This window comes from Simiduia curdlanivorans, assembly GCF_030409605.1.
Taxonomy (GTDB): Bacteria; Pseudomonadota; Gammaproteobacteria; order Pseudomonadales; family Cellvibrionaceae; genus Simiduia; species Simiduia curdlanivorans.
The window spans coordinates 1,268,772-1,352,477 of sequence record NZ_JAUFQG010000006.1; the positions used below are offsets into that span (position 1 = coordinate 1,268,772).

Below are 83,706 nucleotides of genomic sequence, written 5' to 3' on the forward strand. Positions count from 1 at the left end.
AGTCCAATAGGAAGTCGCTACAAGCGGCGAGCCCTTAGTCACGCAAAGGCATAAGAGCAGGCAGCATCTACTATTTCCCTAGCGGCTAGAGTGCCAGCGCACTTCCCGGGCGTGCTTATCCACCAGCTCGACAACATCGAGCACCAGAGCAAACAAGGCCATACGCACCAAGATGCCGTTATCGGTCTGGCGGAAGATAGCCAGATTAGGGTTGGCATTCAGGTCGTTATCCAGCTCGTTGGCCTCGGCGCGCGAGTCACGCGGCAAGGGGTGCATAATGACCGTATTGGGTTCGCAAAACTGGGTGTAAATCTGCTGATTCAAACGAAAGCGGCCGCGATAGAGATCGGCCTCTTGCTTGGAGGTAAAGCGCTCCTCTTGAATGCGGGTGGAATAGGCGATATCAACCTTGCTGATACTCGCGGTCAGCTCGTCCGTCACCTGCACTTGATGGCCGGCTTTGCGCATTAATTCAACCAAGTACTCAGGCATGGCCAGCTCGGTCGGCGAGACCAAGGTCACTTGCAAGTTTTGATACAGGGCGAGCAGGCGGCAGAGGGAGTGCACCGTGCGGCCGTGCTTTAAGTCGCCAATCATGGCGATGCGCAGGCCATTCAAGCCCTTGCCCTTGGCGGCCAGCTCTTTGCGAATGGTGTAAAGGTCGAGCAGCGCTTGGCTCGGGTGTTCGTTCGAGCCATCGCCGCCATTGATGACCGGCACTCGGCTAGCCTCGGCAAATTCGGCGACGGAGCCATTTTGCGGGTGGCGCATGCAAATCACATCGCTATAGCCAGACAGCACCCGAGCGGTGTCGTACAGCGACTCGCCCTTGGCGATAGCCGAACTTTCGAAACCCGTGGTTTCGCGCACTTCACCACCGAGTAAATTAAAGGCACAGCCAAAACTCACGCGAGTTCGAGTACTGGGCTCAAAAAACATATTGCCGAGAATCGCACCCTCAAGAACGCGTGTTACCCGCCGACGACTAGCGTAGGGTTCCATGGCATCGGCAACGCGAAAGATACGCTCTATGTCGGGTTGTTCGAATTGATCAATAGACAGAATATGGGCGCCAGTAAAATCCACAGTAACCTCGGGGCTAAAAGACAGACGGCCGATATTTTAGCGGTCGGACTCCCGAAGCGCTACGCTTATACCTAGGGAACCTCTGAATAACTCTGGTACCGCTCTGCGTGACCTGTAGCGGTCAGCCGCAAGGCGAGTTTCGCAGCTAAGGGCCGTAGCCCTTAGCAAGAAGCTCAACGCAGCGGATGGCCGCTAAAGGCCACGCCCTACGGGGCTTCCAGCAAATTCCGTGTGAATTGGGGGCGGCCATCCGCTTGCGACTTCTCGACAGACCCCGGTATGCCTTCGAAGCCGCGCCTAGCCCACGAAATCTGCTGGAAGCCAGAGCGGCACCAGAGTTATTCAGAGGTTCCCTAGTAATACACAAGATACGGAATAGCCCATTTAAGACACCCACCAATTAGGTGATTAGCCAAGAGGAGCTAGTGTGGTTATACACAACCCGGAAACACTGGTGAAATATGTTAGCGTCGACACCGCTTTACAAATTTTAAACAGTCAATCGATGCGCTGGAGCGCGCCGCATCTCTTTAAAGACCCGTTCGAGCTAAACCATCTATCTGGCCTAAGCTTCGACCCGCAAGCCATACTAGGGGCGGCCATTCAGGCCGCAAATGCCATGATTTTTGCCAAGGACGAACCCCGCGGCATGGCACCGCTAACGGTGGTCATTCGGCGCTGGCGCGAAGAGGAGCGCTTTCAATCACCCGATGAAGCCCTGGACGTGCTAAAAGAGCTGCTGTCGCAAATGGTGGACAACCGCCTGCAATTGCTCGATCAACTCATGGTCGATTGGCGTAAGTTTTGCCGTACGCTGCGCATCTGTAGCTTTTCAGCGAAACCAGACAATGTCGCGGCCTGGACGCACTTTGCCGACAATCATCGCGGCGTTGCCATTCGCTTGCAGTGCGGCGAATTTACCTCGCTACCCAAACCCCAGCAGGTCAGCTACCGGCCCATTAGACCGGAAATAACTAGCATGAAAGAGCAACTCGATGTGGTGCTCACCAACCAGGCCTTTGATGCTCAAGAGCATTTCTTCGAGAAATTTACCAGTAAATCACTACACTTTGCCTCGGAGGCTGAATGGCGCTGCTTTCGCCAAGTAAAAGATGAAGTGGGGGCGGATGCAAAACCGGAGAGCGAGTGGTACGAAGACGTTAAGTTTGAGCGCAACGATGTCACCGCCATCTATTTCGGCGCCCAAACAGACCCGAAGGCCATGCGCCAGATTTACGCCATCATTAAAGAAAAATATAACCAGGCAAAAGTATTTCAAGCAAAGACCGCAGCGGGAAAATACGAAATAGAATTTAACCGCATCACCAACGGTTAGTGCTTAGCTGCACCAGAGTGATAGGCGACAATCACTCTGGTCAGCCGCGCATTGCCCCACTGGAGCCAAGTCACCCTGCCACGCACGCGACGCGAAAAACCATTAGACCAAAGACGCACCGTAGGCTTCCAGTTCGCGTAAAATTTTCAAGTTGCGCTCAGTTTGGTCCGGCTGTTGTGCCAAGGCGGCAATGCGATCGAAGTATGCATCCAGCACAATACTGGCGCCCTGCTCTGGTTCAGTCAGGCGCAGATAACACTGCTCTTCCCATTCGAACTGCTCTTCTTCGCTCAAGCTGTGAAAAAAATGCCGCGCTCGGTAGCGCATCAACAAGGTGTTTAAACGCTGATCTTTAAACTGGATATTGGCTAACAACTCGGGCGCGCTGGCGCGCACCTGTTGCATTATTGGCTTGTCTTCATTGGGAAGAAAACCCTGGTACAACTGCTGCTCTGGGTCGGCACTTGGGGCAAAATCGCCATCGCTAAACACCTCGCGCAACACGCTGTTGAGATCGGCCTCGCGCAACATCGCCCAGTGCTTTTCGCACAGGGCGCGGTCAATGTGCAACCTAGCGGCAACCGGTTCAGATAACATGGCGAGCGGCGCTAGCATTGGGCTTTTGTTGGCGTGCACCAACTTAAGCGGAATACGTGCAGCACCTTGCGGCAAGTCGGCATCGGCACAAAATACCCGCGCTCGAATGTCGGCGGCGCTTAAGCTCATCAAGGGTGTGGGATCTACCGCTAAATTATAAACAATGGTGGCATTTTTATTGACCGGGTGCGGGGCCAAAGGCATTACCAATGCGCTGCAGCCATTGCTCGCAGGAAAACGCGAGGATACGTGCAACAACGGCTTTTTAGTAATCCAATCAAATTGCCGCTGCACTGCGTCTTTCAAGCGTAAACCGTAGGCATAATCGTAGAGTTTTGGCTGCTTGGTTTTAATCAACCGCGCCAGCGCTATGGTGGCGTACACATCGGAGAGCGCATCGTGCGCGGCTTCGTGCAGCAAGTTATTGGCGCGCGCCAAGTCCTCTAATTTAAAGCTGGGGCTGCCATCGTCTTTCACCGGCCACTCAATGCCCTCCGGCCGCAGCGCATAAGTCATACGCACAACATCAATCAAATCCCAGCGCGAGTTGCCATTTTTCCACTCGCGCTCATAGGGGTCGTAAAAATTGCGGTATAGGGTGTAGCGAGTCACCTCGTCGTCGAAACGCAGGCTGTTATAGCCCACACCGCAGGTGCCCGGCTGGATAAATTCAGCGTGAATCTTGGCAATAAATTCCGGCTCGCTCACACCTTCGACCAAGGCCTTTTGCGGGGTAATGCCGGTAATCAAGCAGGCATCTGGGTTGGGCAGCAAATCGCCAGTGGGCTTGGCGTAAAGCATCATGGGCTCGCCAATAACATTCAAATCTTCGTCGGTGCGCACGCCAGCGAATTGCGCGGGCCTATCTTGCGCGGGGTTTGCTCCCCAAGTTTCATAGTCATGCCAAAAGAGGCTATTCATTTGCATCAACCCACAGCTAATTTTCAACGCTATGATAGCGCAATTAACTTGGGATATACTTCGCCGAACCAAAGCCAATCGAAAGAAAAATGACCAAATTAGAAAATCTGTTCGACAAAAATCACAACTGGGCCGAAGCAATAAAGGCGGAAGACCCGGATTTCTTTCTAAAACTCTCACAGCAGCAAGAACCCGATTATCTTTGGATTGGCTGCTCAGACAGCCGTGTGCCTGCGAACGAAATCGTGGGTTTAATGCCGGGCGAGCTGTTCGTACACCGCAATGTCGCCAATGTGGTATTACACACCGACATCAATTGCCTGTCCGTCATTCAATACGCGGTGGATGTACTCAAGGTTGATCACATCATGGTGGTGGGACACTACGGCTGCGGTGGTGTGCGCGCGGCACTGCAGAATCAGCAACTCGGCGTGATCGATTTATGGATTCGCAACATTCGCGATATTTACTACGCACACCGGGCCCATATCGAATCTTTCCCCACCGAAAAAGAGCGGGTAGATCGCCTGTGTGAGCTCAACGTTATGCAGCAGGTGCAGCAGGTGAGCCGCACAAATGTGGTACAGAATGCCTGGGCGCGGGGTCAATCACTGTCGGTACACGGTTGGATTTACGGCGTATCCGATGGTTTACTGAAAGACTTGATCGAGCCTATTACCGGTGTCGAGCAAATCCCAGACCAGTATAAAGTCTTCAAGCTAACGCCTACTTAAGTTAAAAGGCGCTCAATCTTTTACCAACACGCGATCGGCACCGGTAAATTCCGGTGCCTGAATCGACAAGACTTTCAAGGGCTGCTTCGAAGTCACTTGCACGCCATGCACACGCCCTTCCGGCACATGAATAAAATCGCCCGGTGCGATATTCACCGATTCGTCACCTAGACGCATAACGCCATGCCCCTGCAACACATAAATAGTCTCACTGTGATGTTGATGAATGTGATTAGGTACCGTTTCTCGAATGAAAATGAGAAAACTCGAGCTGTGTTTGCCGCTGGCTAGAGATTTGACTTCAATATTCTCCACACCGCTCGGTTGCAGCGCGAGTAAGTGCGTTTGAGCGCTGGCATCCGCGGCCACATATAACAATAGCGCGCCAACAGCCCATAATACCGCTAGTAGTCGAATCATCCCGTTAACCTCAAAGTTCGTATAAGCGTTGATTATGGGGTCTCGTTTTCATTTTCTTGCCCCCTCTTTTATACCTTTCTCATTTTTAACCTTCCCTTTTTAGCCGCTAAGGCTAGCAGAGTGGCACGCGTGCAAAGCAAGCAAAAAAACGTTAAATAACGCCTTCATATTTTCTGCATAAAACCGCAACACAAGTTGCGTAGGCTTAGCACTCCTCAACTCGGCCAAGGCATTCACGATGAAAACCTCACACCGACTCACCACGCTCGTATCGGTACTCGCTTTATTTATACTCTCCCATACAGTAACGGCAACAACCTCGTCACAGGAAAGACATCACCTAGACAGTCAGCGCGATAACGGTGCCGCGCACTATGCTAAATCCCGCCCACTCGCTATTTCCCTCGGCCCTAGACCCTACTTCTTGGTAGAGGATATGGACCCATCGCCACTCAAAACGAAACTTGAACATTGCGCCAATAACCGAAGGGCATTTCGCAGCTCCGACTTCTCCATCGGTCACCGCGGCGCCGCCTTACAGTTCCCCGAGCACACCGAAGAATCCTACATAGCGGCGGCGCGCACCGGTGCCGGTATCATCGAGTGCGACGTCACCTTCACCAACGATAGAGAATTAGTCTGCCGGCATTCGCAGTGCGACCTACATTACACCACCAACATTCTGGAAACACCTCTGGCTAACAAGTGTACGCAAGCTTTTAGCCCTGCCGAATACGACCCACAAACTGGCGCACTGATTAAAGCGGCAAGTGCACAGTGCTGCACCTCAGACATCAGTTTGGCCGAGTTCAAAACGCTGAAAGGCAAAATGGAAGGCAGCAACCCCAGAGCAACAAACCTACAGGATTACTTACAGGCCACACCGGCATGGCGCACCGACGCCTACGCTAGCCGTGGCACCCTGTTGTCGCACAAGGAAAGCATTCAGTTGATTCGCAGCTTAGGCGCAAAATTTACACCAGAACTGAAAGCGCCCGAAGTTAATATGCCATTTCAAGGTAGCTACACTCAGGCCCAGTACGCGCAACAAATGATCGATGAATACCGCGCCGCCGGCATCTCGCCTAGGCAGGTATTCCCTCAGTCTTTTAATTTAGCTGATGTAAAATACTGGCTCATGCACGAACCGGCCTTCGGTAGACAAGCCGTCTATCTCGACGGCCGCTACGACGAGCCAAGCTTTGATCACAATAACGAATTAACCCACAACCCGAGCATGGCGGAATTAAAAGCCTCGGGCGTCAACATTATCGCACCGCCCCTATGGATGCTATTGGATGTCGACGGCAATCAAAACATTGTACCCAGCCAATACGCCAAGCTCGCACAAAGCGCCAAACTCGATATTATCGCCTGGACCTTCGAGCGCTCGGCACCCCTGAATAAAGATGGCGCCTGGTATCACCAAACCACCGACCAAGTCATCGACAAGGACGGCGACAAGTATGAAAGCCTGCACGTGCTAGCCACCCAAGTGGGGGTGAAAGGTGTATTTTCCGACTGGCCGGCAAGCGTTAGTTTTTATGCAAACTGCATGAATAAATATTAACGCCTGCTTTCTAGCTCAAACTAGCTACAAAGCGGGCACTCCGCTTTGTAGCTTTTAGGGGAAACCTGTTGCCTATTGTCTGTAGAGACAGGCCACCCGGCTTGTTGCTTGTAGGGGCCGGCCATCCAGCTTGTAGCTTGTAGCTTGTAGCTTGTAGCTTGTAGCTTGTAGCTAAATATTATCCCTTAATCTTCCAACAAGTTTTGGTTGAAAAAAGCAACTCTGGGCTCGCCTTTGGGGCTGGTGTCATAAATCAGTACATAGGTGTCGCCATCATTGGCGTCGGCAATACTCACGCTAAAAGCCCGACGCTTGATTTGCAATCGACGCTGACCTGCCGATAGTGCGAATTCGGCATAGTACTGACCCTTGCCCCAATATTCGAAATCAATATTTTCTTTGCGATCGACAACCAGCTCAAGCTCTTGATAGCGGCCCGATAATTTTTTGTCTGCGCCCTTGGTCAATTCATGCAATCGACGCATTTCAGCGCGAGCGTCCTTTTGCTCCTTGCTTAGCGGCGCAGGAGCCACTGGGCCAGCCGCGGGTGCAGGCAAGCGCGCTATGTCGGCGGCTAGAGCCTCTGATGTTGTCACCTCGATATCAGCTTTACCTGTGGTAGCTTCTACTGGCGCTTCTACCGTATCTCGTTTGGCTGCTAGGGCGGCAACTTTTTTCTGGTACCTCATTTGCGCTGCTTGGTTGGCAAGCTGTTGTTTCAAACTCGCAATGGTCGATTTTTGGCGGGTAATAAACTCGCGCTGCTCGATGATCGAGCGCTGAATTTTATCGAGATTTTTATCAATGCGATTTAAACGACTTTGACGACCGTCTAAGCCTTGCTCTGCCAATGCCAAACTTCTCTGCGCCAACTCCCGCTGCGTCGCTCCCTCGGTATCCTGACTATTACCGGCATTGGCTAACTGAATTCTGGCTTCAACAACATCGGCTAAAGCTTTATCGAGCCGATCGCGCGCTTCAACTTTGCTTTCCTCATAGCTACTCAATCTACTTTCCAGGGTTTCTAAACTCGCCTGCTTAGTCTCCAACAAGGCTGACTGTTTTTGCAGCTGCACCTCAAGTGTCGCCGCCATTGTGGTGGCAGGCTCAAAGCAAACAAAGAACACAAGCCATAAGAGCTTGAAAAAGGAGCGCGGTACAGCTAAAGACAACATCGTTTTTCCAGCCGGGGAGGAATTTAAAAGCGGCATTGTACGCAAGTAGAAGTATTTGTGTGTGTTCGATGGTAGAAATGTGATTCCGTTGGTTTTTCGTATCAACTGAAACCAATAGCCGGTTTTATTTTTATTAGCTAGATAGCGCTAAACGGAGATATTCACGCAACTATCAAAACCGGACTATACAGGACCCGATTATGTTGACGACTTGTCGTCAACATGGTGAGCAACAGACCTTAAGTAGAAACCCAGAGTGATGCGCGTCAGGCACACCGCGAGAACGAGCGCCAACAGCGGCAACCACACCACGTGCACTTCAGAAGCTAATACACTCGCGCCACGAGCTGAGAGGAAACTCTTCAAGCCGATGGGCGATACTTCGATGACCCGCCAAGGTAAAAAGTAACGGCTTTCGACGAAGGGCCAAGCCAAGGCGACACCCAAACCGCCGTTAGTCAGCGCATCGAGCAACGCATGCGACGCAGTACTGACACTGAAGAAAAGAAAAATCGTCAGCCCTTTTGCATGAAAATAATGCCGAGCAAAAGCGCCGAGCGAACCCACCATAAGGGAAAAAACAACAGAGTGCGTAAAGCCCCGATGGCCTAAAATATCTTGATAGGGGATGCCGAGCTTAAATGCGATGACATCGGCGTCCGGTAAAATACTGACCACGCATCCCCAAAAACACAAGCGCCAAGAGATTTGCCGACGCCCCGCCATGACTGTCAACGCCACTGGAATGAGAGCATGAGTCAAAATAGTTGCCATCGTTAAAAGCCCCAGCGCCTAGCTCGCTCAATCGGTGCCTTGAGTTGATGTGCCAAATTGGCAAGCCGCGCCCGATGCAAACGCGCACGGCCCTCTAGGCTGCGGGTGTAAATTAAATCGCTGCTACCCACCTGCCGCAACCAGGCCTCGGCAAAATGTTGTGCACGCTTTTTTTGGTTCGCCAAACAATAAGGCACTGCATGGTAGTCGCGCTGGGTTAATAACCGAAGCAGCACAGAGCGCCGCACAATAAGGTAGCGGGGGTTATCTACCGGCGCGATAATTTCCGTCAAGGACGCCATAAACAACTCTCGCTCATGGCGCTCACCACCGGAGATATAGAGCTGTGACACACCCCATTCGTCAACGTCAACCGTAAGCATAAAATCAGCCACCTGCGTTGCAACAAGCCCAGCGGCCGCAAGGCTTTCAAGCAGCGCCTCGCCAATGGCGTGTAAGTCTTGGCCAATATCTCGATAGGCTAACCAGAGTCGGAAGTAATTAAAAAAACGAACACCAAAATACAGCGCTGAGAAAGACAGCAATGCGACCAGGCAAATTACAATTGCTTTGCCATCTTGCACGCGCGCTAACAGGCGCGACACCAAGAGTGGCATCAGGTCAAACCAAATCGATAAAGACACCATTAATAACGCAAAAAAATGCGCCAGGGAGCGCGTTAACACAAATTCCTTATCCGCTTTATAGCTTTTCTCGCCCACATAGGGCGCCGCTATGCCCTCTAAGAAGTTCGCGCCGGATAATACAGCCGCTTGCCAGCGCGAATGCATCTCGCCGCGCTCACTCGCCACACTTAACATCTTGTGGTTGGCTTGCGTAACCGAGTCACTGCCAGCGAGCAAACTATCCAGTTGCAAGCGCGCTATACCGTTTTCAATGACTGCGTCGCCGACGATAGAGACGCCGGAAAAGGCTTTAAAGCGCCGAACTAACAAGGAAAAATCTTCACCCAACTGTAACGCTTTAGACAAAGTTTTTGCGGATTTATCCACACAGGCCAAATGCCAGATATTGGCCACTTTTTTCGGTTCTCGTTTATCCACCCGTATGGCGCGACCGCGCATTTGATTGGATTGCACAAACGACCCCACACTGGAGGCCAATACCAGAGTGTTTATTGAAGGCGCATCCCAACCCTCACCCAACAGCGCACTGGTGCCCACTAACACATGCAATCTACCCAATTCAAACAGGCGGGTTATCCAATGCACGATACGCTTTTGCTCCTGCCCCGCTAAGGTTAAGGTTCCAAAACGTTCATCACAGGCTAAAGGCGTGAGTGAAACTAACGTTTCTGACGTTTCGGCCACCAGCCGTTGTAAATCAGCTAACAGGTGCATTGGAAGAATAACCAGCTGCCCGGTCAACACCGCCATGTGACATGAATCTGTGGGCGCGATGTTCGAAAGGTGATGACGCAGAGCCTCAAATAAAGGAATTACGCCGAGTTTATTGAGCGCGCCACTGTTATGCACATCGCCTTGGCCAAGGTATTCGGCGCGAATGAAGTCCGCCAAAACCACCATGCGCAAACCATCACCCAACTGCCCCCACTCGTGCTGGGCCAGCTGCACCACGGCCTGTAATTTTCCGGCGCTATTGACCAATAATTTCTCGCGCCGCTCTGAATCTTCGATATCAACACGGCCTCTATGCATGAGCCCCGCGCGCCTAAGTTGCGCCGCCACGCGCTCGCGCAGCGCTTCATACTCCGGCGTTTTTTGATCGAGTAGCTGCTGTAGAGCAAGGGCCAAATGTACAGGCGAAAACTCCGGTAAAACGGCATTTTCTAGCGCCAATATTTGTTGGTGCTCAATGCAGCGCTCGCGACCGGCTGCGCGCCACAAACACAACGTAGCGATGTAAACATCCAGGTGTTCATAGATCCAGTCGAGATGCTCTAAAGGCGTTATCAGCCAAGGTTGCGACGCGAGCCATGAAAATATGCCCGCATCTTCCAAGACATTTTTTGCGAACTGGCGACGCTTCAGCGCTGCCCGATCGAGTAGCTGGGCTTCTTGTTCGGTGGGGCTACAGAAAAAAATATAATCTTGATGTGGGCACAGGTCGCCGGCGGCCACCAATTCCGGCACCGCGATCTCAGCATCCACATCGCCATTGAGCGTCATATAGCGCTGCCACTCAAGCCCAGTTACGTCGTAGGGCGGCGTCGCCGTCAAGCCCACAACAACGGGCGATAAGTGCTCTTTAACCAGCATCAAGGCGCGCCACCAGGCATTTTTTAAGTGGTGCGCTTCATCCAAGACGAGGGTTGATATCGCGCAATCGCGCAGTTTGGCGAGCACTGTGTCTTTTTGCCCGTGCTTACTCTCGAGCGCCGCATGCAGTGCTTGATAGGTAACCACAGTAAGAAACCTTGGCTCAGACAATGAGGTGGAAATCCAGTCGGGGCTGGTCGACGTTGCCAAAAATAGCTCGCAAAATCGATCCACCCACTGATCTCTTAAGGCAAGAGAGGGCGCGCATATCAAGGTCGGCTTGCCGAGCCGACGCATGACTTCTAAGCCGAGAACCGTTTTGCCCGAGCCAGGCGGTGCGACGATATGCAGATGCTGATCGGCGAGATGTGCCTCTAATTGATCCAGCACCCGCTGCTGATAATGTCGCCAGGGATACTTGAAGCGCGTTTGTGCTGGAAAACCCTCCATGTCTTCTCGACCCGCCGACTAGTCAGCGAGCCCGACATAAACCTCGTGCACGTCATCATCGTCATCGATGGCGCCGAGAAAGGCTTCAACTTCGGCCAGCGCTTCACCTGCCAAGCTAACCGGGTTTTTCGGGCGGTAGCCAATTTTGGCTGAATCGACGCTAAAGCCAAAGTCGGGCAGCGCCTTAGAGACCAAGTCGAGATCGGTCATGTCGGTAATGAACAGAGCCGAGCCGTCGTCTTCTACTTCGAAATCTTGTGCGCCGGCCTCGATGGCGGCCAGCTCCACATCGGCGTCGGGCGCGCTGGGCGAGGCTTCAATCAGCCCTACATGATCGAAATCCCAAGAAACGGAACCCGAGGCACCCAACTGCCCCTTGCGGAACAAAACGCGGATATTAGAGATAGTGCGGTTCACGTTGTCGGTTAAACACTCGACAATAACCGGCACCTGGTGCGGGGCAAAACCTTCGTACACTACTTTTTCATAACTGACGGCGCCATCGAGCTGGCCAGAGCCTTTCTTGATAGCGCGCTCGAGGGTTTCACGGGTCATGGATTGCTTGCGCGCCGCTTCAACCGCCATGCGCAAACGTGGGTTCATGTCTGGGTCTGCGCCAGTGCGGGCGGCAATCATGATTTCCTTGGTTAACTTGGTAAACAGCTTGCCTTTGGCATTGGCCGCGGCTTCACGGTGTTTAGCTTTCCACTGGGCACCCATGGGCGTTGCTCTCTATTTTCAGATGTTGTGATGAACCGCGACAAATTGGCGCCGGCGTTAATCGGCGAATTTTATAGAATGTCCGCGCCGGTGCAAGCAAGAGTTCGATAACGCGGCAGCCGGCCGATAAAAAGTCGGTTGGCACAGAAAGCAGAAAGCCGCTACAAGAGCGGCTTCTAAACAGGCAGAACCTAGAGAGAGGTTCGCGCGGACTAAGAGCGAGCGATACTTTTGCGGGCAAAACCAAGGCCAAATAAACCGAGGGCCAACAAAACCAATGAACCCGGCTCAGGTACGCTAGCGGCTACCACAACACCGTCGAGAAAGTTACCCACAGTGCCATTGGTGATTGACGTAAAGCGAATCTGCGACATTTCGCTCGACGCAATGAAGCTACCCTGAAACTGGCTCCAGGTGCCAACCACGTGATCGGTTAATTCACCCATCAACGAACCCACGCTATAAGCGAAGGACTCGGCATTGCTTTGACGGGCGCTATAGAAGAAAGACACATCATAGCTTTGGCCAACCACAGTGGCGAAGTTCTGGAAAATAGAAAACTCACCGGCGTAGGGGTGCGCATTTAATTCAGCATGCTGCTCGCCCACGGCCGAGGCAACACCGTTCAAACCATCCCAAATCTCAATATTGCTGCCATCCCAGCCATTCACATCATCGGCTGCGAAATATTGCCAGGTGCCTTCGGCAACATCATTATCTTCAAAGCTACCGTTAACAATTAAGTTAGCGTTGGCAGAGGCGGCCAATACCAAGCCTAAAACTAAGGCGACTGAATACTTTGCTAGTTTGTACATAAATTAACCAATCCATTGAAATCAAAAGTCTGCAAATCCACTATTAACGATTGCACCCTGAATCCGTTTAAAAGCAAGCACTGAGCCAACCTTAAAAACCTATTAAAAATCAACATATTACTGAATTTCCATGCACCGTCGAGCCAACTAAATGTAAAAAAAATCGACAATCAACCGTGCGAAACTGATACTTCAACCCGATCAATCTATGCCAGCCCACGGGTACAACCTTCCCTCACTAGGGGTGCACGTCGTGTCTAAGGCCAAGGGCGAGTAAGCTAGCAACACTAACCGCTTCTTCCAGCCACCGCCCGAGAACGCTATGAACGCTATGAACGCCAATGACCTGAAGCCATCAAAGCAACAAGCGCAAACTATTTGCCCCAACTGCCGGCAACCCAATCAGTGCGCTCTAGTCGAACAGCCAGAGACAAGCGCCTGTTGGTGTATGCAAATCGAACCCATGACTAACAGCCGGCAGGCGCTCAATAGCACCCAGGCCAATAAAGTCTGTTTGTGTAAAACCTGCTTAATGAATAGCAGGCTTGACCCGCAATAATTTTTTGCACGATATCAGTGCAAGCCAGCAAAAAGGCAATTTCTTGCGCCCTATTTTAGCGCCCCCTTATCTATCGCTTTTTACTGTCATGACAAAACAGGAAATATTAATAATATTTTTTTAAGCTTATCGAATTAAAATTGCGCAAAAATACAAAAAAAGTCGTTTTGTAAAAATTGGCACAGCAGATGCAATACTAGTCGTGCAGTCAGGCAAAACGCCGACACCCATTAGCTTACTGATGATGACGAGACAGAGGTATTTACCATGCGATTAATGACACGCGCTTCAACAATTATTGCCATGAGCACTTTAGTCATGATGACCGGTACTGCAACAGCGGCCACCTGTGACATGTCCACAGCACCTGCTGCGCCAGCGGTTCCTGCAGCTACCGAGCGTAGCACTGCAAGCATGTTAAGCGCCCAAAGTGAGATTAAAAGCTACATCAACGCGGCGAAAGAGCACTTGAAATGTGTTAATTCAAGCCGTAAACACAACGCGCTAGTCGATCAGATTTACGCAGTCGCCGACGAATACAACACAGCGCTACAAGAATTTAAAGCCAGCACGCGATAACAATAAATAGTGTTGTTCTTACCGTTTCATTGCTCTCCTGCTGTCGACCATTGACAGACCGGCGCATCAATAGCAAAGCGCTTACTGGGCTTTGCTATTGACCGCCGAATTTTATTAATGAGTGCGGCTACGCATTTTTTTCCTTTCCAAAACAGTCATGGCATTAACATGATTAGCGACATGCTGCTCGGCAATTTTTAATCCCATCGCGTCAATTGTTTTCACATAAAGTTTCAAACAAGACGATTTATTCTGCGTGCTATTTTTCTGTGCCAGTTTACGCAGTAAATGGTGACGAACAAATTGCAACACGGCATCGGCCTCGGAAAATTTCGATAACTGAGCCAAGACTTGGGCAAAATATTCAGCCGACACCACCAACTGCGTTTCATCAAACGCACTCAATTGCCCCTGGCTCACATCATTCATGCGAATTTTTGCGATCGCAAAGGTACAGCCAAAGAAACGCTCGGCGGCCTGCCAGTGACCGCGTAGATAGGCCTCTTGGCCGTGGCAAAATGCGCCGCGCCACAACTGCTGTGCCACCTCGGCAGATCGAGCCACCTGCACCCGATGCCGTAAACATAAATACTCCATGCAAACACCTTGTTGATAACGATTATCATTTGCATGTAAGATAACGAGTCTTTTCCGCGCTGACAAGTACAGGAGCCATGAAAATGAAAAATTCTCTGGAACACACCCTGATGGTCGAAATTGATGCCGTGGCGCTAAGGCGCTTGATGGCAGAAGGTAGATTGGTGGCAACCGACTTCCGCTGCGCCCAAGCGGCAGACAAGCTGCAGATAAAACGCTGGTGTTTAGAGAATGCGAGTTTGCAGCTAAGAAGCTACTAGGGAGGCCAGTAACCGCGCTTCAAGGCTGGCAACATCGATAGCCTCAAGGCTAATAAGCTCTAGCCGCGAATCGAAGCAATCATCGAGTTCGGTCACGCTCAAAACGCCATCAGCTAGGTTAAACCCTCGCACACAGGTGTGCGTGATCATAACCGCTTTTAATCGCTCGCAGCTTAACCCGAGCAAGCAGTGCTCTAGCGCCTCGGAGGAAAAAACCAGCTCTGGGGCAAAGGCCCAGCCATAGGCGTGAAAGCCATCGGCGTATTTGTGCTTAAATACCAAGCCTTGGCTGTTGTACTGCGGTGCCAACGATAACAGTGGTGCGCTAGCGGCGCTGCTGTCTGATTTGCGCGCTTGAGCGGTGGATGCATTCAAGCGCCAAGCCTGAGCCGCCCCCTGCAACCAGGCTATTTGCCCAGCGCCCTGTTCAATGGCGCTGATGGAAAACGGCGCCTTTGGTCTGAGGGCTGTTACGTAATGATTAAGCTGGGTGTATTCATCGGCGCTATAGGTATCGGCTTTAGCGGCCAAAATATAATCGGCAACCAGCAGCTGTTGGTTGAAAAGCGCGTGCTCGGTATAGCGCGGGTCTTTAATTTTTCGTGCGTCCACCAAGGTTAAGGTGCTGCCTAATTGACTTACCGCCTGATAGCAGGGCTGAGCCAAGAGTGCGAGAATTTCGAGCGGATGGCCTAAACCCGTGGGTTCAATCAACAGTCGGTCTAACTGTTTAGCAGCCAGCAATTGGTTCAGCGCGATTTGAAACGGCAAGCCATTCGCACAGCATAAGCAACCACCCGGCACCTCCTTAATCACGGCGCCGGTGGCCGGAGATGACAACAGAGCACCGTCAATACCGACTTCGCCAAACTCATTAACCAGCACGCCCCAGCGCTCTGCCACGGGTTTGTGCGCCAATAGATGGCGTATAAGCGTGGTTTTGCCGGCGCCCAGAAAACCGGTAATGACGTTGATATGCACCATAGAAAAGTCGTTATTGCCCGCGTTCATTCACTGCAAAGCCGGCCATTATCCAACACTCGGCGCTAGACTGTCACACGATCAAACCAGCCATTTACCGGTTACACCCTGAATAGGTGATTTTTTTTATTCGATGCGGGGCGGTAAGATGGCGTCTAATCGTCTATTAGCCCTACAGGTTTCTATCAGGAGAAAGACTATGTCCCGCAAGGTTACGGTTGCAGCCACACAAATGGCCTGCTCTTGGGATCGCGATGCCAACATCGCCAATGGCGAAAAGCTGGTGCGTCAGGCGCACAAGCAAGGAGCCCAAATCATCCTATTGCAAGAGCTTTTCGAAACCCCCTACTTTTGCCAGAAGCCCAATGCCGATTACGCCCTGCTCGCCACGGCACTGGACGAAAACATCGCCATCGCGCATTTTCAGAAGCTCGCTAAAGAGCTCAACGTGGTACTGCCCATCAGCTACTTTGAACGCGCCGGCCGCGCGCGCTTCAACTCCATTGTGGTGATCGATGCCGATGGCACCATTCTGGGCAACTACCGCAAGAGCCACATTCCCGATGGCCCCGGCTACCACGAGAAGTATTACTTCAACCCCGGCGATACCGGCTTCAAAGTGTGGAACACCCAGTACGGCAAAATTGGCATCGGCATTTGCTGGGACCAATGGTTCCCCGAATGCGCACGCGCCATGGCGCTCTTGGGCGCGGAAATCTTATTTTACCCAACTGCCATCGGCACCGAGCCGCACGACCCCACTATATCCTCGCGCGATCACTGGCAGCGGGTACAACAGGGTCACGCCGGCGCCAACTTAATGCCATTAATTGCCAGCAACCGCATCGGCCGCGAAGACCAAGAGGATTACCACATCAACTTCTACGGCTCGTCATTCATCGCCAACCAGTTCGGCGAAAAAGTAGCGGAAGCTGACGACACTAGCGAAGCGGTTTTGGTGCACACCTTCGACTTAGACGAGCTCGAAAAAATTCGCACCGCCTGGGGTGTGTTTCGCGATCGCCGCCCGAATCTCTACGGCCAAATCAAAACGCTGGATGGTGACCTCGCCTCATGAAACCACTCACCAGCAGCCCCAAAGCCGATGGCTTTTACATGCCCGCCGAGTGGGCGCGACAGCAGCAAGCCTGGATGGTATGGCCCGAGCGAACCGATAACTGGCGCTTAGGGGCCAAGCCCGCGCAAGCAGCATTTGTGGCCGTCATGCGCGCTATTGCGCGCTACCAACCACTTACCGTTGGCGTTTCTGCGGCACAGTTTGAAAATGCCTCGGAACAGCTTGGCGACCACGACAACATTCGGGTAGTGGAAATCTCCAACAACGACGCCTGGGTGCGCGATACCGGCCCCACCTTTGTGATTAACGGCCGAGGCGAGGTGCGCGGGGTCGACTGGCGCTTTAACGCTTGGGGCGGGTTTAACGGCGGACTGTATTTCCCGTGGGATAAAGATGATCAGGTGGCGCGCAAAATTTGCCAGCTAGAGCAAGTGCAGCGCTACCGCACCGACGACTTTGTGTTGGAGGGCGGCTCCATTCACGTGGATGGCGAAGGTACGGTGATTACCACGGAAGAGTGCTTACTCAATGCGAATCGCAACCCGCATTTGAGTCGTGAAGTCATCGAGCATACGCTGGCGCAACATCTCAATATCGAAAAAGTGATCTGGCTGCCAGAGGGTTTATTCAATGATGAAACCGATGGCCACGTGGATAATTTTTGCTGCTTTACCCGGCCAGGCGAAGTATTGCTGTGCTGGACCGACGACGCAACAGATCCCAACTACGCGCGCTGTCAGGCTGCTTGGGAGGTTTTACAAAATACCACCGACGCCAAAGGCCGGACCTTAAAGGTGGTAAAAATGCCCATTCCCGGGCCGCTGTTTGCCACACCAGTGGAGTGTGAGGGCATAGATCAGGTGGCTGGCTCCCAGCCGCGCGATCCCGCCATTCGCCTTGCCGGCTCCTACGTTAACTTTTTAATTATCAACGGCGCGATCATTGCGCCCAGCTTCGATGACGAAAAAGATAGCGCCGCCAAAACCATTCTCGGGCAATGCTTTCCCGACCGCGATATCGTTATGGTGCCCGGGCGGGAGATATTGCTCGGCGGTGGCAATATCCACTGCATCACCCAGCAGCAACCGGCCGCTTAAGTTTTAAACACAGCGACTTTATTGCGCAGGCTATCCACCGTTGCAGAGAGATCATTGGCTATCGTTAACAGATAGCCAATGTCTTTTTCCGACATGCCCGTGGATACGGCCAACTGATCAACCTCCACCAAAACCTCTTCCACTTTTTTATTGATACTGTGTATATTCGAGTTGCCCTGCTGACTGCGCTGACCGGTAAGCTCCGCGACCTCTTGCATGACATCACAGGCGCTCACAATCACATCCGCCGCTTCGCTGGAGGTTATTTTTAAGGCTTCAAGTGAGCTCTTTTGATGCTCCACCTTCTTGCCCGCAAGATCGATAGCACTGGTAATAGCGGAAATAATTTCGTTAATCTCGGTGAGGCTATTTTGCGTAGACTGAGACAAGCCGCGCACCTCATCGGCCACCACAGAGAAACCTCTGCCGTGCTCGCCGGCGCGCGCGGCTTCAATGGCGGCATTCAAGGCCAAGAGGTTAGTTTGATCGGCGATGCCGTTGATAACCGCCAAGACGTCCTTAATCTTCAGCGCATTTTCAGAGAGTTTGGCAAAATTTTCAGTAATATCATTGCTGGCGCGCACATGCTCATCGACCATTTCAGCCATAGTGCCGATGTTCTGGCGCGACGCTTGGAGCTGCTGGTTGGCACCGGTCACCTGAATGTTGGTTTGATCGGCGCGCTGAGTTACCGCTTGCGACAAGCCCTGCATCTCTTGCATATACTGCTTGGCGCGGCTCACGGCAGCCACCTCCTGAGTAATGCGCTGGCCCATGGTTTTGCTCGTGTCGGTTAATTTCTTAGCGACATTTTGATTGGTGTCGGCCACCTGTTTAATGTCCACTAAGGCGCCCCGAATTTCCTCTCGAAACTGATCGATGGTGGACACCATGTCGCCCATTTCAGCATTCAGCGAGGTGTTCACATCGCACTTTACCGATAGATCTTTATCTGCGAAGTGCTGAAAGTAGCGCGCGATCGCGCTAAGCGCGTCGACACCCCAACGCTTTTCATCTATGTCGTGGACAATCAGCACGGCGATGAGCACAAATTGAATAACGCGGCTAACAGTATTGTCGGTAAAAGCCAACGCATTGACGAGCAACAACGCCATGCCGATCCAATGCACGAGCCGCATTCTGAGAAATAGTGATGCCATATAACCCTCCCTGAGCCATAAACCTTCATCTAGGCAAAACAAAAACACTGCCTTTGAGGCTAGCACAGGGAGGACACTCAGGCCGAAACGCATTTAAAAAAGCAACATTTATAACCCTGAAAATTTCAGGGTTATTTGGTGCGCCGCTGAGAGCGGCGCAATCAACCTCTCGACTACCACAACTATCGGGACGCCACCTCCTCGGTGGTAACAACCTCGCCCCTGTTAAACTTAGGCGCGAGGTAAGACGTTACTTTTTCAGCTTTAACCTCGTGCGCAAAACTCAACAAGTTCTTCTCATTGCATTGGTAATACGTATGAGCGCGCTGGCGCTCCACGCCGCGGATGCCGTGATAAAGTGCGCTGCGCAACTGGCCCGGCTGATCTCTAACAATCGCTTTACACACGCTGGCGGCGTCATTATCAACAACGGTATATTTAACGCCATTTCTTTCGATGTGCGTGTCGGCACTGACCAGACCAGATAACGCCAAAGAACAAGCGCCGATAAAAATGCCAAACGCTACACCTTGTATTTTTTTTGAATTTTTCATGATCGAGCTCCTGTGACTTTTCTTTTTGAGGGAAGCATCCCATCCAAGTGGCGCCTTGCCGCTCGGTTAGTCACAGTATTGCTGGTTTACATTTTTTCAAAAGCCTATATCGGCGAGGAGGTGTTGAGCAGAGACTAACCACAAGCTTGCGACTAACTGTCGGCTAGTGCATCCATTCAACGCAGCCAAATCAGTCGCCTGCTGCGACAACCTGTCGACAAGCAGCGGCCAACCGTTCATCGCAAGTAAAACGGCAGCAAAGAAAAATCAGACATAAAAATCCATACCGCAATCGACACGCCAAATGACGTTTCAATTTATCTTTGGCGAAAACTTTTTATAACTTTACTCCCAATCTGTTCGCGTGTTTACCAAATGCGGTGATGACTCATCCTCACGCTAAACGCTAGCCTTGCTAAACGTTGCAGCGCGAACCAGTGCCTAAACCGCCACATAGTCCTGTGCTCCCTGTGATAGCGGTCATTAACAGACCCGAAAGGTTAAGCTAATATTCTTATCAGCTAGCGTTCACATCCGTTCAACCCGCAGAGGTGCGGCAGCACAAGCCCAGCACTTGTCGTTTTTTGCTCATTGCTTGCGGCTTGCGGCTTGCGGCAAGAGCATAACCCCAAATAAGCGAGACCTAATGAGCCACCAACACATCGAAATAGAACTGCAGTTTCACTGCACACCTGAAGCCTTATTTCAGCAGCTTAGCGATCACGTACAGTTCGGCAAGATCGTCGGCGCTAATATTCAGCGGATCGTTGATAGCAAATCAACCAATCGCAATGGCTTAGGCGCGGTGCGCAGAATCACCATCGCGCCAGGTCTCTCATTTGACGAGACGATAACCCGCTTTGATGCGCCGGATTTGATGGAGTATCGAATCACCCGCGGCAGCCCAGTCAAGGAACACTGGGGGCGGCTTGCATTCAAACCCCATGCTCACGGCTGCGTACTTTTTTACACCATCGACTTTAGTGCCAAGCTCCCCGGCACAGGCTGGCTGCTCAAGCCGCTCATCGAAGGCCCGATCCGGCGCGGTCTGACGCGGTTACAAGCGACGCTCCAAGGCAAGTAAACGCCGCTGCCGTTACGTCTTTTAGCTGCCACTTCGTCCTAGGTAACTTAGGTGGCCGATACAACTGAGGCCAAGCACACACCTAGGCCAGATTTTGCGCCTAACCCCTAAAGTAGGGGTTTACACGGTAAAACCATAAGACATAACCCGAACAAAGGACTTCCCATGACTGTTTCGACATTCAAACCACTACGCTCAGTTGCTCTGGTAGCGTGCGCGACAGCCGCCCTATTAGCCGGCTGCAGCAGCGACAAAGAAGCAACACCAGAAGCTAAAAAGGCACCAGCATTGGTAGCCGGTATCGACCTTGGCAATATGGAGCCAAGTACGCGCGCGCAAGACGACTTTTACCGTCATGTGAATGGCCAATGGTTAGCCAAAACCGCTATTCCAGCGGATAAATCCAATTACGGCTCCTTCACCAAGCTAGCCGATGATGCCGAAGTGCAGCTGCGCGCCATTATCGAGTCGGCTGCAGCAAGCGCTGCCAAGGAAGGGACTGAGCAACAAAAAGTCGGCGACTTTTTTAAAAGCTATATGAACACCGAAAAACTGGAACAACTGGGTGCCAGCCCGATTGCGGCGAGCCTTGCGGAAATTGATGCGCTGGCGTCGAAAGACGCGCTGCTGACCTGGTTTGGCAAGGTTGCCCGCGTTGGCGTCAACACACCGGTTGCAGTCTTTATCAATCAGGATAAGCGCGATGCGACGCAATACGCTGTTTACACTTATCAAAGCGGTATCGGTTTACCCGATCGCGATTATTACTTTAAAGAAGATGAGAAGAGCCAGGCCATTCGCGCCGCCTACAAAAAGCATATTCTCGCCAGTTTTGCACTGGCCAATGTCGCGGCCAACGCCGACTCAGTCTACGCCATCGAAGAGGCACTGGCGCAGGGCCACTGGCAGCGAGTCGATAACCGCGACCCGGTGAAAACCTACAATAAAATGCCCTTAGCTGAGCTCAGCAACCTCAGCGCCGGCGTTAATTGGGGCAACTGGGCGCAGGCGCTCGGGATCGACGGCCAAGCAAATATCATCGTCTACCAGCCGTCCTACTTAACCGTTTTTGGCGACACACTGGCCACTAAATCCCTAGAAGATTGGAAGGCCTATGCCAAGTGGCAGGTGATCTCCGGCGCTTCAACACTGCTCAGTAAAGCCTTCGACGACGAACATTTTACCTTCTACAGCAAAACCTTGCGCGGTGTTGAAGAGCAACAGGAGCGCTGGAAACGCGCGGTGCAGTTCACCGATGACGTGATCGGTGAGGCCGTGGGCAAAATCTACGTTGAGCAACATTTCCCGCCCGAAGCCAAGGCGCGCATGGATCAATTGGTCAACAACCTACTGCTAGCGTTTGGCGAAGGCATTAACGATTTAGAGTGGATGACCGAGGAAACCAAGGTCGCCGCGCGCGAAAAACTCTCGAAGTTTACCTACAAAATTGGCTACCCAGACAAATGGCGAGACTACGCGTCTCTAGTCATTAAGGCCGATGACTTATTTGGCAACGCGATGCGGGCCGCGGCATTCGAGTACGCGCGAAACCTCAGCAAGCTAGGCGCGCCGGTGGACAAAACCGAATGGTTTATGACGCCGCAAACCGTGAATGCCTACTACAACCCGGTAGCCAACGAAATTGTTTTCCCGGCCGCCATATTGCAACCACCCTTCTTCAACTTAGCTGCCGACGACGCCGTTAACTACGGTGGTATAGGCGCGGTGATTGGCCATGAAATCGGCCACGGCTTCGACGATTCAGGCTCGCAGTACGATGGCGACGGCAACCTCAGGAACTGGTGGACCGACAGCGACAGAACCGAATTCGAAAAGCGTACCACCGCCTTGGTCGAGCAATACAATGCCTTCGAGCCACTGCCGGGCGAATTTGTAAACGGTAAATTCACCTTGGGCGAAAACATTGGCGACCTCGGCGGCCTAACCATCGCGCACAAGGCTTACTTGCTGTCACTGCAGGGCAAAAGCGCACCGGTGATCGATGAACTCACCGGCGAGCAACGCTTCTTCATGGGCTGGGCGCAAGTGTGGGCGCGCAAATACCGCGATGAAGAGCTCTCTCAACGTCTGGTCACCGATCCTCACTCGCCGAGCGAGTTCCGCACCAACGGTATTGTGCGCAATATGCCTGCTTTCTACGACGCCTTTGGTGTGAAAGAGGGCGACGCACTCTTTCTAGCGCCTGAAGCCCGGGTCAAGATTTGGTAGGCGTCTATATCTGTTGTATCGAGGGGAAGCTTGCTTCCCCTTTTTCCTGCGCCCTACATAATGAGTACTCTTTCGAGGTATACTCGTCCCACTGTCCGTTTCAGCCAAGAGTGCCGCATGACTAGCCCTGCCCCTAATTCGCCAACCTCGCTCAAAGCGTATTCTTTTGCTGAGGAGCTGGCTAACAGCATCAGCCACGGGCTGGGCGCCCTGCTCAGTATCATTGGCTTAACCCTCATGGTGATCGTTTCGGTAGCGGCCGACGACGGCTGGAAACTCACCAGCGCCATTGTCTACGGCTCGAGTCTGGTCTTCCTTTTTTTAGCGTCAACCTTGTATCACAGCGTCCCCAACCCCAAGGTTAAGGGCGTATTAAGAGTGGTAGATCACTGCGCTATCTATATGTTGATTGCCGGCACCTATACGCCGTTTATGCTCATTAATTTGCGCGGTGCTTGGGGTTGGACCATCTTTGCGGTGATATGGAGTCTGGCGCTATTTGGCATTTTCTTTAAGCTTTTCTTTCGCCACCGCTTTCCTAAAATATCGCTATTTACCTATATTATGATGGGCTGGCTGGTTATCGTTGCCACCTCGGAAATGTTGGCTAAAGTGCCTTCTGGCGCACTCTGGTTGCTGCTCGCGGGCGGCCTCGTTTACACCATCGGGGCCATTTTTTATAAGTGGGAGCGCATTCCCTACAACCACGCCATCTGGCACCTATTTGTATTAGGTGGCAGCACATGCCATTTCTTAGCGGTTTACCTTTACGTTATTTAGTAAACCGTCATATTGAAGAGACAGGACGTCGTGAATACGCCTATTGATAACACCGCAAGCTTCGCCGCCAAACAAGAGATGTTGCACCTCTTGGCGCGACAAAGTGGTCGCGTTCCGTTCGGAAAAATTCCCGCAATTTTGTTGATTGCAGCACTGGCATGGATGAGTGCGCCAAAGGCTATTGTCGCCGGCTGGGCCTGTGCCGCTCTCGCCGTGCTGATGCTGCGCTGGCTAATTCTCAGCAGGATAGACACTCACTTTTTAGATAGGCCCCAAACTGGCCTTAATCTTAGCGTGTGGCTCAGCTTAATTAATGGCCTAGTCATGGCTTGCTCGCTGATGGTGTTTCCCTTTATCCCCGAAGTGGAGCGCGCGGTACACACGCTAATACTGATGGGTCTATGCACCGGCGCCATTGCCACAACAGCAGGTCACCTGCCTTTGTTTTTATCCTACGCTGCTCCCATTGCACTACCATTGGTGATTATATGGGGCAGCCTAGCAACGCCCAACCAAGCCGAGTGGATTGGCCCGGGCCTCGCCGTGCTTATCGCAATGTTCTTCGGCTTGATGATTTCGCTGGCGCGCGACACGTCGCGGCTCTATTTACGCTCATTCCAAATTCGATCCGAGCAAAGTGAACTCAACAGCAAACTTCAGCAAGCGTTAAACCAAGCAGAAATGGCCAGCCACACAAAAACGCGATTTCTAGCCAGCGCCAGCCACGATTTGCGTCAACCTATTCACACCCTAAGTTTATTTTCGGCGGCGCTTATCCGGCGCGATATCGACACCAAAAGCAAACAGATAGCCAGCCATATGGACAACGCCATTCAAGCGCTGGCAGCGCAATTGGACACACTGCTCGACATTTCAAAACTCGAGGCTGGCGTTGTTGACGTCAACATCAAAACGATCGATATACACACCTTACTGAGCCGGCTTTTCGAAGAACACATACAGTCAGCGCGGCAGAAAAATCTACACCTCGGTATCAATGGTCTCGAGCACCTGGATATTTCAACAGATCCCATCTTGCTCGAACGCATTATTCGCAACCTCTTGAGCAATGCCATTAAGTACACAGACAAAGGTGGCGTCGACCTCAATTTTAGTATCGAAGACCGTCGCCCCTGCATTGAGGTTATCGATAGCGGGCAAGGGATACCGAGCGAAGAACAGGCTAAAATTTTTGAAGAGTTTTACCAGCTTAACAACCCGGAGCGAAATAGAAGCAAAGGTTTGGGCCTTGGCCTCGCTATCGTCAAACGCCTCACAAAACTCATCGATATAGACATAGACCTGCGCTCATCGCCGGGTAAGGGCACGCGTATTCGGCTACTACTACCCAGCAGCTCACTGCAATCAGTTACGCATGCGCCGCGCGAAGAGTTACCACAACTAGCTTGGCAAAATATCAAAGTACTCGTAGTAGACGATGAAGCTGATGCATTGCAAGCCATGAGTACTTTACTGCAAGAATTATCCTGCCAAGTATCCTGTGCTCATTCAACCCAGTCAGCGTTAAAAGCTGCCCGCGTTACACCGCCCGATGTCTTGTTGGCGGATGTAGACTTAAACAGCCATGAACCCGACTTAAATTTAATCGATGTCTTTCACACCCAACATCCCTCGCTACCGATCATTTTAGTGGGCGGACAAGCGGATACCCAACCCACCTTGGGTGCTGAAGCTACACCGTTAATCCAGTTACAAAAGCCAGTCACCCTAGAAACCCTCACCCAAGCTATCCGGCAGTCTTTAGCTAAGGTATAAAAGCCGGTAAGCAAACAGCCATGGCCCAAAATCAAACAAATTTGGGCATAAGGGCGCACCACGGCAAGCCTAATGCGATGAAATTCTGAGGGATTAGGCAGCTTTTTCGTTTAGTATCCAAATTAACCCTATGCTTTACTTAATACTCAGGTTAAAGATACCCAGACTATAACCATTGAGCTATTACTAGACATCACCGTTAAGGTGTAGGGTCATGTGGAGTCAATATAAGCCCATCAAAGCTCTACACCTCCGCTGGCAAGCGATAAAGGATATATTCAATGACAAATTTCATTCCCTGGTTGGTCGCCGCTCTGGCCTGTACGGCGCTTCCCGCCGCGGCCGCGGATAGCTCGGCATTAGCCGAGCAGTTAAAAGCACGCTATCAAGCGTCCAGTGTAAGGCTCAGCAGCAATAGCCAAGCTCAACCCGAAGGGCTTTTTAGCATTGACGGCGCTCAACAACCGAGCCCGACAAGCCAAAGTTTTATCGCCGGCGCCAGTAGCAAAAGAGATCCAGCCCTCGCTATCGCCCTGCAATTTTTATCTGAAAATTCGGATTTACTGTCAGCATCAGCCGAAGATTTTCTATTAAAGAAACGCAGCGAGGATCAATTTGGTGTGCAGCACTTTCGTTTTCTGCGCACCCTTGCAGGCATACCCGTTGCTGACATGGAAGTTATCGTGCACGTAAACACGAACAATAGCCTTAGTGGTGTTAACGGCAACATTGTCAGGCCAAGTCAACAGCTTATCGACCATGTGACTCAAACAAATATCGATGGATTAATCGATAAAGTACAAGCCCTCACCACTGTTGCCGGGTTACGCGCAGAACAGCCGCAGAAGCTACGGCTATTAAATGCTGAGTTGTTACTGTTCAGCAATACCCCGCACATCCGCTGGCATCTCGATATAAATTCCAAGGCACAACTAGGCCGCTACAGCTATTGGCTCGACGCAGAAACGGGCGAGCTCATTGACGTAAAAAACACCCTGCGCCACCCCATTCCATTGACTAACTATTAATTAACAAAAGGCATTGTCACTATGAAATGGTTACCTACTCTAGCCTTTGGACTCCTAAGCTGTAACCTTATTGCGACGGCGCACGCAGCCACGCTCGCAAAAGGCCAAATAGCACATTACAGTTTTCAGACGGTCGCAGGAAAAAGTTATGAAATTGGCTACAGCACAAATAGCACCTGCTCAAATTCACTGAGCAAGAGTTGCTGCGCGCTGCTCATTAACAACAGCGCAAGCCAGCCTAGCGGGAACAGTTTCGACCATGTGGTGGCCGCTGCTGACAACAGCGTCGCCAGCTTAGTCATTGATCGGACCAGTAACGGCACCGTTAGCGCGGCCGTGTATGCCATCGAGGCCTGTAACTACAACCCGCCCAGTATTTTAAGTGAAGCCAACACTGTCGACACCTTAAAGTTCGGTACCGCAACCGGCCAGTTAGGTAATGACTACGCCAATGTACCCACCACGCAGGTCAACCCCGCCGACGGTTTTATGCTCAGAGACATTAGCCGGCGTACCAGCATGGCCGGCGTTAATGGCAACCCCAATACCGGCGCCATGTCCGGCACTGGAGAAATAAGCGCCCGTCGAATTTTCGGCTATTGGTTGAACAGAGATTACTTTTTAGCAGATAACGCCAAAGACAGCGACAACCACTTTGATTCATCGCAACAAGGTGAATTGGCCGACGCCTTAATGAATTCCGGCAAGGTGTACGACTACTGGCGCGATGTCCTAGGCTTCAACAGCTACGATCAAAACGGCGCCGCCATGCATGCACAAACCAATGCGCCCTACCCACCCGTAGCGCAACCTTTTTGCGGTAGAATCTATCCGGCCGATTCACTCTACAACGCCTTCTGGGATGGCAGTGAAATCGTCTTTACGCCGCGCGATTTTACCGACATAGGTGGCAATTATTACCCTCACAGTTTAGCAGCTGCCCTAGACGTAACCGCGCACGAATGGGGCCATGCCATTTCTGATCGCGCGGTCAATCTCGTGTACCAACGGGAATCCGGTGCCCTCAATGAAGCTTACTCAGATTGGATGGGTGTTGCCGTTGAGTTTGCCAACGGCGAGGACAACTGGACCCTCGGTGAGGGCGTCGAGACGATCCGCGATCTCGCTAACCCGCGCGCATTCAATCAACCCGATACCTACAAAGGCACCTACTGGAAAGCAACCGATACCATTGCTTGCCCAACACCGGATGTCTGCTTTAACGATTATTGCGGCGTACACACCAACAGTGGCGTACCGAACAAAATGTTTTATTTGCTCGCCAACGGCGGCACCCACAATAACGTAACGGTAACGGGTATTGGTGTCGATACAGCGATCAAAATTGCCACCGATGCACTGCACAATTACTGGACGGCGAACGAGGATTTCATAGGCGCGCGCGCTGGTATGGAGGCGGCAGCGGCCAATTATGGCGCTGATGCGGCGGCCCAAGTGGCGCTCGCCTGGCAAGCAGTCGGCGTGATCAAAAAAGAGGAAGATGATTCCAAGTTATCCCGCTTTGGCTCTACCGGCGGTGGTGGCGGTTGCGCGGCGGGTAGCGGCTCACCCTTCGACCCAACGCTTTGGCTATTGGCGTTAATTGCCGGCCTCGGCCTTGTAAAGAAACGTGTCGCACTTGCCAGAAAGCGCGCCGCCTAAAGCCAATCACTGGTGGCAAGACCGCCAGTGGTTAATCGCCCTATGCGCTGGTCTTTTGCTTAGTGCCAGCGCCGGTTTTGTGTTGCGCGCAAGCATCTTATCACCCGCCTCTTTACTCGCCTTTTTCTTACTCGCGCTTATTTACCCACTATTAGAAGAAATCGTCTTTCGCGGCCAAATTCAGCCAATCATTCTGCGTCACTGGCCTGTAAAATTTAGCGCCATCAGCGCCGCCAACCTCATCACCAGCGCAATATTTGTGCTCCTACACATCGCCAGCCGCGGCGTCTCCACACTAACCTTGGCCGTGTTTTTTCCGTCGCTACTTTTTGGTTACTTTCGCGAACGGCACGGGCATATTAAAAGTGCTGTAGCTTTGCACGCGGGGTTTAATTGGGTGTTTTTCTTGACGCTTTCGGTTTTTAACTAAGCGAGGATGAGATTGTTTGGCTGGGTGCGACATAAGCTCGGAGTTTATTCGTTCGACGTGCCATAAAATTTTGCGTGCTTATAAAATTTATAATGTCTGGCTATCCAGCGCCAGAAGAGGCGCGCTGCCCTTGTAACAATCAAGGACAGCGCGATACAAGAACTCACCTCTTCTGGCGTCTGCAAGGCGTAATTTTTTATGCATTATAAAAAAGATGCAACTCAACTTTGGACATTAACGTGAACAGTCTGGTTGGGGTAGTAAATTTTCATTAAGAAAACTCACCACTTTATCAAAGTTATCATGATGCTCATTGTGCCCACCCACTAATGGTATATGCTGGCTTGGGTAGGGGAAGTTATTTTGCTCCAACCGGCTGAGCATAATTTCAGACATTTCCATTGATGGCCATTGTTCGTCATCAGTACCAGAAATGAGCAGTATAGGTCCAGATATATTCTCAACCCTTATGGCCGCAGCCTCCATAGCTTCGGCATTTTGCATCATTTTTTCGAAAGCGCCCCGTAAGTTACCTGATATTAAATCCGGAGTAGCGCTCCATGGTACAGGGACAAAAGGAAGAGGCTTTTCGTTATAGGCGAATCCAGGCGTTGTCATCGCTTCATTTAGCGCTGCGAACACCGAGCTACCCGGAACTATGCCTATCACGGCTTTGTACTCTTCATAATAGCTACCCATAAGCAGCGCCAGCTCGCCGCCGCGAGAAACGCCCATAACGGCGATGCAATTTGAGTTTATTCTAGGATCTAGCGAGGCCTCTATCACAGCTTTGTGGACGCCTTCGATAGCAATTCTATCGAGCTGTTCTGGTGTACCATCAGCGCCGAAGTAGGCGATTGATAAAAACGCGTAGCCATTTTCTTGGAGTAGCTTTCTCTGTTTTTCTCCGTGCTTTCCAGCCCAGCTATTGCCACCTTCAGCACCGCCAAGGCCAATAACTAAAGGTTGACCTACTTCCTCGTTTAAAAACAGTTTTGTTTTCACCTCGCCGTATTTATCTGGCAAGGTCTTTGTATCAAATGAGTAGATCGTGTAATTTATGTAGGCCACCAACGCTATCAATAACGTAAATATTGCGATCAACAACCATTTGAATAATCTGAATACTATTGTCACTTGAATTCCTTTTTTTGTGTGATTTTCAATTGCTAGTAGGTTTTTCCATTAAACTTTTATAAATGATATGCCGCTCCTGCGGCATACAGCCGCCATGGATGGAGAGAGCGATATAGATTGTAGTGATCTGCAGCGCGCCGTTCTCGGGCGTCCTGCCCTTCACGGCATTCATACTTCCTGTATTTCATAAAAAAGCCCAGCGGGGCTGGGCGAAGACGAGAGAGCAAAAACGAGGTCATACAAAAAATTAACGCATAAAGGCGCCGGTATAAGCAGGTAAATTAAGTACTTGCTCTTCCAAGCTTGCACCTTGCAACCCATGGCCATCTAGCATCGACAAGGTCGCGGGAATGGGGATTTGCACCGTTTTATCGGTTAGATTAAAGGCCGCCCACAAAGATTGGCCGCCATCGGCTTTATCAAAGCGTTCGAACAGTAAACAGCCGTCAGGAGCGCTGGCGAAACGAATTTCGCCACCGAGCAATAGCGGTTGATCTTTTCGCCAGGCCATAAAGCCGCGATAAAAATGTAGCATTGAATTAGCATCAGCTTCCTGCACATCAACGGCGAGCGCGGCGTGCGCCTCAGATACCGGCAGCCAGGGTTTTACCTTGCTAAAACCGGCATTTTTTTCATTCGACTGCCAAGGCATAGGCGTTCTGCAGCCGTCGCGGCCCTTAAAGTTTGGCCAGAAAGTTATGCCATAGGGATCTTGCAAGTCTTCGAAGGCGATATCGGCCTCAGTTAGTCCCAACTCTTCACCTTGGTAGTAACAAACGCTACCGCGCAATGAGGCCACGAGTGCGTGCAAGGTTTTACCTAGCACGGGGTTGTAACCACCACCCCAGCGCGACATTACGCGCACCACATCGTGATTCGATAACGACCAGCAAGGCCAGCCCTCACCTAAGCTAGCTTCCAGGTTTTCCACTGTGTCGCGAATGTGTTTGGCACATAACTCTGGCACTAACAATTCAAAACTGTAGGCCATATGCAACCGCTCATTATTAGCGGTGTATTCAGCCATGGTGGCCAAACTATCTTCGGACGAAATTTCACCAAGGGTCACGGCACCTGGGAAGCGGTCGATTAAACGGCGCAATCGTTCAAGAAATGCGAGGTTTTCCGGCTGGGTGTTGTTGTAATAATGGTATTGAAAAGCGTAGGGGTTATCTTCACTAAAGCCGCGGCCCTGACGCTGCTCTGGCGGCTTGGCGGGGTTATCGCGCAGCTGCGCGTCGTGAAAACAAAAATTGATGGCATCCAAGCGCAAGCCATCGACGCCGCGCTCCAACCAAAACTCCACTTCCGCTAAAATTTGATTCTGTACATCGGGATTGTGGAAATTTAAATCTGGCTGACTTTTCAGAAAGTTGTGCAGGTAATATTGCCCGCGACGCGGTTCCCACTCCCAACCGCAGCCACCAAAAATAGAAATCCAATTGTTCGGTGCCGTGCCATCAGGCTTGGCATCGGCCCACACATACCAATCCGATTTTGGATTGTCGCGGCTGGCCCGGCTCTCTTCAAACCAAGCGTGCTGATCGCTGGTGTGGCTCAGTACCTGATCGATCATGACTTTAATATTGCGCTCATGCGCCTGCGCTATGAGCGCATCTAAATCATCAAGCGAGCCGAACAAGGGGTCGACATCGCGATAGTCGCTAATGTCATAGCCAAAATCTTTCATTGGCGATTTAAAGAAGGGAGACACCCAAATGGCGTCTACACCTAAACTCGCTATGTAATCCAGCTTGCCAATAATGCCGCGAATATCACCCACACCATCGTCATTGGCATCCATTAGGCTTCTTGGATACACCTGATAGATGACGGCTCCACGCCACCAAGGGCTGTTTGCTTGCATTGAACTTGGCGCAGTTGACATGGCTACCTCAAATGACTGAATCCCTACCTGCTAATCTTAATTGCAGCTACAGCTATCTACCTAACTAGAGAGGTTGTGATAGAGCTGAACGCCACGATGATCGAGCCGGCAATTCATTATTGTTTTCGATAAATGCAACATACTGGAGCGGGCCAAAGTACAGCAAGTGACTACATACGTATGCATAGCAGACGAGCGTCCAACTAACGCGCCTAAGCCTATGAATACGTATGTATTATTGGTCAGATTCTAGGTCTTCACGGGCCTTATGGAATAACCTATGGATGTATTGTGATTGTTAGTCCTCTCGTTCTTTGCCCCCGCCAAACGGCTCAATTGCCGGCTGGCGGCGGGTCATTTTTTTAGAACCCTTACCGGAGCCACCATGCACAACTCTTGCACCGCATTGGCGTTAGCCATCAGCCTAGCAAGCCTTTCGGCCTGTTCCCCTAATAACACGAATAATAGCAGCGACAAGCCCGTCAACGCGGATACTGCGCCACCTAGGGTGGTGATAGGCACAGAAGAGCCCTGGGCCAGCGAAGCGATTTATTTCGTGCTCACAGACCGATTTGTGGATGGCGACAAAAGCAATAACTTTGAACAACAGGGCGCGGATATAGACGCTGGTCAGTGGCACAGCTTTAATCGCCATTTCGACGGCCCGGAGGGCCGCAGCGCCAACGTTGGCTATATGGGTGGCGATTTTAAGGGCCTACTCAATAACGCCCAGTACATTCAAGACATGGGTTTTACCGCTGTGTGGATGACGCCCATTATCGACAACCCAGATGCGGCCTTTAACGGCGGCGATCCAGTGGGTTACGACCAGTGGGGTGATGGCGGCAAAACCGGCTTTCACGGCTACTGGGGCGTGAACTTCTACACCCTAGACGAACACCTGCCCTCAGCTGACTTAGACTACCGCCAGCTCAACAGCGCACTAAAACAAGATTTTGGCTTGAAGACAGTGCTGGATATCGTCGGCAACCATGGCTCACCGTCCTATACGGCGCCAAGGCAAATCAGCAACTTCGGTAAATTGTTTGCTAAAGATGGCACGCTCATCGCCGATCATCAAAACCTTCACCCCACGGAACTCAGCGACGATCAACCCCTGCACGCCTTGTATAACCGCAAGCCAGACGTCGCGCAGCTGTCAGACTTCAATGAAAATAACCCCGCGCTGGTAGACTACCTAGTGGGCTCTTATTTGCAATGGATAGACCAAGGCGCCAATGCCATTCGCATCGATACCATCAAGCACGTGCCCCATCATTTCTGGAAAACCGTTGCCGACCGCATTCGAGCCGTGCACCCGGGTTATTTTATGTTTGGCGAATCGTGGAACTACGATGCCGCGTTTATTGCCGAGCACACCAAGCCGGAAAATGGCGGCGTTAGCGTTTTAGATTTCCCCTTACAGAAAGCCATGTTCGCCATGTTTGGCCAAGCGCAAGCACCCTATAGCGAGGCACTCAACGCGCTGCATTTAAACGACGGCATCTATCACAATGTCTATGATCTGGTGACCTTTTACGACAACCATGACGTGCAGCGCTTGGATGCAGACGATAAGGGCTTTATCGACGCCAATAATTTCCTGTTCACCGTGCGCGGTATCCCGCAAGTGTACTACGGCTCAGAAATGGGTTTCGAGCGCGGCATGAAAGAACACCAAGGCTCGCGCAACTACTACGGCGAAGACAATATTAAGCAAGCCCAAAAGCACCCCATTCATCAAGCCCTGACACGGGTCGCGCACTTGCGTAAAAAGTTGCCGGCGCTGCAGCGCGGCGTACAAGTGAATATCGCTTTTGAAGAAAATACAGCGGCGTTTTTACGCATTTTAGAAACCGAAACAGGCCAGCAAACGGCGCTCGTGTTGCTAAACAAAGGCGATAGCGAACATGCCTTCGCGCTCTCGGGTTTGCTCAGCAACGGTCAATGGCAAGCGCAAGTTCAAGGCGGCACGCAAACGGTAAGCAACCACAGCCTAGACATCAGCGTGCCCGCCCATGGCATTGAAGTATTAGTGCTTAACCAGGCTAACAACAACCCGGAACTCGTGGCACTGCTCGATGCACTGGCTACGAAAGCAAGCAGCGACACAACTGGCACTGATGGACAAAATCATTAACCCTTTATGCACCGCTTTGGGTCACACTGTGACCCGCTTTTTATTCGTTACAATGACTACAAAACCATAAAAACAATTAGGTAAAATTTCATGAGCCAACCCAGTAAAAAGCAACCGATTTTGCCCTTTTGGCAAGTGTGGAACGTCAGCTTCGGCTTTCTTGGCGTGCAGTTCGGCTTCGCGCTACAAAATGCCAACGTCAGCCGTGTGCTATCAGATTTGGGCGCAGACTTGCATTCTCTGTCGCTGTTTTGGTTGGCCGCGCCCATTATGGGCTTGCTGGTGCAACCCATTGTCGGTGCCGCATCGGATAAAACTTGGAACCGCTTCGGTCGCCGCCGGCCCTATATTTTAGGCGGCGCTATTGCCGCCGCCGCAGGCATGTTGTTAATGCCCAATGCGCCACTATTCGTCGCTTTTTTAGCGCCGATGATTTTCGGCGGCATGATGCTGGCACTGATGGATGGCGCGTTTAATGTGACCATGCAACCCTTCCGCGCCTTGGTTGCCGACATGGTGCCAAGCGAACAGCGCACGCTGGGCTATTCCATTCAATCGTTACTGATTAACATTGGTGCGGTGTTCGGCTCCATCCTGCCGTTCTTGTTAACTAACGTTATCGGCTTAGAAAATACCGCCAACGTTGGCCAAGTGGCACCCTCCGTTACCTGGGCCTTTTATCTCGGTGCAACAATTTTATTCGGCACAGTTTTGTGGACGGTATTGCGCACCAAAGAATATCCGCCAGAGGAATACAACGCCTATAAGGGTTTAGATGCAGATACCCTTGCCAAAGCTAACGCACCGAAATCTATTGGTAAAAAGTTGGCGGAATTTTGGCAGCTGTTTATCAACATGCCAAAAACCATGCGCCAGCTTGCATTGGTGCAGTTCTTCAGCTGGTTTGCGTTGTTTATCATGTGGGTTTACACCACACCGGCCATCACCCAATACGTGTGGGGCATAGAGGCAAAATGGTTTGACCCAACCTACCTGCAATCACTCGAGAGTATTCCCGCCGATATTGCCGCAGCGAAAGGTGCTGCCGGTGACTGGGTAGGTATTTTGTTTGCCGGCTACTCGTTATTTGCCGCGATTTTTTCGGTGTTACTCACCAAGCTGTCGATGACCTTCGGGCGCAAACCTGTATACGCCGTTTCACTGCTCGCCGGCGGTTTGGGTTATATCAGTTTTCTGCTGTTTCAAAACCCGGAACTCACTCACGTCAATCTGTTCATTACCGAAGTGGATGTACCGAAAGGCGCCGTCGGCTTATTGTTGCCTATGATCGGCGTGGGCATGGCGTGGGCCGCGATTCTGGCGATGCCCTACGCGATTTTATCCGATACCTTACCGGCCGATAAAACCGGTGTTTACATGGGCATTTTCAACTTCACCATCGCCGCACCACAAATCATTTCCGGCCTATTCGCCGGCTGGATACTGCACAATGTATTCGCCAATGAAGCTATCTATATATTGATGCTGGCCGGTGGCGCCATGATTGCTGGCGCGGTTTCAGTGGTGTTCGTGAAGGAAGATAACTAACGCCAACTTATTGACCTTTCTGCATGACTAAGGGGCCAATCGGCCCCTTAATTTTTTCTGCAATAACTGATTTTACTTTTTACATCAGAGTACACATTCTCGAATGCGCACGCACAAGAATAGCTAGATCGAGGCCTCGCAGGAGGTTTTCACAGGCAAAAAAAAGCCGCGACACTAAGTGTCGCGGCAATTAATTTTTCTAGCTTTTAGCTGTCAACTGTCAACTGTCAACTGTCAAAAACTATAATTCACACCCAAGTAATACTGGCGGCCGTAATAAGAGATGGAGCCTGTTGCACTTTCGGTACCAAAATAATTGACGTTAGGTTCGTCAGTTAAGTTGTGCACCGAAAACACAAGGTCCATGCCCATATCGAAGCCATATTTAGCTTGGAAATCCCACACGGTAGAGGCGGCACGAATAGTTGGGTTCACGTTGATACCAACAACCTCATCGGTACGCTTACTTTGATAAACACCAGACACACGCGTTTCAAAATTCTCGTAGGTGTAAAACAGCATCAAGTTACCTGAATGCGGTGATAAACCTGGGAACTCTGTTACTGCACCTGGCTCATCAGTAAAGATGCTAGGCGTGGTAATTTCGCTGTCTACATGGGCGTAGCCGGCAGTAAAACCTAAACCATTCCAAGGCGCTGGCAACATGCTAAGGGTTTGGGTGTAAGCCAACTCGACACCGCGAATGTAGCCGCCTTCGTCGTTATTGGTTGCCAAGGTATAATCGCCTTGTACCACAGGAATTTCTCGCGGTAATTGACCTGGCTTTTCTACGTACATATAGTCTGGGCGCGGTATGCCGAACGCCAAATAATCTTCAACGAAGAAGTCTTTATAGGTTACGGTTTGAATGCGATTTTTTACGTCTTTGTTGTACACCGCAACCACAATGGCGCCATCGCCGTCTTCAAAGTAATGCTCGTAAGATAGGTCCACCTGGTCTGCTTCAAACGGTCGCAAATAAGGGTTGCTGGCCTGATTTAAATCGTAGCGCGCTATACCTGAGTTGTCGGCGGTTTCTGATACCGAACCACTTTTCACGTTGCCCAGCTGAGCGATGGGGGCGCGCGACATTACGGTTGCGGCACTGAAACGCAGGTTGTCATTTTCAGTGAGTGCATAGTTTAAATTTAATGACGGCAAGGTTTTAACGTAGGTTTCGCCGGCGCGCTCTACTTGCAAATCTTGGTCGTACTCTAGGTTCGACTCACCTAATTCATCTAACACAATGTCGCTAGGCTGCAGCGGGTCATCAGACAATTCCAAGGGAATAAGGCCGATTGAATACTGCTCGGTTTCAACCACGCGCACACCCAAATTTCCGGTTAGGCCTCGGCCGGCAATTTCTGTTTCAAAGTTGGCTGATAGATAAAAAGCGGTAACGTTTTCTTCTACATCAGCGCGTTCGCGCATAGACCAATCGCGGTTTTCACTCCAGCGCGCGCGCGGTGAAGTATCGCGCGGGTTACCCTCCTTATCTAACACCAGCCCTGCTGCCACGGCGCGATCAAAAACGCCCTTGGCATCTACGGCTAAATAACTTGGAAAGTGTGAGAAATCACCAGTCCAGCCGATTTGTTCAGCATCGCTAGGCAAAATTGCCAAACTGTAATCAGTGCTGTAGTTACCGGTGCCATTGCCATCGTAGACAAATACTTGACGGGACTGCTCGTACTGACGCTCCGATACACGAACCCCAGCTTCCAAAGAAACAATGGGGCCCCAGTTCACATCCACTTTACCGTCCAGCTTTAGCGCGTCCGATTGGTCACTACTTAAATGCGGGTACACTTCGTAGCTGGTTAAACGCAAATGGTTAAGGTCGGTATAGTCTTGGTTAAAGGCAACATTTGGGATGCTAAGCCCGTTGTTTTGCCACACCAATTGCTGATCGCCGTCGCGCTCCCACAAGGTGCCGCCATTGCCATCGTCAACTGGGTTATAAAGATGCGAGCGAGAGATGCCATCGGTTTCAAAGGCTTCTGATTCTGAATGGGCATAATCCAGCGCGACCTGCCAGCCGTCGCCACGGTACTCTAGATTTAGACCGCCAGAAAAAATTTCTGCTGTTTCTGATGAGTCGTCGTTAATCACCTGAAAATTAATCAGCGATGGCGCATCGGGATCTGTTGCAGCTGTACCGCCGGTAACAATATCGCCATCGGTAACTAGGTTATAGAGATCGCCATCGCGAAGAGTGTTTACTCGAAAGCCACTAGCAAACGTATTGGTTTCAAATTCGGAATAAAATACATCGGCCTTGGCGGTAAAATTATCTGTTGGCTCAAAGACCAAGGTGCCCATGTAGCCGTCGCGTTCGTCGACACCGCCGTTTTGCTGAAATTCAAAACCTTCAGAAAGGCGCAAGCCATATGCGGGACTATTTTTATCTTCCACCAACGAATAGGTGAGGCCAATGGATTCGGTAGCAGCGTTTGATTGCTTCATGTGCGCGTAGCCAAGACCCACCCCTAAGGTGTCATCCAGGAACTTGCCCATGTACGACAGGGTTAAGCGGTTGCCAAGCTCGTCGGCGTTAGCAACATCGCCGGCGCGATCATTGTAAGAGCCCCGCACACTCACAAAAGTTTTGTGCGCTTCTTGATTTTCAAGTGGGTTAGCCGTGCGCATATCCACGGTACCAGCCACACCGCCTTCAATCAGCGAAGCCTTCGGGGATTTATACACGGCCACATTAGACAGCAATTCCGACGGGTATTGGCTGAAATCAATTTCGCGCGTACCGCGAGTATCGGTAGTGACCTGCTCTCTGCCATTCATGGTAGAGAACACAAAACCTGCGCCCATGCCGCGCAATTGAATACGCCCGGCTTGGCCGCCGGTGCGATCGAAAGTAACACCGGGTAAACGCGCCAATGAATCGGCGATAGACATATCCGGCAAACCGCCCATGTCGGCCGCTGAAATAGCCTCCACAATGGTGTCGGCATCGCGCTTAATGTCTAGCGCGTTTTGAATAGAGCGGCGAATGCCGACGACTTCGATTTCTTCTAGAGAATCAGCGGCCTCAATTTCTTGCGCAACAACTAACGGCGCTAAAGCACCTCCCAATGACAGAGCTATAACTGCGGCCAGTGGTTTCAATATAAATTTTTGCATAGCGTTTTCCTCGCTTGGTCGGGGCGGCAGCGCCGCCCCTTATGATCAGGGCAGCTCTACCACGGTAACCCGTGGCTCGGCGAAGTTAGTGTCCAAGGTAATGCGATAGGTCACACTGGTCTTTTCCACCACCAGCTGACTGTTACCGCCTCCGCGCTGCATCTGAGATTTTTCAAACGATTTAAGCAAGCAGCTACAGGAGAATTCAGTCTCCCATCCCGCTGTCGCGAGCTTAAATTCATAACCGCCTTGAGCAAGTGTGATATCAACCTGATGAATGCCACCGCCTAGATGGGTCATCGGATTACCAATACCCCAACTGTTCATAGACCCCTTGATGTATAGATCTGTCTGGAAGCCGCCGGACACCACTAGATCAAGTACTGGCTGTTCAGTGTCAGCGGCATACAAGTTGAAGCGATAGTCACCACCTAGATCTTCACCAATGCTGACGGTCAAATTTTGACTATCACCATTTTGTAGACCCAGCTGACTGTTCGCTATAAGTGTCAGGCCAGCGCTTGCACCACCTAAATCTGGCGCACCCCAAGAGGTATCCGCAATTTTAAAGCCCTGATCCCCTTGAGCTAGCGTCAGCACCAGACTGTAAAGGTTGTCGCCTAAATAGGTCATCGCGTCGACATCAGCCCACCCGTTCATGCCACCTTTTAAATACAGGGTATTTGCGTAGCTAGGCAAATCCCGCGAGATAGTAAGGACTGGCGCACCTGGGGTTGTTACGTTGACACTGAATCTGTAGCGACCACTCACCCCGGGCGTGAAGCTAAGATTGCCCTCACCAGGATTAAGTGTCTTAGGTTTATCCAGCTCAACAAGTGGATTACTGTTGCCAAAATCAACCGTATTCCAATCGGCTGACGCAATCTTGAAGCCATAATTCGTAGCGGCCGTCAGGTCGGCAAAAGCAGTAAATACGCCATCGCTGGTGAAGAAGAAGGGCGAATTAGTACTCCAGCCCGTCATATCACCACGCAAATAAACACCCACATCGAAGGGGTTATCAATAGCGCCGGTAGCGGGCACCGTAGCACCTGCCGACAAACCTGAACCTTGCGCACCGGCTTGGGTTTTCACAAACACAGCCGTGGTATAGGCCGGAACGGTGAAGGTACCGTAGGTCACATTTTCACCACCTTCGTCGCGCACGGCTTCGCTGAAGCTTGCATCGCGCACAAGCGCGTCGGCACTCGCCGCCTGCACTGGGTGCAAACTAAAGCCACTCGCGGTGCGAACGTCGATGGAAGTCTCAGCGCCATTGCCATTGAACACCACCATGATTGCATCGAAAGCGGGGTCCAAATCAGTAAGGCCCGTGCCATCATCCAAGCTCATAGCAATAACACCATCAACCTGGTCAGTACCCGTGTTGTGAAAGCCGAGGCGGTCACTTACCGATGCCAAATCCGGCAGGCTGAACAGGGCCGATGTCTGAGCAATACGTAGAAACTCATTAAAGACATCACTACTTAGCTGAATGTCAGCGGCTACTGGCAAGGTGTTGGCGTTATTAAACTGCGTACGAATCCAGTCTTCGCTACTGTTACCGCGATCCAGTGGCATTCCCACTGCCCAGTTATTGGTGTTCTGGGTGAAGTCTACATAGTTATACCAGTCACCGGCATCGTAGGTGTTGCGGTCCATTGATTTAGAGCGCAACAAGTCTGAGCCCATGTGGAAGAAGGGCACACCTTGGCTCAGCATGTTCAAGGACAAGGTTAGGTTTTGAATGCGCGCGCGATTGGCTGCGCTGACGGTCGAAACCAAATTATCGGCATCATCGTAACCATCCAACGCATCTTGCTTTTGGATCATGTCCCACAAGGTTTCGTTGTCGTGCTTGGATACGTAGTTAATGCTTTCCTGAGGATCGGCGGTGTAACCACCCACCGTGTCGCCGGTGACCTTGGCACTCGCGGAGTTGTAGAACTCGAAACCGGCGAGATTACCCGCCAAGCCGATGCGGATCTTGTCCACATTTTCGCCTTTAACCAGCTTCAGCTCGCGCATTGGATCGCGCATGACATCATTGAAAGTACCAACGCCGGTGCCGGTCATGTTGCGCTGCACTGAGCGCTCGAAGATGGCATCGTTTTCGGAGCTACCACCCATGTTCCAACCTTCGCCGTAAAAATAGCTGTCGGGGGCAAACTCGTGTACCGCGTCGCGCGCGGCCAACACCACAGACTTAGGAATAAAGGTCATTAAATCAAAACGAAAATCGTTGTAGCCGTAATGTTTAGCCCAATGCACCACGCTGTCTTTTACGAATTTGCCAAACATGGCATTTTCCGGCGCGGTATCGTTACAACAAGACACAGTTTCAATAGCTCCGCTTGTAGGATTGCGACGGTAGTAGTAACCGGGCACCAATTTATCGAAGGTAGAAGAGGCATAAACCAAACCAGCACCGGCGGTGTGGTTGTACACCACATCCATTACTGTGCGCAGGCCCATGGCGTTAAGCGCTTGGTTCATGGCGCGCAGTTCTTTAATGCGCGCTATACCATCGGCATCCGAGGCATAAGAACCTTCCGGCACATTGAACAACAACGGGTCGTAACCCCAGTTAAAGCCATCGAACTCGCGCATGGCCTCAACTAGATTTTTTGCATCGTTGCTGGTGGGTTCATAACCCTGAAGCAGCGAAATTAATGTCGCGCTGTTTGACTCAACACCACAAACCGGCGCTGAAGGCGCTATAGCGCAAAGCTTGGCTACGGTGTCGGTAACCTCAATACGCGCTTCTTCCCTTTCGTCAATGGTGGCTATGTCGGCGGTGGGCAGTGCATGAAAATGCGTTAAACCCGACTGTTTTAGTTCAGCCAAATGTTGCATAGGCACAGAACCAGACTCGGTAAACGCGAGATATTTTCCGCGATTAGCTTCACTCGTAGACTGATCCAAAATAGAAAAGTCACGCACATGGCCTTCGTAAATCACGGCACTTTCTGGCGTTGCCAGCGTCGGCGGCGTTACGCTGCCCCAACCCTCTGGCTGCGTGTCGTCGTCGTTCAAATTGACAAATTGCGAGTAGTAACTGCGCTCGGCAGCACCTACTGAATAGGGGTCGGTCGATTCAATGTTAGCGATTACATCATTTTCGCGATCATAAATGCTGGCGGCGAAACGGTAAAAGCGGCGATCTAAACGCTCTTCGCTATCGGTGTAAGACCAAATACCGGTGGCCGCATCGACCGTCATGTCTACGGTATCCAGCAAACGCTTGGGCGAGCCATCGTTAAATACTTTTAACCGAACGCTGTGCGCCGTTGGTGCCCAAACCGATACGGTAATGTCGCCGCCGGCATAGACCACACCCAGCTCTGCTTCGTCGGCATCGGCTTCGCCCTCGGTATAAAGCGCGTCTAGCAAGCGTGCGGTCTGCACTTCGGTGCCGACTAAACTGCCGTTGCCATCGGTACCGGTAACCCAGATCTGACCTTTGGTGGCGCTGATGATTTGCGCTTCACTCAAACCATCCACGGCGTAAGCGGGCCAGTTCGCTAAATGCGGAACTCGCTCGGCTTGCTCGGGCGTTAAAGTGGTTGCAACCAAATTGGCCGACAACTCGCTGCCAGTAATATTGCCTTCAGCGTCTTGATCCATACCGCCATTGCTGGCCGCAAAAAGTTTGTCGACGCTGCCGCCGCTGTTCCACACTAAGGTGCTGGCATCAATCCAATGCGCAGCTGCATTTTTTAGTGCGCGCGCTGGCGGTTCAGGTGCCTCACAAACACCATTATCGCCAATACAAATTGGAATACCTTGGCTCACGTCGGCACTGCGCATGTCGTCCTTGGCAATCACAAAGGCCATGCGGGCGAATTTACCTGTGCCATCTAATTCCAGCTTGCTATTATTGGTTTGGTTGTCGCCGGCTCGGTTGTGCACAATCCAGTGGCCACAGCTCGAATTTGCCTGAATATTTAACACCCAGTAGGCGCCGTAAATGGGATCAACACCAGAGCCATTGATGCTCGGGCCGTCCGGCCAACTGGTCGGCGCTGTTGCATCGGACGTTACCTGAGGTGCCCAACCGCCGGTGCAATCGGTATTCCACAAATGCAGCACCCAATCGCTGTAGATTTGATCGATATGTTGGCGATTTAAATAAATAACCGCTTCATCTGCGGAGGGAAAATACACTGGGTCTGGCCCTGCAAAAGGTACGTCTACACACATTTCGCCAGCTTCGTCGGGTATTTTACCGCTCTCACATTCCAGCGGCCTATCCACGCACATAGTGCCGGCTTCATTGGGTATTTGATTATTCGAACAAGTGAGTAGGTCGCTTTGATCGCCAGACACATCCGTTTTACAGCCAGCTAACGCCAGCAGCACAACGGCAAGTGTCGACAATCCCAGCAATCGGCGGGATTGAGACATGATTTTCTCCGTGTTTTGTTATCTTTTTTATTTAGGAGCACCTATTACCTAGCCAGCAATAAGTCGAAGTGTTCACACTTTTTGGAACACAACTCCCACATGACATCGATAGTAGGTTCACGCACGAGCGTGCCGCAATGGCTTGCATACGTATGTATTGCTTGCATACGTATGCATCCAAGGCGCAACACAACAAAAATTGAAATTTACCGGATAAAACGCGATGGCGTAGCTAAAACTCTTGGCGCCAATTCAACAAAATGTTTTTTCAGGAATAAAAAAAGGTCGCCTAAGCGACCTTTAATCTAGCGGCGGCAACTCACTGAACTTCGAGAACGCCCTCTTCAATTTTCGCCTGCCAAAACTTAGGCCCGGTTTGATGCACCGACTCACCTTTCGAGTCCACAGCCACGGTGACCGGCATATCTTTTACATCAAACTCGTAAATAGCTTCCATACCTAATTCGGGGAAACCCAAAACCTTCGACGATTTGATGGCTTGCGAAACTAAATACGCGGCGCCGCCAACGGCCATTAAATACACGGCCTTGTTATCGCGAATAGCATCGATGGCGATGGGCCCGCGCTCGGCTTTACCGATCATGCCTAACAAGCCAGTTTGCTCGAGCATGGTGCGGGTAAATTTATCCATGCGCGTGGCGGTGGTTGGCCCGGCGGGGCCAACGGCTTCGTCGCGCACGGGATCAACGGGGCCAACGTAGTAAATGAAACGGCCTTGCATAGAGACAGGCAGTGGCTCGCCCTTGGCCAACAAATCCACCATTTTTTTATGGGCAGCGTCGCGGCCTGTTAACATTTTTCCAGACAATAAAACCGTCTCGCCCGGCTGCCAGCTTTGCACGTCTTCTTTGGTGACGGTATTTAAATCAACACGGCGCACGCTGTCGCCTACCTCCCAGGTAATTTCTGGCCAATCTTCCAAAGACGGTGGTGTTTGCAGCGCTGGGCCCGAGCCATCCAACACAAAATGCGCGTGACGGGTGGCCGCACAGTTGGGAATAATCGCAATCGGCTTATTCGCCGCGTGGGTTGGGCAGTCCTTTACTTTTACATCTAGCACGGTGGTTAAACCACCCAAACCCTGCGCGCCAATACCTAGACGATTGACCTTATCAAACAATTCCAAGCGCAATTCTTCGCTGCGGTTGCTCGCGCCTTTCGCTTGTAGCTCGTGGATATCGATAGGGTCTAACAAAGATTCTTTGGCCATCTGCATGGCCTTGTCGGCCGTGCCACCGATACCAATGCCGAGCATGCCTGGCGGGCACCAGCCGGCACCCATTTGCGGCACCACGTTGAGCACCCAGTCCACCACGGAATCGGACGGGTTGAGCATGGCGAATTTAGTTTTCGCTTCGCTGCCACCGCCTTTCGCTGCCACGTGCACATCCACGGTATTGCCGGGCACAATTTTGTAGGTGATCATCGCCGGCGTGTTGTCGCCGGTATTTTTTCTGGCGCCATCTGGGTCGGCCAAAACAGACGCGCGCAACACATTGTCCGGTAACTTATAAGCCCTGCGCACGCCTTCGTTGATCATGTCTTCCAGGCCCATATCGCCCTGCCACTGCACATCCATACCTACGGTTACGAAAACCGATACGATGCCGGTATCTTGGCAGATCGGGCGCTTGCCCATGGCACACATGCGCGAGTTAATTAAGATTTGCGCCATGGCGTCTTTCGCCGCTTTGCTTTGCTCGCGCAGGTAGGCTTGATGCACGGCGTCGATAAAATCCTTCGGGTGGTAATAAGAGATAAATTGCAGCGCATCGGCAACGCTCTCAATCAAATCATCCTGGCGAATCACGGTCATGATCTTGGTCTCGTCATTGGGCTGGGTTGTAGCCGGCAATTCTACACCAAGCGGCGGAGGCTGATAAAACTTAGCGTGAATTAAAAAGCACGCCAAACCACAAAATGCGGGCGTAAATGTGCGTCCATCACCTAGAATATCCGCATTTAGTGGCTCCAACACTTTGCAATCACTAAATATAGGGCTAGACTCGGGTAAGCGTTTAACGAGAATAATTCCATGACAAACGTGTTTCTAGGCCTTTCGCACGGGGCGCTAGAAGATAAGCCGGTAGTAAGGCTTAGCCATTTTGCCTTTGGTTTTGCCCCTTGATGGTGCCTACTAATAACCAAAAGCCATCCATTTCCGACTTAGCGTCGGCTGTCACCGCCTCCCCCAAAAAATCGTCAATGACCCATCAACCTGTTATTTGGAGTGAATCATGGCAACTGCGCTCGCGCCCTGCCCTTATTGCCACAGCCCACAATTACATTTTGTGCACCACTTAATCACCCACGCCGTTTGCTGCCAGCAATGCGGCGCTTGTGGGCCGAGCCAGCGCGAAGCCGACGATGCCGCAGCGCAGTGGAACTTGGTGGCGCGGAGCCTGCAGCAGGTTGATGCGCTGCGCAATAGGGGCCGCCAGTTAGCAGCCATAGGTTAGCGGTAGGCAAAAAAAAGCCCTCTGCGAAGAGGGCTTTAGATTATTTAGGTTGCAAGGCGTTGACCTTGTCTTGCAGCTGCCGCAGGTCTCGATTAATGGTCAGACGATAAACGTCTATCGACCTCACAGCCTCTTCATTCACTTTGATCCGATTGGATAGGTCGTTGCGCAAGGTGCCAAACTGTTTTTCTAGGCCCGCCAACTTATCCATCTGTGTTTGAATTCGACTCACCTGCTCATCAACTGTCGCCTGCGCGGCCAAAAACTTACCGTCTACGCTGCCCAGTTGCTTTTTAACATCGGCCAGCAAGCCCGCGTTGGCTTTGTCCAACTTTTTAGACAGCGCCTCAATGGCGTTTTTATTCTCTTCGATATTCTTGCGATTGGTATCGTAAGACACACCCCAGAGCTTGCGAATTTCCGAATCGGCCCAAACCAGCTTGGCTTTAAAGGCCGCAGACGATTCCATCGCCTCGCCCTCGGTCATGGTCAATTTGCCTTCGAGCTCGGCAATGCGGGCATCCAACATGCTGCGCAAGTGGGCGTTTTGAACTTCGAGCTGCTGCGCCTGCCAGGCCACATAACCGCTACCGCCCAAGGCCGCGATGGCAACAATTAAGGCAAACAAGGTTAACCCAGAACCCGATTTATCCTGGGCTTGCGCCGCGCGAATGGCCGGGCTTGGTCTCGGTGGCGCGGATGCCGCGGCACTGGCGGGGCGCGCTGGTCGGGTTGGCCGCGCATCTCTTTCGGGTGCCTCAGTGTGATTACCTAGCGTGGGTTCTTTGCGTTCGGTCATAGTCTTCGACAGTCTTTTAGCTGCCTGCCTCTTTATTAAAACAAGCTGACGTTATATCAGGAATAAGCATCAGACAAAAGAATGCCGGGTAAAACCCGGCATCTTTACCACGAGATTGTGATTAGCTTACGCGAAGTTAGCGTTCACAAACTCCCAATTCACCAACGACCAGAAGGCGTTCATGTAAGTTGGGCGGGCATTGCGGTAATCGATGTAGTAGGCGTGCTCCCACAAATCCACTGTTAGCAAGGGTGTAACACCTGCGTCTGTCAGTGGCGTTGCGGCATTGCTGGTGTTCACAATGGCCAAAGAGCCATCGGCCTTCTTCACCAACCAAGTCCATGACGAACCGAAGTTGTTAATCGCAGAGGTTGTAAAAGCCTCTTTGAATTTGTCGAAGGAGCCAAAAGCGCTGTCGATTGCGGCAGCCACTTTACCAGAGGCTGCACCGCCACCATTGGGGCTCAAGCAGTTCCAGTAAAAGGTATGGTTCCAAATTTGCGCAGCATTGTTAAACACGCCACCAGAAGATGCCTTTACGATCTCTTCTAAGCTTTTGCCTTCAAACTCAGAGCCGGGGATCAAGCCATTCAGCTTATCCACGTAGGTTTTGTGATGCTTGCCGTAATGAAACTCTAACGTTTCTTTAGAGATGTGTGGCGCGAGGGCGTCCATTGCGTAGGGAAGCGCGGGCAGTTCAATAGCCATGTTTATCCACCTTAAATATCTTGCTTAGCTTGCGGGTTAACGGAGAGAACTCCGGTAGAAAGCTTGCTGTGGCATAAAACCCTACAAAATGCAGGGAAATATGACCATCCGAACAGTAACTTTGTCGGAATCGGCGGCTATTTTACGGCCTACGCGGCTAAATAAGAAGGGTTAGGCGCAGGATAAACACGATAGTCTCGGCAAAAGTCAGCGCCGCCATAACGGCCCTGCCGCATCACGGCAACTCACCGAGCGAATAGGATGCCATCACGTATATGCTTAAATATTGGGAAAATCATACTAACCAACCCCGGCTTACCAACCAGCACAACAAAACTGTCCCAATTCACCCTAACCTCTTAGCCCCCCTGTCAATAGCCCTAGTGGCGCCATCCACTCGTCTTATCTCGCGCTAAACTCAGCTGAACGGGTTTCACGCCCCGCACACAGCTCAACCCGTATACTGCCCGACTACCCAAAACCACTCAAAAGAGGTCTTTATGAAGCCCAACTTTAAACGGCTTGCCAGTGCAAGCTTAGGTCTACTGCTGGCGATGTCCGCGCAGCTGTCACTCGCCAACGAAGACGAAAAAGCAGAAGCGCTATTTGAAACAGTTTTCAATGAAGGCCTAGATCGCAGCCCTGTGTTTCAAACTTACCTCGGCATGAAGACCAATTACGACCAATGGGACGACCTCTCGCCCGCCTTCGAACAAGAGGGCTTCGCACTCACCAAACAGCAACTCGCACGCTTGCAGGCTATCGATAGCAGCAAGCTCTCCACCGACAATGCGTTGAGCTATCGCTTACTGGAAGAGCAATTGAAACAAGACATTGCGTTCGAGCAGTGGCGTTTACACAATTACCCGGTCAACCAAATGTTTGGCACCCACTCTATGGTGCCGTCTTTCCTCATCAATCAGCACCGCGTTGATAGCGTTAGCGATGCTGAGGCCTATATCGGTCGCCTCAACGGCGTACCTAAAATGATGAAGCAACTGATTGCCAATTTAGACGAGCGGGCCAAGGCCGGCATTATTGCTCCTAAGTTTGTCTTCCCCTACGTCATCAGCGATAGCGAAAACATAATCAAAGGCGCGCCCTTTGATAAATCCGAAGACAGCCCTCTGATGGCCGACTTCCGCAAAAAAGTGAACGCACTGGAAATCGACCAGAAAGAAAAAGCGACGCTGTTAAGCAATGGCGAAAAGGCACTGAAACAAAGCCTGAAACCTGCCTACACCGAGCTTGTTAGCTACCTGAAAAAACTTGAGAAAAAAGCAGACACGCGCGACGGCGCCTGGAAATTCCCCAAGGGCGAAGCCTTCTACAATGCATCGCTGGCAAAAACCACCACAACCGATCTCAGCGCCGAACAGATTCACGCTATCGGCCTGAAAGAAGTTGCTCGCATCCACGACGAAATGCGCGCGATTATGAAGCAGGTGAAATTTGAGGGCAGCCTGCAAGAGTTTTTCGTTTTCATGCGCGACGACGATCAGTTCTATTACCCAACCACCGATGCAGGTAAGCAGCGCTACCTGAACGAAGCGACCGCGCTGATCGACAACATGAAAGGCCGCTTAGATGAGCTTTTCATTACCAAACCAAAAGCTGACCTTGAAGTAAAAGCGGTTGAAGCCTTCCGGGAAAAATCGGCCGGCAAAGCCTTTTACCAGCGCCCAGCACCGAACGGTGCGCGCCCCGGTATTTACTACGCCAACCTCTACGACATGAAGTCTATGCCCACCTATCAAATGGAAGCACTGGCCTATCACGAGGGCATCCCTGGCCACCACATGCAATTGGCCATTGCCACCGAGTTGGAAAATGTTCCCAAGTTCAGAAAGTTTGGCCACTACACCGCCTACTCTGAAGGTTGGGGCCTGTACACCGAATACCTGCCCAAGGAAATGGGCCTCTATGCAGACCCCTACTCAGATTTTGGCCGCTTGGCCATGGAGTTATGGCGCGCCTGTCGCCTCGTGGTCGACACCGGTATCCACAACAAGAAATGGACCCGCGAGCAGGCCATCGACTACCTAGTTACCAACACCCCCAACGCCAAGGCCGACAGCGTCAAAGCGATTGAGCGCTATATTGTTATGCCGTCTCAAGCCACTGCCTACAAGATTGGGATGATCAAAATTTTAGAGCTGCGCGAAAAAGCCAAAGTGGAAATGGGCGATAAGTTCGATATTCGTCAATACCACGATCTGGTACTGACTTCCGGCCCAGTGCCGCTGAACGTGCTAGAAGAACGCGTTAATCAATGGATTGCGCAAAGTAAATCGTAATTTGCCAAGACTCTAGCGCAACAGCAAAACGCCGAGCTTCGCTCGGCGTTTTGCTTTTTCGGCTGCTATGCTCAATGGACCGCACAAGCAACCATTTAACAGGATTATGACCAAAGGCCATAAACTCCCCATCAGCGAACTGGCGCGCTTTCGAGCACAGCGTTTAAAGCAGGTTTATTGGATTACGCTGACAGGCCTCGGTATTGCCATTTTTGCCAACTGGCAAATATCCAGTGATTTACCCACGCTCGCGATCCTCGTGTTGGGCGAATGCGTATTGATTTGGGGGCTCAGAGACCTTAAAAACAACAAAATCAATCAAGCCGCCGCCATCCTACTGTGGACCCTATCACTCAGCCTAACTGGCTCTATTGTTATCAACTCAGGGCTAAGAGATCCAGCCCTGCTCGCTTACCCCGCCATCCTAATATTTGCGGCGTTGTTTGGTAACACTCGGCTATTCGTCTCGCTATTTAGCTTTCTCATCCTTAGCGTCATTTTCGTAGGCGCGAGTGACATCTACCAGTGGAAAGAGTTTAACCAGGCAGCCTTGAACTGGACTGCCATTTCCGACGCACTAATTATCCTTCTCATTATTGGTCTTACCGTCAGATTTCAGGCAGCCGATTTACGCAATGCGCTAACACGCTTAGAACACGAGAACGAAAAATTCCGCGTGTCTGAGGCAAAGGCTTCTTACCTCGCCCAATACGACAGCCTAACGGGCCTGCCCAATCGCGCCCTGTGTGAAAACCGATTTAATCTGGCGCTGCATACGCTACAAAGGCGCGGCGGAATTTGTGCCCTGCTCTTTATCGACTTGGATAACTTTAAAACCATCAACGACTCGCTCGGGCACTCCGTTGGCGATGCCGTGCTTAAAACCATCGCCGATCGCATTACCGATAATATTCGCGCATCCGATACGGCCTGCCGATTTGGCGGAGATGAATTCATCGTAATATTAACCGACTTGCAAGACGCAACTCAGGCCGAACGCATCAGCACTAAATTACTCAAGGCGCTGTCAAAACCCTTAGAGTTAGAGCAGCATTTTATCGACACCTCCGCCTCCATCGGCATAGTGCTGGCACCACAAGACGGTGATAGCTTTGATGCGTATTGTAAAAACGCTGATATCGCCATGTACCAAGCCAAGGCCGACGGCAAAAATTTATGCCGCTTTTTCAACGACCAGATGAATACCTTAAGCCAAGAGCGGTTTGAATTGATCACCGGCTTGCGCCTCGCCATTAAACGCCAAGAATTTAGATTGCACTACCAGCCAAAAATCGCTTTAGACTCGGGCCAATGGGTCGGAGCCGAGGCGCTACTGCGCTGGCAGCACCCAGAGAAGGGGCTGTTAGCACCGGCGGTCTTTATGGCTTTGGCGGAGGAAACCGGGCTGATTATCGATATAGGTAAATGGGTATTACAACAAGCTTGCACACAATGCCGCGCCTGGCACGACCAGGGCTTCGCATCACTCGACATAGCGGTCAACCTTTCTTCGGTGCAGTTCAGCCGTGGAAATCTTGAGCGCGAAGTTAAAAAAGCATTGAAGAAATCTGATCTAGATGGCCAATTTCTAGAGTTAGAATTGACCGAAAGTTTATTGCTAGGCGACGCTGAAAAAGTCCGCATTCAAGTCGACAAGTTACGTGCCCACGGGGTTAGCTTTTCCATCGACGACTTCGGCACCGGCTATTCCAACCTCGGCTACCTCAGCAAATTTGATATCGAGTCGCTCAAAATAGACCAATCCTTTGTGCGAAAAATACTCGACTCGGAACAAGATTTAAATATCACCATCGCCATCATTAATTTTGCCAAAAGCTTAGGTTTAACCACGGTTGCCGAGGGCATTGAGGACGCCGAGATCATGGCAAAATTAGCTGTACTCGGCTGCGACTTGGGTCAGGGCTACTATTGGTCTAAGCCACTCGATGCCGAAACCTTCACAAGCCTGTTGCGGCAAAACCATGCCAGCTCCGGGCAAGATAGCCCGACGCCGGCGGTGCCAGATCTCAACCACTAAGTCAGTCCTGCACGAACAACCCAGTGCTGGAAAAATAAGTGATGCGCGCCACCCGCGCGCCGCCACTTCGGTATTCCCAGCACCGCCGTGGATTAAGACCGGCCGCGCAGCTGGCATTATTGCCTAACATGGCCCACCCGCTATCGGCCCCGTTGCGCGCCACTATCTCGGCCGGTGCCGTGCGCAAAAACAAAAAGAACAAACGGGTATAGGCGGCATTTCTATTTTGCGGCACCGTGGGTACGTGATTGGAATTAAGTGTGGTGCGAATCTGGCCGGCGTTAAATCGAACCGGTATGCCGTCAACCATCACGGTTCTATTCCCAGCCACGCCATCGCCGGGCGAGCCCTGCACCCGATATTGCGCCATCACTTGCTGTTGCCCCGAGCGCAAGGCACCGAGCACGCCGGCAACCTGGGCTAATTGCGCCTCTTCAGACAAATTCACAAAACGGGGAATAGCGAGTGCGGCAATAACGCCCACAATCACGATGATTGCCACCAGCTCCACCAAGGTAAAACCACTACTCGGAAAATTTCGCCCCAGCAAACTTGCTACTCCCGATTAACATTGCCTCGCATTCTAGGTTATTCTGCCCACACAATACCAACGCTAAGGTGCCAGACTCCGCCACAGTCGAGCCTGCCGCCTTACTAGGAATCACTAGCAATCTAACGAGAATTGAGTCTACCTATGTCTCACCCACGCAGGCTGATTGTCGGCATTACCGGTGCTTCTGGCGTCGTTTACGGTGTTCGCCTACTCGAGCTACTCAAAGCTACCGACATTGAAACCCATCTGGTCATGAGTAAAGCCGCCGAACTGACGCTGCACTACGAATCCGATCTCAAGCCCGACGACGTAAAAGCGCTGGCCAACGTAGTACACGCACCGAAAAACATAGGCGCCACCATCGCCAGTGGCAGCTACAAAACCGAAGGCATGATTGTTGCGCCCTGCTCGGTCAAGACCATGGGCGAGATTGCCACGGGCATTACCACAGGCCTAGTCGCGCGCGCCGCCGATGTGGTTTTGAAAGAGCGCCGCCGATTAGTGCTGATGGTGCGCGAAACACCCTTCCATACCGGCCACTTGCGCACCATGACCGCACTATCGGAAATGGGTGCCGTCATCGCGCCGCCGCTACCGGCGTTTTACGCCAAGCCCACGTCCCTCGAGCAGATGGTTGATCACAGCTTGGCCAGGGTGCTAGATCTGTTCGATATTGAAGTTTCCGGCCTGAAGCGCTGGCACGGCGGCCAGCTGGAAACGGAATAAACCCGCTAAACAACAACTCGGGCTCACAGCCCAGGCCAATAAGCGATAGCGAACTTTTTATTGATGCACCGGTAGCCGCCGTACAAGCCGCATTAGGTGGCTACTTAGGCAAAAGCACGCCGACCTTAAAAAAGGTACAATAACGGCCCAATTCATCCGCCTGATTTCGCTGTGCACCAGCAATCGAGAAAATCGAGACCACACTATGAGCATGCCACCCGAGCCGTCGGCCTTCGACACACTGGCCTTTCGCAATGCGCTCGGCGCCTTTCCCACGGGCGTAACCATCATTACCACGCGCGATAAACAGGGCAACCCGGTGGGCATGACGGCCAGCAGTTTCAATAGCGTGTCACTCGATCCGCCGTTGGTGTTGTGGAGCATCGCAAAAACGGCAAACTGCTTTGATGTCTTTGCCGAAACCGATCATTTCGCCATTCATGTGCTCAATGAAAATCAGCAAGCATTATCCGACCTATTCGGCCGCCCCAGCCCGGAAGATAAATTCGCCCAATTGCCCATAACCACGGGGCTGCTCGATAGCCCAAAACTCGACGAGTGCATCGCTTGCTACGAGTGCCAGTTGGAATACAAATACGAGGGTGGCGATCACATTATTATGGTGGGCCGCGTGCTCAGTTTTGATGTTAAAGACGGTAAGCCGCTGATATTTCACGCCGGCCAATATCGCCAACTCGCAGAATAGACAATCCCAGGTATTTTACCCGTGGTGATTCACACAAAAAAAGCCGCTGCATGGCAGCGGCTTTTTTCACTACCTAAAAACTACTGAGCCGTAAGCGAATAGGTCATAGATTGATCATTCACTCGCACTTTATAAGAGCCAATCACGTTAGTAAAAATATCCGCGCCGGTTTGCTCGAGCACGAAGTCGGCATTGTTGTCGCCGTAGTTTTGGCTCCAGTCGCCCTTCACGTCAAACTTAAAGCGCTGATTGCTTTGCCCGTCAAAGCTTACTGTCACTTCCCAGGTATTATTCGCCACTAAGCTCATCGCACTGGTAGACCAACCATTGGCGGTACCGCGGAAAGATAGGGTTGGTAAAACACTGGTGTAACAGGTCGTGCACTGACCGACTTTTACCAAGCTATACGCCAAGGTTTGGTCGTTAACGGTAAGCTTGTAGTCACCGCTGCCGGCATTATAAATATCGGCGCCGGTGCGCTCCAAGATGCCATCGCTATTGGTGTCGCCATAGTTTTGGCTCCAATCGCCATACACATCGAGCTTCAGGCGCTGGCTGCTACCGCCGGTGAGAGTGATGGTCGTCTCCCAAGTATTATTAGCCACCAGCGTCATTGCCTTGTTGCTCCAGCCGTTGAAGGTACCGCGCACATTCAACTGCGGAAACACCTTCGCCAATGGGCAATTGGTGGTGCAACCGGTACCTTTTGCGCCACCGTGAATGGCGGCAGCGGCATTGCCGGCAACATTAAACGTCGCCATGCCGTTAGCTGCCACGGTAATCATTGGCCCACTACACTCGGCCGCGCCGGCTAAAATATTGCAGTAATCGCCGGCGGGCAGGCCGGTTTGTAAAGTCTGTTGCAAAGCGCCGGATTCATTGTTAATCACCACAAAGCCCTTGTCGCCGCGCCCAAAGGCAATTTGATTGTTGCCGTTATCCCACCAGTTATTAACGCTCCATGCGCCCACGGTGAAATTGCGGAAGCCCACCATGTTGGCGATATTTGCCCAGCGGTGCTGGCACACCCACTGCGCGTTATCGCAATTGGTATTACCCGCCGGTGGGCCGGCATCGGTATCGGTAAATTTGTAACCCGACATCACTTTCGGATAACCATAGGGGAAGGCCAGCATATAAATGTTGGCCAAATTATATTTAACCCCTTCCTTGTACGTTAAGTTGCCGCCACCGCCGTGACCGCGCTCGCGATCGTGGTTGTCGATAAACACGATGGCTTTATCCGACGGCAACAAGCCCCAAGACGTGCCCAAGGTTTTTAGGTTTTTAATTTGGCCGTTAAAGTTTCCCGCCACGGCGGTGCCGTAACCAAACTCGGTGACCGGCGCTATATACGTGTATTGCGTGGGCTGCACAGCTTCACCCGAGGCACCAATCACCTCCAAGAAAGACCAGGGTCGATTGGCCTTCGCCATCACCGTATCTAACTCGCTTGGGCGAATATGTTTCGCCGCATCGATACGGAAACCATCGACCCCCATGGCGGTAAGCTTTTTCAAATAATTGGCCACGTAATCTTGCGAATTGCTGCGCCCGGTGTGTAAATCCGGCATGCCATACAAACCGCAATCCCACACATTGTTGGCATCGCCATAATTGGAAATAGTGCAGTCATTGTGGAAATCTTGACTGCTTAAATCGGGATAATTGCGCGGGCTCCAGCTGTCGCCACCGGAGGCAATATTGCCGTGATCTTGGTAGGAGGCCCAGTTATTCATCACCACATCGGCATATATTTTTACACCGGCGGCATGACAGCGATTGATCATGCTCTGCAATTCGGCTTCGGTACCGCTGCGGCTGGTTAAGTTGGTAAATGACACAGGTTGGTAGCGCGTCCACCAATAGGGGCCGGCGGTGTGTTCGTGCGGCGGCGAGATCTGTACCGCATCAAAGCCCTTGGGACCTAAATTCACCTCGCATTCCGTGGCGATATCATTCCATTTCCATTCGAATAAATGGACGAAGGCGGTGCCGGCACTGGCCGACAAAGAGGCGCAACCCAGCGCAAGGCCGAGCGACGCTGCCGTGAGACAACGTTTCGTTAATTTCATGTTCATTACCCTGTGATTATGTTTATTTTTTAGGGTACTTGGCTCTCAACCGGCAGCCGAAGCACGGTTGGCGAGAAGGCACAGCAACAAAATGTTTATCTTATTTGTAGTTATCATCGCCCGACAATCTCGACAATTTAAGCCAAGGTTACGCGCCTACCACAAGCGACTACATACGTATGCAGCCCATATTGAGCGCTGAATACGTATGCACCTTTGTAAGGATTGCCGGCCGCTGTGCACCGCGCCAAGCTTCCAGCTTGGTGTAAACCCTGCTCTGTTTGGCAGATTTCGACCGGCACAATGGTGTAGCCTTCGTCCTATTGGTTATACTCGACCCAGCACCGAAACGAGGAACATGCGTGTCATTTGAAACTGTTGTCGCCAATATAGATGCCCAACTCGCCCGTTTACAGGAAACGCTGACGCAATGCGAAGCCCAGCTGGCCGTGTGCGATCAAACCAAACAACCGTTTTTAGAGCGCGAAATTGAGGCCCTGAAAGTCACCCAGGCCAAGCTCGAGAAGTCGAAACAGTTAGCGACCAGCGCCCATATGCTCCGAGCCAAAGTGGAGCAACCCGCGCCGCCCCCAATACAGGATCACCGCATCCGCAACACCATCGTCATCCTCGTGCTCGGCATTGTGGCGGCCTTCGCCACCTTAACATTGCTGTAACAGTCACTTAATTTACTACCCGCCTGCCTTGCCCCTTCACCGCCCATGTCGCTTTGGGAATAGCAGCCTGTCGCCCGACGAATAGTTGCCGCCCGCCGCCTCCGCTATAGTCTGCGCCGGCAAGCTGGGTAAAAACCGCCCGCTGTCATTGAAAAACATAACAATACTAGCGAACTCAGGAGAGAGAGAATGAACAATGCTTTAATCAAGAAGCCATTGGTAGCCGCCCTAACGGCGCTGGCACTATCAAGCACCACGGGTTACGCACAAGTGCTCGAGGAAGTTGTGGTTACCGCGCAGAAGCGCCCACAAAGCTTGCAGGATGTACCTGTTTCTATTAATGCCATTGGCGGCGATAAGCTAGCCGAAGGCAACCTGACTACCATGGAAGACGTGACCGCCTATGTGCCTAACTTCTCCATGAGCGAAACCGGCATCGGTACTCAGATTTTTATCCGCGGCATCGGCTCGGGCATCAACCAGGCCTTCGAGCAGTCCGTCGGCACTTATATTGACGGTATTTACTACGGCCGCGCGCAGCTAAGCCGCGCGCCCTTCATGGATTTAGAGCGCATCGAAGTACTGCGCGGCCCACAGGGCATTCTGTTCGGTAAAAACTCCATCGCTGGCGCCATTAACATGACCACCGCCAAGCCCACCGATGAAATGGAATTAAAAGCTGGCGTGCTCTACGAGCCAACCTACAACCAGCGCGAAGTCAATTTAGTGGCCTCTGGCCCACTGAGCGATACCGTGCGTGCACGCTTAGCTATCCGCGGTTATAACGACGACGGCTATATTGAAAACCAACTGCAAGATCGCGATGAACCCAACCGCGAAGAACGCGCCATTCGCGGCACCATCACGTGGGATGTTACCGAAAGCTTCGATGTCACCTTGAAAGCCGAGCGCGATACCTTCGACGTAAAAGGCCGCCAAATTGAAATCGTTAAAGAATTACCCCGTGGCGACGGCGTTCAATATGGTCAAATTTTGGCCCAGCTAACCGGCGACCCACGCATGATGGATAACGAGCTGGATTTCGTGCGTCAAGCCGACTCAGCCGAGTACTCAGATAACACCGTAGACAACGTCACCATCACCGCCAATTACGACGCTGGCTTCGCCACCCTGACTTCGGTAACGGGCTGGGCCGGCTACGAGTTCAGTGAAAACTGCGATTGTGATTTCACCGGTGCCGACGTTTTTAATATCGAATCCAACGAAGAGTATCGTCAGGTTAGCCAAGAGTTCCGTTTAGTATCTCCCGGCGGCGAAACCGTAGACTGGATTGCCGGCGTGTTCTATCAAGACAACACACTGGATTACAACGAAGCCACTTATTTTTCTGAAACCAGCATCCTCGGTTTATTAGATCCACAGCTGGCTTTAATCCAAGGCATTAATGTACCCCGTGCTTACGAACAAGATTCAACCGCCGCGGCAATCTTTGCGCAGGCCACTTGGAATATCAACGAAGCTTGGGCGTTAACCCTCGGCGGTCGCTACACCGAAGAAGAGAAAACCGGTTCGCGCCGCATGAACACGATAAACACGGCAACCGGTCTGGCCGACCCAGTCGCGGCCTTTGTGGTCAAACAAGCCTTTAACGTAGATACCGAAGAACTGAAAGTACTAGTGCCTAACGCCCCGGGTCACAATCTCGCCGGCGAGCGCGACGAATCGGCGTTCACACCGTCTGTCTCTTTGCAGTGGATCGCCAACGACGACGTGATGCTTTACTTAAGCGGTTCAACCGGCTTCAAGTCTGGCGGCTTCGATACCCGCGCCAACCAAGTAACCTCTTTTGAATTCGAAAACGAAGAAGCGGTAACCTACGAGTTCGGTACTAAAACGCGCTTACTCGACGACAGCGCTGAATTGAACGCTGCAGTTTTCTACACAGAGTACAAAGATCTGCAAACCTCGCAGTTCGACGGCATTTTAGGCTTCACCGTTGGCAACGCGAAAAAAGCCCGCGTACAAGGTGTTGAAATCGACGGCCGCATGGCATTACCGTTTAACTTAGTGTGGACTGCCGCTCTGGGTTATTTAGATTTTGAATACTTGGATTTCCAAGACGGCAACTGCTACCACGATCAAACCAATCAATCAGCTGCAGGCACCTGTGATTACACTGGCAAAGAAAGCCAGTACACACCAACCTGGAGTGGCTCTACCTCGTTAGATCACAACTATGATTTCGGCGAACTAACCCTGCACTCAACCTTGGATTTAACTTACCAAGGCCAGCAGTACATTCACCCAAATCTTGACCCACGCTGGGACTACACACCCGGCACTAAAGTGAATGGCCGCATCGCGCTGGAAGCGGAGAGCTGGACGGTTGCTTTAGTCGGCAAAAACTTAACCGACAAAGAAACCCTAACCTATGCCAACACGGCGCCGCTATCTGCTTCAACTTTCCAAACACCGGCTTACTACGGTTTTGTTGAAGCACCACGCACCATCGCAATCCAGGCTAATTACCGCTACTAATAGCGGCTAATTAGCCCCCAGTCATCAAGCGGCTTCCTCTTCGAACCGCTTGGTGTTTCTACGCATTGCTGCAGTAGAACCTTCACCCTCGCCCTAAAAAGCGAGGGTTTTTTACGGCCATGGATGGCCGGTATGCCAGAAAGAGCCATGGATGGCGGTCTGGCTGCTCGATTTCACTCCGGTTCATTTCAAAACACAAAGCCCTAGGAAGGTGTGCCCGAATCCACTACCTCACCCCGATATATAACCGGCGGTCTGGCTGCCCGATTTCACTCCAATACAATTCAAAACAAAAAGCCCTAGGAAGGCGGCCCCGAATCCACCACCTCACTCCAATGTTTAACCGGCGTTCTGGCTGCCCGATTTCACTCCGACTCAATTCAATAAACCCGTCGCAGGAAGGTGTGCCCGAATCCACTACCTCACCCCAATGTTTAACCGGCGGTCTGGCTGACTGATACCACTCCGATACAATTCAAAACAAAAAGCCCTAGGAAGGTGGCCCCAAGCCCACCACCTCACTCCAATATATAACCAGCGATCTGGCTGCCCGATTTCACTCCACCAATTTTCCCTTTACCAACCGCTCAAAAACCTCCCAACCAAAAAGCACAAAATCAGCCAATCGCCTGAATAAATACCCTTAACGACCGGGTGTATGATTCCGCGAGGTAAGCAGTGAGTCAGGCGCCTTGGGTGCCAGGCAATTCCCCCAGCCACTTCACCGCTCCATCAGTGCTATCCTGCACTGAGTCGCTCGCGCCACGTCCCTGTGGCTTGTGAAGTGGCTGGGTGAATTACCTTATCAATTGCGTGCAAGGCTCCGCGAGTTAAAGCTTAACTCAGGCCTATTACCAGCTTGAGCTGAGTATTCTCGGGGTATTGATATGTGGATAACAGCCGTATTATTTTGCGCCCGATTCTGGGAGTTGTGATAACTTCTTGAAATTAAAGGGGGAGTTGGACTGGTGCACCAGCGCTGCTCTGAATATAAGCCTTAGAAACGTAATATATTGCGCCACCAAGGAATTGAATAAGGTTGTTATGCCACTTGAACACAAACAATGTCAAACAGGAGAATAAAATGAATCTAGGTGCATTTTCCATAAGCCTTACCGTCAAGGATATTGAGGCGTCAAAGAAGTTTTATGAGAAGCTTGGCTTTGAGTCGCTTGGGGGCGATTGTGGACAGGGCTGGACAATCCTGAAGAGCGGCGATCATGTGATAGGGTTATTTCAGGGAATGTTCGAAAAAAACATGCTTACATTCAACCCAGGCTGGAACCAATCCGCAGAGAGCGTTGATAAATTCACAGACGTTAGACAATTGCGAGATGAACTCGTCCGTAGGGGTATAAAAGTTGTGAGCGACGATGCTAAACAAGACACTGGCCCCGGGAGTATTCTCATAGAGGACCCAGACGGAAACCCAATTTTAATCGATCAACATCGGTAGATTCCGGCACAACAAAGCATTGCACCGGATACGAAGAAGAGTGGGATATAGAGATTGATAAGGCATAAAATATTATCGGACGAAGGCTAGCATCTAACCAGCCTTCGTAATAACATCCTGCACAATTTCGCACAGAACACTTCACCTAGCCTGGTGAAATTTATCAAGACGATTTACAAACAAAACATGGATAGTTCAACAATGAATACAATTGACACTAAATTACTGCTAAAGACTGACCGAAAAATAACCCCCCTGATACGTGTACTTGCTGTACCCGTAGCAGCGCTTTTTTTCGTGGCTTTTGCATATCACCTTCAAGCACTTGTTCTTGAGTCACAGTCTATTTACACAGTTTTCATAAACGCTTTATATTTACTGCTAACCGGCTACTTACTATGGCCATTCTCATACGTTGCAATAAAAGGTAAGTCGCCAAATAAGTGGCCCCCTTATGAATAACCTTTCCTAGAAATTGCATAGCAGGACCTCCAGAACCAAAGGCAAGAACTTGGAGCAATTGAAATTATCGACGATATTCGAGAACACATAATAAGCATTGAATACTTCTGTGTACCATCAGTGCAGAGCGGAAAACATGAAGTGCCCTAGGTTAATGAAGAGTAAGGTAAAACTTAGGAAAGCACTCGATAAATGACTATTTTTATCAATTCACATAGTAATAGTAGCTATAACAACGGGCGGAAGAAAGCTTCAGATAATTCTTAGTTAATTTTTAGGGATGGCACTCTGCACGAAGAATTATTTTCGCCAGCAGGCAATGGAAAAAAATCCATTCAGATGCAATACCCAATACAAAAAATCCATTCCTGTAAAGTGACCACATCAACCTAAACCAACGAATAAGAAACATCGGAACCAAAATATGAGCAAGAAAGACAATATCGTATCAATGTCAGGCGCCCCAATATTCCGCTATACCGATGGCGAGAAGGAGTGGGAGGCAGCAACAGGTGAGGAGTGCATTGAAGAGATTTCAGATCATATTGAACGTCATATTGGCAAGGTTAGCTCGGTGTTTCACGAGCTATTATCAGATACTGTGCATATAGATATACACCACGTTAAACCAACCGAAGCGCGGCCGTTTCATACCTTAGTAACCTCAGGCATGAGCGACCTCGCCATGAATGTACCTACAGACGTTAATTCAACGCGTTACATGGAATTAATGGTCACCCTGCCAGAGCATTGGAAAATAGACGACGAATCGTTCAAAGACGAAATCTGGTATTGGCCTATCAGGCAGCTGAAATTTTTAGCGCGTTTCCCGCACAAATTCGAAACTTGGTTAGGCTGGGGCCACACTATTCCAAATGGCAACCCAGCGGAGCCTTTTGCCGACAATACTAAATTGTCAGGTTCTATTATTCTGCCTTCCGTTTATGTACCCGAAGAATTCACCAGCCTGAGAATTAATGAGAGTAAGGTCATCGAGTTCTTTAGCCTTGTCCCGCTCTATGACGAGGAGATGGAACTAAAGCTAAGTAAGGGTTCCGATCTACTACTCGACAAGTTTGATCAGCACCGCATCAATGACCTCATTAGGGTTGATAGGAAGAACGTCGCGAAAAAGCGATATGGACTGTTTTAATCATTTTAGCTCACACATAAATGAAGTCATTTAGGTTGATTTCAGCTAATGCGGTTTCGGGTGTCGAGTTTTAATCTCACCCTATTGGTCATAATTTCAACGTCATTTAGAGCTAGCCTATGAAGCGCGGCTATCTCGCATCAGCACATTTAACCTCGCTTGTGCTTTCATTTGATCATCAAGATCTACCAGCTCAATCATTTCACACTCATCTCTGATCATTTCAGAAATGAGACTCGGGTATTGCCGGCAGTCTTCAGGCCTGTTGAGGTAAATACTGCAGGTATATTTATCTGGAGATGCTGGTGCTTGTTTAGGTGCAAGCTCGAGAAACGGGCATCTTTCAAGCCTTGCGCCAGATTGAGGATCGAACCATATCTGGTTAGATTTTACATATTTGAAAATGTCTGGATTAAAAATTTCCCACAAGTCTATCTCATCTTTTGTGGCCGCAAGATCGGCGCCGCCGTACTTAATACAGCACTTACCGCATTGGTTACAATCCTTCATAGCTCTCCAATAAAGTGATGCGCAACAGGCATAGTAACATTGATGCTGTTATTAAGACTGAGTCTGTTAGTATCAGTGGCATTCAGTCTTTAAGTAAGACTCGTGCCAAAAGCCCACGCCCTACTCAATATTCAACTTGGAAAATTACCCATGAGCGCGTTGTTCGAAGAAATCGATAGCCAGCCGTCGCCACTCGGTGAAATATCCCTGCGCCGGCGAGTCATTCCCATGCTTGGCGAGGAACCCATTTACGAGGTGAAACTGGGCGAAGAATACCTGATGTCAAGCATGTTTGTAGCCGCAGAAGAGGCCTTGTCCACCTTGGGTCTCGCCGCTGTAGATGGCGACGAGTTAGCGGTGGTTGTCGGTGGCCTCGGGCTGGGTTACACCGCCGTTGCGGCGCTGCGGGATACGCGTGTAGCGGAACTACTGGTAGTAGACGCGCTGGAAACGGTTATTCAATGGCACCAACAGGAAAAAGTACCGCTCGGCAAGATTTTGAACGCCGACGCTCGCTCTCGCTATATTCACGGTAGTTTTTTTGATTTAGCCATGGGTCAACCCACCGGCTTTGATCCGGCACAGGCGAACCGTCGGTTCGATGCCATACTGCTAGACATAGATCACTCACCAAGCGAATTCTTAAACGACTCAAACCAAGACTTCTATACTGAAGCGCAGTTGCGCCTGATGAAGCAACAGCTAAGATCAGGCGGCGTGTTTTCCATGTGGTCACAAAACCTACCTGACCCGCAATTTATGGCGTTGTTAGCCAGTGTTTCGACGATGTGAGTTCACACATTATTTCCTTTTACAACCCATTTCAAAATAATGAATCCACCAATAGTGTTTATGTTTGCAAATGATCTTTATAGCCTAGAGGCCTAGCAATGAAATTCACCTTAGTCTGCGCCCTGCTACTGGTTGCACCTGTCTCTGTGGCCGACAACTGCAGCTCTCTTAGCACATTAAATTGGATGTTAGGGCACCTCTGAATAACTCCGGCACCACTCTGCGCGGCCTGGAGCTGTTAGCCGCAAGGCGGGATTCGCAGTTAATGGCTCTAGTCCTTAGCAAGAATTCCAACGCGGCGGATGACGTCTCCAGGCCACGCCCTTCGGGGCTTGCAGCAGTTTTCGTGCGCTTTGTTGCAACTTCTCGACAGACCCCGGTATGCCTTCGAAGCTGCGCCGCGCTCACAAAAATTGCTGCAAGCCAGAGAGGTACCGGAGTTATTCAGAGGTGCCCTAGGTTCTTGGGTTGCGCACAGCGGAAAGCAAATCACAACAGAAGCCTGGGCAAGCGCAAGTTCACATACCTTTGAAGGCAAAGGCATGAGTTTTTCTGACAATCAGTTAAAAAGCGTGGAATCCTTAAGAATCGTAGAAATGTCTGGCGCTTTGTATTTTATTGCTAAGGTCAGCCATAATGCGCTACCCGTAGTGCTCAGCCTTACCAGCTGCACGGCAACATCCGCGCGCTTTGAAAACGTAGCGCGCGACTTTCCTAAGCGCATTCAATATAGCCTCGCTGGCGCAGATCAACTAAGCGCAACTGTTAGCGATGCGGTAAATCAAGGCATTAGCATTAATTTCACGCGCCAAACTGCTAAGGGAAACTAAAGCAGTGTTACTGAACCAATACAACTAAAGGTTTTTAGCTAAAAAAATCTACCAACAAGTGCGCCAGGCGCAGCAGATATTGCCCATCATCCCAAGATTACGAAAAAGATAGAATACCTCCGCTTTATGCAGATTTTTCAAACATACAGTGTAAATTTTTCACGGCCAATTACATTTTCAGTTGAGCATTCCCGCATAGCCTAGCTATTAAGCGCAAACACGGCTTGGCACGCATCCTGCACCTTCAGTTGCAAGAGATGATGCTGCGTATTTTTAAATACCTGTAGATATGTCTTTCAAGTGGCGGTAGATTAATCGCACTTTTATCGCCAGCGTATTAATTGAACTAGCAAATAGGTGACGTGATGAATGCAGACAATGTAAACAACATCATTAAAGTACTTAATAGCGGCAAGGATTTTTACCAGCACGCCATTGATAAAGTCGACAACAGCGGCTTGGTGATGGTTTTTCGCTCGATGGTAGACGCCCGCAACAATGCATTAATAAAACTGCAGCCCTTTGCTCAAATGACGGACGGCGAGCGCGAAGCGGGCGATAGCTGGGTGGTTAAGGCGCGCGAGGCTTACGCTGACTTACGAGCGGCATTAAGCAAAGACCCAGATCACACCTATATTGAACAGCTGGAGGAGGTTGAGGATAAAACGTTAGTGGAACTTAAAACGGCGCTCAATAAAACCTCCGAGCCCCTTTATGCGGCTGTGTTAAAAAGAAGTGCACTCGGATATTAAGCTGTGCCACGACCGGATGTTGAATCTACAAAAAATCACGGCATAAAAGCCATCAACCCAAGCTTTAGAGTTTGGAGAAACCCTAAAGCTTGGCAAGCCGCTCGAGGTCAAACGGCTTTTCAATGGCGCCATCGAAGTCAGACGCCGCCAGCACGTCGGCGTCTGGCACCGCACCCGTAGCGGCCAGCAGGTGGCTAGCCGGTGTTAACTTGCGCAATTTTTTTGCCAAGGCAAAGCCGGTCATATCGGGTAGGTTGATATCGACGAGTATTAACGACGGCTTCTGGGTCGCACAGTGGCTGAGCGCCTGCGCAGCACATTCACAAACGCTAACCTCCCAGCCAAGGCTCGCCAATAAAAGTTGCGTTGCCTCGCGCGCGTCGCGATCATCTTCAACCAATAATAGCGTTTTACCTATCGTCGTTTTATTTGTCGGAGCTTTAATACTCGCCTCGGCACTTAAATGCTGCCTTATGCAATCGACAAGGCGTTTTGATTGCACGGGCTTTCCTAGGTGATCGTTGCAACCGGCGTCTAAGCAGCGCTGGCGTTCGCCGCGCATGGTTTGTGCCGTTAGCGCAATAATCGGTGTTGTTATGCCCTGCGCTCGCAGTTGTTGGGTTGCCGCTAAACCGTCGACCACCGGCATTTGAACATCCATCACAATCACATCAAACGGCTGCCCTTGAGCCCGGGCCTGCAACACTTCCGCGACTGCCTGTTCGCCATTACTCACCTGACTAACACGAGCGCCGGCACTACTGAGTAGATGCGCGATGAGCTCGCGAATATCGGCGAGATCATCTGCAACCAATATCTTGGCATCGAGCCGTTCAAAGCTGTCTAACGGCGTCCGCGATTGCGTCTGCAGTGCCCAGGTTTCTGCGCTAGCGCCCGCTGATAATGGGCAGTTAAGGCTAAAGGTAAAGCAGCTGCCTCTGCCTAATTGACTCGCCGCATGAATCCGGCCGCCGAGGCGTGAGGCCAGCTGCTGACTAATCGCCAAACCTAGGCCGGTACCTTGTTCAAACCGATTCTGCCCCCCCTTCACTTGGGTAAAGGGCTGAAATAAACGCGCCATTTCGGTTTCGCTTATACCCACGCCGGTATCATGAACGGCAAAATTAAGTGTGCAATGGGCGTTGGCTATATCCGCCCCAACCACTAAGTTGACCTCGCCTTGGTCTGTGAATTTAATCGCATTGCTCAATAAATTCAGCAGTATCTGGCGCAAGCGCGTCGGGTCAGATTGGATACTCGTGGGTAGCTCAGTGAGTGCACTGATGGTAAAGCCAATACCTTTATCTTGCGCCCGAATAACCATCAATTGGTGCACGTCCGACAAAAATTCGGCTACCGGCACGGCGCTAATTTGCAGTTCTAACCGATCGGCCTCAATTTTTGAAAGGTCTAATACGTCATTCAGTAAGCTCAGTAAATGCTGGCCATTGCGCTTGATAATATTTAGGTGGGCTTGGGCTTGTTGGTTTGTTTGCGCTTGCAGCAGAACATCGGTGTAGCCCAAAATGGATGTTAACGGTGTGCGAATCTCATGGCTTAAATGCGCGAGGAACTCGCTTTTCGATTGATTTTCCGCCTGTGCTTGCAATCGCTGTAAGCGCTCGCGCTCCATGTCTCGGCGGGCGATGGCGTAACGGATGGCACGGCTTAATCGCGCGGCATTTAATTGCGTCTTAACTAAGTAATCAACGGCACCGGCAGACAGCGCATCGGCATCCAATGCACTGTCATCGTGGCCGGTCAACATGATCACCGGCGCCTGAAAACCCAACTGCTTTGCTTCAGTTAATAATTCGAGCCCGGTAAATGCGCCTAGCGTGTAATCCATCAGGCAAATATCGTACTCACCCTGCTGGAAATTTTGCACCGCACTTTCGCGGTTGCTAACCCACACTAATTGGTAGCCCGATGGATCTATGTCTGCAAGCAGATCGCGAGTGATGATGTAATCATCTTCATCATCCTCAACCAACAGTAATCGGGTTTTAGCCATGGTTTTTTTGCCTGCGCCGGCGAATATTAATAGCTGCTATTTTGCTTGTAAGGAAATTCAACAAACTCAACCCAGTAGCGGCCGAGCGATCGCATCAGTTCCACTAAGCCATCAAATGTCACCGGCTTAGACAAATAAGACGCCGCACCCAAATCGTAGGACTTGAGCATGTCCTCCTCCGCTTTGGAAGTGGTGAGAATAACCACGGGAATGCGCCTTAGGTTTGGATCTGCTTTAATCGCAGCCAAGGCCTGACGCCCATCCATGCGTGGCATATTGAGATCGAGCAAAATCAAATCGGGCAAGGGTTCGTGCGTCAATTCCGCAAACTTACCTTGCCGCCTTAGGTAGTCGAGTAAATCTACGCCATCATCAACAATGCTTAGCGTACTCTTTACTAGACTTTCCTCAAGCGCATCGCGCGTGAGCAGTTGGTCGTCTTTGTCGTCATCTGCCATTAAAATAGAAATGGATTTCAGGGCTGGCATACATGCTCCAAATTAAACATATCAATTGTGCGTGGCTATTGCTGGGCTATAAGCCGGCTTCGGATTCTGTAGCTATTATTTGCCGACCTTCTTGCGCCGGTAGGCGAACGATAAATGTTGCACCCTTGCCCGGTTCACTTTGCGCGGAAATGCTACCGCCATGGCGCTCGACAATTCGGCGGCAAATTGCCAAGCCGATACCTGTACCTTCATATTCCTCGCGTCCGTGTAGACGCTGGAAAGCACTAAACACTTTATCTAAATACTGTTCGTCAAAACCAATGCCGTTATCGGTTATGCGAATTTCATAGCCAGGGATTTGGTCAAGATCGTCCAGCATCATTTCTGTAACACTTATGTGTACCTGTGGCGTTTCGCCCTTGGCAACAAACTTAAGTGCATTGCCTATGAGGTTCATGAACAACTGCCCCATTTGCGTTGCATCGGCCCACACCTGTGGTAGTGGGTCAGATTGGATACTGGCGCCGGCTTGCTCAATTTTAAGCTGTAGGTCGTCCAGTACACCGTCGAGCACATGGTTTAAATCAATTTTTTCGAACGGCTTAATACGCGTGCTAACCCGAGAAAAAGCCAGCAGGTCCTCAATCAATTTGGACATGCGCGCAGCGGCATTTTGCATGCGATTCACATAGTCGGCACCGTCACCCAGTTGCTCGCTATAACGATCTTTCAAACGATCGCCAAAGGCTCGAATTTTGCGCAACGGCTCTTGTAAATCATGGGAGGCGACAAAGGCAAAACTTTGTAATTCGCGGTTACTCCGGCCTAGCTCTTGGGCGTATAGATCCAACTCGCGCGTGCGCTCTTGAACGCGTAGCTCAAGCAGCTCCGCATACTCGGCGTGCTGACGCATGGAGCGGCTGGTGAGCATGGCAATGATGAGAATAAAACCTATGCCCAGGCAATTAGCAAACAAAACCGTGCGTGAAATCTCTTGACGCCGCAGCGCGCTATCGTCCATCAGTGACTGGATGCGCTCGAATTCCGTCTCTTCAATGGCACTGATTAAGTCCGACAACATCTGCAAGCTATTGTGGCTGGTAGACATGGTGATCTCTAGAGCTTCCGCCTCTTGTTTTTCCTGTACGTTTTCGCGTTTCTGCTCCTCGCTAACCTCACTAACAGGCTGATCATTTTGAAGCTTGTGCAAGGTCACCTGAGAAGCCGCTCGGTAGTGGCGCTTTATCAGCAGCTCCAACTCGTCAAACCGCAAAACCTGCTCGGGAATTTCCGATTCACTCGCGCGCAGGCGATCCACCAAGCTGGAAATTCTGGTAATTTCTTTGCCGTAAATATCTAAGTGCGCCGGATCGTCATGGATCATATATTCGCGCAGACGCAACTCGGCAGACTGCACGGCAAAATAGGTATCACTGGCCAGCTGAAGAATTTCTTTTGTTTGACTAGAGCGCGCAGCATTCAAACTCAACTCATTCAGGCTGGTATAAGTTTGGTAACTATTGGCAACAAACAGTAAACAAAGGCCAAACACCAGTGCAGACCAAAACATTTTTAGTTTTTTCACGCGCTCAGTCATGGGCGTCTCGGTTTTGCTCTAACTGCAAGGCACATTCCTTACAGGCTTGCATAACCTTATCAAGCGAGGCTAATACGTTTTCAGTCGGCTGCTGCTGGCCTACCTGTAAGCGCGCGAGTTCGGTATTAACGCTGATGTTATTGAGTAGGTTGCGCAATCTATGCAGCGAATGCTCGGATGTCATAGGGCCTCCTGCTTGTATTGCTTAAGCCTGTTGTACAAGGTTTTCAAGCTAATACCCAACAACTCGGCTGCTTTCGGCTTGTCGCCATCCACGGCCGCAAGGGTGTTGTTAATCAGCTCGCGCTCCATGGCTTCTATCGTGGTGCCTACGGCTAGGTCTGAGCCGCCGGTTTGCTCTTCCCTAGGTTCGGTGTCTGCGTTAGTGTTGCGCGCAGCGGAATTGGCAAAGGGCGAACCCAGCTGCGCCGGCAGCGATAAATGCGGGTTAGCTTGATCGGATAAGATAAAGGCCCGGTGTAAGGCATGCCGCAGCTCGCGCACGTTACCCGGCCAGTCGTAGCGACATAGGGTGTCCATGGACGCCTGATCGAGGCTGAAGGCTGTGCCATGTTGCTCATTTAATTGATCGAGAAACGCCTGACACAGCAGTGGAATGTCACTCTTTCGCTGGCGCAGCGGTGGCAATTCAATGGGGAAAACGGCGAGGCGAAAATAAATATCTTCGCGCAGATACTGCCCCTGCGCTAGCTCGTTGTGGCTGCGGTTGGTGGCCGAGATAACCCGGCAATCGACCGTCAGTTCTTCGGTGCCACCCAAGCGGGTGACCTTACCCGTTTCCAAAACACGCAGTAAATTGGGCTGCTGCTCCAAGGGCATTTCCGTCACTTCATCGAGAAACAACGCACCATGGTTGGCGCGCTCAAATAAGCCGGGCTTGCGAGCCACGGCACCGGTAAACGCGCCTTTCTCGTGGCCAAACAGTTCACTGCCAATCAGCTCTGCGGAAATGGCGCCGCAATTGGCCGCTACGAGCGGGCCTTGGGCCCCGGAAGCTGCGTGTATGGCCTGTGCCACCAACTCTTTACCGGTGCCGCTTTCGCCTTGAATCAGAACGTTGGCGCCGGTTTTAGCAACCCGGTTAATCACTTCATACAACGCCTGCATGGGCTCCGACTCTCCCACCAGGCTGCCAAAGTGGTATTCATAGCCCGCATCGACCGCGGTTTTTTTGGGTGCCAATAGGGTCTGTAATTGCGATAGATCTATCGGTTTAATAAGGTAAGTAACATCCGGCCCAGCCATGTGTTTGACCATAGACTTTATCGCGCTGTGACCGGTAACAAAGGCAATCTGATCGGGCGTTCGGTCAATAGGCAAGCCTTCAATCACGTCAAAGCCGCTGCCCTCTGGCAACATAAGATCGAGCAGTAATGTGTGGTATTTGAAGCGAGTTAAATAATCCCGGGCACTCTTTACATCACCTGCGGTATCGACTTTAAAGCCGAGGTGCTCAATAAGCGCCTTGGTTGCACGGGTAAAGCTCTCATCGTCATCAACTAATAGAACGCGGTGCACATTAGTTACCTTTTGTTGTTAACCTAGGGTTGTTCCATCACGAGCCGCCAAGAGACTGGTGCAACATACGCTTATGCCGTCGAAATAACACCATACAATGAACTAATATATTGGGACAATGGCAGATTTTTCAATAGCTTAGTCGTGGTTCACAAAACTCACGCTCTGCTTTATTTCAACGCTATAAGCCCGAATAAAAGCATTCTCCTAAATCCCCCAAAGCGCCGGCAGAACCGGTGTGTGCAGGTCGTTAAGCTCGCCGTAAAGCCGCGCGCGGGTAGCAATTTGTTCGGCGCTTCCATTTTCAAGGGCGTCAGCTACTAGATCTCTGACGGCCTCTGCCGTTAACAAGAGCGGGTTATCGCCATCATTGAGCACGTCTTGCTCAACACTAAATAGTGACAAATCCTCAATGCCAAGTCGCGCATAGCCCTGCACCAGCCCCTGCTCAGACTTAACCTCAATGACCAGGTTAGCGCGCCCGGCCTCCAGATCGAAGGGCGTATGAAATTCAATGAGCGGGCCTAAATCCTCAACCGGAACATTCGCCAAGCTAAGGTCGAGATCAAAAGTGGGCAATTTCGTAGTAGGATTAAACTCGCCAAGCAATGTGACTTTAGCATTAGCGTAGAACAACGCTTTCTAATCATCATTTGTACTCTCTGACTCAGGCGTAACCGCCGGTTTTAGCAGGCCAGAGAATTGAAAAATAAAAAAAGAAATAACCGATAAAACCAATGCAATTTCATAGCGGCTATACGCAACAGACACACCAATCGCACCGGTATTCCACAGGCCTGCAGCCGTGGCGGTCCCACCTACTCGGCCCGCGTGCTTGACTATGGCGCCACCGCCGATAAAGCCCATCCCGGTTATCACACCGTACACTACACGCGCCTGTGCATCCGCTTGTTCAAAAATATCCACGCCCACCAAGATAAACGCACAAGACGCGATGGCAACCAGCGGAAAGGTTCTCAGCCCTGCGCCCTTATCATTCAACTCCCGATTCAGCGCAACCGGCAGCGCCAAGACAAATGCAATGCCGAGCTGGGTAAAGTGAAAATAAACGAGATCTACATCGAAGCTCATTGTGCCTCTCCCGCTGCTTCCGAATGCGCCAAGGCGTTGGCAAAATACAAGGTGCGGTGCGGGAAAGGGATATCTATTCCCTGCTGATCGAAAGCGTACTTCAAGCGCCTGTTGAACTCCCGGCCAACCCGCCACTTGGCCTTGGCTTGGGTTTTTATACGCGCCTTAATAATAACGGCACTGTCGGCGAAGCTATCGACACCGAGCACGTCTACATCGTCGAGAATAAGCTGTTCGAAATCCTTATCCGCGCGCAGTTCTTTCGACACACTGGAAATACAAGCGTTAACTTGATCGATATCCTCCTTGTAGGCAACACCGATATCCATGAGATAGTAACTGTATTCTTTGGTAAAATTGTCGACTACCGACAGCTCACTAAACGGAACCGTGTGCACTGTGCCATCGAGGTTGCGCAGCTGCACTTTCCTGATGGTTATTTTTTCCACCATGCCTTTTCTATCCCCCAGCTGCACTACGTCGCCAATTTGTAGGAGGTCTTCAAAAATAATAATAAAACCCACAAGAAAATCACGCACTAAGGTCTGCGCGCCGAAGCCAATGGCAATACCAAAAACGCCAGCACCGGCGAGCAACGGCATTATATCTAGGCCCAACTCTGACAAGGCTATTAGGCCGAACAGAATCGCTAAGATAAAAAATATGACTTTTTGAATAATGGGCAGCATGGTATCAACACGCTCATCCGCCATTCGCCCAGCACTGTGCAAATAGTATTCAATGGTAGCGTTCAGTAGCTCCCAAACGACAACATACAGAAAAATTAATAAGGAAAATGTCAGCACCAAGTCCAATAACCCAGAGTAGGATAAAGTGCCACTGGGCAACATGGCGCTGAGCGACCATATTTCCGCCAGGCCGGCATAAGACAGAGAAAAGGCAATGGCGTAACCGACAGCGCGTAGCCAGCCCGACAACATGGCTAGGCGTCTAGCATCGAGAAAGAATTTACGCCTTAGGCCATTCAACCTTTGATCGAGAAGGGCGGCCAGCCAACTGTTTGCTTTTGCACAGATTAAAAGCAGCAATACCATAGCTACCGATACAGCCATAGCGCCGAATTGATTATCGGTCATGCCTAGCGCATCTAATAGCGCGTTATAGCGTGCCACCAACTCGCTGCTGCTCTGCTCCAAATCAAGCAGCTCACTGACACTCAGCGCCTGACCCATCGGCTCTGGCTTAAGCGTGGATATTGCTTTAAGTTTATTAACGAAATCAGTGCGCGCCGTTTCGCTTTCTAGCAGGGTAATAATGTCATCTACTTCGGCGCGGCTTAACTCTTCCGGAAGCGTTTGCTCTAGGCTCGCCTGCTGTTCTTGCGGCACTTGACTGGCGCTGGATGAGGTTTCTTGTGCGGCGCTGAAAGCAGACCAAAAAACAACAATGCTGCCCAATAGAACACCGATAACGATAGATTCGGCTCGTTTTTTAACAAATAAAATCTGTTTCATGGGAATGCACTTAAGCATAGAGTCAAGAAGGAGATAGGCCAGCTTGCGCTGGCCGTCTTGGATTAACAGTCGGTATCTTTGGCCTTCATAGAAGCCTTGGCCTCTTCGCAAGCATCTTCAATATCGTTGCCGACATCCTCGACCGTTTCTTCAATATTTTCGCCTAACTCTTCCGGACCGCCTTCGTTAACATCACAAGCGGAAAGTGAAAAAATAGAAAACAGAACGCACAGTATGATTGATAGCTTCTTCATGGTATTCATCCTTATTGTTTCGTTGATGTATGCCTTTCACTTAAAAGGTCAAAGTGTGTATAAGGACAAAATGTCCTGACATAGGTAGGCAATCAAATTTCATGCCATCAAATCTCCTAGCCGCCACCCACTAAGCGTTAAAGCCCGTTAACTTGCGGGCATTGCAATGTCTTCATGGTCAAAAAAAGCGTAATTCTTTTGAAAAAGAGCTATTGATGTGAAAAATGCTCTAGGAAAAATCGGGGGGATTGTAAAAACAAGCCGAATTTTTCCGGTAAGTGTAAATTTGGGTTCTTCTTTTTTGTAATTCTTTCAAAATAGCCACAACATTAGGCTAAAACACCATATAACAAAGACTCACAGCCCCTGAAAACCGTGAACTTCAATTTTGGCATAGCGCTTGCTGCACACATAACTGACATCACTGCACGCACAACCAACCGCCTACTATCTGCTGTGCATAGATGTCACAAATGACAATACATTCTGGATCGACATATTAGGTCGATGCTAAAAATACCAACCGACATTGGAGAAACATCATGTTAACCTGGGTAATCACCTTTTTAATCCTTGCTTTAATTGCTGGCGCACTGGGTTTTGGCGGTATCGCTAGCTTCTCGTTTGCCGCAGCAAAACTATTCTTTTTTGTTTTTCTCGTGCTATTTATTGTATCGTTGGTTGCACATCTTTTAACGGGACGAAAGACAACACTGCCATAAACAGCAACGCTTCGATAACACATGAAGCCCACGAAAATACATTTTTGAACGGGAAGCAATATGGATATTCAAATTACCGGCTTACTTGGCCTGTTAATATTTATCGGCGATATCTGGGCAATTTTGAACATTGCTCAGTCGAAAGTCACGATGGGGGCAAAACTACTCTGGGTACTACTCGTGCTCTTTCTACCGCTATTAGGCTTGATCATTTGGTTTTTTGCCGGACCAAAAGCAACAGCAGGCTAAATCTGCACAGTTGGCGCTGCACTGATTTTTTAGCCTTAGGTGCAGCCAGCTATTGAAGGCCATTAGCGGTAAAGGACAATCGCAGTTAAAGATAGGGAGCGAAAAGCGTTGTCATCGCCGCTCGCAACCGCAGCCAAAGCGATCTTTCCCGCAACTGCGAGAGGGTTAACGGTATCGCTTGATCAACCAGCTTATCGATGTGCTCTGCCATGGACTTGGTAAACTTCTGGTCGTAAATCTCAACTAGCATTTCGAAGTTTAACTTTAAACTCCGAGCATCCAAGTTAGACGAACCAAACAAACAATAGTAGCTATCAAAAACGTAAAGCTTCGAATGCATAAATGGCGGCGGCATTTGAAAAACCTGTATGCCAGGGCGTAAAAGTCGACCTAGTGCATGCTCACAGGCCCAACCCATGAGGCGATGGTCAGGCGCTTGCGGAATCAAAATCTGTACTTCTACCCCTCTCAATGCCGCCAATTGAATTGCCGTAACCAAGGGCTCAGGCGGAATAAAATACGGGCTAACCAGCCGAATCTTTTCTTTCGCGAGGGTGCAGGCCCCCACTAAAGCCATCAAACCTAGGTGTTCTGATTTGTCGGGGCCATCTTCGATTGCCCGACACAAAACGCCAGCCTCATCACTGAATTCAGGTAGCGCGATATTATCCTCAAGCTCGCCGCCACTAAATGACCAGTCGGCCAAGAAAGACGCCAGCAGCTGCCTGACAATCCGGCCCTCTACGGCAAAAAACTCGTCGATCGAAGCGGCGCGCGCATCGGTACTGACATTGCCGTTGACAATATTCATTCCGCCAGTAAACGCTTGAGCCTGATCGATAACCAACAGTTTCCTGTGGTTGCGCAAGTTAATATGAATGCGCGGCGGCAACAGCTTGGGCGGGTTAAACAATTCACACGCTACGCCCGCCGATCTAAAGCCAGCCACAGCATCTGCTTGACTGGCAAACACGCCAAGCCCATCGAGCACCACCCGCACATCAAGCCCCCGCTGCTGAGCGGCGCCAATAGCCTCGATAAACCTCCAGCTTTCACCGTCGCCGTCAAAATTATAAAAGCAGGCGTAAATACTGCTTTTCGCCTTCGCTATGGCATTGAGCATCGCGGGATAGGCTTGATCGCCAGTATGGAAATGTTCAATCTGGCGGCTGGTACAGAGTAAGCGCCCACTCAGCTTCTGCATAGCTAACGCCTGCGGCTGCCAGCTCGCATCAACCAAATCGAGTTGATCGTCGCTCTCTCTGGCGAATAGCGCATACCTATTAGCCATGAGTTTATGGGCGCGCCGGGAAATGCGATTGATGCCAAAGATCCAATAAACGAGTGACCCCAAGAACGGCAAGCCAGCAATAACGATTAACCACGCGAACGCGGAGCGCAGATCTTCCTTGCGCAGCAAAAGATGGGAAAAACTAAAACCTGCCAAAAAAATGTGCAGAAGTAAAAAAGGTACGCCGAGCGATACAGTTAGCGTCATTTACTTTCTCGTAATGTGTGAAATAGATAAGCAAGCCCGACTATAGCAAAGCCGCGGTGTAATTTTTTCAAAGCTGGCAACAAATACACGAAAGTCTTGAAATTCATGCAAATGCAGCCGAGCACAGGATGCCAAACCCGCTAAATTCAAGAGATTGCAGGCTTGGCACACTATTCGCTAAACACCTTGTGCAACGTATTGATATCTACCGCTCGGGCGCTTGCCGCTCACAGCACTAGAGAAAGTACGGAACCGGCCGAATGGTCGAATTAAACCCAAGGAGTATCCTATGAACAAGCTAACGAAAACGATTGGTACATTGACCCTCGGCGTGGCGATGGCAGCGTCTATCCCAAGTATCGCCGTTGCTGGTACGGATGAGGGTAAGGGCATGACATCCGAGTCGTCGGTATACTTTAGTAACGGCTGGCGCGAAGGTAAAATTGAAGCAGCCGTATTGTTTAACGAGCATTTAAACCCGTTTGAAATTGATGTGGAAGTTGGAAAAAATACCGCCTATTTAGTGGGCTCGGTGTCTAGCGACATAGAAAAAGACTTGGCTGAACAGGTCGCCTTGAGCGTTGAAGGTATCGACAAGGTAGAGAATCGCCTTGAGATCAAGCCCGATGCCAAGCAAAAAACCACAAAGAGCGAGCGTCAGCAGCAAGACGGTAAGTTCGTTCAGGCCGTTAAAGACGCCACCATCGCCGCCGAAGTAAAAATGAAACTATTGGCCAGCGAACATGTGTCCGGATTTGACATAGACGTCGACACTGAAAATAAGGTTGTCGTGCTGGAGGGCGATGTGTCGAGCGATGCCGCTAAAGATTTAGCCGGGCGAATCGCGGAAAATGTCGATGACGTCAAGCGTGTGGAAAACCACCTTAAAGTTGTAAAAAGTTAATTCGTGTTACTTGGGGTTGCGCAATGCAACCCCGCATGCTCGCATCACTTGATGCATCCAATCATAGATAAGCACCCAGCTATAACCCTATCTAGGCTACCTACCCTTTCTACCCTATTTACCTTATTTACCTGGCACCGTTGATTATGCGATGCAGAGCCAGTTTAGACTCACGACCGCCCAGGTTTAAATCGCGTAGAGCTTTCTGCTTTTATTCTACTAGGGGTAAATACTCAGCGCAGCGTCTCTTCCCCTTTCCGTTTCCTTCTTGTAGCTTGTAGCTTGTAGCTTGTGGCTTGTGGCTTGTGGCTTGTGGCTTGTGGCTTGTGGTCGGCATTTTCACCTCTATTGGAAAAATAGATACACCGCCGACACGTCCCATTAAACACTGAACAAACAGCTTTGTACTATTTTCAAATTTTGTAAAAACAATTGTAACCAAGGAAACACAAAGAAGGCGTTATACCGATTAGGCAAAGAAATGAACGCAAATTACAAGACAATGGCTGAGAAAACACACTAAAAAAAGTTGGCACAGCTCGTGCAACACTATTTGTGGAAATGAAAGTGTAATAGCACCCACTGGTAAATTAAAGGAGAATACCATGGCTACATCAAAAGCAACCGCTAGCAGTTCAAATGGCAGCTTCGGCTCACCCGTAGCGGATGTCGCGCGCGAGCAGGGCCACAACGCGGTCGATAAGTTAGCCGATCAAGCCGCCATCGCGGAGCAAAAAGTACGCAGCACTGCAGCCTCCTCTTCGGAGACCATTGGCGAAAAAACCGAGCAAGCAAAAAAAGTGGCTAACAAGGCAGCCGCCGACGTGCAGGATTTCGCCAAGAACAACCCTTGGACAACCGCCGGCATCGCCTTCGCAACCGGCGCTCTCGTTAGCGCATTTCTGCGTCGTAAATAGTCATGCTTAACAGCAAGTCGGATACTTTCAATGCACAACACCGCAGCGAAGGTGAGACGTTAGACGATGTGCGCCTAGGGCCAAGTATTGATGCTCTGGGCGCCGCACTAACGCAATTTATTAACGCGCGTCTGGCACTATTAAAAGCCGAATGGCAATTATCCTTGTCAGCTTTAGCCTTGTCCTTTGTGGCATTAGTGGCGCTGGGCGCACTATTGGCTATGACTTGGTTTGCAGGCTTCGCCGCGCTGTCCTACGGCGTGGCCATATGGCTCAACCATTGGCTCTGGGGCCTCTGCTTTTTTGGCCTGTGCCAATTATCGGCAATCACTTTGCTTTGGCGATTAAGCCGTCGGCTGGTCGGAAAAATCGGCTTTCAACATAGCCTTGCGATTGGGGAGATCACGCATGTTAAACCAACTGCTAAAACGTGAAATGGCAGCACTCGACGCCGCCAAATTACAGCTAAGCATTAGTCGCTATGAATTAAGCCTTGCCAAAAATGATGTGATAGAAACCACTGAGGCATGCTTGGTTAAACCGGCCACCTTGGCAGGACTATTTGCCGGCGGCGTCGCTTCCGACCTACTGGCCGACAGCTCGACAAAAAGCAGCGGTTTCCTGTCGACCCTTAAACTCAGTTTCATAACGCAAATATTGGGCGCACTGGCAGATGCTGACGAAGTCGCAGCAACGCCAGCGAATGACTCATGACTAGCATTCCAGAACACAACTCAGCCCCAGAATGCAGCACCGTTGCACCGGCCACCACCGCGCGCCAGTCTGCTTGGACCAATACGAAAAACCAGCAAATTATCTGCGCCTGCCTCATTCCAATCGCACTTGTCACATCGGTTGCGGGGCTCTATTACGGCAAGTCCATTCTATTTCCCATTACTTTGGCTTGGCTCTTGTCGCTATTACTCTCGCCCTTGGTGCGCTGGGCTGGAAAATTTAACCTGCCCAACCCGCTTAGCGCCGCGTTAGTGGTTGCGCTCTTGCTAGGTAATATTTATTTGATCGGTCAATTCCTCGCCGAGCCAGCAGCAAAATGGTTGGAAAAAATGCCACAAAAAACGGCGATGCTTAAATCTAAATTGAACCTTGTGCACGAACCACTAGCCGAGCTAAAGCGCGCCGGCGAGCAAGTTGCAAAACTTGCACAAGGGTCGACAGATCAACCCATCGTTGTATCTGTGCAAGACAACACCTGGATGCAAAACTTGCTGACCGATGATTTACCCGCCTTATCCGGCACCATGCTAATTGTTGTGGTATTAACCTATTTTTTATTAGCCTCGCGCGGTTCCATGGTTCGCCAGGCGGGGCGCTTCGGTAGCGACTGGTCAATGCGCAGGCAACTGATGCGCATTACCGCTCAAGTTCGGCAACAGCTTTCCACCTATTTGGCCACCATCGCCCTTGTCAATTTAATGCTCGCGTTAGCGACCAGCACCCTGCTGTGGAGTATCGATTTTCCAAACCCCTTGCTATGGGGGATGGTTGCAGGGTTGCTCAATTTTGCGCCCTATGTTGGGCCGCTGATTACACTGGGGCTACTGGCTTTGGTGGGCCTCACCAGCTTTGACTCGCTCGTCATGGCTTTGGCCGCACCAATGGGCTTCTTGGTATTAACCGCCCTCGAAGGACAGTTGATTACCCCTTCCATTGTTGGTTACAGAATGTCTCTATCGCCCACCATGGTTTTTCTAGCGGTAGTGTTCTGGACATGGCTGTGGGGCGTTGCCGGTGCGCTAATGGCCGCCCCCATTTTAGCTTGCGTTAAAATACTCTGTGAAAACCTAAGTTCTGAATCTAATTATGGTTTGATTTTTCAGAGCCAATAGTCGGGCAGCAGCCCCGTGCCTGCGGGTAGACTACTCGACCCATTGCCTAAGCGAGCACCGATATCTTTTAGTTGGGATTATTGCGGGTACGCCAAACCTTAATTCACCACAGCTGAACAAGGCGAAAGTGGCGAGATGTCAGTTTGACCCGCAGGATTCTCGGACTATTAATTTTGGTTGTAGCAATGTCGATTCCACCTGTTCACCAGCAACAATACTGAGCAGATTTTCCACCAGCATTTCGCCCGCCACATTGGTATCTTGGCGCACTGTGGTGAGCGATGGCGTGATGTAGGCAGCGGATTGAATATCATCGAAGCCCACCACGGAAACATCGGTGCCCACTTTCACGCCACTTTTTTGCAGCGCGCGCAGCGCACCAATGGCGATTAAATCTGAAGCAGCAAAGATGGCGTCGAATGGAATATTGTCTGCGACTAGGCGCTGTACCGCTTCAAAACCAAAGGTTTCGATCGTTTCCGCGGCAATTAACAATTCGGCTGCATGATCAATATTGGCCTCGGCTAAGGCGCGGCAAAAACCGCGGTAGCGCGCGCTGAACTCTGGACTGTTGGCCGATACGTCGCCAAAAAACGCGATGCGCTTGCGCCCCAAGCTGACTAAGTGCCGGCCGGCCAGATAGCCGCCCTCTTCGTTATTACAACCGATCGAGCAACCGGGCTGATCGTTATGCACCGCGCCCCAGCAAATAAAATGGGCGCCGTCTTCTTGCAAATTTTTTAGCCGCTCCACGTAACTATCGTACACACCGTAGCCCAATAGAATTAATCCATCGGCGCGGTGGGAGTCTTCAAAGTCTCTATGCCAGTCTTCGCTTTGTTGTTGAAAGGTAACCAGCAGGTCGTAACCGCGCACGGCGGTCGCGCGGGTGATGGCGCCCAGCATCGATAAGAAAAACGGATTGATATGGGATTCGTCCGTAGTGGGGTCTTCGCGAATCAACAGCGCTAAAGTTCGGCTCGACTTGGCCCGCAAGTTACTCGCAGCCTTATCCACTTTGTAGTTCAGCTCGCGCGCAATGGCTTTAATTTTTTCGCGGGTTTCTAAGCTCACTAAGGGGCTATCGCGCAACGCGCGCGATACCGTTGACTGGGATACGCCGGCTCGGTAGGCGATATCCAACGACGTGGGCCTGCTATCTTTCATGACGGTTTTTTGCTCGTTTTAATTATCATTAGGCACAAGCCATCTCAGTGGCTTTGCTGCAGATTATAGAAAGCCAGCCGCAATGCCAAGGGTCAGGTTATAATGGCGCCCAGTTAACATTCTCATTCGACTTAGCATTCCCATTTAGCACTTCCAACTAGAGACACGCCCATGCCTTGGCTCCAACTCATTATTCACTCTACTCGCGCCCAAGCCTCAGCCATCGAGGAGGCATTAATGGACGTAGGCGCGGCGTCTGTGACCCTGCAAGACGATGCCGACCAGCCCATTTTAGAGCCGGCGCTGGGCGAAACACCGCTCTGGGATGCCACCCGCATCACCGGCTTATTCGAGGCCGATATCAACACTAAGGCCGTGAGCCTAGAACTGCTGGCACAATTACCTCAAGAACCCCTGAACCTGAAATGGGAGCAACTGGAGGATAAGGATTGGGAGCGCGAGTGGATGGCGAGCTTCCAACCCATTTGCTGTGGCGAGCGCCTGTGGATCTGCCCGAGCTGGAAAGAGCCGCCCGAACCCGAGGCGGTAAACTTAATGCTCGACCCAGGCCTAGCCTTCGGCACCGGCACCCACCCCACCACCTTTCTGTGCTTGCAGTGGTTAGATCAACAATCTCTCGAGCAAGCCGCACTGGTGGACTTCGGCTGCGGCTCGGGCATTTTAGGCATAGCCGCACTGTTACTGGGAGCCAAGCAGGTTATTGGCGTGGATATAGACCCGCAGGCGCTCTTGGCCACCCGCGAGAATGCTGGCCGCAATGGCCTAGCCGCCGATGCCATGCCCGTGTTTTTACCCAAGGATGCGCCGCAAACAAGCGTCGACATCATGCTCGCCAACATTTTGGCCGGACCTTTGGTGGAGCTTGCGCCACTGTTAACCAGCCAAGTGCGGGCAAGCGGCTTGTTGTGTTTATCGGGCATACTCGCCAGCCAAGCCGATGCGGTCATGAGCGCCTACCCAGCCTTCGATTTCGACCCAGTGGCGCAAAAGGAGGAATGGGTTCGCTTAACTGGGCGCAAAGTTAGGTAGACTAGGGCGCTTGGCGCGATTTACCTTATGGTTCACAAAGACTAAACTCTGCACTGCGCGGCCTAGCCGCCGGCGGCTGGCCAGTGTGTTCAACAATTAAGCGCCAACCAAACTTTTAGAATGACAGCCCTTAACCAGGCTCAAGATGCCGTAAGGATTACGACGCTCATGACCCAATTTGTGACCCGCTGCCCCAAGTGCAGCACGTCATTTCGCATCACCCAGGCACAACTGGATCGTGCTAAAGGTGCGGTTCGCTGCGGCTCTTGCCTGCAAATATTTCGCGCCAACGACCATATCGTGAGCCAGGTGGCTGCTAAGCCTGCGGCCAAACTAGCCCCCACTAAAGCGGCAGCTGCGCCTGCGAAAGCGGCAGCGCCAGCAAAAGCGGCGCCCAGCGCCAAGCCAGCAGCACCGAAAACAGCCGCCAAACCACAGGCAGCTGTCGCTAAAAAGCCCGCTCCTGCGCCAGCTAAAGCAGCCCCACAAACCAAGCCGGCGAATAAAAACGAAGGGCTAAAGTTCAACCAAAAGGCCATCGATGAAGAGGCCGAGTGGGATGATAGCCAGCTGATTCACGACGATTTATTCGAAGAGGAAGACAAAGACCGCACCGGCGAGCTGTCGGAAAACTTTTTTGACGTCTATGAACCGACCCGCGCCAAGCACCAACCGGAACGCACCCTATTCGACCGGGAAATTAAGAGCCACGAAGAGGAAGAGGAAAAAGACAGTGCCGATGAATCTTGGGCGCTGAGCATTCTTGAGGCCTCGGAAGATGAGAGCCGCGAAGAGGAAAAGCGCAAGCCCGAGCAGGAACAATACTCCAGAGCCACCACCGGCACCTTTTCCGCCTTGAGCGACGAAGACATCGAAGACGCCCTCGGCGATACCTTCCGCACTACCGGTCAGCAACCCAAATTTGACCCGGAGCCAGAGCCAGAACCCAACAAGAGCAAGGGCTCGGCGCGCACCTTATTCACCCTCGAAGAAGACGACAGCCGACCCAAGCCGATGTTTACCGAAATGGAAGAGATCGACGACGACCCTGCCATTCGCGGTTACGATCCTGAAAAGCGCGCGATCATACGCAGCATCGAACCCGAACCCTTAGAATTCGGCTTCCATATCGAGGGCTCACCTTGGCCCAAGCGCTTATTGTGGAGCGGCTTATCAGTATTGGCGCTATACGGCTTTATTTGGCAAATGGCCCATTACAATCTGGATGACTGGGGCCGCCATGCCAGCACCCGACCCTACTACCAAAGCTTCTGCCCACTATTCGGCTGCACCCTGCCGCCTATGTCTGAGCCCGGCAAGGTCATGGCTTCTAACTTGGTGGTGCGCTCCCATCCGCGCATGAACGATGCCTTATTAATCGACGCGGTATTGCTCAACAAAGCTTCCTTTGAACAACCCTTCCCGCCGCTGGTTATCCAGTTTAGCGACCTACAGGGCAACCTCGTTGCCAGCCGACGATTCTTGGCGCGCGAGTACTTGGCCGGTGAAATGGCCGGGCAAACCATCATGCCCAGTAATCAACCGGTGCATATTGCCTTGGAGATTCTCGACCCAGGTAAAGATGCGGTCAATTACTCGGCGCATATCGCCCAGTAATCAAATTGTCATGGCGGCCAAGCATACTTGGGCGCCAAAAACCAGATTAAAATTTCGCCATTTTGTGTATTTTCTGCTTTTATCCCACCCCTGCTGCGGGTATCATAGCTGCCCTTTTCGCGTAGGCCCGTAGCGGCTTCGCATGTCGGAACCACAGCAAAACTAGGGTGTTTACGTGTTCAACATCGGGCCTCACATCATCGACAGCCAAGCGGTGCTAGCACCTATGGCCGGTGTGACCGATCTCCCCTTTCCGTTCGCCGTTTATGCATGCGCTTTGGTGCAGGTTTAGCGGTTTCGGAGATGGTCACCAGCGATGTGAACCTGTGGAACAGCCGAAAGTCCAGTTTGCGCCTCGTTCACGACGACGAAGCTAACCCACGAGCCGTGCAAATTGCCGGCGGCGACCCAGAGATGTTAGTGCAGGCGGCGGCGCTTAAATGTGAGCGCGGCGCCCAAATCATCGACATCAATATGGGCTGCCCGGCTAAGAAGGTATGCAAAAAAGCCGCAGGTTCGGCATTGCTGGCCAATGAGACTTTAGTGGCACAAATTTTAACGGCTGTGGTTGCGGCCGTTGATGTTCCCGTGACCCTAAAGATTCGCACCGGTCCAGATGTCGACCAAAAGAACGGCGTCGCCATTGCGCGCATGGCAGAGCAATCTGGCATTGCGGCACTGGCCGTGCATGGCCGCACTCGCGCCTGCGCCTTTAGAGGCCAAGCCGAGTACGACACCATTGCAGAAATTGTGCAAGCTATCCGAATTCCGGTGCTTGCCAATGGCGATATCGAAACACCCGAGCAAGCGCAAAGTGTACTGAGATACACAAGCGCCAGTGCGGTAATGATA

71 protein-coding genes and 1 pseudogene are annotated in these 83,706 nt (G+C 51.1%); 39 read left to right on the forward strand and 33 right to left on the reverse strand.

All coding sequences use genetic code 11. The features are described 5' to 3' along the window. Window positions 1–78 precede the first annotated feature (78 nt). On the reverse strand, window positions 79–1,086 hold the full coding sequence (locus QWY82_RS19495) for an aspartate carbamoyltransferase (protein ID WP_290265583.1): 1,008 nt from the start codon (window positions 1,084–1,086) through the stop codon (window positions 79–81). Between the two features lie 427 nt (window positions 1,087–1,513). Here QWY82_RS19495 and QWY82_RS19500 point away from each other — a divergent pair, with 427 nt between their 5' ends. Further along, window positions 1,514–2,422, forward strand: a complete 909-nt coding sequence (locus QWY82_RS19500) for a DUF2971 domain-containing protein (RefSeq protein ID WP_290265584.1) — start codon at window positions 1,514–1,516, stop codon at window positions 2,420–2,422. Between the two features lie 102 nt (window positions 2,423–2,524). Here QWY82_RS19500 and sbcB read toward each other — a convergent pair whose 3' ends face one another. Further along, complete coding sequence (gene sbcB / locus QWY82_RS19505) at window positions 2,525–3,940, reverse strand: exodeoxyribonuclease I (RefSeq protein ID WP_290265585.1); 1,416 nt, start codon at window positions 3,938–3,940, stop codon at window positions 2,525–2,527. Between the two features lie 89 nt (window positions 3,941–4,029). Here sbcB and can point away from each other — a divergent pair, with 89 nt between their 5' ends. Further along, window positions 4,030–4,674 (forward strand): carbonate dehydratase, encoded by a 645-nt coding sequence (can, locus tag QWY82_RS19510; RefSeq protein WP_290265586.1) that lies wholly within the window; start codon window positions 4,030–4,032, stop codon window positions 4,672–4,674. A 12-nt stretch (window positions 4,675–4,686) separates the two neighbouring features. Here the strand turns inward: can and QWY82_RS19515 are convergent, their stop codons facing one another. Next, window positions 4,687–5,094, reverse strand: a complete 408-nt coding sequence (locus QWY82_RS19515) for a cupin domain-containing protein (RefSeq protein WP_290265587.1) — start codon at window positions 5,092–5,094, stop codon at window positions 4,687–4,689. A 238-nt stretch (window positions 5,095–5,332) separates the two neighbouring features. Here QWY82_RS19515 and QWY82_RS19520 point away from each other — a divergent pair, with 238 nt between their 5' ends. Beyond that, a complete protein-coding gene (locus QWY82_RS19520) occupies window positions 5,333–6,664 on the forward strand; it encodes a glycerophosphodiester phosphodiesterase family protein (protein WP_290265588.1) in 1,332 nt (443 codons plus the stop codon). Between the two features lie 185 nt (window positions 6,665–6,849). Here the strand turns inward: QWY82_RS19520 and QWY82_RS19525 are convergent, their stop codons facing one another. The 5 genes from QWY82_RS19525 to QWY82_RS19545 all read right to left on the reverse strand — a co-directional run bounded on the left by QWY82_RS19525 (window position 6,850) and on the right by QWY82_RS19545 (window position 12,838). Then, window positions 6,850–7,839 carry a coiled-coil domain-containing protein gene (locus tag QWY82_RS19525; RefSeq protein WP_290265589.1) on the reverse strand — a complete coding sequence of 330 codons (990 nt, stop codon included), beginning with the start codon at window positions 7,837–7,839 and terminating at the stop codon, window positions 6,850–6,852. Between the two features lie 198 nt (window positions 7,840–8,037). Further along, complete coding sequence (locus tag QWY82_RS19530) at window positions 8,038–8,601, reverse strand: metal-dependent hydrolase (RefSeq protein WP_290265591.1); 564 nt, start codon at window positions 8,599–8,601, stop codon at window positions 8,038–8,040. Between the two features lie 14 nt (window positions 8,602–8,615). Next, the gene (locus QWY82_RS19535) at window positions 8,616–11,303 is read right to left on the reverse strand and encodes a DEAD/DEAH box helicase family protein (protein ID WP_290265592.1); all 2,688 of its coding nucleotides are present in this window, start codon (window positions 11,301–11,303) and stop codon (window positions 8,616–8,618) included. Between the two features lie 18 nt (window positions 11,304–11,321). Beyond that, a complete protein-coding gene (locus QWY82_RS19540) occupies window positions 11,322–12,023 on the reverse strand; it encodes a YebC/PmpR family DNA-binding transcriptional regulator (RefSeq protein WP_290265593.1) in 702 nt (233 codons plus the stop codon). Between the two features lie 212 nt (window positions 12,024–12,235). Then, window positions 12,236–12,838 carry a PEP-CTERM sorting domain-containing protein gene (locus QWY82_RS19545; protein ID WP_290265594.1) on the reverse strand — a complete coding sequence of 201 codons (603 nt, stop codon included), beginning with the start codon at window positions 12,836–12,838 and terminating at the stop codon, window positions 12,236–12,238. A gap of 322 nt (window positions 12,839–13,160) precedes the next feature. Here QWY82_RS19545 and QWY82_RS19550 point away from each other — a divergent pair, with 322 nt between their 5' ends. Continuing rightward, window positions 13,161–13,397, forward strand: coding sequence for a cysteine-rich CWC family protein (locus tag QWY82_RS19550; RefSeq protein ID WP_290265596.1), 237 nt, complete (start codon window positions 13,161–13,163; stop codon window positions 13,395–13,397). Window positions 13,398–13,664: 267 nt separating this feature from the next. Continuing rightward, window positions 13,665–13,976, forward strand: coding sequence for a hypothetical protein (locus QWY82_RS19555; protein WP_290265598.1), 312 nt, complete (start codon window positions 13,665–13,667; stop codon window positions 13,974–13,976). A gap of 114 nt (window positions 13,977–14,090) precedes the next feature. Here QWY82_RS19555 and QWY82_RS19560 read toward each other — a convergent pair whose 3' ends face one another. Beyond that, the gene (locus QWY82_RS19560) at window positions 14,091–14,573 is read right to left on the reverse strand and encodes a hypothetical protein (RefSeq protein WP_290265600.1); all 483 of its coding nucleotides are present in this window, start codon (window positions 14,571–14,573) and stop codon (window positions 14,091–14,093) included. Window positions 14,574–14,656: 83 nt separating this feature from the next. Between QWY82_RS19560 and QWY82_RS19565 the strand changes: the two genes are divergently transcribed. After that, entirely contained in the window at window positions 14,657–14,833 is a 177-nt protein-coding gene (locus QWY82_RS19565) for a hypothetical protein (protein ID WP_290265602.1), read from the forward strand. On the opposite strand, the gene QWY82_RS19570 is transcribed toward QWY82_RS19565, so the two are convergent. Beyond that, on the reverse strand, window positions 14,819–15,844 hold the full coding sequence (locus QWY82_RS19570) for a CobW family GTP-binding protein (protein WP_290265604.1): 1,026 nt from the start codon (window positions 15,842–15,844) through the stop codon (window positions 14,819–14,821). The two genes, QWY82_RS19565 and QWY82_RS19570, sit on opposite strands and share 15 nt — an antisense overlap. A gap of 169 nt (window positions 15,845–16,013) precedes the next feature. Here QWY82_RS19570 and aguB point away from each other — a divergent pair, with 169 nt between their 5' ends. Then, entirely contained in the window at window positions 16,014–16,892 is an 879-nt protein-coding gene (gene aguB, locus QWY82_RS19575) for an N-carbamoylputrescine amidase (RefSeq protein WP_290265606.1), read from the forward strand. Beyond that, entirely contained in the window at window positions 16,889–17,989 is a 1,101-nt protein-coding gene (gene aguA / locus QWY82_RS19580; protein ID WP_290265607.1) for an agmatine deiminase, read from the forward strand. The genes aguB and aguA overlap by 4 nt, the downstream gene beginning before the upstream one ends. Here aguA and QWY82_RS19585 read toward each other — a convergent pair. Together QWY82_RS19585 and QWY82_RS19590 are read right to left on the reverse strand one after the other, a co-directional pair. Next, complete coding sequence (locus QWY82_RS19585; RefSeq protein WP_290265608.1) at window positions 17,986–19,149, reverse strand: methyl-accepting chemotaxis protein; 1,164 nt, start codon at window positions 19,147–19,149, stop codon at window positions 17,986–17,988. The genes aguA and QWY82_RS19585 overlap by 4 nt on opposite strands. Window positions 19,150–19,331: 182 nt before the next feature. Continuing rightward, window positions 19,332–19,703: a DUF3718 domain-containing protein gene (locus tag QWY82_RS19590; protein WP_290265609.1), complete on the reverse strand. Its 372-nt coding sequence runs from the start codon at window positions 19,701–19,703 to the stop codon at window positions 19,332–19,334. A 646-nt stretch (window positions 19,704–20,349) separates the two neighbouring features. Between QWY82_RS19590 and QWY82_RS19595 the strand changes: the two genes are divergently transcribed. From QWY82_RS19595 to mrtJ, 7 genes are all read left to right on the forward strand, one after another. Continuing rightward, entirely contained in the window at window positions 20,350–20,787 is a 438-nt protein-coding gene (locus tag QWY82_RS19595) for an SRPBCC family protein (protein WP_290265610.1), read from the forward strand. Window positions 20,788–20,952: 165 nt separating this feature from the next. Further along, the gene (locus QWY82_RS19600) at window positions 20,953–23,016 is read left to right on the forward strand and encodes a M13 family metallopeptidase (protein WP_290265612.1); all 2,064 of its coding nucleotides are present in this window, start codon (window positions 20,953–20,955) and stop codon (window positions 23,014–23,016) included. Between the two features lie 117 nt (window positions 23,017–23,133). Next, window positions 23,134–23,796, forward strand: coding sequence for a PAQR family membrane homeostasis protein TrhA (trhA, locus tag QWY82_RS19605; RefSeq protein WP_290265614.1), 663 nt, complete (start codon window positions 23,134–23,136; stop codon window positions 23,794–23,796). Between the two features lie 30 nt (window positions 23,797–23,826). Beyond that, a complete protein-coding gene (locus tag QWY82_RS19610; RefSeq protein ID WP_290265615.1) occupies window positions 23,827–25,572 on the forward strand; it encodes an ATP-binding response regulator in 1,746 nt (581 codons plus the stop codon). Between the two features lie 281 nt (window positions 25,573–25,853). Next, complete coding sequence (locus QWY82_RS19615) at window positions 25,854–26,600, forward strand: hypothetical protein (protein ID WP_290265617.1); 747 nt, start codon at window positions 25,854–25,856, stop codon at window positions 26,598–26,600. A gap of 21 nt (window positions 26,601–26,621) precedes the next feature. After that, on the forward strand, window positions 26,622–28,262 hold the full coding sequence (locus tag QWY82_RS19620) for a M4 family metallopeptidase (RefSeq protein ID WP_290265620.1): 1,641 nt from the start codon (window positions 26,622–26,624) through the stop codon (window positions 28,260–28,262). Further along, window positions 28,240–28,692, forward strand: a complete 453-nt coding sequence (mrtJ, locus tag QWY82_RS19625; protein ID WP_290265623.1) for a JDVT-CTERM system glutamic-type intramembrane protease MrtJ — start codon at window positions 28,240–28,242, stop codon at window positions 28,690–28,692. The genes QWY82_RS19620 and mrtJ overlap by 23 nt, the downstream gene beginning before the upstream one ends. A 234-nt stretch (window positions 28,693–28,926) precedes the next feature. On the opposite strand, the gene QWY82_RS19630 is transcribed toward mrtJ, so the two are convergent. Beyond that, window positions 28,927–29,829, reverse strand: coding sequence for an acyl-CoA thioester hydrolase/BAAT C-terminal domain-containing protein (locus QWY82_RS19630; RefSeq protein WP_290265624.1), 903 nt, complete (start codon window positions 29,827–29,829; stop codon window positions 28,927–28,929). Between the two features lie 247 nt (window positions 29,830–30,076). Beyond that, window positions 30,077–31,717, reverse strand: a complete 1,641-nt coding sequence (locus QWY82_RS19635; RefSeq protein WP_290265626.1) for an alpha-amylase family glycosyl hydrolase — start codon at window positions 31,715–31,717, stop codon at window positions 30,077–30,079. 385 nt (window positions 31,718–32,102) lie between these two features. Here QWY82_RS19635 and QWY82_RS19640 point away from each other — a divergent pair, with 385 nt between their 5' ends. Continuing rightward, a complete protein-coding gene (locus QWY82_RS19640) occupies window positions 32,103–33,857 on the forward strand; it encodes an alpha-amylase family glycosyl hydrolase (RefSeq protein ID WP_290265628.1) in 1,755 nt (584 codons plus the stop codon). 90 nt (window positions 33,858–33,947) lie between these two features. Then, on the forward strand, window positions 33,948–35,405 hold the full coding sequence (locus QWY82_RS19645; RefSeq protein ID WP_290265630.1) for an MFS transporter: 1,458 nt from the start codon (window positions 33,948–33,950) through the stop codon (window positions 35,403–35,405). Window positions 35,406–35,639: 234 nt separating this feature from the next. Here QWY82_RS19645 and QWY82_RS19650 read toward each other — a convergent pair whose 3' ends face one another. The 3 genes from QWY82_RS19650 to QWY82_RS19660 all read right to left on the reverse strand — a co-directional run bounded on the left by QWY82_RS19650 (window position 35,640) and on the right by QWY82_RS19660 (window position 44,790). Further along, window positions 35,640–38,543: a TonB-dependent receptor gene (locus QWY82_RS19650; protein ID WP_290265632.1), complete on the reverse strand. Its 2,904-nt coding sequence runs from the start codon at window positions 38,541–38,543 to the stop codon at window positions 35,640–35,642. A gap of 45 nt (window positions 38,544–38,588) precedes the next feature. Further along, the gene (locus QWY82_RS19655) at window positions 38,589–42,950 is read right to left on the reverse strand and encodes an alpha-1,6-glucosidase domain-containing protein (RefSeq protein ID WP_290265634.1); all 4,362 of its coding nucleotides are present in this window, start codon (window positions 42,948–42,950) and stop codon (window positions 38,589–38,591) included. A gap of 319 nt (window positions 42,951–43,269) precedes the next feature. Then, entirely contained in the window at window positions 43,270–44,790 is a 1,521-nt protein-coding gene (locus QWY82_RS19660; RefSeq protein ID WP_290265745.1) for a fumarate hydratase, read from the reverse strand. A gap of 418 nt (window positions 44,791–45,208) precedes the next feature. Between QWY82_RS19660 and QWY82_RS19665 the strand changes: the two genes are divergently transcribed. Continuing rightward, complete coding sequence (locus QWY82_RS19665) at window positions 45,209–45,430, forward strand: Lar family restriction alleviation protein (protein WP_290265636.1); 222 nt, start codon at window positions 45,209–45,211, stop codon at window positions 45,428–45,430. Between the two features lie 40 nt (window positions 45,431–45,470). On the opposite strand, the gene QWY82_RS19670 is transcribed toward QWY82_RS19665, so the two are convergent. Further along, window positions 45,471–46,229 carry a hypothetical protein gene (locus QWY82_RS19670; protein WP_290265638.1) on the reverse strand — a complete coding sequence of 253 codons (759 nt, stop codon included), beginning with the start codon at window positions 46,227–46,229 and terminating at the stop codon, window positions 45,471–45,473. Window positions 46,230–46,355: 126 nt separating this feature from the next. Then, the gene (locus tag QWY82_RS19675) at window positions 46,356–46,937 is read right to left on the reverse strand and encodes a superoxide dismutase (RefSeq protein ID WP_290265640.1); all 582 of its coding nucleotides are present in this window, start codon (window positions 46,935–46,937) and stop codon (window positions 46,356–46,358) included. Window positions 46,938–47,437: 500 nt separating this feature from the next. Between QWY82_RS19675 and QWY82_RS19680 the strand changes: the two genes are divergently transcribed. Beyond that, window positions 47,438–49,234, forward strand: coding sequence for a DUF885 domain-containing protein (locus QWY82_RS19680; RefSeq protein WP_290265642.1), 1,797 nt, complete (start codon window positions 47,438–47,440; stop codon window positions 49,232–49,234). 106 nt (window positions 49,235–49,340) lie between these two features. Continuing rightward, window positions 49,341–51,272 (forward strand): putative bifunctional diguanylate cyclase/phosphodiesterase, encoded by a 1,932-nt coding sequence (locus tag QWY82_RS19685; protein ID WP_290265644.1) that lies wholly within the window; start codon window positions 49,341–49,343, stop codon window positions 51,270–51,272. 1 nt (window position 51,273) lies between these two features. Here the strand turns inward: QWY82_RS19685 and QWY82_RS19690 are convergent, their stop codons facing one another. Then, entirely contained in the window at window positions 51,274–51,822 is a 549-nt protein-coding gene (locus tag QWY82_RS19690; protein ID WP_290265646.1) for a prepilin-type N-terminal cleavage/methylation domain-containing protein, read from the reverse strand. Between the two features lie 144 nt (window positions 51,823–51,966). On the opposite strand from QWY82_RS19690, the gene QWY82_RS19695 reads away from it, so the two are divergent. Continuing rightward, window positions 51,967–52,551: a UbiX family flavin prenyltransferase gene (locus QWY82_RS19695; RefSeq protein ID WP_290265648.1), complete on the forward strand. Its 585-nt coding sequence runs from the start codon at window positions 51,967–51,969 to the stop codon at window positions 52,549–52,551. Window positions 52,552–52,756: 205 nt separating this feature from the next. Beyond that, window positions 52,757–53,257 carry a flavin reductase family protein gene (locus tag QWY82_RS19700; RefSeq protein ID WP_290265650.1) on the forward strand — a complete coding sequence of 167 codons (501 nt, stop codon included), beginning with the start codon at window positions 52,757–52,759 and terminating at the stop codon, window positions 53,255–53,257. A gap of 80 nt (window positions 53,258–53,337) precedes the next feature. On the opposite strand, the gene QWY82_RS19705 is transcribed toward QWY82_RS19700, so the two are convergent. Further along, window positions 53,338–55,332: an alpha amylase C-terminal domain-containing protein gene (locus QWY82_RS19705; RefSeq protein WP_290265652.1), complete on the reverse strand. Its 1,995-nt coding sequence runs from the start codon at window positions 55,330–55,332 to the stop codon at window positions 53,338–53,340. A 362-nt stretch (window positions 55,333–55,694) separates the two neighbouring features. Here QWY82_RS19705 and QWY82_RS19710 point away from each other — a divergent pair, with 362 nt between their 5' ends. The 4 genes from QWY82_RS19710 (at window position 55,695) to QWY82_RS19725 (ending at window position 61,579) form a co-directional block, all read left to right on the forward strand. After that, entirely contained in the window at window positions 55,695–56,009 is a 315-nt protein-coding gene (locus tag QWY82_RS19710; RefSeq protein WP_290265653.1) for a hypothetical protein, read from the forward strand. A 189-nt stretch (window positions 56,010–56,198) separates the two neighbouring features. Next, window positions 56,199–58,508: a TonB-dependent receptor gene (locus QWY82_RS19715; RefSeq protein WP_290265656.1), complete on the forward strand. Its 2,310-nt coding sequence runs from the start codon at window positions 56,199–56,201 to the stop codon at window positions 58,506–58,508. 1,084 nt (window positions 58,509–59,592) lie between these two features. Continuing rightward, the gene (locus QWY82_RS19720; RefSeq protein ID WP_290265658.1) at window positions 59,593–59,964 is read left to right on the forward strand and encodes a VOC family protein; all 372 of its coding nucleotides are present in this window, start codon (window positions 59,593–59,595) and stop codon (window positions 59,962–59,964) included. An 886-nt stretch (window positions 59,965–60,850) separates the two neighbouring features. After that, complete coding sequence (locus tag QWY82_RS19725) at window positions 60,851–61,579, forward strand: suppressor of fused domain protein (RefSeq protein WP_290265659.1); 729 nt, start codon at window positions 60,851–60,853, stop codon at window positions 61,577–61,579. Window positions 61,580–61,696: 117 nt separating this feature from the next. On the opposite strand, the gene QWY82_RS19730 is transcribed toward QWY82_RS19725, so the two are convergent. Next, entirely contained in the window at window positions 61,697–62,089 is a 393-nt protein-coding gene (locus QWY82_RS19730) for a YkgJ family cysteine cluster protein (protein ID WP_290265661.1), read from the reverse strand. Between the two features lie 102 nt (window positions 62,090–62,191). Between QWY82_RS19730 and QWY82_RS19735 the strand changes: the two genes are divergently transcribed. The 3 genes from QWY82_RS19735 to QWY82_RS19745 all read left to right on the forward strand — a co-directional run bounded on the left by QWY82_RS19735 (window position 62,192) and on the right by QWY82_RS19745 (window position 64,463). Beyond that, window positions 62,192–62,881, forward strand: a complete 690-nt coding sequence (locus QWY82_RS19735; protein ID WP_290265662.1) for a class I SAM-dependent methyltransferase — start codon at window positions 62,192–62,194, stop codon at window positions 62,879–62,881. Window positions 62,882–63,183: 302 nt separating this feature from the next. Further along, a complete protein-coding gene (locus tag QWY82_RS19740) occupies window positions 63,184–63,711 on the forward strand; it encodes a DUF6265 family protein (RefSeq protein ID WP_290265663.1) in 528 nt (175 codons plus the stop codon). A 365-nt stretch (window positions 63,712–64,076) separates the two neighbouring features. Next, on the forward strand, window positions 64,077–64,463 hold the full coding sequence (locus QWY82_RS19745; protein WP_290265664.1) for a PA2169 family four-helix-bundle protein: 387 nt from the start codon (window positions 64,077–64,079) through the stop codon (window positions 64,461–64,463). Window positions 64,464–64,545: 82 nt separating this feature from the next. On the opposite strand, the gene QWY82_RS19750 is transcribed toward QWY82_RS19745, so the two are convergent. The 9 genes from QWY82_RS19750 to QWY82_RS19790 form a co-directional block, all read right to left on the reverse strand. Continuing rightward, window positions 64,546–66,477, reverse strand: a complete 1,932-nt coding sequence (locus tag QWY82_RS19750) for a hybrid sensor histidine kinase/response regulator (RefSeq protein ID WP_290265665.1) — start codon at window positions 66,475–66,477, stop codon at window positions 64,546–64,548. Between the two features lie 26 nt (window positions 66,478–66,503). After that, on the reverse strand, window positions 66,504–66,965 hold the full coding sequence (locus QWY82_RS19755; RefSeq protein ID WP_290265668.1) for a response regulator: 462 nt from the start codon (window positions 66,963–66,965) through the stop codon (window positions 66,504–66,506). Between the two features lie 46 nt (window positions 66,966–67,011). After that, a complete protein-coding gene (locus tag QWY82_RS19760; protein ID WP_290265669.1) occupies window positions 67,012–68,523 on the reverse strand; it encodes a sensor histidine kinase in 1,512 nt (503 codons plus the stop codon). Then, window positions 68,516–68,707, reverse strand: a complete 192-nt coding sequence (locus QWY82_RS19765) for a hypothetical protein (RefSeq protein WP_290265671.1) — start codon at window positions 68,705–68,707, stop codon at window positions 68,516–68,518. Before QWY82_RS19765 ends, QWY82_RS19760 begins: the two co-directional genes overlap by 8 nt. Then, window positions 68,704–70,062, reverse strand: a complete 1,359-nt coding sequence (locus QWY82_RS19770; RefSeq protein ID WP_290265675.1) for a sigma-54-dependent transcriptional regulator — start codon at window positions 70,060–70,062, stop codon at window positions 68,704–68,706. The genes QWY82_RS19765 and QWY82_RS19770 overlap by 4 nt, the downstream gene beginning before the upstream one ends. Window positions 70,063–70,269: 207 nt before the next feature. Beyond that, a complete protein-coding gene (locus tag QWY82_RS19775; RefSeq protein WP_290265678.1) occupies window positions 70,270–70,698 on the reverse strand; it encodes a DUF748 domain-containing protein in 429 nt (142 codons plus the stop codon). Between the two features lie 6 nt (window positions 70,699–70,704). Next, window positions 70,705–71,154, reverse strand: a complete 450-nt coding sequence (locus QWY82_RS19780) for an MgtC/SapB family protein (protein ID WP_290265679.1) — start codon at window positions 71,152–71,154, stop codon at window positions 70,705–70,707. Beyond that, window positions 71,151–72,629 carry a mechanosensitive ion channel family protein gene (locus tag QWY82_RS19785; RefSeq protein WP_290265681.1) on the reverse strand — a complete coding sequence of 493 codons (1,479 nt, stop codon included), beginning with the start codon at window positions 72,627–72,629 and terminating at the stop codon, window positions 71,151–71,153. Before QWY82_RS19785 ends, QWY82_RS19780 begins: the two co-directional genes overlap by 4 nt. Window positions 72,630–72,691: 62 nt before the next feature. After that, window positions 72,692–72,883, reverse strand: a complete 192-nt coding sequence (locus QWY82_RS19790) for a hypothetical protein (RefSeq protein WP_290265682.1) — start codon at window positions 72,881–72,883, stop codon at window positions 72,692–72,694. Window positions 72,884–73,425: 542 nt separating this feature from the next. Between QWY82_RS19790 and QWY82_RS19795 the strand changes: the two genes are divergently transcribed. Beyond that, window positions 73,426–73,605, forward strand: coding sequence for a DUF1328 domain-containing protein (locus QWY82_RS19795; protein WP_290265684.1), 180 nt, complete (start codon window positions 73,426–73,428; stop codon window positions 73,603–73,605). Window positions 73,606–73,665: 60 nt separating this feature from the next. Then, window positions 73,666–73,854 (forward strand): PLDc N-terminal domain-containing protein, encoded by a 189-nt coding sequence (locus tag QWY82_RS19800; protein ID WP_290265686.1) that lies wholly within the window; start codon window positions 73,666–73,668, stop codon window positions 73,852–73,854. Between the two features lie 85 nt (window positions 73,855–73,939). Here QWY82_RS19800 and QWY82_RS19805 read toward each other — a convergent pair whose 3' ends face one another. Continuing rightward, window positions 73,940–75,352 (reverse strand): phospholipase D-like domain-containing protein, encoded by a 1,413-nt coding sequence (locus tag QWY82_RS19805; RefSeq protein ID WP_290265688.1) that lies wholly within the window; start codon window positions 75,350–75,352, stop codon window positions 73,940–73,942. 289 nt (window positions 75,353–75,641) lie between these two features. Here QWY82_RS19805 and QWY82_RS19810 point away from each other — a divergent pair, with 289 nt between their 5' ends. The 5 genes from QWY82_RS19810 to QWY82_RS19830 all read left to right on the forward strand — a co-directional run bounded on the left by QWY82_RS19810 (window position 75,642) and on the right by QWY82_RS19830 (window position 79,020). Next, window positions 75,642–76,256: a BON domain-containing protein gene (locus tag QWY82_RS19810; protein ID WP_290265689.1), complete on the forward strand. Its 615-nt coding sequence runs from the start codon at window positions 75,642–75,644 to the stop codon at window positions 76,254–76,256. A 605-nt stretch (window positions 76,257–76,861) separates the two neighbouring features. Then, window positions 76,862–77,173: a DUF883 C-terminal domain-containing protein gene (locus QWY82_RS19815; RefSeq protein WP_290265691.1), complete on the forward strand. Its 312-nt coding sequence runs from the start codon at window positions 76,862–76,864 to the stop codon at window positions 77,171–77,173. A 2-nt stretch (window positions 77,174–77,175) separates the two neighbouring features. Continuing rightward, window positions 77,176–77,607: a hypothetical protein gene (locus QWY82_RS19820; RefSeq protein ID WP_290265693.1), complete on the forward strand. Its 432-nt coding sequence runs from the start codon at window positions 77,176–77,178 to the stop codon at window positions 77,605–77,607. After that, entirely contained in the window at window positions 77,582–77,887 is a 306-nt protein-coding gene (locus QWY82_RS19825) for a hypothetical protein (RefSeq protein ID WP_290265695.1), read from the forward strand. The genes QWY82_RS19820 and QWY82_RS19825 overlap by 26 nt, the downstream gene beginning before the upstream one ends. Continuing rightward, window positions 77,884–79,020 carry an AI-2E family transporter gene (locus QWY82_RS19830; RefSeq protein WP_290265697.1) on the forward strand — a complete coding sequence of 379 codons (1,137 nt, stop codon included), beginning with the start codon at window positions 77,884–77,886 and terminating at the stop codon, window positions 79,018–79,020. Before QWY82_RS19825 ends, QWY82_RS19830 begins: the two co-directional genes overlap by 4 nt. 138 nt (window positions 79,021–79,158) lie before the next feature. Here the strand turns inward: QWY82_RS19830 and QWY82_RS19835 are convergent, their stop codons facing one another. Beyond that, window positions 79,159–80,187: a LacI family DNA-binding transcriptional regulator gene (locus tag QWY82_RS19835; protein ID WP_290265699.1), complete on the reverse strand. Its 1,029-nt coding sequence runs from the start codon at window positions 80,185–80,187 to the stop codon at window positions 79,159–79,161. A 171-nt stretch (window positions 80,188–80,358) separates the two neighbouring features. Here QWY82_RS19835 and prmA point away from each other — a divergent pair, with 171 nt between their 5' ends. From prmA to QWY82_RS19850, 3 genes and pseudogenes are all read left to right on the forward strand, one after another. Then, window positions 80,359–81,237, forward strand: a complete 879-nt coding sequence (gene prmA, locus QWY82_RS19840) for a 50S ribosomal protein L11 methyltransferase (protein WP_290265702.1) — start codon at window positions 80,359–80,361, stop codon at window positions 81,235–81,237. 168 nt (window positions 81,238–81,405) lie between these two features. Next, complete coding sequence (locus tag QWY82_RS19845; RefSeq protein ID WP_290265705.1) at window positions 81,406–82,854, forward strand: zinc-ribbon and DUF3426 domain-containing protein; 1,449 nt, start codon at window positions 81,406–81,408, stop codon at window positions 82,852–82,854. Window positions 82,855–83,029: 175 nt separating this feature from the next. Next, window positions 83,030–83,706 (forward strand): annotated as a pseudogene (locus tag QWY82_RS19850) (tRNA dihydrouridine synthase); the annotation flags it as partial.

What these genes read in the sequence shown, in the direction of transcription:
- QWY82_RS19830 (WP_290265697.1), top strand. Translation starts at nt 77,884, where the DNA reads ATGACTAGCATTCCAGAACACAACTCAGCCCCAGAATGCAGCACCGTT.
- aguB (WP_290265606.1), top strand. Translation starts at nt 16,014, where the DNA reads ATGTCCCGCAAGGTTACGGTTGCAGCCACACAAATGGCCTGCTCTTGG.
- QWY82_RS19615 (WP_290265617.1), top strand. Translation starts at nt 25,854, where the DNA reads ATGACAAATTTCATTCCCTGGTTGGTCGCCGCTCTGGCCTGTACGGCG.
- QWY82_RS19715 (WP_290265656.1), top strand. Translation starts at nt 56,199, where the DNA reads ATGAACAATGCTTTAATCAAGAAGCCATTGGTAGCCGCCCTAACGGCG.
- QWY82_RS19805 (WP_290265688.1), bottom strand. Translation starts at nt 75,352, where the DNA reads ATGACGCTAACTGTATCGCTCGGCGTACCTTTTTTACTTCTGCACATT.
- QWY82_RS19675 (WP_290265640.1), bottom strand. Translation starts at nt 46,937, where the DNA reads ATGGCTATTGAACTGCCCGCGCTTCCCTACGCAATGGACGCCCTCGCG.
- QWY82_RS19590 (WP_290265609.1), bottom strand. Translation starts at nt 19,703, where the DNA reads ATGAAAAATTCAAAAAAAATACAAGGTGTAGCGTTTGGCATTTTTATC.
- QWY82_RS19570 (WP_290265604.1), bottom strand. Translation starts at nt 15,844, where the DNA reads ATGAACGCGGGCAATAACGACTTTTCTATGGTGCATATCAACGTCATT.
- QWY82_RS19695 (WP_290265648.1), top strand. Translation starts at nt 51,967, where the DNA reads ATGTCTCACCCACGCAGGCTGATTGTCGGCATTACCGGTGCTTCTGGC.
- QWY82_RS19550 (WP_290265596.1), top strand. Translation starts at nt 13,161, where the DNA reads ATGAACGCTATGAACGCCAATGACCTGAAGCCATCAAAGCAACAAGCG.
- QWY82_RS19845 (WP_290265705.1), top strand. Translation starts at nt 81,406, where the DNA reads ATGACCCAATTTGTGACCCGCTGCCCCAAGTGCAGCACGTCATTTCGC.
- aguA (WP_290265607.1), top strand. Translation starts at nt 16,889, where the DNA reads ATGAAACCACTCACCAGCAGCCCCAAAGCCGATGGCTTTTACATGCCC.
- QWY82_RS19765 (WP_290265671.1), bottom strand. Translation starts at nt 68,707, where the DNA reads ATGACATCCGAGCATTCGCTGCATAGATTGCGCAACCTACTCAATAAC.
- QWY82_RS19535 (WP_290265592.1), bottom strand. Translation starts at nt 11,303, where the DNA reads ATGGAGGGTTTTCCAGCACAAACGCGCTTCAAGTATCCCTGGCGACAT.
- QWY82_RS19780 (WP_290265679.1), bottom strand. Translation starts at nt 71,154, where the DNA reads ATGAGCTTCGATGTAGATCTCGTTTATTTTCACTTTACCCAGCTCGGC.
- QWY82_RS19815 (WP_290265691.1), top strand. Translation starts at nt 76,862, where the DNA reads ATGGCTACATCAAAAGCAACCGCTAGCAGTTCAAATGGCAGCTTCGGC.
- QWY82_RS19620 (WP_290265620.1), top strand. Translation starts at nt 26,622, where the DNA reads ATGAAATGGTTACCTACTCTAGCCTTTGGACTCCTAAGCTGTAACCTT.
- QWY82_RS19650 (WP_290265632.1), bottom strand. Translation starts at nt 38,543, where the DNA reads ATGCAAAAATTTATATTGAAACCACTGGCCGCAGTTATAGCTCTGTCA.
- QWY82_RS19820 (WP_290265693.1), top strand. Translation starts at nt 77,176, where the DNA reads ATGCTTAACAGCAAGTCGGATACTTTCAATGCACAACACCGCAGCGAA.
- QWY82_RS19725 (WP_290265659.1), top strand. Translation starts at nt 60,851, where the DNA reads ATGAGCAAGAAAGACAATATCGTATCAATGTCAGGCGCCCCAATATTC.
- QWY82_RS19555 (WP_290265598.1), top strand. Translation starts at nt 13,665, where the DNA reads ATGCGATTAATGACACGCGCTTCAACAATTATTGCCATGAGCACTTTA.
- QWY82_RS19835 (WP_290265699.1), bottom strand. Translation starts at nt 80,187, where the DNA reads ATGAAAGATAGCAGGCCCACGTCGTTGGATATCGCCTACCGAGCCGGC.
- QWY82_RS19595 (WP_290265610.1), top strand. Translation starts at nt 20,350, where the DNA reads ATGAGCCACCAACACATCGAAATAGAACTGCAGTTTCACTGCACACCT.
- QWY82_RS19810 (WP_290265689.1), top strand. Translation starts at nt 75,642, where the DNA reads ATGAACAAGCTAACGAAAACGATTGGTACATTGACCCTCGGCGTGGCG.
- QWY82_RS19730 (WP_290265661.1), bottom strand. Translation starts at nt 62,089, where the DNA reads ATGAAGGATTGTAACCAATGCGGTAAGTGCTGTATTAAGTACGGCGGC.
- QWY82_RS19560 (WP_290265600.1), bottom strand. Translation starts at nt 14,573, where the DNA reads ATGGAGTATTTATGTTTACGGCATCGGGTGCAGGTGGCTCGATCTGCC.
- QWY82_RS19800 (WP_290265686.1), top strand. Translation starts at nt 73,666, where the DNA reads ATGGATATTCAAATTACCGGCTTACTTGGCCTGTTAATATTTATCGGC.
- QWY82_RS19665 (WP_290265636.1), top strand. Translation starts at nt 45,209, where the DNA reads ATGGCAACTGCGCTCGCGCCCTGCCCTTATTGCCACAGCCCACAATTA.
- QWY82_RS19750 (WP_290265665.1), bottom strand. Translation starts at nt 66,477, where the DNA reads ATGGCTAAAACCCGATTACTGTTGGTTGAGGATGATGAAGATGATTAC.
- QWY82_RS19645 (WP_290265630.1), top strand. Translation starts at nt 33,948, where the DNA reads ATGAGCCAACCCAGTAAAAAGCAACCGATTTTGCCCTTTTGGCAAGTG.
- can (WP_290265586.1), top strand. Translation starts at nt 4,030, where the DNA reads ATGACCAAATTAGAAAATCTGTTCGACAAAAATCACAACTGGGCCGAA.
- QWY82_RS19705 (WP_290265652.1), bottom strand. Translation starts at nt 55,332, where the DNA reads ATGAAATTAACGAAACGTTGTCTCACGGCAGCGTCGCTCGGCCTTGCG.
- QWY82_RS19635 (WP_290265626.1), bottom strand. Translation starts at nt 31,717, where the DNA reads ATGTCAACTGCGCCAAGTTCAATGCAAGCAAACAGCCCTTGGTGGCGT.
- QWY82_RS19700 (WP_290265650.1), top strand. Translation starts at nt 52,757, where the DNA reads ATGAGCATGCCACCCGAGCCGTCGGCCTTCGACACACTGGCCTTTCGC.
- QWY82_RS19740 (WP_290265663.1), top strand. Translation starts at nt 63,184, where the DNA reads ATGACGTCTCCAGGCCACGCCCTTCGGGGCTTGCAGCAGTTTTCGTGC.
- QWY82_RS19745 (WP_290265664.1), top strand. Translation starts at nt 64,077, where the DNA reads ATGAATGCAGACAATGTAAACAACATCATTAAAGTACTTAATAGCGGC.
- QWY82_RS19795 (WP_290265684.1), top strand. Translation starts at nt 73,426, where the DNA reads ATGTTAACCTGGGTAATCACCTTTTTAATCCTTGCTTTAATTGCTGGC.
- QWY82_RS19825 (WP_290265695.1), top strand. Translation starts at nt 77,582, where the DNA reads ATGTTAAACCAACTGCTAAAACGTGAAATGGCAGCACTCGACGCCGCC.
- QWY82_RS19720 (WP_290265658.1), top strand. Translation starts at nt 59,593, where the DNA reads ATGAATCTAGGTGCATTTTCCATAAGCCTTACCGTCAAGGATATTGAG.
- QWY82_RS19640 (WP_290265628.1), top strand. Translation starts at nt 32,103, where the DNA reads ATGCACAACTCTTGCACCGCATTGGCGTTAGCCATCAGCCTAGCAAGC.
- QWY82_RS19670 (WP_290265638.1), bottom strand. Translation starts at nt 46,229, where the DNA reads ATGACCGAACGCAAAGAACCCACGCTAGGTAATCACACTGAGGCACCC.
- QWY82_RS19600 (WP_290265612.1), top strand. Translation starts at nt 20,953, where the DNA reads ATGACTGTTTCGACATTCAAACCACTACGCTCAGTTGCTCTGGTAGCG.
- QWY82_RS19755 (WP_290265668.1), bottom strand. Translation starts at nt 66,965, where the DNA reads ATGCCAGCCCTGAAATCCATTTCTATTTTAATGGCAGATGACGACAAA.
- prmA (WP_290265702.1), top strand. Translation starts at nt 80,359, where the DNA reads ATGCCTTGGCTCCAACTCATTATTCACTCTACTCGCGCCCAAGCCTCA.
- QWY82_RS19790 (WP_290265682.1), bottom strand. Translation starts at nt 72,883, where the DNA reads ATGAAGAAGCTATCAATCATACTGTGCGTTCTGTTTTCTATTTTTTCA.
- QWY82_RS19545 (WP_290265594.1), bottom strand. Translation starts at nt 12,838, where the DNA reads ATGTACAAACTAGCAAAGTATTCAGTCGCCTTAGTTTTAGGCTTGGTA.
- QWY82_RS19520 (WP_290265588.1), top strand. Translation starts at nt 5,333, where the DNA reads ATGAAAACCTCACACCGACTCACCACGCTCGTATCGGTACTCGCTTTA.
- sbcB (WP_290265585.1), bottom strand. Translation starts at nt 3,940, where the DNA reads ATGAATAGCCTCTTTTGGCATGACTATGAAACTTGGGGAGCAAACCCC.
- QWY82_RS19680 (WP_290265642.1), top strand. Translation starts at nt 47,438, where the DNA reads ATGAAGCCCAACTTTAAACGGCTTGCCAGTGCAAGCTTAGGTCTACTG.
- QWY82_RS19565 (WP_290265602.1), top strand. Translation starts at nt 14,657, where the DNA reads ATGAAAAATTCTCTGGAACACACCCTGATGGTCGAAATTGATGCCGTG.
- QWY82_RS19685 (WP_290265644.1), top strand. Translation starts at nt 49,341, where the DNA reads ATGACCAAAGGCCATAAACTCCCCATCAGCGAACTGGCGCGCTTTCGA.
- QWY82_RS19655 (WP_290265634.1), bottom strand. Translation starts at nt 42,950, where the DNA reads ATGTCTCAATCCCGCCGATTGCTGGGATTGTCGACACTTGCCGTTGTG.
- QWY82_RS19760 (WP_290265669.1), bottom strand. Translation starts at nt 68,523, where the DNA reads ATGACTGAGCGCGTGAAAAAACTAAAAATGTTTTGGTCTGCACTGGTG.
- trhA (WP_290265614.1), top strand. Translation starts at nt 23,134, where the DNA reads ATGACTAGCCCTGCCCCTAATTCGCCAACCTCGCTCAAAGCGTATTCT.
- QWY82_RS19515 (WP_290265587.1), bottom strand. Translation starts at nt 5,094, where the DNA reads ATGATTCGACTACTAGCGGTATTATGGGCTGTTGGCGCGCTATTGTTA.
- QWY82_RS19525 (WP_290265589.1), bottom strand. Translation starts at nt 7,839, where the DNA reads ATGTTGTCTTTAGCTGTACCGCGCTCCTTTTTCAAGCTCTTATGGCTT.
- QWY82_RS19585 (WP_290265608.1), bottom strand. Translation starts at nt 19,149, where the DNA reads ATGGCATCACTATTTCTCAGAATGCGGCTCGTGCATTGGATCGGCATG.
- QWY82_RS19785 (WP_290265681.1), bottom strand. Translation starts at nt 72,629, where the DNA reads ATGAAACAGATTTTATTTGTTAAAAAACGAGCCGAATCTATCGTTATC.
- QWY82_RS19540 (WP_290265593.1), bottom strand. Translation starts at nt 12,023, where the DNA reads ATGGGTGCCCAGTGGAAAGCTAAACACCGTGAAGCCGCGGCCAATGCC.